Genomic DNA, 93,973 nt, shown 5'->3' on the forward strand with positions numbered 1-93,973 from the left:
AGTCGTTCAGTTTATCTTTTATTACGTCGTTAACTCGTTTTGCCGTACTCCAGTACTGTCTTCAACTCGTTGCCTAGTACTAAAAGCAAACTGAAAGACTATACAAAAAATAAGACTACTGATTTATTCAAGTCAGTAGTCTAAAAAATACATCGAGCATGACCTCAATGTATTTTTTCTTATATTTTAGTGAACTCCATGCTGAATCACTGAGTCAGACAAGTTCTAAAATCCTGAAATTCTAACTAATGCCACGTCACCGTCTCGTCTTTAAAACAATGCGGGATAGGGACAGTTTTCTTATGAAATGGATGGTTTTGTATATCATAGGCGCTTTCCTACAATTCCAGTAATCTTTTTAATGCTTTTCGTCATAACAAAGTCTTCATTTCATTTTATACTAAAATTAACAATTGCAACATGATAATCAAATATACATTCATTGAAGCATACCCACTAGTAATTGTTTTAACTCTTTTTTCTGCCCGTCCGTTAGTTTTTCCTTGTGAGCATCATGGTTTTCTACTGTTCCTACGTGTGTTTGAACTGAACCATCCTCTGCAATAACTACTAAAAATGGGACAGATAGTTCATCATCATGATGTTTCTCATATACTTTTTTCAATTGACTACGAAGAGTATCTGTGAAACCTTTACTTCTTGTATCTACAACATAAGCCTTCCGATTAGTTGTCACCAACGCATCATCTAGAATCGGAATTAATTCTACGCACCAAGGACATGCTGCAAAACCAAAGTAATAAATCCCTTCTTCTCCATCTTCGATTTTATTGATTACACTCTCTGGTTCTTCATGAATAAATTGTGCTGTATTCGTATTATATTCAGGAGCTTTATCAGCACCTATAGCCCATTGATATCCTACTATGAAGCACACTAACACTGCAACACCAACTAGCATAATTTTAAAGAATCTCTTCATGCCTTTCCTCCTTTTCTCACTATATTCAGTAATGATAATAGAATAACTTGCCCATCCGTACAAAACGGAAAAATGTGTAAAACATTCAAGAAACAAACTATTTTTACTAAAGCCAAAAAAGCATTATTATCTGGTATTAGAAGTCCAATCAGTACCATACCAACAGGAGCAACTAATGCTATCATAAAATTATCAATATCTCTGCCCTTATTTAAAAACTTCACTGAGGGAACAAGAAATTTTTCAAATTCAAATTTAGGATTGTATCCAAGGAAATACGCAGTCAAGTAGTGTAATAGCTCATGAACGACCACGGTTAGTAAAACTAGTGGAAGTTGTACTATGATTTCCCAAACTGTCATACTGGATTCTCGCTTAATTTTCTTTTATTTAAGAGATAGCCTGTTAGTAAGAATACTGCCATAGTCACAATATAGGAGATAATCAATCTATGGTGTAGTAAAAAAGTCGTATTTAATTCACTTGGAGTAATTCTACTAATAATTTTTACTCCAAAAAGTGTCAAAACTGTTCCACTTTCATTAATTTGAAAAAGTTCTACAATTAAATCAATAGCCACTAAAAATAGATAAGCGATATTTCCCCATTTGAAGTAATTGAGTAATTTTTTGCTCATTTCAATACCTTTTTTCTTTTGCTAGAAATACACTCAGTATGAGTAATAACACTACTAATATAGCCGATGAAAGATAAACATTATCATTCCTTAAAACAAGATAGAGTACTATAGATAGAAAGACTGTAGTAGTTGTTGATGCTGTCTCATTAAGATTACCCTGAGTAGTTGGAAAAAGAAGCCCCGCTATCAAAGCGCATAAATAAATTGCCATGGACATGAAAAATGGTAACATCGATCCTTTCAGGTAAACTGCGATAACTAAAGGCGCCGCAGATAGTATTATTCCTCCCAACACCAATGAAATTACTTCTTCAATCAGACTAACCCTATAAAAATCATAGTATTTTCTAATTCTAGCTGTTGCATCCGCATAGCTTATAGCAGAGAATACCAGAAGGGAATTTAAATTAGCGAGTGTCTCTAATCCGCTTCTTAAACCTAATTGGTAAGTAGTAATAAGTGAAAAAATTGTGATTAATGTTAATGAATGAATAAAACTTTTATGTCGATAAATAGCTGGAAAAGTTGTACTCAAATTAAGTTTAATCATTGGCAATCTAATCAAACCATAGGACAACTTCTTATACTCTTGAATATTTAAAGTAAATTTATAACTCAAAAACATCACAATGATGAGAATAATAAGAGCTATTAAAAGCATGATCACAATTAGATCTGTAAGGGCAATTGAGATTCTTCCTACATATGTGTCTATACCTATTTTGAAATATACCAGATATGTTGCACAAAATAAGGTGAAAAATATGTCTAAAACAAATAACACTGAAGTAACTGAAAATTTAGCGAATTTTGTCGCTACCTTTGCAAAAATAGCATACAATGCATCCATTATTGAAAAAATAGCTACAAAAATACTATGAAACAATAACAGCAACATCAATTGATCACTTACTTTGATAATAGGTAATTGTCCAAATAGTGGGAATACTAAGAGCAAAATCGACTCATAACCTACTAGTGCTACTCCCATTTTGAATAATTTTTGAGCAACTAATATCTCTCTTCTACTGTAAGGGAGTATATTCGTTATATAGACTGAGCTTTTGGTTAATGTTATGATTGAATTTACAAAAACAAACAGAGCAACTGATAGAATGATGCACATATTGACATAACTCATAATTGTTATACGAGTTAGTTCTGTAAACGTTTCTAAATCCAACCCTCTAGCACCCTCACCTAAACGTCCAATCTCACGGACATTAGATAAGAAATACCAAAAATATAGGACAAAACCAATAATGGCTACGAGGAATTGATTTCTCTTTTTTTTGAAAAATGGCCTGTTCAAAAAACCTTTTAAAGCATCATTATAATAAAATGACACCAGATCAAATGAGTTCTTTAATTTTTTGAAGTTTCTCAGCAATTTTCCCTTGCTGATAGATGTATTCAGAAAGTTCATCTGCTGTACCCTTAAACTCCGTTAGTTTCCCTTTCCTCATTAATAAGATATCATTGGAAAATTGGTTTATAATATTCCGCTCATGAGAAACGAGCAAGACCTTGTGTTTCTTAGCATACAGTCCAAATAACTCTTGGGTAAGAATAACTGTTTCTAAATCTAGTCCACTAAAAACTTCATCAGCAAGAAGATACCCCACATTCAATGAAAGTCCCAAAGCAATTTGAAGTTTCTTTTTCATACCAAATGAGTAAGACTCTATTGCTTTTTCCAACGCTTCAGTCATATCTAAAAGGCAAGATATCTCAGAAAAGATGGACTTACTTGAGTTTTCATATCGTGACTGGACAAAATCTGCATATTCATTGCCAGTTAAATATTCTGGTAGATAGGAGTCAGAAGGAATGTAAAAAATGTTCTTTTTGAAAGTATCACTTCCATTAGAATAACCATCCAATAACACCTCACCACTATCGTACTGAATAATTCCTGATACCGAATTTAGAAAAACAGTCTTTCCAGAGCCATTTAAACCTACAATAACTGTGATGCCTGTTTTGCCAAAAGTTATCGATAGGCTATCTAAAACACAATGGCTACCAAATGATTTACATAATTCTTTTACTTCAAGCATACTACCTCCAAAAATGATGACTAACAATTTGAAGAATTAGAAATGGACTCTCTAAAAGTTAAAAGCGGATAAACTATATTCTTCTCTAGAACTTAGTTTATCCGCCTCACTGTCTAATTAAACTACAATCTAGAAAATCAAACATCAAGATTTATTTATAGCAACCGATACTAACACCACCATTAAAGAAGTTAGCCATTCCAGAGAATGTATAGCCTCGACTAGTGCAGTAATATGCATATGCAAAGTATAGGACGATCAAAAGGACAAAAATCCAAATAAGTGCATGATTACGAACTATTTTATTATACTTATCAGACAAGTATAATAAAATATTATCAAAAATACTTAAAACCATTTTGATTACCTCATTTCTCTAACAAAGCCACATAACAATTTAAAGTATCCAAAAATATCTCGATTAGTACATTAGAATCTCTCCTTTCTTTCAACGACAGTATTTGTCGACTTTATTTAAATTTGTACAATCCTTATTTTAAATATCTACAGTAATATAATTCACCTGGATTAAAGCCTAAAGGGGCTGGAGTGGTATTACCAGATGGTTTACCAACAATAACCAATAAACCCACCAATAAAACTGCGACAATAAACTTTTTAGTTGCCTTTTTCATAATCTGCAACCCCTTTCCTTTTTCTTGATTATATTTTATCATTTGAATATATTATTTGTCAACTATTTATATAAATATTTTTGTATTTTTTTGATTTTATTTTTAAACGAATAAAATATGATTAAATTGAAAGGTATTACCCTATAATGACTGTACAGGAAAAGCAACCCGTTGAACACTGAGTTGCTTAGACAATTTTATTTTATATATCATTGAAAGGTCTCACTAATGAATCGTTCAATTTCTAAAGCCATCTTATCATTTCTCTCAAGTTGATATATATTTTGAGCGGTCACAAAGTATTCTTTTACTTTATCAGTCCTTGAAAAACCTTCACTAACATTTCCAAGTAAGCAGTAAAGATTAGCTAAACAATAGAAACTATTGTTCTTGAGACAAATATCAATTGTTTCAAGTGTTTCACTTATCGCTTTATCTGCTTGTTTGTTTAACCATAGGTATCGACAAAAGTTATACCGACATTTAATCAATATCTCTAACTGCTCAATCGTTCGGGCCTTAACACTTTTAAAAAGTGAAGTCATATGACTATAAACTTCTTCAAATTTTGAGTTATTGGCTGTTTTGAAGTAGAAATGCAACAAACTATTTGAAATATTCAAGTATTCCCAATCATATTCACTGTATTTCGACAAGATAGTTTCAAGTTTTTTTATGGCTTCATCCTGCTTGTGATCATAATTAAACAGAACAATAGCTTTAATCCATTGAAGATATAAATGATCTGAGAGCGGTAGTTTCACCATCTTTGCAGTTTCCAACTCATAGATATATTTTAACGACTCAAAATCTCGTCTCTCTAAAAACTTTTTAGACACGCTACGAAATTGAGTCAAAAAGTCTGACTCAACATGAATTTCCTCATCAAAAAAGTAATCCATTGTTACATTCAACTTTTTAGCTAGGGCATATACCACATCAGCTCCAGGACTATAGTCTATGTCACGTTCGATTTTACTAATCTGTCCCTGCTCACAAATTCCGGAAGCCAACTCAACCTGAGATAAGCCTAACTCTTTTCTCCGACTACGCATTCGAGTTGCTAATAATTTACCCATATTGATTCCCCTACTCTAAATAAAGTCTATTCTTATACCCCAAATTATATCACTACGATTATTTATTTTCAATTATTAAGATGTTGATATTTATTCACATTTATAAAAAGTCATAACCACCCGTGAAAACGGGTGGCTTGTACACCGGCTATAAGCCGTGTCTCTCCAGCGACATCTAAAGACGTTCGCTGAACTTCGTTCAGGTTAGTGCTATAATTACTTGCCCACTCCCTTTTATCTTGTTCTAAAACTGCCATCTGAAAATGGAGCTTCATACTCTTTGACACTCAATTTATCAAGTACAATGTCATTGAACAACTAATCTCCCAGATTAGTTGTTTACTCGCGAATGTATTTCGCAACTGTCTTTTCGTTCAGCCCAACCGTACTAACATAGTAGCCTCTAGCCCAAAACTTTCGATTCCCGTACTTATATTTCAAATTAGCGTGTTTATCAAATATCATTAGAGCACTTTTACTTTTCAAATATCCCATAAAATCGGAAATCGAAAGTTTTGGGAATATCAAGACAAGCATATGAACATGGTCTGGCATCATGTGTCCCTCAATGATTTCCACGCCTTTGTATCGATATAGATGACGGAAAATAGCAATGAAGTCCTGCCTTATTTTGTAGTAAATGGATTTTCTACGGTACTTAGGTGTGAAAACTATGTGATAAAGCACATCCATTTGGTATGTGATAAACTGTAACTGGTTTTAGCCATGCTAAACTAGTCCACCTTTATCTAACCTGAACAATTAGATTATAACAGGAAAACGAAATGGAAACTCAAAGCCTTGGCAGCCACCAGCATAGCTGGTGGTTCAGAACGTAGACAAACTCCTAAAAATATAAAAAATTGAAGATGATTTGCGAAAGATAGCAAGTCATTAAACTCTTAGAAACATTGATATTTCGGCGTTTCTGAGAGTTTTTTTATTTTCAACATAAAGAAAAAAGACTACTGACTTGCATGAAATCAGTAGTCTTTTTCTTATAGTTGTAGAAATTCTAGCATTTCTTCCATTGGGATTTGATGGATGACTGCCTGTCCTAATTGTGGTACGATGACAAGTTTGATTGACTTGCCTCGCGCCTTTTTATCTCGTGTCAGGGCGGCGTATAATTCATCTACATTCCAAGGCTGGTGTGTAGTCGGCAAGCCGAATTTTTCACACATGGCGATAATCTTTTCTGTCATACCAACTGGCATCAGTCCTTTTTTCTCAGCTGCGCGTGAGATTTGTACCATACCGATGGCAACAGCTTCACCGTGCATGACCTGGCCGTAGCCAGCGGTCGCTTCAATAGCATGTCCAATCGTGTGACCGAAGTTGAGGTAGAGTCTGACACCGTTGTCTAATTCATCTTCGACAACAACCTTGCGTTTGACTTCACAGGAGTGGTAGATAATATAGTCAGCATGCTCCAGAATGCTCTCGATAGAGCCGTCTAATTGGTTTAGGGTTTCCCAGAGCTCCACATCATCTATTAAGCCATATTTGACAACCTCGCCCATTCCTTCAATCAATTCTCGTTTGCCGAGTGTCTTTAGGGTATCAGGGTCAATGAGAACGCCGTCTGGCTGGCAGAAGGTGCCCACCATATTTTTGGCAAATGGGGTGTTCACGCCAGTTTTTCCCCCGATAGAAGAATCGACTTGGGCAGTTAGGCTGGTTGGAATTTGTAGGAAATGGATACCACGCATATAGGTAGAAGCGACAAAACCTGCCAAATCGCCAACGACTCCCCCGCCGAGAGCAATGATTCCATCACTTCGTGTCATACCATTTTTTACGAGAAATTCGTAGGCCTGGTTGACGGTATCAAGATTTTTTGAGGCTTCACCTTCTGGAAATTCAAAGACAATGGTTTCAAAACCAGCTTGTTCTAAGCTTGACTGAACTGTTTCGCGGTAGAGTGTGCCAACGTGGTCATCTGTAATAATGGCGATTTTCTGAGGTTTCCAAAGTTCTTTGACCCATGTACCTGTCTGTGCTAAACTTCCTCTTTGGATAAGGATGTCGTAGGGAGTGTTGGGAAGATTGACGGTCAGTTTCATCAGATTTCCTCTCTATTTGATGTCGTATTTCTGGACTAATTGGTTCCAAATCAAGTCAGTCGGCATTTCCTTACCAGTCCAGGCTTGGAATGCTTCAGCCGCTTGGAAAAGGAGCATGCCCAAACCGTTAATAGTAGGGTTGCCTTGTGACTGGGCATGCTTCATTAAAGGTGTTTCGAATGGTTGATAAATCACATCCGCAACCAAAAGATTTTCGGGAAAGCGAATGGTAGAAGGAACAGGTTGAGAATACCCATCCATGCCTACACTGGTTCCGTTGACTAGTAAGTCGGAGTTGGTGATATGTTCCTGTAGTAATTGGCTATCATCAAGCGCTAGGACCTGTATGGGAACTCCAGTTGCTTGAGCAATAGGTGTAAGACTCGTCTGTGTTCTTTCCAAGCTTTGTTGACGGCAGAAAATGGTAATTTCCTCTGCACCATCCAATGTAGCCTGAGCTATGATAGCAGTAGAAGCACCACCACCACCTAGAATGGTCAGTCGCTTGTTGCGTACTTGGAATCCTCTTAGTTTTTCTAAACTTTTGAAGAATCCAATACCATCGGTATTATGACCGATTAGTAAGCCATCCTGATGAATGACGGTATTGACAGCGCCAATCAAGCGAGCAGAGTCAGTCAGGCTATCGAGATAAGGGATGACAGCCTGCTTATAGGGCATGGATAAGTTGATACCAAACATATCATATCGTTTGATATTTTCAAGAGTGACTGCCAAGTCTTCCTCTGGAATTTCCCAAGCGACGTATACTCCATTTACACCTGTTTCCTTAAAAGCCAGATTATGAATGAAGGGGGAAATGGAGTGTTTGATTGGCTTTGCAACAACGGCAGCAAGACGAGTGTAACCATCAATGTTCATAGCTTACCTCCAAATTATTTATCGTATAAAAAATTAAGGGAAGAATTAGACAGTTTGATGAATTTCACGAATCAGAGCTTCCGTTTTTTCCCAGCCTAAGCAAGGGTCGGTAATGGATTTGCCGAATACCTCAGGGCTATCTTGACGGCCGTCTTCTAAGTAGGATTCAATCATGAAACCACGGACATATTTGCGAATGGATTCGTTCCAATCACGGTTGATGAGGGTTTGACGGACGATACGGATTTGTTCCAGGTAGTTTTTACCAGAATTGTCGTGGTTGGTATCAATTACGATAAATGGATTTTTAAGACCAAATTGTTCATACTGTTTGATGGTTTTCAAGAGAATATCATAGTAGTAGTTTGGCTCATAACCGCCCTTTTCAGTATTGGCACCACGAAGGATAGCATGAGCTAGAGGGTTGCCATCTGTATCAACTTCTGCATCACGGTAAATAAAGTTCTGTTTGTTTTGTGCAGCGTAGATAGCGTTGAACATGGCAGTTAAATTGCCTGAAGTAGGGTTTTTCATTCCCGTCGGCATATCAATACCAGAGGCAACGAAACGGTGTTCTTGGTCTTCAACAGAACGCGCTCCGATAGCATGGTAGGACACCAAGTCTTCCACAAGAGGGTAGTTGGCAGAGTAGAGCATTTCATCAGCAGTTGTGAGTCCGGTCTCAGTAATGACACGGTAGTGCAGATTACGAACGGCAGCGATTCCGTTAATGAGGTCTGGTAATTTAGAAGTATCTGGCTGATGAACCAGTCCTTTATAGCCTTCCCCATTGGTACGTGGCTTAGCTGTGTAAACCCGCATGACCATGAAGATTTTATCTTTGACTTCCTCTTGAAGCTTAGAGAGACGACGTGCATATTCTAGAACGGCCTCTTCATTATCTGATGAGCAAGGGCCTATAACCAAGAGCAGACGGTCATCTTCGCCTCGGATAATTCTTTTCAGTTCTTCATCGCGCTGATTTTTTGCAGCTAGAAATTCTCCTTCTAACTTGGAAAGTTCCTTTACTTTATCGATGTCTAAACTGGTGCTACGTTTGTGAATTCCCATAATATCTTCCTATCTGTTGTAAATTTCTCGGATGAGTTCTTGTGTTTTTTCCCAGCCTAAGCAAGGGTCCGTGATGGATTTTCCATAGACATCTGGATTGTCTTGGCGACCGTCTTCAATGTAGGATTCTATCATGAATCCGCGAACGTAGTTACGAATGGATTCGTTCCAGTCACGGTTGATTAAGGTTTGACGGACGATACGGATTTGTTCCAAATAATTTTTCCCAGAATTGTCATGGTTGGTATCGATGATGATGAATGGATTTTTCAAGCCAAATTGATCGTAGAGGTCAATGGTTTCCAAGAGATTGTCGTAGTAATAGTTTGGTAGGTATTTACCATTTTCATTGACTGCGCCACGAAGAATAACGTGAGCAAGTGGGTTGCCAGATGTTTCAACTTCAGTATTGTTGAAGAGGAAGGATTGCTTCTTCTGAGCAGCAAAAAGACCGTTGAACATGACTTTGAGGTTGCCAGATGTTGGATTTTTCAAGCCTGTTGGAACATCGATGCCTGACGCTACAAAGCGGTGCTGCTGATTTTCAACCGAACGAGCTCCGATAGCGATGTAGGAAACCAAGTCATCAACCAAAGGCAGATTTTCAGGGTAGAGCATCTCGTCAGCAGTAGTTAAACCTGTTTCCGTAATGACACGATAGTGGAGGTTACGAACTGCTTTGATTCCGTTGATGAGGCTTGGTGCAGCATCTGTATCTGGTTGGTGCATGAGTCCTTTATAACCATCACCATTGGTACGTGGCTTGGCAGTATAGACGCGCATGACCATGAAAATTTTATCTTTGACCTCTTCTTGGAGCTTGGCCAAGCGGTGAGCATAATCTAAAACAGCCTCTTCATTGTCAGAAGAACATGGCCCAATTACTAGGAGAAGACGATCATCTTCCCCTTTTAAGATGGCTTCAAGTTCACGGTCACGAGCTTGTTTTTTAGCAAGTGTTTCTGGAGAAAGTTTTGAATGTTCTCGTACTTGATTAATATCAATTTTTTTGCTGATTGGTGTAAACAATAGGTCTTCCTCTTTCATTTATAGATTTCTCAATTATACCATTATTTTTAAGAATTTAAAACCAATATTCATGATTTTGTGTAAAAATTACAGTAAATTCTGAAAATTCTTTCTTTAATTTCTGTAGATTTTGAGTATTTCTTTAATTTAGACATAATTTGCCAAAAAAATCTGAAAATATTCAATAAATATGATAGAATAGGTCTAACACTATTTCGAGGTATGAGTTATGAAATTAAGAACAAATGTAGAAAAATTACAAGGAAAAATTCGTGTCCCAGGTGATAAATCAATCAGTCATCGTTCTATTATTTTTGGTTCCCTTGCAAAAGGTGTTACTCGTGTCCACGATATTTTGCGTGGGGAAGATGTCTTGTCAACCATGCAGGTCTTTCGTGATTTGGGTGTAAAAATTGAAGACAATGGTGATATTGTTGAAGTACACGGTGTTGGCTTTGATGGTCTTCAAGCACCAAAAAATGATTTGGATATGGGAAATTCTGGAACCTCGATTCGTTTGATTTCAGGCGTTTTGGCAGGTCAAGACTTTGAGGCGACTATGTTTGGTGATGATTCCTTGTCCAAACGTCCCATGGACCGAGTGACTATTCCACTCAGTCAAATGGGAGTAGAGATTTCTGGACAAACTGAACGTGACCTACCTCCGTTGACCATCAAAGGGAATAAGAATTTAAAACCAATTCGCTACCAACTCCCTGTAGCCTCTGCCCAAGTAAAATCAGCTCTGATTTTTGCTGCCTTGCAGGCTGAGGGAGAGTCGGTCATCGTAGAAAAAGAGTTGACTCGAAACCATACAGAAGATATGATTGTCCAGTTTGGTGGACAGTTAGAAGTCAATGGCAAGGAAATCCGTATCCAAGGTGGTCAGCAGTTTATTGCCCAAGAGATTACAGTTCCAGGAGATATTTCAAGTGCTGCTTTTTGGTTGGTTGCTGGCTTAATCGTACCAGGTTCAAAAATTGTCCTTGAAAATGTGGGAATCAATGAAACTCGGACTGGTATTCTAGATGTTATTAAAGCTATGGGCGGAAAAATGACCCTTTCTAACATAGATGAACTTGCAAAATCAGCAACCATTACAGTTGAAACATCGGAATTGAAGGCTACGGAGATTGCAGGCGAATTGATTCCTCGTTTGATTGATGAGTTGCCAATTATTACCTTACTAGCGACTCAAGCACATGGAACAACGATTATTCGTGATGCTGAGGAGTTGAAAGTTAAAGAAACGGATCGTATTCAGGTTGTTGCAGATGCTCTAAATAGTATGGGAGCAACTATTGAACCAACAGAAGATGGTATGATTATTCACGGACCAACTGCTTTACATGGTGCTGAAATCAATACATTTGGTGACCACCGTATCGGTATGATGACTGCCATTGCTGCCTTGTTGGCCAAAGATGGAGAAGTTGTATTGGAAAGAGCAGAAGCTATCAATACTAGCTATCCTGCCTTCTTTGAACACTTAAATAGTTTGATGGATTAGGAGAACGTATGCCAATCGTTTTACTTGGATTTATGGGAGTTGGAAAAACAACAACAGCACATTTGTTAAATCTCCCCGTTTACGATATGGACCATATCATTGAAGAACGGATTGGTATGCCTATTGCTGACTATTTCAGTCTTGAAGGAGAGACTTCGTTTAGACAACTGGAGACAGAGGTACTGAAAGAATTGCTGGACTTACCTAGTAATTGTATCGTGTCAACTGGTGGTGGGGTGATTAAATCTGAAGTAAACAGGGAATTGCTGTTGGCAAATAGGGAGAACAATGTACTTCTTACTGCCTCCTTTGAAGTTTCCTATCAGAGAATTAGTAAGGATAGCCAATCGCAAAGACCTCTCTTTTTACAGTGTAGTAAGGAAGAGTTTGAAGCCCTCTATCGTGAACGAATGGCACTTTATCAAGGTTTAGCTGATACTGTAATCGATACAGATAAACTGAATCCAGAACAAGTAGCAAGGAAAATTTTATGCAAGTAGCCTATCTAGGACCTCGTGGTTCTTTTACACATCAAGTGGCCCAGCAGGCCTTTCCGACTGCGGATTTGCAGGCTTTTGAGACGATTACAGAGGTTATCAAGGCCTACGAAACGGGGGAAGTTACCTATTCCGTTATTCCAGTAGAGAACTCGATTGAAGGTAGTGTTCATGAAACGATTGACTATCTCTTTCATCAGGCGGAGATTCATGCGGTTGCAGAGATTGTTCAACCGATTGCCCAACAACTGTTAGCCACGAGTGCCGATAAGGCTGTAGAGGTTATCTATTCTCATCCGCAGGCAATTGCTCAGGGGAAGAAATATATTCAGGAACATTTTCCTCAGGCTCGTATTGAAATAACAGCCAGTACAGCCTATGCTGCTCGCTTTGTGGCAGAACACCCTGAACAACCATTCGCGGCAATTGCTCCGCAAGCGGCAGCAGTTGAATATGGACTAGAAGTAATTGCGCAAGACATCCAGGAAATCAGCGAGAATTTTACACGCTTTTGGATTTTGGGGGATAAGGCTCCGTCTATTGCCCTGGAACAAGTAGCTAAAAAAGTCAGTCTTGCACTGACATTGCCAGATAACCTGCCAGGAGCCTTGTATAAGGCCATGTCTGTTTTCTCATGGAGAGGAATCAGCTTAACAAAAATAGAAAGCCGACCCCTGAAAACGGCTTTGGGTGAGTATTTTTTCATACTGGATCTGGACAATCAGTCTGAGGAATTATTAGCCTATTCTCAAAAAGAATTGACTAGTTTAGATATAACCTATAAAGTACTAGGGAATTACCTGGTCTATATGACCAGCTAGGATGAAGACAGATGAATAAAAACAATAATATCCTAACCCATCATGAACAATTGAGGTTAGATTATTTGCAAAAAAATATCCACTACTTAAATGACAAAGAAAGTCGCGAGTTGGATTATCTATTATATAAAAAAGAGTTGAGAGAACGGCATGGAAGTCCAAGGCAATCTCTACGTAGCTTCACACCAACGGCTTATGAAGATGGCTTCGAGGAAGATTATTTTGAAGAGGATGATGAGCAAGAGGAATTGTTGCCTCGCTATCCTGAACGTAAATCTAAAAAAACAAGACAAGCCAAACCTCAACGGTTTCAGTCTCCTCGTATCGAGCCCAAAGCGAAGGTACCTAAACCTAAAAAAGCTCGTAAAAAGGGTGGTTTCAAGCGCTTTATTGGCTTCGTATTGCTTGCTATAGCGCTAGTGATTGTAGCGATGGGCTATAATTTCTTCAAAGGTATGAATAGCGTGAGCGAGAAGCCGGTAGCTGAGGTCTTCAACGGCGTAGATACATCGAATGGGACAAATATTTTAATTTTGGGAACAGACGGTCGTGTTGGCGAAAGTTCAGGTGAAACTCGAACGGATACCATCATGGTTCTAAACGTGAATAACACGGATAACAAAGTCAAACTTGTTAGCTTTATGCGGGATACCTTGGTGGATATTGAGGGATATGAATATAAACTCAATACTGCCTATACTTTGGGAGAACAGGATAATCAGCAGGGAGCAGAGGCTGTACGTCAAGTATTGAAAGAAAATTTTGACATTGATATCAAGTACTATGCGATGGTGGATTTTGCAACCTTTGCGACAACGATTGATACACTTTTCCCTGAGGGCGTAACGATTGATGCACAGTTTTCAACTATTAATGGTGAAGTCGTCAGCTCAGTAGAAGTGCCGAATGATTTACAGCTGGAAGAAAATGCTCCTGCTTATCAAACGATTCAGGTCGGTGTACAGCAGATGGATGGTAAGACCTTGCTAAACTACGCGCGCTATCGTTCGGATGATGAAGGTGATTTTGGTCGTACGAGACGTCAACAGGAAGTGTTATCTGCTGTTATGACACAAGCTAAAAATCCAATGAAACTATTCTCTGGCTCCGAAGCTATAGGTAAGGTTGTGGCCATGACTCCGACAACAGTGCCACAAAGCTTTATGTGGCTACAGGGACCAGGCCTTCTATTGGATGCGGCAAATGGTATCGAACGTGTTACAATCCCAGAATATGGAGACTGGATTGACGACTATGATATGTATGGTGGTATGGCTCTTCGTGTTGATTTTGAAAAATACCAGCAGCGCTTGGCTGAGTTAGGCCTGCGTTAAGAAATATGGTATACTAGAAGTGACTTCGGTCACTTTTTTAGTGGTCCAAAAATAGAAAGTAGAATTATGTTAAAGAAAAACGATATTGTCGAAGTAGAAGTTGTAGATTTGACACATGAGGGGCAGGGTGTGGCAAAAATTGATGGTTTTGTCTTCTTTGTAGACAATGCTCTTCCAGGCGAGAAAATTTCCATGCGCATCTTAAAACTTAAGAAAAATATTGGTTTTGGTAAGGTGGAGCAATGGCAGAGCTTCTCACAAGATCGTAATCAGGACTTGGATTTGACCTATCTAAGAACAGGTATTGCTGACTTGGGGCATCTCACTTATCCAGCCCAACTAGCTTTTAAGAAAAAACAAGTTGAGAATAGTCTACGTAAGATTGCAGGCATTTCAGAAATAGCAGTAGCAGATACGTTGGGAATGGACAATCCTCTTGCTTATCGTAATAAGGCAGCTGTTCCAGTTCGTCGTGTGAATGGGCAGTTAGAAACAGGATTCTTCCGAAAAAATTCACATGATTTAGTTCCGATTGAAGATTTTTATATCCAGCACCCAGAGATTGACCAGGTCATCGCTTTTACCCGTGACCAGCTACGCAAACTGGATCTCAAGCCTTATGATGAAAAAGAGCAGACAGGACTGATCCGAAATATCGTCGTTCGTCGTGGTCATTATTCTGGCCAGTTGATGCTGATTTTGGTCACAACTAGACCTAAGATTTTCCGTGTTGAAACTCTTATTGAGCGTTTGACGAACCAGTTTCCGAATCTGGTTTCTATCATCCAGAATATCAATGATCAGAATACTAATGCGATTTTTGGACAAGAATTCCGGCTTTTGTATGGCAGTGAGACCATTGTCGACACGATGTTGGGCAATGAATTTGAAATTTCTGCACCGTCTTTCTATCAAGTCAACACAGAAATGGCTGAAAAACTCTATCAGACCGCCATTGATTTCGCAGAATTGTCGAAAGATGATGTTGTCATTGATGCTTATTCAGGCATTGGGACAATTGGTCTGTCCTTTGCAAAACAAGTTAAGCATGTTTATGGTGTAGAAGTCGTTGAAAAAGCTGTCCTTGATAGCCAGAAAAATGCTGCTCGAAATGGGATTGATAATGTTACCTATGTCTGTGATAGTGCAGAATCCGCTATGCAAAAATGGGTGGCAGATGGTATTAAACCAACAGTGATCTTTGTCGATCCTCCGAGAAAAGGTTTGACAGAAAGTTTTATCAAAGCAAGTACTTCTGTAAAACCAGAGAAAATCGTCTATATCTCCTGTAATGTGGCAACGATGGCGCGTGATATTAAACTTTATGAGGAATTGGGGTACAAATTGACGAAGGTACAGCCGACGGATTTATTTCCGAATACGCATCACGTGGAGTGCGTAGTGTTGCTACAACGAAGCAAAGGGTAAAAATCCTTTATTTTAAGCACTTTTTCAAACATTTTGTCTTTATTGAAAAGAGTGATTTTGACATAAAAAAGGTTCAAAAAAAGTACATTGATGTGAACGTCTGTTTGGATGTCGACTGCGTAGACAAAAAATAGATACGTCATAAAATATAATAGTTCAGCGAGAACATTTTAATAAGTGTTCTCGCTTTTTTAATTTCAGGAGGAATTCATGCAAAAGAAGGAACAATCATCACGTCAAATGGTGATGTGTCATCTCGTGACTATCTTGGGAGTTGATTTTGAGAAAGCAACGCAGCTAATTGATGAAATGGAACAAGTAGGTTTAATCCGATTTGATGAATTTGGAAATGTTGGAATATTAGTCTTGGAGGGACAATCATGAAACGTATTACCGCTAATCAATATCAGACATCAGAGCGATATTATAAACTCCCTAAAGTTTTGTTTGAGAGTGAACGGTATAAGGATATGAAGCTGGAGGTTAAGGTAGCCTACGCGGTTTTAAAAGATCGGTTGGAGTTGTCTTTGAGTAAGGGTTGGATTGATGAAGATGGGGCTATTTATTTGATTTATTCCAATTCAAATCTGATGGCACTTTTAGGTTGTTCAAAGTCAAAATTACTCTCTATCAAGAAAACCTTACGTGAATATGGCTTGATTGATGAAGTCCAACAGTCCTCTAGTGAAAAAGGTCGAATGGCAAATAAGATTTACTTGGGAGAATTAGAACATGAACCTACCCCAGTCTTAGATTCAAACGGGGCTAGTGTTAAAAAAACACTAGGGGGGTCTCAAAAAAAGACGGGGCCGGTCTTAAATTCAGCCCCTAGTGAGACTGAAGGAAGTGAGACTAATTATAGTGAGACTGAAGGGAGTGATTTCCTTATTGAGGACGAGGAGGAGAGGCAGCTAGTAGATAAAAAACAAGAAGAAAACTATTCTTCAAAAGTCGATGCCGTGACCAAGTACGATCGAGACTATATTTTGGGTTTGGTTCATGACCAATTAAGACAGACAGGTCTATCTCAGTCGGCTAGTGACTATGCCATGATCTATTTTAGTGAACGTTATCAGTACGCATTGGAACATATGCGGTTTGCTCGGTCAGCGGAAGTGATAGCTGAATACGTGTTTAATGGTGTGCTGTCAGAATGGACCAAGCAACTGAGACGACAAGAAGAAAAGGGAGGTGATTAAGATGATTTGGTGGATACTAGGTGGAATCTATTTGATTTCTATCATCATTTTGATTGTTGAAATCATCCGTGCACCTGAAATGGATGATCATATATAGGCAAGAGTTTTACAAATGTAAGGCTCTTTTTTATTTGGAAAGAGAGGAAGAATGAAATTTTTAGATTTATTTGCTGGGATAGGTGGTTTTAGACTAGGAATGGAATCACAGGGCCATGAGTGTTTGGGCTTTTGTGAAATTGATAAGTTCGCTAGAACATCTTATAAAGCCATGTTTAACACAGAAGGGGAAATAGAATATCATGACATTAAAGAGGTCACAGACCATGACTTTAGACAATTTAGAGGGCAAGTGGACATCATCTGCGGGGGATTTCCTTGCCAAGCATTTTCACTCGCAGGCAGACGATTGGGATTTGAAGATACTCGAGGGACTCTCTTTTTTGAGATTGCTCGAGCGGCCAAACAAATCCAACCACGTTTTCTATTTTTGGAAAACGTCAAAGGCCTACTCAATCACGACGAGGGACGGACGTTCGCCACAATCCTCTCCACGTTGGATGAATTGGGGTATGATGTCGAATGGCAGGTGCTTAACAGTAAGGACTTCCAAGTCCCGCAAAACAGAGAGCGGGTCTTTATTATCGGACATTCTAGAAGATACCGTCCCAGATTCATATTTCCTCTCAGAAGAGAAAACAGCCCAGCTCATCTTGAAAGGCTAGGAAATATCAATCCCTCTAAACGTGGTTTGAATGGTGAAGTCTATCTGACGAGTGGACTTGCTCCTACACTAACAAGAGGTAAAGGAGAGGGAGCTAAAATCGCCATTCCAGTCTTAACACCAGATAGACTAGAAAAACGGCAACATGGTCGTCGACTTAAGGACAATCAAGACCCTATGTTTACTTTGACAAGTCAAGACAGACACGGAGTTGTTGTCGCAGGAAATCTGCCGACTAGCTTTGACCAGACTGGAAGAGTATTCGACACTTCTGGCTTGTCACCGACTTTGACCACCATGCAAGGTGGAGACAAGGTGCCAAAGATTTTGCTGAGGGAGGAGCTGCCATTTCTGAAAATCAAGGAAGCCACAAAAAGAGGGTACGCAAAGGCAACTCTTGGAGACTCTGTCAATCTGGCTTATCCAGACTCAACCAAACGTAGGGGACGAGTGGGAAAGGGATTATCCAATACCCTGACGACTTCAGATAATATGGGAGTGGTGGTCGCTGCTCTGGAATATCGACAGGATAAGTGGTATGAAGTCACAGGCATTGTTTTAGACGGAAAACTCTATCGCCTAAGAATTAGACGACTGACACCAAGAGAATGTTTCAGACTTCAAGGCTTTCCTGATTGGGCTTATGAAAGAGCAGAGAGTGTTGCCAGTAAGAGCCAACTATACAAACAGGCAGGCAATAGTGTAACGGTGACGGTTATTGAAGCCATTGCCAGAGAATTTAGAAGAATAGAAGAGGAAGAAAAACATGAACCTACTACATAAGAAAAGTATCCTAGATTGTACTGAATTAGAAGAACGTATTCACCAAGTTGAAACCAATCAGTTATTGGAAAGGATACTATCACTCCCCAATTTTGATTGTGACTTTGAGGTGACTTTTGAAGATGATTACCACAAAGAGATGAATGATCCCCTATTCTACGAATCTAATCTTCATCGGATTTCGGATTTTTTGGAAACTAGGGATATTAAAAATGGTGTAGATACACTACTGACGAAAGACAATCACCTGGCCTTTCGTGCCTTTGGTGAAAATTATACTGCTAGGGGAAAGGATGGCATATTAACGACTCTGGTGACGGTCAAGTGCTTTGGTGAAGGACGGATGCCCGTTGATATGAGTCGCTATTTCTCAACTCCTGAACAAACAGTTGACAATAGCCTAACCCTATAAGGAGGAGCCTATGCTTGAGGTATATCTAGGAAATAATGACAATACAAATCAAGACTTACTAACCATTTTGACGACCTATGGTGTGACTTACCGTTGTACAAAAGCGTGTGATGTAAACCGTGAAATCTTACTGTCACTCTTTGCCAAAACCACGGATTGTTTTGAGTTGCTGTCGCCACGATTTCTTCGCTTTAAGCGTCAATATTCGATAAGTTTGAATGAGATGATTCAGCTTATTCTCCAAAAGCCAGACCAGAATCTTCGGCTGCCACTCATTGTCTGTCAGAATCATGTCTATCCAGCTATTGGGCTAGACGAAGTGCGTACCTTTCTTCCCAGACAGGTAAAAGAAGAGCTGTTTCAGGCCACCTTGATGAAACAAGTGACAGGGTAGGTGTGAAGATGAATGAACGATTTTGGGACAATTTAGAAATCATTCTGGCAGAAAAAGACCTCACTTGGGCAGAACTAGCTCGCAAAGTATTCAAAGGTCAATATGTCTATCCCAGTGAGTTTAATCGCCTCTATCAAAAATTGCGGCATTACAAATCCAATCGTCTAATGCCACAGACAAGATGGGTTGAGCGAATCGTTCTAGTCTTAGATATTGATTATGAAGATTTATTCAAGAGGTGACAATGATAAGGATAGTGTTGTTTTATCTAGCCATACAGCTTAACGGACTTCTGGTGAGTTTATACTTACAAGAGTATATGACGATTAAGATCTTAGTCTTGCTACAATTGGTCCTATTAAGTGTGACTTGCTTAGAGATTGCCCGTCATAAAACTGTTCAAGCAAAAAATATGACCTTGCAAAATCGCCTAAGATGGTTGCTTCTTGGTTTTGTGGTTATGGTTGCTTTTGCTGCCTTCATCAGTTTTCTATTTCCAGTTCTAACTAGGAATCAAGCGGTATTAGTACAAGTAGGAAAGCAGGTTCCACATGTTATCTTTTTATTGTTTCTGGTCAATGCAAGTGTCCTTGAAGAGCTTGTTTATAGGCAATTGCTGTGGGGAAAATTGACGTATCCCTTTGTACAAATAGGAGTGACCAGTTTTCTCTTTATTCTATCCCATGGACCCAATCAGTTAGGGAGTTGGCTTATGTATAGCTGTCTTGGGTTGACCTTGGCTGTCGTTCGATTGAAAACAGATTGTAAGATGGCAATCGCTTTACACTTGCTTTGGAATAGTTTGGTTTATATCTTGACCTTCTTGTGATACTAAAATCAAGAGTGCTTCCGTATTATGGAAGCACCTTATGTTTGATAGGGAATTTAAAGAAGAGGAGGTCACCATGTCATCTGAACAACAAGAACGTCAAGCGATGCAATACGTGGAAAGAAGTAGTTTATTGATAGTCAGAACCCTCTTAAAGCTCTTAGAATGGTCGGCTAGGCAAGCCTTAGCCCAAGATTCAGCTTATAAGATCGGAGTTCAAAAACTGGAAGAACTCCTTCAAAGCCCTTATGCCATTGAAGGGATTAATGTTAGTAAAGACATCCTAGATAAGCCAATTGATGTGGAGAAATTTAAGGAGCTAATGGAGTCAGAAAAACTGCCAATCGCAATTAGTTGGCAAAAAGACTATCTCTACTTCTATGCCAAGGATAAGACCTTACTCGATCATCACTTAGATGAATTGTTGAAGAAACTGATGTCTAATCCAGAGAAGCTAGAAGGTTTAACCTTTGATAAAACCTTGGACCAAGAGATAGAACTGGCTAAAGAGAAAATTAGAGTGACAGAACCTTCGGCAGTCAAGACCAAGGAGGTGACCTTGTAATGTATTCCAGGCAAAAAGCATTTGTCTTTGGACTTTTGGGTCTCGCCTTTGGCTATTTCTGTCATCGTCTAAAGTTACCACATATTATTTGAAAACGCTGACAATATATGGTATACTTACATTATAAGAAGTGCTTCTGAAGTTATTAAAACAAATTTATAGCTTGTTAGAAAGGAGTTAAAATAAATCAAGCTATATTATTATTAAGGTTGTCATGGCAGTGTTCATTTATTTAGAAAGGAAAATATTATGAAAAAGCTAATAGTATTTTTAACACTTATTTGTTCGTTCTTTTTGTTCGATGGACATAAGGCTAAAGCTGACGTTCTTGATTTGAATAATGTTCAAGTTGAATCGATGACACGAACAGAAGTTATTGATTTTTATGCCGATATGAATAATGTATCTTATGAAGAAGCTGAACAAATAGTATTTCCAGAACAACAGGGGGCACTAAGAGCTGCCAGGAGTGCAGTGGTAGTAGATGAGCCTGAGTACGTCATGTTAAGAGCAGCAACAACTTATGTAACTCGTTTGACAGGTAGTCATCCTAATGGAACTGTTTATTTTGCTTGTGAAGTAAGTAGCGGAGGATGGAAAAGAGGAATACATAATATTAGATACGGTGGTTTTACAATAAATGGATCTCTTGGTTTTAGTGGACAATTTAATTATACTTTAGCAGATCCAAACCAAATTATGTATGATTTTAGTGGAACACTATATAGAAATACAACTACAAGTATAACAAGAGGTGGGCAAGTTGGTTTAGGGGAATCATTTACTGTTAATTCATCAATAACTACTAGTACAAATTACTATGGAAAATTTAACTATAGTGGAAGTGTGCACTTCTAATGAAAAAGTTTAAACTACTTAGAGTTGTTATTTTCCCTTTTTTACCAGCAATTGCGTACCAAATGACTTTATTGCTCACGCCTAATGCATTTGATTATTTAAATTCAATATATAATGTTTTATTTGTAATTTCATTGTGGATTGCAGTTTACTTTTTAGGCGAATTAGATGATTGAAATACATCTTCTAACTGAGTGATATCATTGAGTTTAATAGTGCCCGAGTTATAGCAAGTAACGAATAGTTAAGGAATGCTCCTCCTGATACTATCCGTTGCTTGTTTTTTTTGGGGGGTTCTAATTTCTATTAAATTATACCTATTGGCTGAGAAGACAGGTAAACTCTTTTTAGAAAACGGTTATCAGGTCAAGGATTTAGACTTGGTTAATATGACCAATTCAGACGGTTTTAATCCCTTTCGTTATGTAGAAACAGAGAATGATTTGAACGGCATGTTAACGGTCTATTTTAACAATACCCGTGGGTCTGGTTCTCGCAGTGATCCTTTTTGGGACGAGGCTTCCATGACCTTGGTGCGAGCCATTACTTCTTACTTGGTGGATTTTTACAATCCTCCAGGAAGTTCCAAGCAAGAGCAGGAAGCAAGACGTAAGCGTGGCCGTTATCCAGCCTTTTCAGAGATTGGGAAACTCCTCAAACTCTTATCAAAGGGAGACAATCAGGACAAAAGTGTTCTTGAAGTCCTGTTTGAAGATTATGCTAAAAAATACGGTCACGAAAACTTTACCATGCGAAACTGGGCAGATTTTCAAAACTATAAGGATAAGACGTTGGATTCGGTGATTGCGGTTACAACAGCTAAATTTGCTCTCTTTAATATCCAATCAGTGATTGATTTGACGCAAAGAGACACTATGGATTTGAAAACGTGGGGTACTCAAAAGACCATGGTCTATCTTGTTATTCCAGACAATGATACGACCTTTCGCTTTCTCTCTGCCCTCTTTTTCTCCACTGTTTTTTCCACCTTGACCAGACAGGCTGATGTGGACTTTAAAGGGCAATTGCCGATTCATGTTCGAAGCTATCTGGATGAGTTTGCGAATAGTGGGGAAATCCCAGACTTCGCCGAACAAACCTCAACAGTTCGCTCTAGGAACATGAGTCTAGTACCAATTTTACAAAATATCGCCCAACTTCAAGGACTATATAAGGAAAAAGAGGCTTGGAAAACTATTCTTGGGAATTGTGACAGTCTCCTCTATTTGGGTGGAAATGACGAGGAAACGTTCAAATTCATGAGTGGTCTTCTAGGTAAACAAACCATTGATGTCAGAAGTACCAGTCGTTCTTTTGGGCAGAATGGCTCAAGTTCTACCTCTCACCAGAAAATTGCTCGTGACTTGATGACGGCTGATGAAGTCGGGAATATGAAACGAGATGAGTGCCTCGTACGCATTGCTGGAGTGCCTGTATTTAGATCAAAGAAATATTTTCCACTCAAACATAAGAATTGGAAATGGCTTGCAGATAAGGAATCTGATGAACGCTGGTGGCATTATCGCATCAATCCCTTAACTGCTGAGGAAGAGCTAGATTTGTCAGGCCATAAAATAAGGGATTTAAGCACAGAAACGTCACTACATTAATAGAAATGAGGAAAAATATGAATCAAAAACTAACAGGCTTTGTTTACGGAGTGGACGCCAGCTCCATGTTCTCCCAAGCCATATCTCTATTACAAAAAGGCTTGATTGCAGTAGGAGCCTTTCTTGTTGTCATGGGCATTATCAACCTTTCAACCAACATTAAAGATGGTGGGCCAGGTGTCCGAAATGCCATTCTAGAAATTGTTGGTGGGGTCATGGTGGGAGCCGCAGGTGCTTTTGTGACACAGATTACCATTTAGAGGAGGTCAGAACATGACATGATGATGAATTTTACGTCACCTTTTGTATTTCTAGCCTCTGAAAAAGTGTCAAGCGATAGCCTTTTTGAAGGGTTTCAGGTCGATTTAGAATCAACCGCTAACTTGGTTAAATCACTGGCAGACTTTAACCCGACAGTTTGGTCTTACATGACAGCCATTACCAAGGGGATTATGCAGCCCTTGGGAGTAGCTATTCTTGCGGTTGTTCTCGTACTCGAATTCTCAAAAATGGCCAAGAAAATCGCAAACTCAGGTGGTGCGATGACCTTTGAAGCCATGGCACCTATGATTGTCAGCTACATTATGGTCGCGGTCGTGATTACCAATACGACGGTTATTGTGGAAGCCATTATTGCCATTGCCTCTTATGTTATTGAACAAGTGGCAGGGCTTGTCACGAATGGTGGTGCTAATTACGATACCATCTCAGGCATCAAGGGCTCTGGAATTGTAGGAAAAATGATTATTGGCTTTTTTGCGATTCTCATTTGGTTGGTGCGAATGGTTAGTATCATGGTTGTCAATATCTTGATTACCATTCGCTTTATCCAACTCTATCTGATGATTCCTTTTGCACCTGTTACCATTCCGACCTTCCTTAGTGATGACTGGAGAAGTGTTGGGATTGGCTACCTTAAGAACATCATGGTCTATGCCGTTCAAGGTATTTTGATTTTTCTAATCGTATCTCTTGTTCCCTTGTTTGAATCGGCTGGAAAGATTGCCGTATCAAATGGAGCTGGAGTTATGGAATCACTCGCCATCATGTTTGGTGGCTTGGTACAGGCCATCTTGTTAATCATTGCCTTAGTTGGCAGTCAACGAACCGCCCGAAGTATTTTGGGGATGTAGGAGGAAGGGAATCATTATCTCTCCTCCTCTTTTTATAGCTTACTTAGATTGGAGAACATTTATGAACACACGTGTCTTTAAGGACATTTCAAAGGTTCAACACAGGGCATGGTTAGGATTTACAACTAGACAGGTTATTTTTGTATTTCCAGCCGTCGCCCTAACCATTTTGGTATTTGGCTTGAACCTATTTTACTGGCAATTTGGGGATTGGTTTGTCTATGGTTTTGTTTTTAGCTTTACCATTCCACTCATGTTATTTGGGGTCTATAGACCCAATGACTTACCATTTGAAACCTATCTCAAGTACCGTTTTCATTATGAACTAACGGTGCCAGACCGCACATTTACTGGAAGAAAAGGAGACCAACGTGAAAAAATTAAAACACTCAATGAAACCAAAGACCTCTTCTAATGATAAAAAGCAAAAGACGAAAACACAGAAGCAGGAGATCAGACCTTCTACCGTAAATACATTAGCCTATCAAGGACTTTTTCAAAATGGCCTTATGCAGGTCAGTCCAAGCTATTTTTCACAAACCTATCTCTTAGGAGATGTCAATTATCAAACAGTTGGCTTAGATGATAAAGGAGCTATTGTTGAGAAATATTCCGATTTAATCAATTCACTAGATGATAAGACCAATTTCCAACTGACCATTTTCAATCAAAAGGTCAATTTGGAAAAATTTCGTAAGAGTATTCTCTATCCCTTACAGGAAGATGGGTTTGATGCTTATCGTGATGAATTGAATCGCATGATGGATGCCAACTTAGAGGCGGGTGAGAACAACTTTTCGGCTGTCAAGTTTCTTTCATTTGGCAAGAGCGACCAGAGTCCAAAACTAGCCTATCGCTCTCTGTCGCAAATTGGGGAATATTTCAAGAGTGGCTTTTCAGAGATTGATGTATCTCTTGGTCTGCTTGGTGGAGAAGAGCGAGTGAATGTCCTTGCGGATATGTTACGAGGTGAAAATCATTTACCATTCTCTTACAAGGATTTAACCCTGTCAGGTCAATCCACCAAACACTTTATTGCTCCAACCTACCTTTCCTTTAAACACAAGAATCATATTGAATTGGACGATCGATTATTACAGATTGTCTATGTTCGTGACTATGGTATGGAGCTAGGGGATAAATTTATTCGTGACCTCATGCAGTCAGATTTGGAAGTGATGATTAGCCTACATGCTAAAGGCTCTACCAAGTCTGAAACCATGACCAAGCTACGAACCAAGAAGACCTTGATGGAATCGCAAAAGATTGGGGAACAACAAAAGATGGCTCGGACAGGCATCTATTTGGAGAAGGTCGGCCATGTTCTTGAAAACAACATCGATGAAGCAGAAGCTCTTCTTCAAACCATGACCCAAACAGGAGATAAACTGTTTGACACCGTATTTCTAATTGGCGTGCTGGCGGATACTGAAGAACAACTCAAACAATCTCTTGATATTATCAAGCAAGTGGCAGGGTCTAATGATATGATTATCGATAACTTGACCTATATGCAAGAAGCTGCTTTTAATAGTCTCTTGCCATTTGGGAAGAACTATCTTGAAGGTGTTTCTCGGTCTCTATTGACTTCAAACGTTGCCGTGAATGCACCTTGGACTTCCGTTGATATTCAGGACAAGGGTGGGAAATTTTATGGCATCAATCAAATCTCAAGTAATATCATCAGTATTGACCGTGGCAAGTTAAATACTCCGTCAGGTTTGATTTTAGGGACTTCTGGAGCTGGAAAAGGGATGGCGACAAAACATGAAATCATCTCTACTAAGCTCAAGGAATCAGATAGTGATACTGAAATTATTATTGTTGACCCAGAAAATGAGTACAGTATTATCGGTCAAGCCTTTGGTGGGGAGAGTATTGATATTGCCCCAGATTCCACTACCTTCTTAAATGTCTTAGACCTATCCGATGAGAATATGGATGAGGATCCAGTCAAGGTCAAGTCAGAATTTCTCTTGTCTTGGATAGGAAAGCTCTTGGACCGCAAAATGGATGGTCGTGAGAAGTCCTTGATTGACCGTGTGACACGACTCACCTATAAGCATTTTGACACACCGTCCTTGGTCGAGTGGGTCTTTGTCTTATCTCAACAACCTGAACAGGAAGCTAAGGACTTGGCACTCGATATGGAACTCTATGTGGAAGGGTCGTTGGATATTTTCTCACATCGGACCAATATCAAGACAGATAGTCATTTCCTGATTTACAATGTCAAAAAGCTAGGCGATGAATTAAAACAAATTGCCCTTATGGTTATCTTTGACCAAATTTGGAATCGGGTGGTGAAAAACCAGAAACTAGGGAAGAAGACCTGGATTTACTTTGATGAAATGCAGCTTCTTTTATTGGACAAATATGCCTCTGATTTCTTCTTTAAACTCTGGAGTCGTGTCCGTAAGTATGGGGCGATACCAACTGGCATTACTCAAAATGTGGAGACACTTCTTTTGGATGCCAATGGCAGACGTATTATTGCCAATAGCGAGTTTATGATTCTATTAAAACAGGCTAAGAGCGATCGCGAAGAATTGGTGCATATGCTTGGACTTTCCAAGGAACTGGAGAAATACTTGGTCAATCCTGAAAAAGGGGCAGGCTTAATTAAGGCCGGTTCCACCGTTGTCCCGTTTAAGAATAAGATTCCACAACACACCAAGCTCTTTGACATCATGAGTACAGACCCTGAAAAAATGAGGACATGAGATGAAAGAGGATAAAAAGGTAGTCAAACAGGCCAGGAAAAACTTTCGAAGCAACTTAAAATCAGCTCGTATGCATTATCGGAAAGAAGTTAGAGCCTTAGAACAGACTGTTCCTAATAAAGGACGATTTCGAAAACCAGCTAAAAATTCTCTTTTTCAGGAAAAGAAAACAGAGTTAAAACAAAATTTGCTAGGAAGCCAAAAGGAAGCAGAAGAGAAGTTCCTAAAGGAAATTACCTATGTGTCTCCTAGATTGTTGAAGGTTAAGGAAATCAAGAACTATCGACTTCCACATGCCCAAGAACGTTTGCGGACGGCAAGAAAACATTTGTCAGAAGTGAAACTAAGTGAGAAACAAAAGGCAGTTGATTCCAAGTTTACTTTTCAAAAAGAAAATCCTTCCCTGAAGTCTCGCTTTCAGTTTCACCAAGAAAAATCATTTGATCGACTCAGTGCAGAAAAAGAAGTGAGTTCTGCCAAACGTGAAGTCAAACAACTCAAGAAAGTCCAAAAGTCAAAGAAAATCTCCACCAAGTTCAAAGTTGGATTAGGCTTAGTTACATCTGAATCGCTTGACTTGGTGGCACAGGATGATGATTTAGAAGGTTTTAGAACCTTAAAGGATACTAGTTTGAAAGCCAGACGCTATGGCAGGTTTACCTATCAAGCTGGTAAAGTGGCGGTGAAAAGTGGACAGACTGGTGTGCGTTATACAAAGACGAAAGTGGCTCATGGAAAGGAACGATTCCAGAACTTCAAAAAGGGAAAAGGATTCACACGCCAGAAACATTTTAAACCACAAAGACGCTACCAAACCTTTTTAAAGCATGCCAGAAAGCACAGTCTAGCAGGAGTTAAGGGGATTGCCCAAGCCATTAAGGGAAGTCTGACCTTCTTTTCTGCAATTGCGGGAAATCCTTTGACTTGGATTGTCTCAGGCCTTCTCTTGATACTCCTTTTGATGATGAGCTTTTTCATGAGTGTTTCAGGAAGCAGTATCATTCAACAAGATGAGATAGAATTGAGTAAGAGTTATACCCACATGACGTTGGAAGATGCGGAGCATACAAGAACCAACGAAAAGGGAATTACATTTTACACTAAGATTGATGAGGTCATGGTTTACATGAATCATCAATACCAAGACTACAAGCTTGACTATTTCATGGAAGCAGGTGGTGTGACCTACAAAGCGTTTCTCAGTCAAGTGTGGACAGACTTAAATGGTGGAGATTCTATTAAATCCATGTCTGACTTATATAAAGAACCTACTTACAAGCTGTCTGATGAGGACCAGGAAGAGTTAAAGGAGTTGACAGAAGGAGGCAACTATCTAGCCCTTCAAGAATTGGACAATCCCTTTCAGGGACAGAACGATGAGGATAGCTTAAACATGACCTACCGATATGGTTATGAGGTCATTGATGAGAAACCAACGCTTCATCACCATATCATCTTAGAAGCAAAAGAAGGTCAAGTCATTGTGGCTCCGATGGATGGCAAGGTATCTCTTGATGGAGAGAACGTTATTCTGACATCTGGTAAGGGAGTGAATAAGACCAAACTAACCTTATTTGGCATTCATACAGGTCGTGTAAGTGAACATCAACAAGTCTTGGCAGGAGACATTATTGGTCAGACCAAGGATGGAACGGGTCTAAAAGTCACCTATCAAATGGTTGATGATGACACGGATAAGTTGGTCTATGTCAATCCAGCTTTCTACTTTCCAAAAGTGATTCAGGTTCAGACCACCATTCTTCCAACTATTGGTCAGTTTGGTGGCGATGAGTTCGAGAGGGCCAAGGCGATTTATGACTATTTCAAAAGTAAAGGTGCGACCAATCAAGCTATCGCAGCCATTCTAGGAAATTGGTCGGTAGAATCCTCTATTAACCCCAAGCGTGCGGAGGGCGACTATCTATCTCCCCCGATTGGTGCAACAGACAGCTCGTGGGATGATGAGGGCTGGCTCTCACTCAATGGTCCAACAATATACAATGGACGTTACCCCAATATTCTTAAACGTGGTTTAGGCTTAGGACAATGGACAGATACTGCAGATGGGTCACGCAGACATACCTTATTGCTCGAATATGCCAAAGGAAAACATCAAAAGTGGTATGACTTAGGGTTACAACTGGATTTCATGTTGCATGGGGATAGTCCTTATTACACCAACTGGTTAAAGGACTTCTTCAAAAATTCAGGAAGTCCAGTTAGTCTTGCCCAGCTCTTTCTCATTTACTGGGAAGGAAATAGTGGTGATAAGCTGCTTGAACGACAGACACGAGCCAGTGAGTGGTATTACCAAATTGAAAAAGGCTTCAGTCAACCCAACGGTGGGACAGCACAAAGTGATCCAAAAGCACTTGAAGCTGTACGAGGAGACCTCTTTGAAAACTCTATTCCAGGAGGTGGCGACGGTATGGGCTATGCTTACGGCCAATGTACTTGGGGAGTCGCAGCCCGTATCAATCAACTGGGTCTAAAACTCAAAGGTAAAAATGGTGAGAAGATTCCAATTATCAGTACCATGGGCAATGGCCAAGATTGGGTGCGTACAGCCGCAAGTCTCGGTGGTGAAACTGGAACAAGTCCGCAAGCAGGAGCTATACTCTCATTTGCGGGTGGAGGACATGGCACACCAGCAGAATATGGACATGTGGCTTTCGTCGAAAAAGTCTACCCAGATGGCTCATTCCTTATCTCCGAAACCAACTACAATGGCAATCCCAACTACACCTTCCGTAAATTATCTGGAGTGGATAGTAGTTTGAGTTTTGCTTATACGACGAAATAATCTCCAGAAAGATAGTTGTCGTTTTGTCCCAAATATTGTATAATATTTGGGACAAGGTGGTGAGAAATTGAGTAACATAAAGGCTAAAATTAATAGTAAGATTGATAATTTACCAGACGGCGCAGTCTTTATTTCAAATGATTTTTTAGAGCTCGCTGATTATGAGACTATTAGAAAAAACTTGAATCGATTTGTTAACGATGGAACGATTCAGCGTATTGTAAACGGTGTGTATTACAAACCAAGGTTTATTGAGTTGATTGGGGAATTTGAGTCTCCTTCAATAAATGAAGTGGCTATTGCCATTGCTAGAAAATACAATTGGACAATTGCACCCTCAGGGAACACAGCTCTAAATTTATTAGGGTTGTCAACACAAGTTCCAGCTCAATGGACTTATATTTCTGATGGACGGTATGTAAATTTTTTAATTGGAAATACGAAACTAGTGTTCAAGCGAACAACAAATAGTACCATTTCAAATATGTCACAATTAACTGCACTAGTTATTCAAGCCATCAAAGCTATTGGAAAAGATAATATTTCAAAAGAACAGATTCTTTATCTTAAAAATAGGTTAACTAAAAGTGATAAAGAGAAACTTCTTGAGGAAGGCAAGACTACCAGTGCATGGATTTATAAAATCTTGAAAAAAATAGGAGAATCCTAAAGATGCTAGAATTTAAAAAAATATCCAAAGAAGACCTTCAAGCCATTATTAGAAATGCTGCGGAGAGACTTGGTATCAATGAAGTGATCGTTGAGAAAGACTATTGGGTTTGTTTCGTACTCAACTATCTCTTTACAAAGAGTGAATGGAAGGAGGCTTTTACATTTAAAGGGGGGACAAGTCTTTCTAAGTGCTATGATTTAATTAAGCGATTCTCAGAAGATATTGATTTAATCTTGGATTGGCAGGTGATTGGATATGGTAAAGACGAACCGTGGCATTCCCGATCAAATACGCAACAGGACAAGTTCAATAAGGAATCAAATTTAAAAGCAGAAGACTTTCTTGTGAATTCGTTAATTCCACAGATGAGGTTAGATTTTGCGAAACTGATTGAAGATGATTTTCAAGTTAGTATAGATGTAAAAGACCCACAAACAGTGCTTTTTGAGTATCCGACAAGTTTCCGATCAGAGTATGTGAAGCAAGTCATTCGCTTAGAAATTGGTGCTCTAGCTGCCTGGACACCCTCTGAAATGGTAGAGATTACTCCTGATTTATACAAGATTTACCCGATGTTATTTGTGGGAGATAGTATTTCAGTTAGGACTGTTTTACCTGAGAGAACCTTTTGGGAAAAAGCTACAATTTTACATCATGAGGCAAATAGACCAGCAGATAGTAAAATCCCTATACGCTATGCACGACATTATTACGATATTTACTGTCTTGCCCATTCGATTTATAAGAATAGAGCCTTTATGAATCAAGAGTTATTGGAGAAAGTTGTTTCATTTAAGGAAAAATTTTATCCTCGAAAATGGGCAAATTATGAAGACGCAACTATTGAAAGAATCAGATTACTTCCAGACGATTACAGATTGAATGAAATTGAATCAGATTACAACCAGATGAAAGAAATGTTTTATGGGTCTGTGCCATCATTTGAAGAGGTGTTAACAACTATCGCTAATTTAGAAAAAGAAATCCATAAACTTTAGACATCAATTATTTTAGTCATCCACTTTTATGGGTGGCTTTTTTCTTTTCACTGAACTTAATGTGATAACAAAATCAAGCCTTCTTTTTTATGATTGTATTGAACTTGGGCTACGAGCTGTACAAAAAAGAGAGTTTCTCCTAGAACGGAAAGTTCTTCGTCAAAACTCCTATTTTTGTCGTGCTCGCTTAACGCCCTCGTATCTAATAAAGAGTGACAGTTTGTTGCTACAGAAAAAAGAAAAGAAGGACACTTTATGACCAAAACATGTAATCATCACTTTCTTGTCAATCAGGAAAAAGGCGAGAAACACGTCTTTCGTAAGAGTAAAAAATATCGGACGTTATGTTCGGTTGCCCTTGGAACCATGGTAACCGCTGTTGTTGCTTGGGGAGGCACGGTTGCACATGCTGATGAAGTTACCCCATCAGTTGATACAACCATTCAACGAACGGAGAATCCAGCCACAAATTTACCAGAAGCACAACCAACCCCTGTTTCTGAACAAACTGAAAGTTTAGTCTCAACAGGTCAATCCAATGGAGCGATTGCTGTCACCGTACCACATGATACGGTAACACAAGCGGTTGAAGAGGCAAAGGCTGAAGGTGTTTCTACAGTGGAAGATAGTCCAATGGATTTGGGAAATACAACTTCAGCGTCAGAGACCACCCAACAAATTTCAAAAGCTGAAGCAGATGCCCAAAACCAAGTTGCGGCTATCAATGAAGTTACTGAATCCTACAAAGCTGACAAAGCAGCTTATGTGGATGAAAAAGCTCGCATTGAACAAGAAAATAAGGAGCTGACACAGGCCTACGAAGGGGCCAATCTAATTGGTAAAGAGACAAATACTTGGGTTGAAGCCAAAGTCAATGACCTAAAATCCCAGTATGCAGATGCTGATGTGACAGTAAAAGAACAAGTAGTTTCATCAGGAAATGGGACATCTGTCCTTGACTATACTAACTATGGCAAGGCTGTTGAAACCATTCAATCAACTAATGAACAAGCTGTGGCAGATTATCTAACAAAGAAAACCAAGGCAGATGAAATTGTTGCGAAAAACCAAGTCATTCAAAAAGAAAATGAAGCTGGACTTGCTAAGGTAAAAGCAGATAACGAAGCCATTGAAAGGCGTAATCAGGCAGGTCAAGCAGCTGTAGATTCTGAAAACCAAGCCGGTCAAGCTGCGGTAGATAAATCTAATCAAGAGAAACAAAAATTAGCTTCAGACCGAGCAGCTGAGATTGAAGCTATAACCAAACGCAATCAAGAAAAAGAAGAAGCCGCAAGAAAAGAAAATGAAGCGATTGATGCCTATAATGCGAAAGAATTGGAACGCTATCAACGTGACTTGGCCGAGATTTCAAAAGGCGAAGAAGGCTATATTTCTGAAGCCCTTGCTCAAGCTCTAAATCTCAATAACGGTGAACCACAAGCACAACATGGGGCCATTACCCGAAATCCTGATCAGATTATTTCAACTGGGGATGCTATGCTTGGGGGCTACTCAAGAATTTTGGATTCAACAGGATTCTTTGTTTATGATAGCTTCAAAACAGGTGAGACCCTCAGTTTTAATTATCAAAATCTTCAAAATGCACGATTTGATGGCAAAAAGATTAGTCGTGTGAGTTACGATATTACCAATCTTGTGTCACCAGCTGGAACCAATTCCGTAAAATTGGTTGTACCAAACGATCCTACCGAGGGCTTTATTGCCTATCGAAATGATGGAAATGGGGACTGGCGAACAGACAAGATGGAGTTTCGTGTAGTTGCCAAGTATTTCTTGGAAGACGGATCGCAAGTTACCTTCTCTAAAGAAAAACCAGGTGTCTTCACGCATTCTTCCCTCAATCATAATGACATTGGTCTAGAATATGTTAAAGATTCATCTGGGAAATTTGTGCCGATTAATGGCTCAACCGTTCAGGTGACTAATGAAGGTCTAGCACGATCTTTGGGTTCCAACCGTGCAAGCGATTTGAATTTACCTGAAGAATGGGATACGACCTCTAGTCGCTATGCTTATAAAGGAGCAATTGTCTCAACGGTCACATCAGACAATACCTATATAGTCACCTTTGGCCAAGGCGATATGCCTCAGAATGTTGGCTTGTCTTACTGGTTTGCCTTGAATACCCTACCAGTGGCACGTACAGTAACACCTTATAGTCCCAAACCTCATGTAACGGTGGAACTTGAACCCGTTCCAGAACCTATTACGGTAACACCAGATGTCTATACACCAAAAACATTTACACCAGAAAAGCCTGTAACCTTCACGCCAAAGCCTTTGGAAGAAGTAGTGCAGCCTAGTCTAACTTTGACCAAGGTAACCTTACCTGTCAAACCTATTCCAAAAGAACTTCCAACGCCACCACAAGTACCGACTGTCCATTATCATGCGTACCGTTTGACGACAACTCCAGAGATTATGAAAGAAGTGGTCAATAGTGACCAAGCTAATCTTCATGAGAAAACTGTCGCGAAAGATTCAACGGTGATTTATCCCTTAACAGTTGATGCCTTATCGTCCAATCGTGCTCAAACGACTAGTCTCATTTTTGAGGACTACTTGCCTGCTGGTTACCTGTTTGATAAGGAAACAACACAAAAAGAGAATGAAAACTATGTCCTTAGCTTTGATGAGACTAAGAATTTTGTGACCTTGACCGCAAAGGAAAACTTGTTGCAGGAGGTGAATAAAGATTTAACCAAGGTTTATCAATTGACCGCCCCAAAACTCTATGGTTCTGTTCAAAATGATGGGGCAACCTATTCCAATAGTTACAAACTCCTTTTGAACAAGGGCACAACAAATGCTTATACAGTCACTTCAAATATTGTGACGGTACGTACACCAGGTGATGGGGAGACAACTACACCTATTACACCTGATAAGAACAATGAAAATGCGAATGGTGTTCTCATTAACGATACGGTCGTAGCTCTTGGTACAACCAACCACTACCGATTGACTTGGGATTTGGACCAGTATCAGGGAGATCGTTCTGCTAAAGAGACAATTGCACGAGGCTTCTTCTTTGTGGACGATTACCCAGAGGAAGTGCTTGATGTGGTGGAAAATGGCACGGCTGTTACAACCCTTGATGGTCAGAATGTATCAGGAATAACGGTTAAAACCTATGCTTCGTTAAATGAAGCACCTAAAGACCTTCAAGATAAATTGGCTCGTGCTAAGATTACACCAACAGGTGCCTTTCAAGTCTTTTTGCCCGATGACAACCAAGTCTTTTATGACCAGTATGTCAAAACAGGTACATCTTTAGCTTTACTGATCAAAATGACGGTTAAAGATAGTCTCTATGGTCAGACAAAGACCTATACAAACAAGGCCTACCAAGTGGATTTCGGCAATGGCTATGAAACCAAGGAAGTGTCCAACACCCTTGTTACTCCAGAACCTAAGAAACAAAACCTCAATAAAGACAAAGTGGACATCAATGGGAAGCCAATGCTAGTGGGAACTCAAAATCACTATACTCTCTCATGGGACTTGGACCAATACCGAGGGATTAAAGCAGACAACTCTCAGATTGCACAAGGTTTTTACTTTGTGGATGATTATCCAGAAGAAGCTTTATTGCCAGATGAAACAGCTATTCAGGTTATCACATCTGATGGTAAAACAGTTTCAGGAATCACGGTGAAGTCTTATTCTCAATTATCAGAAGCTCCTAACTCCTTACAAGCAGCCCTTTCTAAACGAAAGATTCAGCCTAAAGGAGCTTTCCAAGTTTTCATTCCTGAAGACCCACAAGCCTTCTATAACTCTTATGTGACCAAGGGGGAGAATATTACTATTGTCACTCCGATGACGGTTTTGGAAACCATGATTAATTCAGGGAAGTCTTATGAAAACGTGGCCTATCAGGTGGATTTTGGACAAGCTTATGAAACTAATACGGTGACCAATTTTGTCCCTAAAGTAACTCCACATAAGTCTAATACCAATCAAGAAGGCATTTTAATTGATGGAAAGACTGTCCTTCCGAATACGGTCAATTATTACAAAATTGTCTTGGATTACAGTCAATACAAGGATATGGTCGTGACGGATGATGTTCTTGCCAAGGGATTTTACATGGTAGACGATTACCCAGAAGAAGCCCTTACCCTAAATCCTGATGGCATTCAAGTTTTGGATAAGGATGGCAATCGTGTATCTGGTATCTCTGTCAGCACCTACGCTAGTTTGTCAGAAGCTCCGAAAGTTGTTCAAGATGCCATGGCTAAACGTCAGTTTACACCTAAAGGAGCCATTCAAGTTCTTAGTAGCGATGATCCCAAAACCTTTTATGATACCTATGTGAAGACTGGTCAAACCTTAGTTGTCACCCTTCCGATGACGGTTAAAAATGAGCTGACCAAAACAGGTGGTCAGTATGAAAATACAGCCTATCAAATTGATTTTGGCTTGGCTTATGTGACGGAAACAGTGGTCAATAATGTTCCCAAACTGGACCCACAAAAAGATGTGGTGATTGACTTGTCTCATAAAAATAACAGCCTTGATGGGAAAGAAGTGGCCTTGAATCAAATCTTTAACTATCGCTTAGTTGGAGCGATGATTCCAAGCAATCGTGCGACTGATTTATTTGAATATGGTTTTGAAGATAACTATGATGAAAAGCATGATGAGTACAATGGTGTTTATCGCAGCTATCTGATGACGGATATCACCCTCAAAGACGGTTCTGTCTTAAAAGAAGGAACGGAAGTCACGAAATATACCTTACAACAGGTAGATACAGAAAATGGCCTCGTGTCAATTTCATTTGATAAAGCCTTCTTAGAGACTATCTCTGATGATTCAGCCTTTCAGGCAGATGTTTACCTTCAGATGAAACGGATTGCGGCTGGTCAGGTGGAGAATACCTATCTCCATACAGTGAATAGCTATGTCATTAGCTCAAATACAGTTGTAACATATACACCTCAACCTCAAGAACCAAGTCCAAATCAACCCACACCACCTCAACCACCAATTGAGACTATTGAACCGCCTGTTCCAGCAAGCGTTTTGCCAAATACAGGGGAACAAGAATCACTTTTGGGCTTGATTGGAGCTGGTATTCTACTTGGTACGGCTTATGGACTGAAGAAAAAGGAGGAGAATAGATGAATCCGAAAACCATTTATGAAAAGGATTCAGACCATGATGGTTTGACAGACGCTCAGGAACTAGATTTAGGAACCAATCCATATGCTATTGATACAGATGGTGATGGTCAAGCTGATTTAGAAGAGCTACAATCTGGACATTCACCACTAGTCCCACAAAAGGAGTTGTGTGATGGCTTGGAACTTTGACACCATGAAAGAGGCTTTGTCTGAAATGGAGAAGGATGATTACCAAGAGTTTATCAAAGCCTTTCTCTCATTGGAATTAAGTATTTCTGATAGAACAATTATTAATCAGGTTTATCAAGATTATATGGATGAAGATGACTTGTCCTTGGTTAGCGATGAACTAAGAGTCAAAGTGGATGATTACCAGGATGAGGTGCAAGCAGATATTACGGATATTCTTGAAAAATTGTATGGCACAGGCGAGGGTACTAGTTTTATCATGGATGTCATGTCTTCGAATAGTCTTTCTGACACGATGGATCAATATGAAATTTTGGATAGTGAAGACTATTCCTTAATCGGTCTTGAAACCTTACATGCTATGATTCAACAGGACTTAGCCATTTCCAGTCAGGATTATTTTGGCGACTTGGTTCACCTAGCTTTGCAGAAAGAGTTACTAGACCAGAAAAGTCATTTCTTACAACACTATGTGGCGACTGTAATGGAAGGTATTCCACAAGAAAAAGACCAACGAGCCTTGGTCCTAGACTAAAACGAAGGGCTGAGAATAGAATCTCAGCTCTTTTTTGATGGGAGGAACGAATGAATCAAGAAGTTTTACTACAGATGTTGCGGGCTACCATTCCTCGTGACAGAGCCATGCTTGAAGCATTTTTGTATTACCAAGCAAACCACTTTGATGAGGATTGGGATAGCCTTATCAAAGAATTTATTGTGAATAGAAAGGAAGTCCAAAGCCCTGTTCAGGTACTTCATTTTGAGACGGACGTTTCAGCTTTTGTACAGGCTAGTCCTTATGATACTGCTCATGACCTGTTGACTTATACTCAAGTTTTCGGCCAAAGTGGTCTTCAAAAACTAGATAAACTATCGCCGTCTGAAAAAAACTTGGTGATAGAAGTGGCCTTGTTCAATCTGGCCACTCGTTTTCAATTATTGGATTCCAATGGACACTACCAAACCATATCGCCGGATTCACTCTTACAAAAGAGTAGGGGAGCTAATTTGGTCAATGTGTATCGTGTGGCTAATAATTTAGCGGATCGTATTAGTCGAGATATTGAACAGTTTCTCTTAACTTACGAGCCTGAGCTTGAAACTAGAGCTGATGAAACTGTTCTAGAAAATGAAGAAACTGTTGATGAGCACAAAACAAGTGTTCATCAAGCAATATCTTTTCGAGAAGAGGGCTCTCTGGTTATTGCTAGTTTGGATGTAGATTTGTCTCAACTAGATGTTCAAATAGGAAAAAACAGTCATCTGCCAGCTTATGAAGAGTTATCCTTACGACGTAAATTTGAGATTCTAACATATTTTGACCAAATTCGAAATGAACGTTCCAAAGTCCCAAGTTTTAGACGAGGTGATTTTGACACAGAGATGGAAATGACACCAGTCTTTGATGGCGAGGAATTACTTACTTATCTCGAAGCTGATGGCAGTCCCTATGAGCTGAAACGAACGCTGACTACAGTCGAAGAAAAGGAATTAGAAAAAATTGGACAAGCCATTAGGATAGAAAATCAAGAGAAATTGACTCAAGTGGGGATTGAGCTATCTCAGTTTGACCAAGACCAAGTCGGCATTTTATTGGATGCCGCAGGTCGTTTTCGTTTGAAAAATTCGGACCTTGCTTTATTAGGTGGTTATCCAAAAGCTACGGTAACTCAACTAGCCCTTGCGACAGAACTACTCCAAATGGGGCTAACTCATGAAAAAGTTGAATTTTTCTTTGGCAGTCAGCTTTCCATTGAAGAGCTGAGACAAGTTGCCTACGCCTTTTTACACCAAGAACTCAGCAGAGAAGACGCGGAACAATTTGAAAAAGATAAAGGCAATCAGCCAGATTTAACTCTCAGAGATTGGAAAAGCAAGCTAGAGAAAGCTGAGGGAAAAGAAGTAGTTGATGAAGAATTCGCGGAAAATCCACTGGTTCAGAGAGTATTGGACACTTATCCTCTGGGGTCATTGGTTTCCTATAAGGGACAGGACTTTGAGGTCATGTCGGTCAGCGATGCTCGATTGAACGGTTTGATTCGGATTGAGTTAGTCAATGACTTTTCGGATATCATTGAACAAAATCCAGTTCTTTATGTGAGGACCTGGGAAGAAGTCAGTCAGGCACTTCATCAGCCAAAGGCAGAACCACAAATAGAGTTAGAAGGGGCGGACCAAGAATTAAACCTTTTTTCATTTCTGGAAGAGGAATCTGCTACTGAGCACCCTATTCAGACTGTCGGTCTCTTGGAACCAAGTGGTGTAGAGGAGTCCAACAATGATGTTGTTGACCAACCAAACAACCAAGTTCCTTTTGAGGAAGTAGTCGGAACAATTCCAGAGATTCCTGTAACGGACTTTTATTTTCCAGAAGATATGACGGACTTTTATCCTAAGACTGCTAGAGATAAGGTTGAGACAAACATTGCGGCTATTCGTTTGGTTAAAACACTTGAAACGGAACGCCGTCAGGCAAATCCAAGTGAACAAGAATTCCTTGCCAAGTATGTGGGCTGGGGTGGACTTGCCAATGAATTTTTTGATGACTATAATCCAAAATTTTCTAAGGAACGAGAAGAACTGAAAAGCTTAGTCACAGATAAAGAGTCTTCGGATATGAAGCAGTCCTCTCTGACGGCTTATTACACGGACCCTACCCTGATCCGTCAGATGTGGGATAAGTTGGAAAGAGATGGCTTTACGGGTGGCAAAATCCTAGATCCTTCCATGGGAACTGGGAATTTCTTTGCGGCTATGCCCAAACACTTAAGAGAAAAGAGTGAGCTATATGGCGTAGAGCTAGATACCATTACAGGAGCTATAGCCAAACACCTTCACCCCAATAGTCATATTGAAATTAAGGGTTTTGAGACGGTGGCTTTTAACGACAATAGTTTTGATTTGGTGATTTCAAATGTGCCGTTTGCCAATATACGAATTGCGGATAACAGGTACGATAAGCCTTACATGATTCATGATTACTTTGTCAAAAAGTCGCTTGATTTAGTCCATGATGGTGGACAAGTAGCGATTATCTCTTCCACAGGAACCATGGATAAGCGAACAGAAAATATCTTACAAGATATTCGTGAGACAACCGAGTTTCTTGGTGGGGTTCGACTGCCTGACTCTGCCTTTAAGGCCATTGCAGGAACCACTGTCACAACGGATATGTTGTTCTTCCAGAAACACCTGAACAAGGTATATGTGACAGATGATTTAGCCTTTTCAGGTTCCATTCGTTATGAAAAGGATAGTCGCATTTGGCTCAATCCATACTTTGATGGAGAATACAATAGCCAAGTGCTAGGAACCTATGAAGTTAGAAACTTTAACGGTGGAACACTTTCTGTTAAGGGGACTAGTGACAACCTCATCGCTAGTGTTCAAACTGCTCTAAATCAAGTAATATCTCCAAGAGAGATAGATAGAAATGAGGTCATCATTAACCCAGATGTGTTGACCAAACAAGTCAATGATACCTCCATTCCAGCTGAAATGAGGGAAAATCTAGGTCAGTACAGTTTTGGTTATCAGGGGTCTACAGTTTACTATCGAGATAACAAAGGCATTCGAGTGGGGACCAAGACAGAAGAAATCAGTTACTATGTCGATGAAGAAGGCAACTTCAAAGCATGGGACACCAAACATTCCCAAAAGCAGATTGATAGATTTAATAGCTTAGAAGTGACTGATAGCACTGCTCTAGATGTCTATGTGACTGATGATGCAGCAAAACGTGGTCAGTTTAAGGGATATTATAAAAAGACAGTTTTCTATGAAGCTCCCTTGTCTGAGAAAGAAGTGGCACGAATCAAAGGAATGGTGGACATTCGCAATGCCTACCAAGAGGTCATTGCCATTCAACGATATTATGACTATGATAAGGAGACCTTTAACCACTTGTTAGGCAAACTCAATCGTACCTATGATAGCTTTGTCAAACGCTATGGGTATTTGAACAGTGTAGTGAACCGCAATCTTTTTGATAGTGATGACAAATATTCGCTTCTTGCTAGTTTGGAAGATGAACGTCTGGATCCAAGTGGAAAGTCTGTTATCTATACTAAGTCCCTTGTCTTTGAGAAGGCTCTAGTGCGTCCTGAAAAAGAGGTTAAAAAGGTACATACTGCCCTTGATGCCTTAAATTCCAGCTTGGCTGACGGACGAGGTGTTGATTTCGCTTATATGATGTCTATCTATCAGGTTGAATCGAAGATGACCTTGATTGAGGAATTAGGCGACCTCATTATGCCTGATCCTGAAAAGTATTTGAATGGGGAATTGACCTATGTTTCTCGCCAAGACTTTCTGTCTGGTGATGTCGTCACTAAGTTAGAAGTGGTGGACCTATTCGTCAAACAAGACAATCAAGACTTTAACTGGCCGCATTATGCAGGACTTCTAGAAACAGTCAAACCAGCACGCATTACTTTAGCAGACATTGATTATCGAATCGGTTCACGCTGGATTCCTCTGTCTATTTACGGAAAATTTGCTCAAGAAACCTTTATGGGGAAAGGCTATGAACTGTCAGACCAAGAAGTAGCAACAGTCCTTGAAGTCAGTCCCATTGACGGGGTTATCACTTACCAATCTAAGTTTGCCTACACCTATTCCAATGCAACAGACAGGAGTTTAGGTGTACCAGGTTCTCGTTATGATAGTGGTCGTAAAATTTTTGAAAATCTCCTGAATTCCAATCAACCAACCATCACAAAACAAATTGTCGAAGGGGATAAGAAAAAGAATGTAACGGATGTAGAGAAAACAACAGTCCTGCGTGCCAAGGAGACACACCTACAAGAACTCTTTCAAGATTTTGTAGCAAAATATCCAGAAGTCCAACAAATGATTGAAGACACCTATAATAGGCTTTACAATCGTACAGTATCTAAGGTTTATGACGGTAGCCATTTAACTATTGATGGACTTGCTCAGAATATTTCCTTACGTCCTCACCAAAAGAATGCCATTCAACGGATTGTGGAAGAAAAACGAGCCCTACTAGCTCATGAAGTCGGTTCAGGTAAAACACTTACCATGCTTGGAGCTGGCTTCAAGTTGAAAGAATTAGGAATGGTGCATAAACCACTTTATGTGGTTCCTTCTAGTTTGACTGCTCAGTTTGGTCAAGAAATTATGAAGTTCTTCCCAACCAAGAAAGTCTATGTGACTACTAAGAAAGACTTTGCCAAAGCCAAACGCAAGCAGTTTGTGTCTCGGATTATTACAGGGGACTATGATGCCATTGTCATTGGGGATTCCCAGTTTGAGAAGATACCGATGAGTAGAGAGAAGCAAGTCACCTATATTAATGACAAACTCGAGCAACTCCGAGAAATAAAGCTAGGAAGTGATAGTGATTATACGGTGAAAGAAGCAGAGCGTTCGATTAAGGGACTAGAACACCAGTTGGAAGAACTCCAAAAACTGGAGCGAGATACCTTTATCGAATTTGAAAACCTTGGCATTGATTTTCTTTTTGTGGATGAGGCTCATCACTTCAAGAATATCCGACCAATCACTGGACTTGGGAATGTCGCGGGAATCACCAATACTACTTCAAAAAAGAACGTAGACATGGAGATGAAGGTGAGACAGGTTCAGGCAGAGCATGGTGATAGAAATGTCGTTTTTGCGACAGGAACACCAGTCTCAAACTCCATTAGTGAACTTTTCACCATGATGAATTACATTCAGCCCGATGTTTTGGAACGATATCAGGTATCCAATTTTGATTCCTGGGTTGGGGCTTTTGGGAATATCGAAAACTCTATGGAACTAGCCCCGACAGGTGATAAATACCAACCTAAGAAACGGTTCAAGAAATTTGTCAATTTGCCTGAACTCATGCGAATCTACAAGGAAACCGCCGATATTCAGACTTCTGATATGCTTGATTTACCTGTACCTGAAGCTAAGATTATTGCGGTGGAAAGCGAGTTAACGCAAGCTCAGAAATACTATTTAGAAGAACTGGTAGAGCGTTCAGACGCTATCAAGTCAGGTAGTGTCGATCCAAGTAGAGATAATATGTTAAAGATAACCGGGGAAGCTAGAAAACTAGCCATTGATATGCGGTTGATTGACCCTGCTTATACCTTATCAGACAATGAGAAAATCCTTCAAGTCGTTGATAATGTCGAGCGGATTTACCGTGAAGGAGCTGAAGACAAAGCCACTCAGATGATTTTCTCTGATATTGGAACGCCTAAAAGTAAGGAAGAAGGATTTGATGTTTACAATGAACTTAAGGACTTGCTTGTCGATCGAGGGATACCAAAAGAAGAAATTGCCTTTGTGCATGATGCCAATACTGATGAGAAAAAGAACTCTCTGTCACGCAAGGTCAATAGTGGGGAAGTGCGGATTCTCATGGCTTCTACGGAAAAAGGGGGAACAGGATTAAACGTCCAATCACGTATGAAAGCAGTCCACCATTTAGACGTTCCCTGGAGGCCGTCTGATGTAGGACGGATTTTGCGGACATTCAAAATAAAAAAGAATGTGATATATTAATCACAAATCACTTATCACAAATCACAAGTGATTTGTGATTGTTGATGATAAAATAAGAATAAGAAGAAATAGAAAGAAGTGAGTGATTGTGGGAAATTTAGGCGCACAAAAAGAAAAACGAAATGATACACCAATCAGTGCAAAAAAAGATATAATGGGAGATAAGACGGTTCGTGTTCGTGCTGACTTGCACCATATCATAAAATTTTGTATAATAGGAATTGAAGTTAAATTAGATGCTAAAAATTTGTAATTAAGAAGGAGGGATTCGTCATGTTGGTATTCAAAATGCGTAATGTAGATAAAACATCTACTGTTTTGAAACAGACTAAAAACAGTGATTACGTAGATAAATAAATACGTTAGATTAATTCCTACCAGTGACTAATCTTATGACTTTTTAAACAGATAACTAAAATTACAAACAAATCGTTTAACTTCTGTATTTATTTATAGATGTAATCACTTCAGGAGTGATTACATGAACAAAAATATAAAATATTCTCAAAACTTTTTAACGAGTGAAAAAGTACTCAACCAAATAATAAAACAATTGAATTTAAAAGAAACCGATACCGTTTACGAAATTGGAACAGGTAAAGGGCATTTAACGACGAAACTGGCTAAAATAAGTAAACAGGTAACGTCTATTGAATTAGACAGTCATCTATTCAACTTATCGTCAGAAAAATTAAAACTGAACACTCGTGTCACTTTAATTCACCAAGATATTCTACAGTTTCAATTCCCTAACAAACAGAGGTATAAAATTGTTGGGAATATTCCTTACCATTTAAGCACACAAATTATTAAAAAAGTGGTTTTTGAAAGCCGTGCGTCTGACATCTATCTGATTGTTGAAGAAGGATTCTACAAGCGTACCTTGGATATTCACCGAACACTAGGGTTGCTCTTGCACACTCAAGTCTCGATTCAGCAATTGCTTAAGCTGCCAGCGGAATGCTTTCATCCTAAACCAAAAGTAAACAGTGTCTTAATAAAACTTACCCGCCATACCACAGATGTTCCAGATAAATATTGGAAGCTATATACGTACTTTGTTTCAAAATGGGTCAATCGAGAATATCGTCAACTGTTTACTAAAAATCAGTTTCATCAAGCAATGAAACACGCCAAAGTAAACAATTTAAGTACCGTTACTTATGAGCAAGTATTGTCTATTTTTAATAGTTATCTATTATTTAACGGGAGGAAATAATTCTATGAGTCGCTTTTTTAAATTTGGAAAGTTACACGTTACTAAAGGGAATGGAGATAAATTATTAGATATACTACTGACAGCTTCCAAGAAGCTAAAGAGGTCCCTAGCGCCTACGGGGAATTTGTATCGATAAGGGGTACAAATTCCCACTAAGCGCTCGGGACCCCTTGTAGGAAAATGTCCTAAGTGTGGCAACAATATTGTATTAAAAAAATCGTTTTATGGTTGTTCAAATTATCCTGAATGTAAGTTTACTTTAGCTGAACATTTTAGAAAGAAAAAACTAACCAAAACGAATGTAAAAGAATTACTAGAGGGAAAAGAAACCCTGGTAAAAGGAATCAAAACGAAAGATAGAAAGTCCTACAATGCCGTTGTAAAAATCGGAGAAAAGGGATATATTGATTTTATCTCTTTTTCAAAATAAGCATAAAAGCCCTTTAAAGAGGGCTTTTGAGGTAACAGACAATGGCAAAGACAATTTTTGAGGAAATGGGCGGCAAATACGAAAGGCAAGGCGATTATTTAATACCGTGCTTAACTGTACCCGCCGAAGAAGAACAGGCAATAGGCATCTGGGGGCAACGGCATTTAGATTATCTAAAACAGTACCGTAAAGTTACATACACCAATCTTCTTACAAGCGGCAGGCTAAACGCCTACCTTGCCGACATCAACAGACAGGCACAGGAACGCTTTGAAAGGCTCATAGAGGGTATGAAACAGGCACAGGGCATAACGGAACAGCTAAAGGCAGAAAACGCCTTAGAATGGACAGGATGCCTCAATAACATAAGGGCTTGTGCGAGGGAGATTGTGGAAAAGGAAATTATTTTTGCATAAACAGATGATTAGTGGCAGGGGGAAATCCTGCCGCTTTTTCTGCTTTAGTTTGTCAGCTTGACAAATAAAGGGTTAAGGAATATAATTAGATTCAGTATTATACAAGGAGTTAATAAATATGCGGCAAGGTATTTTTAAATAAACTGTCAATTTGATAGTGGGAACAAAAAGTAGCAGTCCCGTTTCACTTTTAATATGGGGCTTAGTTTTTTGTACCCAGTTTAAGAATACTTTTATCATGTAATTTTATATGCCCGAAAACATATAAGTGTTTTGGGGCTATTGGAGTTATTTACCCAGTGATAGGAGTATTTATCACTGGGTATTTTTATGCCCTTTTTTGGGTGTTGATAGGAGGAAAATCACATGAAAATAATTAACTTAGGCATTCTGGCTCACGTTGACGCAGGAAAGACAACATTAACGGAGAGTTTATTGTATACCAGTGGTGCGATTGCGGAATTAGGGAGCGTGGATAAAGGAACAACAAGAACAGATACAATGAATTTGGAGCGTCAAAGAGGAATTACCATACAGACGGCAGTGACATCTTTTCAGTGGGAGGATGTAAAAGTCAACATTATAGATACGCCAGGCCATATGGATTTTTTGGCGGAAGTATACCGTTCTTTATCCGTATTAGACGGAGCAGTATTATTAGTTTCTGCAAAGGATGGCATACAGGCACAGACCCGTATACTGTTTCATGCATTACAGACAATGAAGATTCCAACAATCTTTTTTATCAATAAAATTGACCAAGAGGGAATTGATTTGCCAATGGTATATCAAGAAATGAAAGCAAAGCTTTCTTCGGAAATTATAGTGAAGCAAAAGGTTGGGCAGCATCCCCATATAAATGTAACGGACAATGACGATATGGAACAGTGGGATGCGGTAATTATGGGAAACGATGAACTATTAGAGAAATATATGTCAGGGAAACCGTTTAAAATGTCAGAACTGGAACAGGAAGAAAACAGGAGATTCCAAAACGGAACGTTATTTCCCGTTTATCACGGAAGTGCTAAAAACAATCTGGGGATTCGGCAGCTTATAGAAGTGATTGCCAGTAAGTTTTATTCATCAACGCCTGAAGGTCAATCTGAACTATGCGGGCAGGTTTTTAAGATTGAATATTCAGAAAAAAGGAGGCGTTTGGCTTATGTGCGTCTGTACAGCGGCGCATTGCATTCGAGGGACGTTGTCAGAATATCAGAAAAAGAGAAAATAAAAATTACAGAGATGAGTATTCCTACAAACGGTGAATTGTGTTTAGCAGATACGGCTTACTCTGGTGATATTGTAATTTTACCAAATGATGTTTTGCAGCTAAACAGTATTTTGGGGAACGAAATACTGTTGCCGCAGAGAAAATTTATTGAAAATCCGCTCCCTATGCTCCAAACAACAATTGAAGTAAAGAAATCCGAACAGCGGGAAGTGTTGCTTGAGGCACTTACAGAAATCTCAGATGGCGATCCTCTTTTAAAGTATTACGTGGATACTACAACGCATGAAATTATACTTTCCTTTTTGGGGAAGGTACAGATGGAAGTTATTTGTGCCATTCTTGAGGAAAAGTATCATGTAGAGGCAGAAATAAAAGAACCTACTGTTATATACATGGAAAGACCGCTTAGAAAAGCAGAATATACCATCCACATAGAAGTCCCGCCAAATCCTTTCTGGGCTTCTGTCGGGTTGTCCATAGAGCCGCTCCCTATTGGAAGCGGAGTGCAGTATGAAAGCAGAGTTTCACTTGGATATTTAAATCAATCGTTCCAAAATGCGGTTATGGAGGGGGTTCTTTATGGCTGCGAGCAGGGGCTGTATGGATGGAAAGTGACAGACTGTAAAATCTGTTTTGAATATGGATTGTATTATAGTCCTGTAAGTACCCCCGCAGACTTTCGGCTGCTTTCCCCTATCGTATTGGAGCAGGCTTTAAAAAAAGCAGGGACAGAACTATTAGAGCCATATCTCCACTTTGAAATTTATGCACCGCAGGAATATCTCTCACGGGCGTATCATGATGCCCCAAGGTATTGTGCAGATATTGTAAGTACTCAGGTAAAGAATGACGAGGTCATTCTGAAAGGAGAAATCCCTGCCAGATGTATTCAAGAATACAGGAACGATTTAACTTATTTCACAAATGGGCAGGGAGTCTGCTTGACAGAGTTAAAAGGATACCAGCCAGCTATTGGTAAATTTATTTGCCAACCCCGCCGCCCGAATAGCCGTATAGATAAGGTTCGGCATATGTTCCACAAGTTAGCTTAACAGCTTGCAAAAGTCATATAAAATGAGATTTGAAAGGATTAGAGACTAATTATGATGAAATGCGAATGGATATTGTGTCCTGTTTGTGGGAGCAAAACCCGTAATAAAATTAGGAAGGACACTGTTTTGGAGAATTATCCCCTTTATTGTCCAAAATGCAGACAAGAAAGCTTGATTAAAGTTGACAACTTGAAGATAACTGTCATCAAAGAGCCAGACGCTTAAGACGCAGAGCCGATGAAATTGTGGAACAATTCACGAATCATCGGCTCTTTTTGTTTCGTATTTGAAAGAACAAACTCACCAAATAAAAAAAACGATATTCGGGTGGGTTATTTTGTTATACCCTAAATTACCCTCTGAATTTGTTTTTAAATTTGGAGGGATTTTTTTATGTTCTTTTTTCGGGCGGTTATTCATCTGCTCATACGAAGTAAAATTTATCAATACATAGCATATCAGAGAATGGCAGGAAACCAGTTAAAAAAATTTCTGCCAGTGCAGCGGTACTTCTCACCTTGAAAGTGGAAGTACAATCTCCATACAACAGAATTTGTATTTCCCATAACCGTGAAGGTCACAGAGCCTTTGCGGTTTTTCTTTTGTCGTTTTTTGTTGGAAAGTGCCGCAGGGCTGTTTCTGGTGTGCGTTGCCGCTCCCCGCCTCTCCATCTGGATTTTTACATTTCAAAAATTCAGATTGGAGGTATTAGCGGTGAAATACGCACCAAGAAAAGTATATATCAAAGAAAGCGGCGGCTATGTGGAACTGTCCTATACGGATTTCTGCCGCCGCAGGCAAGCCGACAAGGGATATATGGACAAGCTGTTTATCCCCGTCCAAGGTTGTCTGCTTGAAGTCGTAAGGGAGCAATATGCGGACTTCTACCGTGACAGGGAGCGGTGGCGTTACCTGCAAAAATTAGATGCGAGGAACAGCCTGCTATCTCTGGACGGATTTACGGACAGCGAGGGGAATCCTCTGGACTTTATCGCTGATGAAGCGGCGGACATTGCGGAAACCGTTGTCAATGCTGTTATGGTGGACAGGCTGAAAGCCGCCCTGCCTTTGTTGTCGGATAGTGAGCAGGAGTTGATACAGGCAATCTTTTTTGACGGACTTTCCGAGCGTGAAGTCGGGGCGAGGTTAGGCATAACCCAGAGCGTTGTGAACAAACGCAAAGCCAGAATCCTAAGAAAACTAAGAAAGATAATAGAAAATTAAAATTTAAGGCGTTCAGCCCCCTTGTTTTTTCCTTTGGGAAAATGAGGGGGCTTTTCTCTGCCCTCTCAATCAATTCTGATTGGAGGAAGAAAGAATGGCATACAACCACGGACGGGAGGACAGGAAATGGCGTATCTGGAAAGAAGCGGAGGAAAAGCTGCTGCGTGAGTGCGGCGTTGATGAAGCGACCATTGAGCAGATACGCATAGCGGACAGGGCAGACTTCAATTCCAACAGGCGGTTTTACCGATGGACGAATGACGTTGCGGAATACCTTGAGGACATGGCAGACAGGGAGCGGCAAGCGGAGGTGAATACAGTTGCGGAGTTACTGGACGAGATTGAGAGCGAAAATCTCTATCAAGTATTAGTCACGGTGGACGGGCGTACCTTGAAAATCGTCCTGCTGAAAATGCAGGGGTATTCCACAAAGGAGATTGCCCCGCTTGTGCATTTGACGACTGGTGCCATCTATGCGAGGTTAGACCATCTGCGGAAGAAGCTGCGGAAAATTTTATAGCTTCTAAAACAGCCTGCCATCCTGCGGGCTACTGGGTGAGGGATGGAAATCCCCTCACTCATTTTTTGCAGGAGGACAACAGGATGGCATACAGGGTTAAGGCATACACGCTTCGGGAGGAATCCACGGAAAGCGGCACAAGGTATTTTATCAGCTTTAAGGACGGGCAGGGCAAATCCCACGAGTTGGAAGTGTCGGAACAGTTCTTTATGGAGTTTCGGCAGATGGAGCGCAGGAACAGGAATCTTTTCTAATGGGACGAGCGGCACAGGGAGTTTAACGAGGTATGGGACGAAACCCTTTACAGACGGGCGTTGCGTGTACCTAAGAGCCTTGATGAACGCATGGTTGAGGAAGAACGGAATGAAACGCTCTATAAGGCGGTTGGGAGCCTTCCAGAGATACAAAGGCGGCGTTTCCTGCTCTACTACGAGTATGAGTTCAATTTTTACCAAATCGCCGCTATGGAGCATTGCACCGCTTCGGCAATACAGAAATCTGTTGCGATTGCAAAGGAGAAAGTAAAGGCGGAAATTGAAGAAATATCTCCAACCGTGACCGACACCGCCCGAAAGGAGGAAAGCCATGCAGAAGTTACAGACAGTCAACGCCGAAACGCTCCTTTATGAACCGCTTGAGAAACCATCCTTTGTGGTGGACAGCCTTATCCCGACAGGCTTATCGCTGTTCTGCGGCTCACAGAAGATAGGCAAAAGCTGGCTCATGCTGAAGCTATGCTTATGCGTGTCGCAGGGAATCCCTTTATGGGATATGCCGACAATGGAGGGCGATGTGCTTTACCTCTGCCTTGAGGACACGTTCTGCCGCATACAGGACAGGTTATTTCGTTTGACGGACGAAGCAAGCGGGCGGCTCCACTTTGCCGTGGCAAGCTGCAAGCTGTCAGACGGTCTTATCGTGCAGCTTGAAGATTATCTGAAAGATTACCCAGACAGCAGGCTCATTGTCATTGATACCTTGCAGAAAGTCCGTACAGCTTCAAAAGACAATGCCTATGCAAGCGACTATGGGGACATCTCCCTCATCAAAGACTTTGCCGACAGGCACTCTCTGGCGGTCATTGTCGTACACCACATCCGAAAGCAGAATGACAGCGACGTGTTCAACAAGGTGTCTGGGACGACAGGATTAACGGGGAGTGCGGACGCTACCTTTGTTCTGGAAAAGGAGAAACGTGCGTCTGACACCGCCAAGCTGTATGTGACGGGCAGGGACACGCCTTATCAGGAATACACGCTGCGTTTCCGTGATTGCCGTTGGGAGCTTGTGGAGCGGAAAACGCAGGAGCAGCTTGCGAAAGAAACGATACCAGATGTCCTTTTTCGGTTGGTGGATTTTATGAGGGATAAGGAAGAATGGATAGGCACGGCAACGGAACTGTTAGCCGCTATGGGGGAAACGGAAACCATACCCACGGTGATTACGAAATGGCTGAATGAATACCGCACCACATTTTTAAGCGAGAACCGTATCTGCTACCAGTACAGCCGCAGGAAAGACGGCAGGCGGATTGCCCTTGCAAGGAGGGCGGGTGACAGCGGTGATGGTGGTGACAGCGATATTAGGATACCCCCCTGTTACTGTCATTGACGCTTAAAGCCATGTAAAGCTGGCGGCTCTGCCCTGCGGGTGACAGCAGTGACGGTGGTGACAGTGATTTTAGGATACCCTGCCGCTGTCATCCCTACGGGAGAACACCCCGTAAACGCAAAATGCAGGCGTGAGATTTACTCGCCCTTTTCGGTCGTGTAAAACCACCCCTGCGGTCAGAAAAATCATTCCGATTTTTCCGACTGCGTTTACAGGGTGTAACACACTACACTTTGCCCTGCAAAGTCGTGTGCCAGACGTTCCCTCTGGACTCCCTTAAGGCAGGGCTGTGCCCTGCTATCCTACGCCTTACGGCTTCGGATAAAAGAATGGCGGCATGACGGTGACGGCTCTTGCGAGGGGGGTATCCCAAAAACACCGTCATCATCGACATGACCGTCATGCAGGGGGTGAGGGTGACAGTTGCGGCAGTCGGCAGGGGGTATCCCAAAACTGCTGTCACCACCGTCACCGCTGTCACCCCAAAGGACGGTCACCCGCCGAAAGAAAGGAGGAATCCGCCTATGCCTTATGCAATCCTGCGTTTCCAGAAACGAAAAGCGGGCGGCGTTGCGGCTTGTGAACGCCACAACGAGCGGAAGAAAGAAGCCTACAAAAGCAACCCAGATATAGATATGGAACGCTCTAAAAACAATTACCATCTCATAGCACCACCAAAGTACACCTACAAGAAAGAGATTAACCGCATGGTAGCCGAAGCGGGGTGCAGGACAAGGAAAGACAGCGTGATGATGGTGGAAACGCTCATCACAGCTTCACCAGAATTTATGAACCAGTTACCGCCCGAAGAACAAAAAGCGTATTTCCAGACGGCTCTTGACTTCATTTCGGAGCGTGTTGGAAAGCAGAATATCCTCTCCGCTGTCGTCCATATGGACGAGAGAACGCCCCATATGCACCTCTGCTTTGTGCAGATTACGCCAGACAATAAGCTGTCAGCGAAAGCTATCTTAGGCAACCAGAAATCATTATCCGAGTGGCAGACCGCCTACCATGAGCGGATGTCCTCACGGTGGAATCAGCTTGAACGGGGGCAGTCCTCAATGGAAACCAAGCGGAAACACGTCCCCACATGGCTCTATAAATTAGGCGGCAGGCTTGATAAACAGTATGAAGAAATCGTGTCTGCCCTATCCGACATCAACGCCTTTAACGCAGGGAAGAAAAGGGATAAAGCGTTAGATTTACTCTCTGCATGGCTGCCAGACGTGGAGAAATTCTCTAAGGAAATCGGGAAACAGCAGGCGTATATCGACAGTTTGAAAGAGAGAATTGGGCAGGAATCAGACTATGCGGGGCGTATGCGTGATGAAAAGTACGAGCAGGAACTAAAGGTGCAGAAAGCGAATCAGAAGATATTTGAATTGCAGAGAACCAACGAGCAGATGGGGCGGCTGCTGTCAAAAATACCACCCGAAGTGTTGGAAGAATTGCAGAAAAATCATAGAAGCAGAGCGAAAGAAAGGTAGATATGTGAATGAAGAAACAGGATTTTAAGGTGTTAAAGACCAAAGACTTGTACCCGTTCCCCGACAATCCGTTTCATGTGGCAGAAGATGAAACACTGTCAGAGTTAGCGGAAAGCATCAAGGAATTTGGCATTGTCACGCCGATAATCACACGCCCGAAAGAGGACGGGGACGGTTATGAAGTGATTGCAGGACAGCGGCGTGTCCGTGCTTCTGAACTTGCAGGGATAAATACCGTGCCTGCGTTTGTCCTGCCCTTAGACCGTGACCGAGCCATCATCACCCTTGTAGACAGCAATTTGCAGCGTGAGAATATCCTGCCATCGGAGCGGGCGTTTGCTTACAAGATGAAATCCGAAGCCATGAAGCGGCAGGGTTTCCGCACAGACTTAACCTCGTCACAAGTTGTGACGAAGTTGCGGACGGACGACAAGGTGGCACAGGGCTTCGGCGTGGGCAGGATGACCGTGCAGCGTTTTATCCGCCTGACGGAACTGATACCGCCGATTTTGCAGATGGTGGACGAGGGGAAAATCGCCCTCACGCCTGCGGTGGAACTGTCCTTCTTGAAGAAAGACGAGCAGGAAAACCTCTTTGCCACGATGGAGAGCGAAGAAGCAACGCCCTCACTCTCACAGGCACAGCGGATGAAACAGTTAAGCCAGAGCGGGCGGCTTGACATGGATACGATATTTGCGATTATGACGGAGGAAAAGGGCAACCAGAAAGAAACCTTGAAAATCAACACAAGCAAGCTGAAAAAATACTTTCCGAAGAACACAACGCCGAAGCAGATGGAGGAAACCATCATCAAACTTTTGGAGCGTGAGTTGCAGAGGAAACGCAACCGTGACAGCCGCTAATCTTCTTTTTTCGGGAAGTAAATACAGAGAGTTGAGGTATGGAGAATGAGAGAAATCCAGTATGAAATCGTAAAGGAAATCGCAGTATTGTCTACGGGCGACAGTGGCTACACAAAGGAAATCAATCTCATTTCATGGAATGGGAAAGAGCCGAAGTATGACATCCGCAGCTTTTCCCCGAACCGTGAAAAGTGCGGCAAGGGAATCACGCTGAACGCTGATGAAGCGGCGGCACTCCTTAAAGCATTACAGAAAGAATTAAACAGCGAGGATTAATGGTATCTGATTGGCAGGGCGGGGACATTTCCAAACTCTTCCCTGCCCTGTCTGGAAAGGAAGATTTAAGTATGGGCGAGGATAAGAAAGCAGATAAAAAGAGAAAGCGTATCGTGCCAAAAGCACCAGTGCAGATGATAATCAGCCGTGAATATGTCGGCACACAGACCGTTACAGAAGCGTTTGTCCCGATTATCTCCGAGGATATTCGGAAGAAGATTGCCGAGGGCGACACCTTCGACAATGAGGGGCTGTCCGCTTAGAATGTACGCAATGGGACATGAAAACAGATAGGACAGATACGGAGGTTTTACAGTATGGCAGGAATCAAAGAAGAAAAGAAAATCTATTTAGTCGGCATTTATTGCCGCTTATCTAAAGACGATGGTACGGATAACGAGAGTGCGAGCATTGCGACACAGAAATCCATCCTCACGGATTATGTGAAAAAGCAGGGATGGCACATAGCAAAAACGTATGTGGACGATGGTTATTCTGGTACAAATTTCCAAAGACCAAGTTTCCAGAATATGATAAAAGACATTGAAAGCGGTCTGATAAACTGCGTGATTACGAAAGATTTATCCCGTCTGGGGAGAAACTATCTTGATTGTGGGTTATATCTGGAAGTTTTCTTCCCAGAGCATAACGTGAGGTATATAGCGGTCAATGACGGCGTAGATACCTTGAATAAATCTGCTATGGACATCACGCCTTTCCGCAACATTTTAAACGAAATGTATGCCGCTGACATATCTGTTAAGATAAAATCGGCATATCGGGCGAGGTTTCAACAGGGGAAATTCATGGGAACTACCGCCCCTTATGGCTATATCAAAGACCCTGCCGACCACAACCATCTGCTGATAGATGATAAAGTGGCACATGTTGTAAAAGAGATATTCGACCTTGCATTAAAAGGGAATGGAGTTGCCAAAATTTGCAGACATCTTAATAAACAGCATATCCTACGCCCTGCCGCTTATGCGGCGGAGCGTGGCGAAACAGGCTTTGAACGTCATTTTGAGGGGAACGAGGACAAACGCTATATTTGGAGTGGGAACAGCGTGAGGAGCATTTTAAGAAGCCCGATATATGCGGGAAATCTTGTAGGCTACAAACGGATTGCCGCCAATATGAAAAGCAAGAAACGCCCCTCTAAGCTGCCCGAAGAATGGGAAGTGATACCCAATACCCATGAGGGAATAGTCACGCAGGAGGAATTTGATATTGTCCAACAGCTTATTACAAGTCGTAGGCTTCCACAGAACAAGGGAGGATTTGTAAATATTTTTGCAGGCGTTATCAAGTGTGTGGACTGCGGATGTGCTCTGCGGGCAATGAACGTACACAGGAGGAAACGCCCAGAGATTATCGACTGTGTACAGTATTCATGTAATAATTATGCAAGAAACGGAAGAAGCGAGTGTAGTGCCCACAATATAGAAGCAAGGGATTTATTCAATGCCGTTCTTGCCGACATCAACTGTTTTGCGGATATGGCAGTGAATGATGAAAAGGCGGTCAGGGCCATAGAAAAGCGGCTCACGGAAACAGACCAGAGCAGGGCGAAAGCATTAGAGAAAGAACGTAAGAAGCTGAACAAACGCCTTGCGGAACTGGACAGGCTGTTTTCCTCTCTCTACGAGGATAAGGTCATGGAGCGTATTACCGAGCGGAATTTTGAGATGATGTCGGGGAAATACCAGAAAGAGCAGCTTGAAATTGAAGCAAGGCTGAAAGAGGTGACGGAAACTCTTAATGAAAGCTACGAGAAATCACGGGGAATCCGTGACTTCCTCGCCCTTATCCGAAATTATCAAGGCTTAAAAGAACTGGATGCAACAGTTATAAACGCACTCATAGACAAGATACTTGTTTCGGAGCGTGAGAAGATGGCAGACGGAACAGTGAAGCAGGAAATCAAGATTTACTATAAATTCATCGGCTTTGTCGATGAATTACATATCATACCTACAAAACGGTGGGCAGCAATGCCCGCTAAAAATTGTACGGTGTGCGGCGTTGAATATGTCCCGGGCTCTGGTGCATCAAGGTATTGTCCTGCTTGTGCCAAGAAGATACGGAGGGAGAAATCAAACGAGAGCAAATGCAGGAGCAGAGAACAGAAAAGGATAGCATGTATGAACTGTCCGCAAAAAATGACCGACTGAACTACGACAAGCGAGAACAACTAGCAGGAGACAGTCTTCTGCTTTTTTTGATAGGGAGGAAAGATGACACGAATTAAAGCAGTAAAACAAAAGGCCATTTTAGATGTTGCTGAGAGTCTGGGCTGTTCCTTCAGACGTTTATCAGGACACATTTATGAACACCCAGACCATGATTCCTTTCGGATTTTTGCCGATACCAATACTTTCAAATGGTTTTCAAGAGATATACAAGGAGATGTAATTGACTTTGTTCAATTAGTGACAGGTGTTTCTTTCAAAGAGGCTGTATCCTATCTTGAAACTGGGGATTTTGAACAAGTTAAGTTGATAGAAGAAACTTATCAACCATTTCAATACTATTTGCATGAAGAACCCTTTCAGCAAGCACGTACTTACTTGCAAGTCGTCCGTGGCCTAAGTGATCAGACTATTAATACCTTTGGCAGACAAGGATTGCTTGCTCACGCTACTTATCAATCGGAGCCCGTATTAGTGTTAAAAAGCTATGACCACAACGGGACCTTACAGGCCGCAAGCCTTCAAGGTCTCGTCAAAAATGAAGAAAAACACGATCGAGGTTATCTCAAAAAAATCATGAAAGGATCTCATGGCTATGTCGGTATTAGTTTCGATATTGGGAATCCTAAGCGACTCATTTTTTGTGAATCAGTTATCGATATGATGAGTTATTATCAGCTTTACCAAAAGCAATTATCCGATGTTCGCCTGATTTCAATGGAAGGTTTAAAACTTTCTGTGATTGCTTATCAGACCTTGCGTCTAGCAGCAGAGGAACAGGGGAAATTGGCATTTCTAGATACAGTAAATCCAAGCAGACTTAGTCATTATCTTCAGGCAATACAAGAGACGACAACCTTCTTCCAAACTCATTCAAATGCATTAACATTGGCTGTTGATAACGATGAGGCAGGAAGAGAATTTTGTCAGAAACTGTCAGATAAAGGACTTCCGCTTTCTCAAGATTTACCACCATTGCAAGGACTTGAAACAAAGTTAGATTGGAATGATATTGTGAAACGACAAAAGGAATTATCTTTAAGAGATCTTATCCAGTCAGCCCAAACAAAAGTCATTAGAGATCATCCTCCACCTAAACGAGAGCACACTTTTGATGTGATAACAAAATCAAGTCCGCTATCATAATCTAGAATGTGACAAGGAGGACACCCTATGAGTGTGATTGAACGTCTGGCTGAAAAAGTAGCTAGACAAGAAGAAAAGGTCTCACGTGAGACGGAGAAATTGGAACACTATCGTGACCAACTACAAACAGCTATGTACAGTACCTTTATCAAACGGCAACAATCTAGTCAGTTGTCATTTCATGAAGCACTAGAGCAAGCCTTTGGTAAAGAAACCACACTACACCCAAATTACAGAAATGAGGATACAGAATGAGTAAAACATGGAATTTTGATCAGCCACTAGATGATGTGAAACCAACATCATCCCATGAAGAACGAGCAAAAATTGCAGCACTTTTCCATAAACAAGATGAAAAACCAATTGAAGAAGTAGACTATGTGGCTGCTTTTGAACAGCAACAAAAGGAGTCAGAATCTAAAGATGTACAGACGCACGAATCAAAAGTTAAACAAAGCCAGCCGAAGAAAGTAAATATCACAAGCGACTATAAACAACACTTGGCAGACACTATTGCACAAAACAACAAGGATATTTCAGCCTGTCAAAAGCAAATTGAAGAACTTCATCAATTGATTGATGAAAAGAAAATCCAAAATAAAAAGTTGCAGGCTATTTCAGTAGCCATTGATGATTTATAAGTCAGGTAGTCCTATGCGGGCTACCTTTTTACAATGTAAGGAGAAGATAATGAGATTTTTTCAAAAGAAAACACAGAATCAAGACCGTTTTAAACGACTGATTCATCGACTGTCGGAGATGTCAGATAGTGAACTAACCAAAGTAGAACAACTCCTAGATGTGGTCTTTGATTCAAGTTTCAAGTCTAGTGAGAGAGTAGAAATATCTCGAAACGATATTACCACTGAGGAACAAAGTCTTGATAGGTCAATTCAGGAAGCGAAAAATAAACTGAATACTGAGCAGTTGGAGAAGCGAATAGAGCAGTTTAAGCAATCGAAGAAACCAAAAAACGGATAACGCACCATATTTGGTGCGTTATCCGTTTTTTATGGTATAATGAAAGCAAATATGAGGAGGTCTTTATCTATGATTGGAGACAATATCAAATCACTACGCCGAACACACGATTTAACACAGCCAGAATTTGCGAAAATGGTTGGTATTTCACGCAATAGCCTAAGTCGTTATGAGAATGGAACCAGCACTGTTTCAACTGAACTCATCGACCGTATTTGTCAGAAATTTAACGTTTCTTATGTCGATATTGTAGGGGAGGACAAGATGTTAACACCTGTTGAAGATTACCAACTGACTTTAAAAGTAGAAGTGCTAAAAGAACGTGGAGCAGCCATTTTATCGCAGCTCTATCGATATCAAGATAGTCAGGATATTGCTTTTGATGATGAAACAAATCCTTGGATTTTGATGAGTGATGATTTGGCTGAATTGCTCCATACGAAAATTTACCTTGTCGCTACTTTCGATGAAATAGAGCGTTACAATGGCTATTTAGATGGTATAGAGCGGATGTTAGACATGGTGCATCATCGGGTGGTGGCTTAATGAGACTGGAAGAATTTAGTGAGGCTGAATTTCAGAAGGCCTTGCAACGAACCATTCGGGCTTTAACCCGAGGAAAGACGATTTCAGATCAACCGAAAGCTATCTTACTTGGTGGACAAAGCGGAGCAGGTAAGACAACGATACATCGTATCAAGCAAAAGGAATTTCAAGGCAATATCATTATCATCGATGGTGACAGCTACCGTTCTCAGCATCCCAATTACTTATCCCTGCAAGAAAAGTATGGCAAGGACAGCGTGGACTATACCAAGGGATTTGCAGGAAAAATGGTAGAGCATCTGGTTGATGAACTTAGTACACAAGGTTATCATTTGCTGATTGAAGGGACTTTGCGTACCACTCAAGTTCCTCGTCAGACTGCTCAATTATTAGCTTCGAAAGGATACCAAGTTTCTTTAGCTGTAATTGGTACCAAACCAGAGCTTTCTTATCTCAGCACCTTGATTCGTTATGAAGAGCTTTATGCCATCGATCCCAATCAGGCCAGGGCAACACCAAAAGAACACCATGATGGGATTGTAGAGAACTTGGTTGATAACATAAGCGAGTTAGAAAGAGAGAAACTCTTTGAACAAATTCAAATTTATCAAAGAGATCGAACTTGTATCTACGATTCTGAAACTGATGAAGGCTCCGCAGCAGAAGTGTTACAAGAATGCCTCTTTGGAAAATGGAGTAAAGTCGAGGAAGAGATGTTGAAGGTGGGGAGAGAGCGGTTGACGGAGTTCTACAAAGAAAATAATAGAGGTGATTAAGTTGGCGAGTTCGAGGGTTGACCAAAATAGGAATGCAGCACCAAGTTGGAGTGGCTATATTCATCAAGGAAAAGTTGGCTTTTTGGTAGCATTAAGGCAGTTACGACAGTGTATTGAAAACGGAATAGAGAATTTTGAAGGGTATACCATTAGATATGAAAATGCTGAGGACTTTGATATTGTTGGCAATGAAGAGCAAGTATTATCGAGGCATCAAGTAAAAGCCTATATCAATGGTAATGAGAGAGAGAATTACTCGGACCTTTTTAATATTCAAACAAGGAAGTTAGAAAATGGAAAGGAAAAAATAAATGTAAAGGGGTATCAGATTCATGAATTTGATGGTCAAGGAAACGTGGTACGTATGGTGGTTTCTCCTGAGAGCAGATTTTTGCATGTGATTGTTAGTGTGCCAGATTTTTATTTGACACGGGAAGAATATAAATCTAAGTTCCCTGGCAGGACAAAATATACTAAAAATGAGTCTCAAGTTCAACTTTATAAATATAAAGTTGGCTCCGATGAAGTGTTATATTGTCCGCTTTCTCAAAATGATGGTAATGATACAATTAGAGATTATTGTACAGCTGAAATAAAAGAAATTTTAAAATTAAAGGGTAATCCATTGAATGATAGTGTTTCACATTTAAAACAAGTATATCTCAGGTATGTAGGTTCTTTATTGGATCATAGCATTGGACAAGCACACAGTGAATCTGGTTTTCCAGAAATATCCTTTGGAGAAATAATTTCCATTATTGAAAATGAAGCTCCTAAAGATGAAGTATATGAAATGAAGAATACTTTGACTTATAGCTGGGAAAAATATCATCGTGATTATTCAACTGATATTTCTGAAGAGAACTTCAAACTAATGGATAAAATAATCAATCATTTACTGTCGCTATCTAAAAAAGAGTTTTATAAGTTTGTAAGAATGGTTTTACCCCATGAAAAGTCGGATGAAGATTTTGCAAAAATATTTAATATTACTCTCTTAGAAAGAATATTCTATTCGTTGATAAAAGATGTTAGAGAATTTTCGTTTAAACATTATAGTTTTTTAGATGATGTTAAAAAAAGTTATAGATTCTCCTTAATTGATATTGAAGAATCTCCTGGTCGTATTGCAACAGTAATTAAAAATATTATTGATAATTCAGAATTTTTAAAAGCCACTTTTAATCATGATTTTCTTATTAATAGGGATATAGATGGAGTTTCGATTGGAGTAAGAATAGATGAATTTGATAGTATGTCAGATAGTAGATATAAAGATGAATGGAATACAGGAATGCAACATAATATTTTTAAACCGAATATGGAATTTATTGGCATTAAGAAAGTGAAAGAAAAGAATTTGAGTGTGCCGGAGGACTAATATGAGAGACATTGTTATAAAATTTTTACAAAATAACCATTTTAATCAGTTGGATACAGATTTTGATTTCTATACGAACTCGCAATACTCAGAGTATTTTATAGTTAGTGAATATAGTCCTAATGAGCTACATAATTTTTTTGATGATGATAAGACTTCACAAGTAATAAAAGAGTTTGAAAGACTGACTGTGAAATCAGAACACGAGAATATTAAGAAAAATACCTCTCTGTTTATTTTGGTAGAAGTTGATAATTTAAAAGAAGCATTTGAAGATGAAAAAATCCAAAGATCAATATTATTGATAGAAGAGGACTATTACTATTTTAGAAAGTTCGTTTTATTATACACTCAAAATGGGTTATCGGATTTACGAGATAAAACTACTAATGAAGTACTCTATAGTTACTTGGAATCTAATATTGATGCTTTTGAGGAGGATATGTTTTTTAGCGAGTCGTATTTTATGGCAATGGAAATTGGAGTAAAACTACCATTTTTCACACTCCCTAAAAGAAATGATATTTATCAAAGTATAGAAAATCAGTATCAGGACAGCAAGGATGAATTAGATAATAGATTATTGGAATTTTATACTAAGGTCACTGATGAGAAATTGTCAGAATCACTGAAAGATATTTCTACCGATGATAAAAATATTTCTGATTTACTTCAAATAGGAGAATTATTACAATGAAAATCAAAAAAATTTTAATAAAAAACTTTAAAAACATAAAGGAAACTAGAATTATTGATTTTCAAGAGAATGTAACTTTGTTTGTTGGACCAAATGGATTTGGAAAAACTACAATTTTTGATGCAATAGAGTTATCATTAACTGGGAAAATCCGTCGAATTGAAGAGTCCGATTATAGCGATGGTAGAAGTAGTTTTAGTACTCCTTATTTTCAAAATGATCCTGAGGAAGATACATTCATTGAGCTAACGTTGACAAATGATGAAGGTAGTTCTTTGATAGTATCTAGTCTTTATAAGCGTAGTATGAATGCTGAGGGAAGTAATGTACCAAAGTTTTCATTTTCAAAATTTAAAAGATCAGTTCGGTTTGAACCTGAACCCCTTGAAGACTTGGATGGTTTGAGTGAAAGAGATATACAAAAGGTCATTAGTCAATTTTTAGGATACGACTCAGAAGATTATAGCTTAGGTGATACTTTTGATTTGTTTCATTATATTCAACAAGATGAAACAGCTTATTATTTGAAGCAAAAGGAGAAAGATAGAAAGGAACAATTGAACTTTTTATTAAATATTGGAAACTATGTTAATAGAAAAAATCGATTAGAGCGTTTAAAAAGTGTTTTATCCTCTAGTGAAAAGGAACTAGAAGCAAAAAAAGATAAGTTAAAAACTTCCCCAATTAAGAACGACACTCCATATTCTAAGTTACCTCTTAGAGCAGATAATGACTTTGCTTTTAATAAAGAATCAATTGTATTTGATGGTGAATTGTCAAATGAAAGTTTAAATATATATCTATCAGAAATTGAGAAATTACAAGAATTTCGGAATTCATTTTCTCCAAAGGATTACTTTCTTAGAAAACAAAGTGAACAATTTGAGCGAGAGGTGTTGGAAGATAAAGATTTTATTTACTACTTAATAGTTAGAAAAATCTTTGAAAATCAGGAAAATATAGAGTCTATTAAACAAAATCATAGTTTAATTTCAAATGAAAAAAATTGTTCTTATTTTTTGCTAAAAAACTATATTGAAAAACTGGAATCTTTGGAAAATGATAGTAGGATATTTAAACGTGGAAAAATTCTAAAGAGTTTGCTTGATGTCGAAATTGATAAACTTAATATAGAGTCAATTAAGAATTCTTTAAATGGCTTTGTAGGTTGGGAATTTGGCAAAGTATGGTTTGAAACGTTTGATTCCAAGTTAACAAATTACAAGAATAAAAAAGAGCAGTTGGATGATGGAACAGATTCGATTAACAAGCTACTCGAGATAAGAAGTCGTCTAAAAGAACATAGTGATAATAACCATTCAGAATGTGTATTTTGTGGTTATGATTGGATTGAAAGCAAGAATTTACTGCTTGCTTACGAAGAAACAACGAATCAACTGCGTAAAAATTTGACTAAATTTGAAATAGAAGTTTCAAATTTAGTTGAAGAATTAAATCAATTAAAAATAGAGTTGCAAAATCAAATTCAAATTGAGCAAGAGAAACTCTCTGTTCTTCCTGATGATTTTTTAGCGGTGATACGATCCATAGGTAATTATAATTTTCCTGAGTCTTTTAGCAACGTAGTTGTAATGAACTCAGAGATTACGCCTATGTTAGTAGATAAAAGTGCTTCGCTACAAAAGTTTGAGATTTTGAAAAAAGAGTTAATAAGTTCATTGCAAGAAAAACTGTTGATTCCAAATGAAGACTATGGTTCTTTCCTTAGAGTTGTAAATAAGAGAGTAGATTTTGAAAAACTTTTAGAAAAATATTCTATTTTAGCTGGAGAATCAATAAGGGAATTTGAAATTTCTTTTGAACTCTTACCCATTTCCTTGCATAAATTTGAAGAGAACAAAGATAGATTATTAGTATTTTTAGAAGAGCTTAGATCACAAATAGTATTTGATTATTCTAAAAGTTTAGATCCACAAAATCTATTTGATAAATACTTTGCATCTAAGGAAAAAACTTTTGAGGACTGCACTATAGAAAGGATCAGTCAAAAACGGGAGTATATTATTAATCAGTTTGAATTACAAAATTTGACGATGTTTAACCAAATTGAGAATCGCCTTCAAATAATCGAACGCACAATTACTTATCTTCAGCAGCGTGTCAGGGAATTAAATAATAATATAAAATCCTACCAAGAACAGATGATTCAAAAGTTAAAGCTCCCTTTTTACATGTATACCGCTAAGATTTTACAAAATTACCAACAAGGAATGGGAGTTCTACTAACAACTCAAAATAATTCTAATATCAGGTTTATAGCAAATAGTAATAGTGAGCAAGATGTGATGTATCAATTGAGTTCTGGACAAATAGCTGTTATTTCGTTTGCTTTCACTTTGGCACTAAATACAACATTTAAGATTTCAAAAGAGTTCAAATTTTTATCAATTGATGATCCGATTCAAGATATGGATTCTATGAATGTATATGCTTTAATTGATTTAATAAGACATTCATTATCAGACTATCAAATTATTATGTCCACACATAATGATGGTAGTGCTATGTTTATTAAATATAAATTTGAACTATTTTCAGATTCTGAAATATCAAATGTAGGGTTAAAAAATATAAAGAATATCTTATTATCGGATGTTGAAGTTAGCAGTTGATAGATGTCGATTTGACCTGTTTATTGATGAAGTATAAGAATCATTATGTTATATAGATAGAATTTGAGAGTCGTTAGGCTCTCTTTTTTCTTACCCTCAATTTCATGTTGTGATACCTTTTCCAAATCATTCTTGTTATCCTAATACCATTCCTAAGAAAATCAATCCTTGATTTTTCACTGGGGGGTTGGGGGCGAAGCCACCAAGTTATCTTATCGTTAGCTGTCAAAACTGGAAGGTTTTAGTCAGCTGGCGATATGATTTTTGGGATATTGTGGACACAATATCTGAGCTCGCAAAGACCTGAAAGGAAGATATTATGCAGTGCCGTGTCTAATACGAGGGCGGGGATATACCGATATTGAAGAATGAGGAGGATACAGGATGGGAAACCTAGTTAGAGAGATACGCAAGGAAGTCAATTTCTCAATAAAAGAGTATCAACAGATACAAAATTTGATGGAACAGGAGGGATATGAACAATTTTCCCCTTTTGCTAGAGGTAAATTATTGGAGGTAAATCTCCAATCATCCCAGCAACTTGAAGAATGGATAAAATATTTACAACACCAAAAAGTAGAACAGATTTACCGAGATGTGCATGAAATACTTGTTCTGGCAAAGTCGTCTCAATCCGTTACTATGGAGCATCTTGAAATCATTTTGACTTGTGTCAAAGACTTGATGAAGGAAATTGAGAAAACTATTCCATTGAGTCATTCATTCAAAGACAAGTACATGAGGTAGGCTATTATGGAAAATCGTTATCGAACCAATTTGAAAAAGGTGTATTTGAGTAATAAAGAATTAATTATCCTCAACAAAAATCTTGCTCAGAGTCAGTGTCCAAGCTTTTCTCATTATGCCAGAAAAACCTTACTCGATCCTGGTATGAATTTTATCACAATCGATACAAGAGGATTTCAAGACCTGATTTTTGAAATTCGTAGGATTGGAAATAACATAAACCAGATTGCACGTACAGTAAATCAAAGCCACCTATTAAGTCTTCAACAAGTAAAAGAATTGCAACTCGGTATAGCTGAGTTAGAAAAACAGTTGCAACAAGATTTTGACATCAAGTGCCAACAATTAAGAGAATTTTATGGTCATCACTAAGCATTATGCCATTCATGGGAAAAAATACCGCCGTCAATTGATTAAGTATATTCTTGATCCTAAGAAGACCAGAAATTTATCGCTGATTTCAGATTTTGGGATGAGTAATTATCTTGATTTTCCTGACTATATGGAATTGGTAAAGATGTATCAAAATAATTTCCTTTCAAATGACCAACTCTATGATTCACGGTTTGATAGACAAGAGAAAAAGCAACAGAAAATACATGCTCATCACGTCATTCAGTCTTTTTCACCTGAGGATAAATTGAGTCCAGAGGAAATCAACCGTATCGGTTATGAAACGATAAAAGAGTTGACAGGTGGCCAATATAAATTCATTGTAGCCACTCATGTTGATCAGGACCATTGTCATAATCATATTATTATCAACTCAATAAATAGTCAATCTCAAAAAAAGTTGAAGTGGGACTACGCTTTTGAAAGAAATTTACAAATGATTTCAGATAGAATCTCTAAAGTAGCTGGTGCTAAAATTATTCCACCTAAACGATATTCTCATAGAGATTATGAGGTCTATCGCCGTTCTAATCACAAATACGAATTGAAGCAGCGATTATTTTTTCTCATGGAACATTCAATTGACTTCAATGATTTTATGCAAAAAGCTGAGCAACTAAATGTCAAAATAGATTTCTCAAGGCAACATAGTCGATTTTTCATGACAGATAGGGATATGAAGCAAGTCATTCGAGGAGATAAGCTGAATAAGAGTGAACCCTATTCAAAAGAATTTTTTCAACATTACTTTTCCAAGAAAAAGATTGAACAGACTTTAGAATTTTTGTTGCCAAGATCGAAGTCATATGATGATTTAGTTGAGAAAGCTGGGTTACTGGGATTAGAATTGAAGAGCAAAATAAAAACGATAGATTTTGTTCTTTCTGATGGAAAAAGCTGTATTTCCATTCCAAATAAGTCATTAAGTCAGAAAAATCTTTATGATACTATGTATTTTGAGAGCTACTTCAATGAGCATGATTTGGTTGAAGTGCTTCATAATAGTGACGTGAAAACGGAATTTGAAATGTTCGAGACACAACAGCATTCAGACATATTGACCGAAGAAGAAATAACCGAAGCTTATGAAACGTACAAGACTAAGAGAGATGCCGTGCATGAGTTTGAAGTTGAGATTGCTGAGGAGCAAGTTGAAAAGGTGGTTTCAGATGGGCTTTTCATTAAAGTTTGGATGGGGATTGGACAAGAAGGACTAATCTTCATTCCAAATCATCAACAAAATATCTTAGAACAAGAAAATAAGAAACAGTATCAGGTGTTTATTCGAGAAACATCTTCTTATTTCATTTATCATAAAGAGGACTCAGAAAAGAATCGCTTTATGAAAGGAAGAGACTTGATTCGCCAACTGACATATGATAATAGGTCTCTACCATATAAGAAACGAATAAGTCTGGTCGATCTTCAACAAAAAATTGAAGAAATCAATTTGTTAATGACACTAAACACTCAAAACAAATCATTTCTTGAATTAAAAGATGAATTGGTTGAGGAAATTGCGCAGCTAGATATTGATTTGACAAATCTACAAGAAAAAACTGCCACCTTAAACAAGATGGCAGAAGTAGTTGTTAACCTACAAAGTGAGAATCAAGATTCCAAACGATTAGCTAAGTATGAGTGTTCCAAGATGAATTTATCGCAAGATGTAACAATAGAGCAAATTGAATCTGAGATTGAAATGATACAGAATCAGTTAGACAATAAAATCGAAGAGTATGTAAGTGCGGTTGGGGAGTTGGAAATGTTCATAAAGAAAATAAATAAATATCATTTAAAAAAATATATAAAAATAAAGACTATCTAATCTTCGTGGTTTAAATTTCGTAAATAAAGCTCCCCAAAAATTAGATGTTATGTCTTACTTTTGAGGAGCAATTCAGTTTGGAGTTATTTGAAAAGGCTAACTTAATTTGATAGTTTAGGAATTAATAAAAGGACTTTCTTCTGATAAAGTTTGTGCTAATATAAAATTGTTGGTTGTTTGTTACTGGGGTCTTCAATGACCTCCAAAATTTGATTCAAAGCAGTTTGGGCCATGAATTGCTTAGATACATTAATTGTTGTCAGTTCAGGAGACAGTATACTACTTTCTATAATATTATAAAAACCAATTACGGCAATATCTTCTGGAACTCTAATTGAAAGAGTATTTAATGTTTTGATTAAACTAATAGCAATATAATCGTTATCGCAAAAAATGACTTAAAGTTGATTAGGTTTGATAAATTGTTCTCACGTCATAGTTTCATCAATTTCAATTTTTGTTGGTGAGAATGTAAAAATATTTTCATTACTAATTGATAACTCGTTTTCACCAAGAGATTTGAACAATCCTTTTTTTCGTTTTTCAAAATTATAGATTCGTGTCTCAGATTGTGCATTGCCAATAGTTGTATTGTCTATTATTTTTAAAACTCTTCTTTGAATTTTGCTTACAAATTATCCAATTTATCCAGTCAATTCTCCATTTTCTCCACTTATTTGCGGAACGATTTTTGATAAACTGAATGCGAAAATGTAATCGCATACATCGAAGGAGAAATTATATGTTTCATGAAAAATTAGATGCTTTTCCAAATGGCTTTCTTTGGGGAGCAGCATCTGCTGCCTACCAGATCGAGGGTGCTTGGGACGAAGATGGCAAAGGTCCATCAGTCTGGGACCAGTTTTCAAAAATCGAAGGGAAAACGGTGCTGGGAACAAACGGTGAAGTTGCTGTCGATCACTATCATCGTTATAAGGAAGATGTTGCCTTAATGAAAAAAATTGGCCTCAAGGCTTATCGTTTTAGTGTAGCTTGGTCACGCATTATACCAGAGGGAGAAGGAGATGTTAATCCAGCAGGACTCCAATTTTATTCTGACTTAATTGATGAATTATTGGAAAACGGTGTAGAACCAGTCCTAACTCTCTATCACTGGGACTTGCCACTAGCCCTTCAGGAAAAATATGGAGGCTGGGAGTCACGTCAGACAATTGATGCCTTCTTAGATTATTGTCACATTCTCTTCGAAACTTTTAAGGACAAGGTGCAATATTGGGTGACATTTAATGAGCAAAATGTGTTTACTACACTGGGTTATCGCCTAGAAGCTCATCCGCCCGGGGTAAGTGATTTGAAACGTATGTATGAAGCTAATCATATTGTAAATTTGGCCAATGCCAAGGCCATTGACTTATTCCATAGATTGGTTCCAAATGGAAAAATTGGTCCAAGTTTTGGTTATGGCCCTATGTATCCTTTGACCGCCAATCCTTTGGATGTATTAGCAGCAGAAAACGGTGAGGCTATCAACAGTACTTGGTGGTTGGATACATACTGCAAAGGACGTTATCCAAAATTTGTCTTGAAACAATTGACTCAATTAGGAATTGCGCCGACTATTTTACCTGGTGATGAAGAAATTTTATCCTTGTCTAAACCAGATTTCCTTGGTATCAACTACTATCATGGTGGTACTGCAAAAGTCAATGATTTAGATTCTAAAGAAGAAGTAAGAGCTGTCATTAAGCAAGAAAATGTGACGGACCCCTACTTGATGCAAAACAATCGCAAGGAGAGCCAATCGCCTGAAAAACGAATGTTTGCGGGTGTTGATAACCCATATCTTGAAAAGACAAATTGGGGCTGGGAGATTGATCCAATCGGCTTTAGGGTAGCTCTTCGCAGAGTATATGACCGTTATGATTTGCCGATTTTTATCACAGAAAATGGTTTAGGTGCTATTGATGATTTGACAGAAAGTGGGGAAATCCATGATTTCTATCGGATTGAATACCTTGCCAGTCATTTGTTGGAGATGAAGAAAGCAATTACCGATGGCGTGGAAGTCATTGGTTACTGTGCTTGGTCCTTTACCGATTTGCTAAGCTGGTTGAATGGCTACAAAAAACGTTATGGTTTTGTCTATGTCAATCGCGATGAGTTAGACGAAAAAGATTTGGCTCGGATTCCAAAGGATAGTTTCTATTGGTATAAAGAGGTAATTGCTACTAATGGATCTGAAATCATCTAGGAGGAACTATGAAAGAGTTTAAGAAGATTCTTTTTGGCGGGGACTATAACCCAGAACAGTGGCCAGAAGACATCTGGCTGGAAGATATGCGTATTTTTAAGCAGGCTCATATCAATTCAGCGACCATTAATGTTTTTTCCTGGGCCAATTTGCAACCATCTGAAAATGTCTATGACTTTTCAGTTTTGGACAAAATTGTTGAGATGTTAGTCAAGAATGATTATCAGATTGTTTTGGCGACTTCTACAGCTGCTCTGCCAGCATGGCTGAGTCACCGTTATCCAGAGGTCAATCGGACAGACTTTGAAGGCCGACAACACAAATTTGGACACCGTCATAATGCTTGTCCCAACAGTCCTGTATTCCAAAAATATTCACAGGAATTGGCTGGGAAAATAGCTGAGAGGTATGGGCATCTGGATAATCTAGTTTGCTGGCATATTTCCAATGAGTACGGCGGTGAATGCTACTGTGATAACTGCGCCAAGGCTTTTCGTGTTTGGCTGAAAAATAGATATGGTAGCATTGAGGCCGTCAATAAAGCCTGGAACATGCAGTTTTGGAGTCATACTCTCTATGATTGGGAAGAAATTGTCCTCCCCAATGCCCTAGGGGATGCGATTGATTATAATCGGACTGCCTTTGCAGGTATTTCTATTGATTATCGACGATTTATGTCCGATTCCATTCTTAACAATTTCAAGGCGGAGCGGGATACAATTCGGGTTTACAATCAGGACGTTCCCGTTACGACTAACTTGATGGGAGCCTATAAACCTCTGGATTATTTCAAGTTTGCAGAAGAGATGGATATTATTTCTTGGGATAATTATCCTAGTTATAATACGCCAGTTAGCTATACAGCTATGGTTCATGACTTGATGCGGGGGTTGAAGGCAGGTCAGCCTTTTATGCTCATGGAACAAACGCCCAGTCAACAAAATTGGCAGCCCTATAACTCTCTGAAAAAACCAGGTCAGATGCGGAATATGAGTTATCAGGCTATAGCGCACGGGGCAGACACTATTCAATTTTTCCAACTTCGTCGTTCAGTAGGAGGGTGCGAGAAGTTTCACGGTGCTGTTATAGACCATGTAGGTCACGAGCATACTCGAGTTTTTCGCGAAGTGGCTTCATTGGGACAGGAATTGGAAGTTTTGTCGGATAAAATCCTTGGTGCCAAAACGATAGCCAAAGTCGGTATTCTTTTTGATTGGCCAAATTATTGGGGATTAGAATACACTAGCGGTCCAACCCAAGATTTGAAATATGTTGAGCAAATTCACCATTACTATAGGGAACTTTTTCGCAGACAAATTGATGTTGACATCGTTGGTTTACATCAAGATTTTAGTAAGTATGAACTCTTAATCGCACCTTGCCTATATATGGTGACAGAGGAGCAAGTCCGGAAAATTGAAGCCTTTGTGAAGGGAGGAGGGAAATTCCTTACCACCATGATGAGCGGTATTGTAGACGAATCTGACAATGTTCATTTGGGTGGTTATCCGGGGCCACTGAAAGATCTGCTAGGAATTTGGGTTGAAGAATTTGATGCCTTACCTCCTCAGTTTGAGGTTGGAATCCGATTTAAGAATGGGGAAAAATCCAATTCTACACTTCTCTGCGATGTTATACATTTACAAGGCGCTGAAGCCCTAGCTATCTATGATACAGATGAATTCTATAATAGCTACCCTGTCATAACAAAAAATAAGTTTGGCAATGGTCAGGCCTACTATGTTGGCAGTTTTCTAAGTGAGGTTGCAATGGCTGTTCTATTCGACAAAATCTTATCTCAAACAAGCATCGCAACTATAGAATTACCTCAAGGCTTGGAATGGAAGAAACGTGTGAAAGGGAATAAATCCTATCACTTCTTGCTCAATCATACCAATCAGCCTGTCAGATGTCATTTGGATTTAACGGGGTATGATTTGCTCAGTCAACAAAAGGTTGAACAGAATATTCACTTGGAAGCTTTTGGGGTAATGATTGTGGAGGAATGAAATGATAAGGTGGATAAAAAGTATCGCAGTTTTATTTGCAGTTCTAGCTGGACTAGGCCTAACCTCAAAGGTTTCAGCCAGTCAATCTATAGACTACATGGAACAGATGGGTTTTGGTTGGAACCTTGGAAATACCTTTGATGGATTTGATGTTAACAAGCAGCTCTATGAAGAATCTTGGGGAAATCCAAGGGTAACACGTGATTTGTTACAGCAAATAAAGTTTCAAGGATTTACCAGTATTCGTTTACCATTCTCAGTCATTGATCGCCAGGATCAAGTTAATCAGATAAACGAAGAGTTTTTAACACGTTATCAGGCAGTTGTCGATATGGCCTTGGATGAAGGATTTTATGTTATGATAAACTTACACCATGATTCTTGGCAATGGCTCAAATACTGGGATGGGCAAGAGAATTCTGCTGAATACATTCGCTACAAAGAAATTTGGAAACAACTAGCAGATAGGTTCAAGGACTATGATTCCCGTTTGTCTTTTGAGTCTATAAATGAACCGGACTTTGAATCAGGTGACAAGCATCAGAAATTGCAAGCTGTCAATAAAGCTTTCTATGAGATTGTTCGTCAATCAGGTGGCAATAATACGAGTCGCATGCTCATCTTGCCAACTCTTGTCACTAAATCTGAGCAAGCTGAATTAGACGCAACGGCAGCGGAGATTCTTTCTTATCAAGATCCAAATATGATGGCAACCGTTCATTATTACAGCGAATGGGTCTTTAGTAACAATCTCGGAATTACTGGCTTTGACCAGATAATGTGGGATAGTGTGACGGCACGCTCAAGTGTTGAAGCTCTGTACAACAGATTGGAAGAAACCTTTTTAGCCAAAGGTATTGGAGTAGTGATAGGTGAATATGGACTTCTGGCTTATGATCGCCAAAGTTATGATGGCAGTTATGCCATCGATTTGGGTGAGTTGTACAAATATGTTGAGCACATGTCTGATATGGCTAGAGAGACTGGTGTATCGCTCATGCTTTGGGATAATGGCCAACATTTTAACCGCCAACAATTTACTTGGAATAACCCATGGCTAGGTGAAATTGTTACCCAGTCTATGACGGATTCTTCTGCATATGGAAAGGGATATTGGAAGTCCTATGTGACGGAAAACACAGAAACATTATCAATTCCAATTGAGTGGAATGGAGCGAAGCTAACTGATTTAGAATTTGTTGATATATCCGGCAACAAGACTCAACTAAAAGTGAATCAGGATTACCAGATTAGTGAAGAAGGCGTGACCTTGTCTGCTACTTTTGTCAAGCAGTTAACTGTTGGAGAATATAGTAAAAAGGGTCAATTGAACTTTTATTTTGATAAGGGGACTTACTGGATTCAGCATCTATCTTATGCCGACAATGCAAGATTGAAAGATTCTAGTGGAACTGTGGGTCAAGCACTGACTATTCCAGTTGACTTTCAAGGGGAAGATTTCCTTTATGGACAACTGCACGATTTGTCAGGGAATCCTGTATCTACAAATTCATGGTGGCAATATTTGACTTATCTAGATGAATGGACTCCAGACGCAAATAAGGGTGAGATTTACTTAGCTGAGAAGGTGACCAGTCTATTGACAGATGGACAATATCGTCTGACCTTGGGGACCTATCAAGGCACAACATTTACCTATACCTTAACCGTTGATAATGGGGTGATTACTGGCTTAGACCAAGATGAAAGTCAATCAACAGCTTCCAGTACAGATAAGAGTATCACAATTGAAGAAGATACAAAAACGGAAATAAGTAGTACCGATTCAAGTACAAAAGACACAAAAACCTCATCTGAATCTTCTCCTGGCGGAGATAGCAATACTGAATCAAGTACTGCGACTAGTGAATCAATATCAAGTAGTGATGAAACTCCAATTTCGTCAACCACTCAGACGGAAACTTCTTCTAGCAACTCTGAAAAGATTTCTGGGACAGAAAAAATCAGTTTACCTAGTTTCTCAACTACTGACAATGGTCAAGCTCAACTACAATCTGAGAATCCAAACTCAAGTCAAGAAAAAAACAAGGCTAAAAAATATGGGAATATCCTACCTTCAACAGGTGAAATGGCAAGTGTTGTTTTGATTGGGTTAGGAGTGTTACTGTTGGTCGGTACAATCTTGTTTAATGCTAGAAACAATAACCGTTAGTTTGGAAATAAAAATAAGTCAAAATAAAAGACACAGTATGCTTAATTGAGCAATTGATAACTGTGTCTTTTTGTCTTTAAATATTTAGTTCTTATTTTCTAGTGGTAGCAATAATTGTATCTTTGTTCCTTGACCGAGTTGGCTATGAATAGTCAATCCGTAGTCCTCGCCATAGTATTGACAGATGCGATTATGGACGTTTTTTAGTCCGATATGATTGGTGTCTTCTAAATCATTGAGGCTAATGCGATCCTGAATGATTCGAAGTTGGTCAGGTGATATTCCAATACCGTTATCAGATACTGTAATCACAAGGGTAGAATTCAGTGCTGGCTCAATAGTCAATGTCACATAGCCGTTCTCTGTGATGCCCTCTAAACCATGTGAAATTGCATTTTCAATCAACGGTTGAATGAGTAGTGGCAGAAGATGAACAGTATTTGTATTTATTGTGGAGTCAACTTTGCAATGATAATTCACACGTTCGCCAAAACGAAGTTGCTGAATCTGTGTATATACATCAATGGCGTCCAATTCTCTCTGGAGCGTGGTCATGGCACTTCCTTGGTTGGAAAGGGTATATCTCATGGACTGCGAAAGTAGTTTTGTGGCGTGAGCCACGTCTTTATCCTGATTTTTCAGGGCAGTCATTCGAATGGTCTCAAGTGTGTTAAAAAGAAAATGTGGGTTGATTTGGCTAGCCAAAATGCTAAAGGCCATTTTTTGTTGCTGGTTAATCAATTCCTGCTCATGCAATTTGGATTTATAGATTTCTTCCTCAGTTTTCTTCATTCGATTGAGAATCTTGTGGAAATTTAAGGAAATCGTTGAAATCTCATCCTTACCATCAATCTCCTTGAAGTACTGATAATCCTCAATTGATGCCCTGTAAACCGCCTCGTGTAATAGCTGAAGGCGATGAGAGAAGAAGCGGATGAAATAAAGAGTTAAAACGATTGCTATTAGAGAGAAGAGAAGTAAGATAGCACTCCATCGCAGGATATTGTTATTGATAGCTCCTAGTGCTTGGTTATCATAGGCGTAAATTGTGATGGTATCAGTTTGGTTATTTAGTTTTAGATTGGTAGTAGCTAAAAGACTGTTTTTTCCGTCGTTAGTGGCACGTTTTATCTTTACAGCGGAGGAGGATTCCTCATTTATAAACGGAGCTTTTTGCCCCATATCTGAAAACTGATCAGAATAAAACAGATCCCCATGATTGAGAGAGAGCTGGTTGATATAACTTGAGTTATTGATACGGTTATTGAGATAATTGTAATCCAACTTCATCTCTAAATAAGCCTTATAAGGAGAAAGTGGAAGTGGAATTTGCTGGTAAAGAGTAAGGACTGACAGAGAATTGTCCTCATCCTGACTTGTTGTAGTCCAAAACTCAGTCATCTGGGTACTTGCTTGTTCAAGCCATTGTGGTTTATTTTTCTCATCTGCCAGGGATATGATGCCACGATAGCTTGGAATGCTTGGATTATCCGTATAGATCTGGATACTGGAGATGGAGGTATCACGACGTCGGAGATCCAAAATCATATTGTGAATGGTCAAATGATCTTGAGAATTTTTAAAATCCTGATAATCTTTGGACAGAATAGAGCGAATCATTTCATTACTGGTGATATTATCAGCATACTTTTCAAAACTACTGGTCGCATCATGCACGATACTTCGAGTGTGTTTGGCATCTGTTTGGAGTAAGTTGTTATAGGACTCTTCAAGTTGTCTGGTTGAATCTAGGACTAGAAGACCCCCAATCAAAATCGTGGAAAGCAGTATGAGAGGTAAAATAATCAAAAGTAACTGATGCTTGATAGAGTAGTTGTTAAAGGTAAAGCGTTTTTTGAGTTGAATCATAAGCGTTACTGAAATTTTTTAATGAGCGAGAGGATGCAGTAGGAATTACAATAGGCCACAAAGGACCAGCCAACCACAATAGCAAAGAGTTTAAAAAAGGTTGAAATGTATACCAGTGCAACCATGGTTAGAGGGATGGCAAGGAGCATACTTGTATGAATAGGGCTGGATAGAACCATAAAAAATGCATTTTTTATGGTTTGTCTTGTTGTGTTAACAAAACGTTCCATTAAGCAGCAAGCTAGGATAAAAGTAGCAAAGCATAGCAGTTCCAAAATAAGAAAGACCACGCACAAGATAAAACCAATCAGTGTGTGAAATTGTAGCCAAAAATTTATCTGGAAGATAAGAAAAATTGTGATAGCTTCGAATACTAGAGAGATGATAATTTTTTTCTTCCACTCCGAAGTCAGCGCTTTCAAAAAATCTTTTACGATATAGCCTTCTTGATGTTCTACTTGATTTAGTGTTACATGATAGATAGCTGAGACGGCGTGAGCTACTGTAATTATTGGCATGCAAGCTATTAGAAATAGAAAGTTTAAAAGGATAAATTGAATAACTTCAGTAAAACCCCTAAAGAGGCGACTATTGAGATCAAAATTCATCAGAGAGCCCTCCTTATTTTATCTATTTTCATTATACCAAATGGCACCTAACAAAAACATATCTCTTTGCTGAAATATCTATTTTTTACAGTAACAAGTAAATTTTCCTATACTGGCAAAGAGATAAAATCATGATATAGTGTTCTTGTAAACGATTACAAGATAAAGAGGTGATATTATGAAAGTTGGTCGTTTTCATAGAAACAAGGAAGATAGTCAGATGCGCAGTCTTCGTGAGGATAAAATCATGTTTCTCGCAATTTTGCCTTTCCTGATACTCGTATTTCTATTCGCCTATTTCCCACTGCATGGCTGGCTGTATGCTCTATATGATTATAAGCCCGCTTTGGGGTTGGAAAGAAGTCCCTTTGTTGGATTGAAATGGTTCCAGATGCTGGTATCCAGCGAGACTCAGGTTAAACAGTTACTCCAAGTTATGAAAAACACCTTCGCTATGAGTTTTTTGGGGATTGCGACCTCTATCCTACCAGTTGGTTTTGCAATCTTTCTCAATGAAATCAAGTGCAAATGGTTTAAAAACTTGGTCCAAACCTTGACGACTCTACCAAACTTCATCAGTTGGGTACTAGTTTACACCATTGCCTTTAGCCTATTTTCATCAACCGGATTGGTCAATAGTCTGTTACAAGACTGGGGAATCATTACTGATCCAATTAAGTTTTTGGATAGTGATAGTCATACTTGGCTAGCCATGTGTTTATGGGGGATTTGGAAGGGACTTGGTTGGGGAGCAATCATGTACCTAGCAGCTATTGCTGGGATTGACCCTGAGCTATACGAATCAGCGCAAATTGATGGTGCTAGTCGATTTGACTTGATGCGCCACATTACACTTCCAGCTCTCATGCCAACCTATTTAGTGATGCTTATGCTTTCCATCGCTAATATACTCAGCAATGGTATGGATCAATACTTTGTCTTCCAAAATGCCTTTAATAAGAATAGCATTCAGGTGTTGGACCTCTATGTTTATAATATCGGTCTAGGGGGTAGTAGTTTATCCTTTGCTACGGCGCTTAGTATGTTAAAGAGTGTCATTAGTGTGGTCCTTCTTATGGTGGTTAACTTTGCATCTAAGAAAATTAGAGGCTCTAGCATTGTCTAAAAAATGTAAATAGAAAGGAGTAGTGCTATGAAATCAGAATATGAAACTAGGGCTGATAAAATTTTTCAGGCGTGTAACTATTTGATGTTTGGACTCTTTACCCTGATTTGCTTTTACCCTTTTTATTACCTGATTATCAATTCGATCAGTAATAACGAATGGAGCAGTTTGGGAAATATTCGATTTTTACCGAGAGGGATCCACTTTGAAAACTATATTCAAGTATTGAAATTAGAAGGACTTCCTTTGGCAGCATTGGTATCAGTAGCACGGACTGTAATTGGTACTGGTGCGACAGTTTTAGCATCGGCCTTCCTTGGTTTTATGTTTACCCAAGAAAAGCTTTGGAGGCGGAAGTTTTGGTATCGATTTATCGTCATCACCATGTACTTTAATGCTGGTCTGATCCCAATGTTTATCACCATGAAGAGCTTAGGGTTAACCAATAATTTCTGGGTTTATGTTCTCCCAGCGGTTGTACAGCCGTTTAACATTATCCTTGTAAAAACCTATATTGAATCCATCCCTCGTTCTTTACAAGAAGCAGCAGAGATGGATGGAGCCAATATTTTGCAGGTATTCTTTAAAGTAATCTTACCAAACTGTACACCAATTCTGGCAACAGTTGCTATCTTTTCAGCAGTCGCTCAATGGAATTCCTTCCAAGATACGCTCTTGTATATTACTGATCAAAAACTATACTCACTACAATATTTGTTATATACTTACATTAACCAATCAAATAGTTTGGCACAAATGGTGAAGAGTAGCGGCGGTGCTGTTGGGAGTGTTGTCAATGCGGCAACGACTCAGACTCCGACCTCCATTCGGATGACTGTGTCTGTTCTAGTTGTTTTGCCGATTATGTTTATTTACCCCCTATTCCAAAAATATTTTGTAAAAGGTATCATGCTTGGTGCCGTGAAAGGATAGAAAATAATGAAATTTGGAAAAGTATTAAAATGTGGGCTTGTCGCCCTATCAAGTATCACTTTACTTTCTGCATGTGGTTCTTCATCAAATCAACAGTCATCTGTTGACCGAAGTCAAGAACTGACCCTAGATGTTTATGATGATTTAGCGAACTATATGGGTGTCCAAGAAGGTTGGTTTGCGAAGCAAGTTAAGGATAAATTCAATATCAAGTTGAATATTATTGCGCCAAACGTAGCTGGAAATGGGGATGCATTGTACCAGACACGAACTGCAGCTGGTAATTTGGGAGATATCGTGATTACAAACAGTGGTCAACGCTATCAAGAATTAGTAGAAGCAGGGCTTTTATATGATGCTACTGATCTCTATAAGGACATGAAAAATGTCAATCAGTATGATACGGCTGTTCAACACCTGAATAAAGATGGAAAAATTTATGGTTTCCCAACAGAAGTATCCAGTTTGAAACCGACCGAACCGTCAGAAGCACTAGACTTAACCTTTGGTTCATACCTGCGTTGGGATTTATACCAGAAAGCAGGCTACCCAAAAGTGAATACTTTGGAGGATTTACTACCAGTTCTTGAAACGATGCAAAAAGAAAATCCAACAACCCAATCTGGTAAGAAGGTCTATGCTTTCTCCCTGTTTGCGGACTGGGATGGTAATATGATGAACGCTGGGAAACAACTAGCTGCTCTATATGGTTATGATGAACTTGGCTTTACCTTAGTGAAAGCTGATGGTTCTGATGTTCAAAGTGTCTTGGATAGTAAATCAGAATATATCCGAGCCTTGAAATTCTATTTCAAAGCCAATCAAATGGGATTGGTTGACCCAGAATCTACAACTCAAAACTGGGATACCCTATTTTCTAAATATCAAGACGGACAAGTGCTCTTCTCATGGTGGCCATGGTTGGGTAAATCAGCCTACAACACATCAGACCATCTGAATGCTGGTATGGGCTTCATGGAAGTTCCAATTGCAGATCAAAAGATCTTTTCAAAAGGGAACAATGCTTACGGAGGAGAGAACTTTATCGGTATTGGTTCAAATGTCAAGGATCCAAAGAGAGTTGCAGAATTTATCGACTGGCTTTATTCTCCGGAAGGGATCCGTTCAAATAGTTCATCCAACCAAGGTTCAGCTGGGATTAAAGGCTTAACTTGGGATTTGAATAAGGATAACAAACCTGAGTTAACCGATTTTGGCAAGAAAGCTTTCCTTTCAAACGAAGGAGTAGATGTACCTAGCGAATACGGAAAAGGTAGCTATAAGGATGGAGTATCCGCTCTGAATGTGAATACGGTTTCACCACTAAACATTGACCCAGAAACACAATCTCCTTACTTCTTTAATCTTTGGGAAAGCTATCAAGCAGAAAATGATGTCAATCCAGTGAGCACAGATTGGAAAGACCACATGGATCAAGCAACATCTACCATTGATTATTTAGAAAAACATAATCAAATTCTAGTAGCACCTGGCTCTGGCTATATCGCGCCAAAAGATGATTCTGAAATTGATACTATTCGTAATCAAATCAAATCTACTATTAAAGAATACTCTTGGAAGATGGTCTTTGCAAAAGATGAGGCAGAGTTTAACAACCTACTCAAAGAAATGCAAGATACCGCCAACGGTTTAGGATATGACAAAGTTCTATCTGTTGATAAGAAAAATGCTGAAGACCAAATTAAAGCACGAGAAGCTGTTTTGAAAGACTTCAAATAGAATAAATCAACAGAAAAGGTGAGGATGCGTTGGAAATATCCTCACCTTTTTAATTTATTGGCTTGTGTGTTTTATTGCGATATTCTTTTGGAAATAGACCGTGTTTATTCTTAAATTCCCTATAGAGCTGGTTGAGATTTGTAAATCCTGTTCGCTCTGCAATGTCGCTGATTGGGAGAGTTGAAGTGCTAAGATAGCGTTCCACATCGGTTAAGCGTTTCTCGATTTGTATTTGTTTGAAAGATTTTCCATAGGATTTTTTCAGAAGCGAAGACAGATATTTTTCATGATAACCAAATACTTGGGATAATTCTGATAGATTGGTAGTTTTATAATGCTGTTCAATGTAATTGACCATGTTAAAAATTGTGTTGGACGAACTATCAGAAAAATGAATGAGACTCTTATCCTCATGCTCACTGAGATAGATGAGCTCTAAAAAGATCAAGGAAAAATAATGCTTGCTGGCTTCCATCTTATAGGTGCGGTCCTTGTATTGTTCCAGCAGTAAGTCTTCAAAGAGAGATCGGATTTGAGGACTATCTCCTGTTTTGAAAATGATGTAGTTGTTATGGCTTTGATTGGAATAAAGGGTCTGACTCATGAAATGCGTCAATAGATTCTTGTCATCCAGTGTCAGTAAGGACTTGAAATAATCGTGCTGCATGACAATGTTGATAATAATGTCATCATGAGTTGGTACAGAGATGTCATCAAAACAAATGGCAGCGAGCTTTAAAAACAGGTAAATTCTCAAAGTAAGTTCTAGTTCCCATCCTTCCAGAAGTTACTCTGAGAAAACTGCATAACACCAACAGAATTTAGTCTCAGACTAAGTTCTGTTTTTGACTAAAAATGTTGATAATAGTGAGTTTTAGGGTTGAAAATGTTGAAAAAAAGAGTACACTAAAGTTACTGGCTCTGAGACGTCTCAAAGTAAGTTCTAGTTATCTGGAATTTGGGATGGGACAAGTTCCTTTCTATTTTAAAATTGTTTTTTGATAAAAGCTAGCGATTATTTATCCAATAATTGTGGGGATTGGATGACGTTTTCAGGGTCAATTTTAGAGATTCCCAAAAGTGTTGCCGCTTCCTCACCGTAGGTAAATGTAAAGAGTTCATAGGCTGATTTTCCGTTGAAAGAAGCTCGTTTGACGCTGTTGACATGTGAACAAACTAGGTTGATGTCATCCTGTGTCAAGTTATCAAAGCTAGTTCCTTTAGGAAGAATGTCTCTGATAAGTGTGTGATTCTTCTCAATTCTCCCCTTCTGGTCAGAACGATTTGGGTCACAGAAGAATAGTTTAGATTCTCCACGAACATCCATTTAGATATCGTCTACTCTGGCGAACTCACCGCCATTGTCGGTCAGAATGACAGGGAATAGTTCGCAGAAGCCCATCTCTTTCTGGTGCAGGTCATTCTTGATAGCGTAGAGGTGTTTAGCGACCTCATTAGCTGTTTTGTTATCAAGTAACCGTGCGAAGATAAAGTTACAGAAGGAGAGATTAAAAGTGAGAAGCAGCTTTCCGCCGATCCGTCCAGTAACGGTGTCCATTTCCAGCCAATAGCTGATATCATTCTTAGTAAGAAAGCCTTGGAAGTCCTAGTAAGACCGTCCTTCTCTGGCAGATTTAGGAATGGGTTGGAGGTTTCTGGTTCTCCGCTTTCTGAATTTTACGACACGTGGGAAATCGATCGGTTTTGTGGACAGATAGCCTTTTTCGAGGTATCGGTAGATAGAAGCTCTGGATGCCGACAGTTCGTTGGAGGCGATGATGTGGTTGAGGTGTTGTCCTTTTTGGATGGCAGAAGAGACAATCTCGTCCATGCGATAGAATTCTTCCTTGTTTAGGGCAACACCTGTTCTCGAATCTGAGATCTTAGCTTCATAATCCAGCTGAGCTCTTTTTGCGTAGTAGAACTGTTTCTGGTATCCACAATTGCTTCTCTTTTTCGGACAGGCATTACAAACGTAGGGAGCCTTTTTGAGTAGAGGGCAGGTCTCGCAATTAGATGTCACAGAATTTTCTTTAACGACTCGATTTCTGCGAACTTCTTTTGAGATTGTGGATGGATCTTTTCCTAGCTTAGCAGCGATAGCTGAGAAGGTTTTTAGCTGTTCAATTCCTATTTGAATATCATTACGATCAGAGAGAGTTAAGTGTTTGTTTTTCATTGTCAGTTACCAACTTGTCCCAAAGTAAGTTCTACCTTATTTCCTTGTCTCAGTCTAATTTCTAGCTTTGGCGTTAGGCTAGAACTTACTTTGAGAATTTTGGAGCTTTAAAAACAACTTGGTAATTTATAAATGTTTCATTAGAAGTAATTGAAAAATGGTATAATAAAAGTAGCTTTATGTTTTAATCTTTAGTTTATTTCGTCAAGTAAAATAAACTAGAAATTACTTTACAGTTTTGAGGTAAGTATTATGGGAAAGGTGAAAACAATCGTCATAGTAGATGATGAACCCATTATTCGAGAAGGTATCCAATACCTCATTGATTGGGAGGAGTACGGGTACAAGGTTGTCGCAACTGCAGAAAATGGTAAGAGAGGGTTGATAGCGATTGAGCAGCATAGACCAGACTTGATTCTGACAGATATTCGTATGCCTGAGATGACTGGTCTGGAAATGATTCAAGAGGCTAAAAAAATAAATGCCTATTCCTTTCATGCGATTATTTTATCTGGTTTTTCTGAGTTTGAATATGCACAAAAAGCGATTGCTCTAGGTTTCACCAACTATCTACTCAAACCAGTAGATGAGGAGGAATTGATTTCTATTTTGAAGGAGTTGCAAAATCAATCCACTTTGTTAGAGCAAGAGCAGTTACAGAAATTAATTTTTGATAAGTTGTTTTCGGGGGACAAAAGTCCAATCCAAGACTATACTTGGCTGAATTGTTCCTGTTTTTATCAAGATATTCCTCAATCTATACTCCATCAGTTAAATAATCAGTCTTGTCAGTACATCACCTTCCAAAATATAGGGCGTCATTATCTGGTTTGGCTGGACAATAGAGAGCAAACAAGATTACAAGCTCATTTTATGGAGATTTTCAGACAGCAGGGATTGGTTATCAGCACAGGATGGGTTTCTGCAAAACAGGATTTGACCAAGTTGCAAGCTATCTTGGATGAGTTAAGCGAGTTTGCTTTTCTTCGTCCCGATGACCTGATTTATCCAGATAGTCAATTTTTGAAACATAGATTATCTCCTAAAGCTATCGTTGATTTTGATTCTATCGTTCATCACATCATGAGCGGACAAGAGCTAGTCACTGTTTTACAAAGGTATCTGCAGACGAGAGTGATTCATTTTACGAGTAAACAGAGCTTTATATGGCAGATTCAGGATGATGTGAAGCTCGTTGTAGATATGCTTTTGAAAAAAATCCAGAAGCCGTTTGTCTTTGAGATGGATACATTTTACAGTTCTATTAAGAATGTTCAGTCTTATCAGGAGCTTGCGGACTTAATGCTAGAGAAATTTAAGGAAATCAGTTATACAGTAGGTCTAGAACTAGGCAATGTTGATTTTATTGATCAATTACTGTATTATGTTGATCAGCATTATCAGGAAGAGCTGACTTTAAAAGATGTAGCCGATCATTTTGGCTATAATAGCGCTTATTTAGGCAAGAAATTTAAAAAGAAAATGGCTGAACCTTTTTTGAATTATTTGGAGCGGGTACGGATGCAAAAAACAGCGGATTTACTCATACATTCTCGCTTGATGGTTTATGAAATAGCTGATCAAGTAGGTTATAAGAATATTGATTATTTTTATAAAAAGTTTAAGCATTTTTACGGTGTTACACCGAATGAATATCGAAAGATACATACATAATTAGTCTAAAAATATCAGTAAGAACTCTATTCTTGCTGGTATTTTTTTTATGAGATTTTCGTACAATTGATATATAAAGAAAGCGGTATCATGGAGGTTGATATGTATTATATTTGCATTGATGTAGGTGGTACAGCCATAAAATATGCTCTGCTTAATCATCAGGAAACTGTCATTGAACATGGTGAGACTCCGACCCTGAAAAGGAGCAAAGAAGAATTTTTCAAATCCTTAACAAAGATTATTCAGTCTTATGAAGAGAAATTTTCAATTCAAGGGATTGGGATTAGTTTTCCAGGTCATATCGTCCCAGAGACAGGGCATGCCCTGCAGGCTGGAGCAATTGAGGTTCTCAATAATGAAAATATCATTGGACTCTTAAACGAAGCAGGAGTTAGCCAAAGAATTGTCATTGAAAATGATGCCAAGTGTGCGGCACTAGCTGAAGCCTATTCAGGAAATGCTAGGGATTGTCAGGACTTTTGTCTCTTGACTATTGGTACAGGTGTTGGTGGTGCCATTGTTCGTGATAAAAAAGTTCTTCATGGTCATGGATACAAAGCTGCTGAGCTTGGGATGATGATTGTAGACTTTGGTGAAAATGGTTTCCAAAATTTGCACGGTCTAGCATCGACCAGTGCCTTGGTTCAGGCTTATAAAAAGTTGAAGTGCTTAGATGAATCTACAGTTGTTCATGGGAAATGTGTTTTTGATGATTCTAGCTCTGAAGTGCAGGAGTTGCTGAGAAAATGGGCAAATTATATTGCATTAGCCATCTTTAACACTGTTTGTCAGAATGATCCTGAAAAGGTATTAATTGGTGGGGGTGTTAGTCAAGACCCAAGGCTTTTACCCCTAATCCAGGAATCTTTGGAGAAAAATCCTGAATGGCAGATCTTTAAGGTGCCGATTGAAACGTGTTATTATCACAATATGGCTGGAATCATGGGCGCTTATTACTTAGTAAAAGAGGTGTAGAATATGAAATTTTTAAATGGTGGTTGGTTAATCAAAGATGGGTATGATGTGAAGTATGCGACGCATGTATATGATTATGAGGTGAAAGAGGACTCAATCAAGTTTTATATGCCCTATTCGTATGTTGGGCATAAGGGGGCTACTCTGGATGGTGGCTTGATGACCATGGAAATTTCAACACCTCACCCAGACGTAGTAGGTGTAAAGCTGTATCATCATAAAGGAAAATTGGACAGAGGTCCTACCTTTCAGATTCAAAAGATTGCTGTCACGCCTGTTATCGAAGATACAGAGAAATGTGTGACGCTGATATCCAATAAACTGAAGATTGCTGTCAGCAAGGAAGAAAACCTAAAAGTAGAGTTTTTCTACGATGAAAAATTACTAGCAACTAGCTATCCTCGCAGTAAAGCCTTTATCAAAAATAATCAGGATCAGGTCTTTATTAGCGAGCAATTGAGTATTGATGTCGGAGAAAAAATTTATGGTTTGGGAGAACGCTTCACTAATTTTGTAAAAAACGGTCAGTCTATTGATATTTGGAATGAAGATGGTGGGACAGGCACTGAACAAGCCTACAAGAATATTCCTTTCTATGTTAGTAATAAAGGATATGGTGTTTTTGTCAATTCACCAGATCGTGTCCAGTTTGAAGTCGGCAGTGAAAAGGTGTCACGGATTCAGTTTAGTCAGCCTGGTCAAGAAATGGAATATTTCTTTATCGGTGGGGATAGCCTCAAGAACATCTTGATTAACTATACGGATCTAACGGGGAAGCCCTCACTACCGCCTGCTTGGACTTTTGGTCTATGGTTAAGTACCTCATTTTTGACAGATTATGATGAAGAAACCGTCAATTCATTTGTAGATGGGATGATTGAGCGAGATATTCCATTGGATGTTTTCCATTTTGACTGTCTATGGATGAAAGAATACGAGTGGTGCAACTTTGAGTGGGATGAACGAACATTTCCAGACCCTATCAATATGCTCAAGCGATTGAAGGAAAGGGGCTTGAAAATCTGTGTCTGGATTAACCCTTACATAGGTCAAAAATCTCCGCTATTTGATGAAGGTTTGGAACATGGCTATTTCTTGAAAAAGGTTAATGGAGACGTCTGGCAGTGGGATCGTTGGCAGGCAGGTATGGCGGTTGTCGATTTTACTAATCCAGCTGCAACAGAATGGTATAAATCTAAATTGAAATCCTTGCTAGAGATGGGGGTGGACTGCTTTAAGACTGACTTTGGTGAACGGATTCCAACAGAAGTTGTTTACCACAACGGAGCAGATGCCAATAAGATGCACAACTATTACGCCTATCTCTATAACCAAGTAGTGTTTGAACTATTGAAGGAAGAGCGTGGCGAAGGAGAGGCAGTCCTCTTTGCTCGTTCGGCTTCAGTAGGGTCCCAAAAATTCCCAGTACATTGGGGCGGAGACTCAACATCTGATTATCCTTCTATGGCTGAATCACTTCGTGCAGGATTGTCCTTTGGCTTTGGTGGATTTGGCTATTGGAGTCATGATATTTCTGGATTTGAAGCTGGCTCTACTCCAGATTTGTACAAACGATGGACGCAGTTTGGTCTCTTGTCATCTCATAGTCGTTATCATGGAAGTTGGGAGTACAAAGTTCCATGGCTCTACGGTGATGAAGCTGTAGAAGTGGCACGTAAGTTCACTAAATTGAAACTTTCCTTGATGCCTTATCTTCAAAGTCAATCAGTCTTGACAGCTGAGACTGGAATTCCGATGATGCGAGCAATGGTGTTAGAGTTTCCACATGATATGTCCTGTCAGGAGCTAGACCAACAATTTATGCTAGGCGATAGCTTACTCGTAGCACCGATTTTCAATGAACAAGGTGAGAAAGATTTTTATGTACCAAAAGGAGAGGGTGATTGGATTGATTTGTTGACCAATACAGTCTATGCTCCAGGGAATTGGTACCACCAAGTCTATGATTATTATCATTTACCACTTCTAGTAGCCCCGAATTCAATTCTCGTTCGAGGTAGAAATCCTAAACAAGCTGAATATGACTACCAAAAAGCAATTGATATCCATGTCTATAATTTGCAAGATAGGAGAGAAGCAAGAACGAAACTCTATGATATTCGAGGAAATAAAGTTGCCTGGGTTTCGGTTAAGCGAATAGGCAATAGCTATGAAGTGCTTCATGAGAATATAAGCGATGCTAATCTCTATCTACACACTGTGATTGATGGACAAGAACACGTAACTATTCATCCCTTAGAAAATAATCAAAAAACTATTTGTATATAAGGAGCGAAACTATGACATATTTTGATCATATTGAAACAATTAAATTTGAAGGAAAGGACTCTAAAAATCCCTTTGCTTTCCGTCACTACAATCCAGAGGAAGTCATCGAAGGCAAGACCATGAAGGAACACTTCCGATTTGCCTTAGCCTACTGGCATACAATGACTCAGGATGGTTCAGATCCATTTGGGAATCCGACTAATATCCGTACTTGGTTTGGTCAGACAGCGATGGAAACAGCCCACAACCGTGTCGATGCCTTCTTTGAAATCTTGGAAAAACTGGGTGTTGAATACTTCTGTTTCCACGATATTGATATTGCTCCAGCTGGGAATTCATTAGAAGAATTCTTTGCAAATTTAGATGAGATTACTGACCATATCAAACAAAAAATGGATGAAACAGGTAAAAAATTACTATGGAATACTGCCAATATGTTCTCTCATCCTCGTTTCAACAATGGCGCAGCCTCTTCTAATAACGCAGAAGTCTTTGCCTATGCAGCTGCTCAGGTGAAAAAAGGTTTGGATATTTCCAAGAAACTGGGTGGTGAAAACTATGTCTTCTGGGGAGGCCGTGAAGGTTACGAATCCCTACTCAATACCAATATGAAATTTGAGCAGGACAACATCGCTAGACTTTTCAAAATGGCTATTGCCTACGGTGAGAAGATTGGTCATAAACCACAGTTCTTGATTGAGCCAAAACCAAAAGAGCCGTCTAAACACCAGTATGACTTCGATGCAGCGACTACCATGGCCTTCATTCTCAAACATGGTTTGGAAGGCGACTTTAAGCTCAACTTGGAAGCCAATCACGCGACTCTAGCAGGTCACACCTTCGAACATGAGCTAAATGTTGCGCGTGACTATAATGCACTTGGATCGATTGATGCCAATCAAGGTGATATGTTACTAGGTTGGGATACAGATGAGTTTCCAACGAATGTATATGATACAACCTTTACTATGCTTGAAATCCTTGCAAATGGTGGCTTGGCACCAGGTGGTATCAACTTTGATGCCAAAGTTCGTCGCTCATCGTTTGAAATGGAAGATTTACTTCTTGCCCACATTGCAGGTATGGATACATATGCTCGTGGCTTGAAAGCCGCAGCGAAGATTCGTGAAGATCGTTTTCTTGAAGAATTGAAAGAAGAACGTTATGCAAGCTATAAAGAGGGAATTGGTGCTAGTATTCTTGCAGATAAGGAAGATTTGGAAAGTCTTACAACATATGCCTTGGAACACGATGATCCAAAATTAGAATCTAGCCATCTAGAATTGATTAAGTCTCAATTAAATGACTACTTATTTTAAGGTTAGCTCCTAAATTTTACTACCTAGACTAAGTAGTTTAGGTAGTTTATTTATTTGAAAGAGGTAAAAAATGTCATACGTATTAGGAATTGATTTAGGGACTAGTTCCTTGAAAGGACTACTTTTTGATAAAAATGGAAGGCTTATTTCTCAAGCTAGCAGAGAATATCCTTTATTGCATCCTCAACAAGGCTATAGTGAACAAAATCCAGATGAATGGTTTCGAGCTTGTAAAGAAGTAATTCTGGAAATTGCAAAAAAAGTTCCTGAATGTAAAAAAGGGTTAAAAGGACTTGCCATCTCAGGTCAAATGCACGGACTAGTCCTACTTGATGAAGACAAGAATGTTCTTCGTCCAGCTATTTTATGGAATGATACTAGAACCACGAAACAATGTGAGGAAATTACTGAGGATTTTGGAACTGAACTCGTTACAATTACCAAGAATAAAGCTTTAGAAGGCTTTACCTTACCAAAAATTTTGTGGGTACAAGAGAACGAACCAGATATTTGGGATAAAGTAAGGCATATGATGTTACCCAAAGATTATCTTGGTTATTGCCTGACTGGAAAGTTATTTACTGACAAGTCAGATGCGGCTGGAACATTACTCTTTGATGTCGCAAATGGTTCCTGGTCGAAGGAAATATTTGAAAAATACAATATTCCTAGGGAGTATTTACCAGAGGTTTATAACTCTACTGATGTAGTAGGTCAGTTATCAAATGAAATCATCAAACAATTAAACTTTGAATCAGAAGTTATTGTTGTAGCTGGGGGTGCGGACAATGCTTGTGCAGCTGTTGGTGCTGGAATATTGGATGACGAGACCGCCATGGTTTCAATTGGTACTTCAGGTGTATTTCTGGCTTATGAAACAGATGCCCACGACCGTTACCACGGACAATTGCACTTGTTTAATCATGGGGAAAAGGATGCTTATTACTCAATGGGCGTTACGCTTGCAGCAGGGCATAGTCTGAATTGGTTTAAACAAACCTTTGCACCGGATACCAGTTTTGAAGACCTTTTGTCGAACATAGATGCTATCGAAATCGGTTCCGAAGGACTCTTATTCACACCCTATATAGTTGGGGAGAGAACTCCGTATGCAGATAGTCAAATTAGGGGATCATTTATTTGCATTGATACCCGCCATACGATGAAACACTTTACAAGAAGTGTATTGGAGGGCATTACATTTTCGTTGAAAGATTCCCAAGAGCTGATGGAACAAATTGCTGGTAAGAAATTCAGTAGGATTGTATCTGTTGGAGGTGGAGCTAAGAATAAAGATTGGTTACAGATACAAGCAGATATTTTTAATGCCGAGATAGTAACGCTTAAATCAGAACAGGGACCAGGTCAAGGAGCAGCTATGATGGCGGCAGTTGGTGTGGGCTACTACCCTAGTCTGGAAGAAGCTTTATATAGTTTTATTGATTATTCGAATCCTGTTCAGCCAATTGAAGAGAATGTACATCAATATCAAAAAGTTTATGCTCGATATAAAAAAATTTATCCATATACGAAAGAAATTATTCGACAAGTCTAAAAAGCAGTATTAGAAGGTAAATCTAACTTCTTTTTTTGCATGTGGCAGACATACTTGGGAAAATAACCTAGCTCATAGGATATGGAAATGTGCACTTACGTAAATTTTTTGAAACCATAAAAAGCATATAAAACTCTACAAAATATGTATTTAAAAGTACAATTTCATATTGACTACAATTGGTCTTATTGGGATGAACGCAACGGAGGGAATGTCTCTTGCCGCTTAACTGCTGATTAAGTAAGCCTTTATGAAGATGTGCATGAAGTCAAATCCACACATGAACTTGGCTTTGATGCTTCCGCTTTAGCAGGCCAATATTACCTCGTAACTGGTACTGGTCGCTATTTCCGCAATGTAACCAAACAACCTCTGCTTGATTTAGGATTAGTAAAAATTTCTGAAGATGGTCAAGGTTACGATATTGTTTGGGGATTTGAAGACGGAGGACGACCAACCTCAGAATTTCCAAGTCATTTGATGAGTCATATCGAACGTCTAAAAGTCAATCCAGAGCAACGTGTTGTTTTCCCTGAGGGGATTGAGGTTATTCCTTATATACTCCAGGAACAACAGAGATTGGAAAAGCAACAGCAGAAAAAATTTCAGATTTCTCAGCAGTCACCTGGCCACATCATGGACTCTTTGCTTCAGGTATCTCACTAGATGAAACCTATGGCTTGGTAGAAGACATTGAAAAAGCAGCCATGATTTACAGCCAAGTAGGAGCCCAAGGTGGTCATATCAAGCAAGAAATCACAGACCAAGAGTTGAAAGAATTAGCAGAACACTTTGGAGTGACGCCTAAAGAAGTTTTTTTGTAAAATTCGCTCAAGAGGAGGTTGAACTCCTCTTTTTTAATAATCTGTTGGTCCAACTTGGACCATTTTCCATTTTTTTCTAGTTTGTACACTATACTTTTTCTTAGGAGAAAGCTTAATGTATCGGCGAATAAGAGATATACGAGAGGATCATGACTTAACTCAGCAGAATGTATCCGATTATCTTAGTATTACACGTTCAGCATATGCAAAGATTGAGCGAGGTGAACATACATTATCGGCTGAAGTGCTAATACAACTCTCGAATCTTTACAACGTCAGTACTGATTATTTGTTGGGGCAAACTGACTTTCCCCACCGAATAAAGAATAATATAAAATAGTCTCTCCTGATTTGTTCATTGACAATTGAATAATTCTAGGTGGGACTTTATTTATTTGTTGAGCAATAGAATGTAATGCGCCAGGAAATGAGCGAAAATCATTTATTCAAAAATAGGATGGTAACCTATCTGCCATGACACAAATAATGATAATGATACTTCTGACCGTTCAGGCTGCCATCGTAAAAGGACAGCGGGTGAAATTCCCATGAGTGATATAACCAGTCATACCCACAGAGAATAACTAAGAGTAACATGTTATCAGGAGGGTAAGTTTTGGAACAATCAGTAGTAAAATATAGTATGCAACTTTCAATGCTTAACTTTTTATATTCCAGAAATATGTTGACTAAAAAGGAATATGAAAAAATTAAAAATAGACTGCGTATTAAGTACACAAATTAGCTGACCTTTTGATTTGAACGCGGTAATATAGAATCAAAAGGAGGAATTTCAGTATGAAAAAAAATAATGTTGAAATAATAAAAGCTGATTCTCTGGTTCGTCGAAGAGGCGACAATTTCGAAAGAGACTCAAAAAGGGTTGCTGCTTATTGCCGAGTTAGTTCAGATAGCGAAGATCAGAAGAACAGCTATGACTCTCAGGTGAGACATTATAAAGATTATATCTCTCAGCGGTCGGATTGGGAACTGGCAGGTATCTATGCAGATGAGGGGATTTCAGGAACACAAGTTGGAAAGAGACAAGATTTTCAACGATTAATAAACGATTGTGTAAATGGAGAAATAGATTACATTGTCACAAAGGCAATTGCTAGATTTGCAAGGAATACTCTAGATACTTTGAAGTATGTCAGAATGTTAAAAGATATGCAAATTGGAGTATATTTTGAGGAAGAAAATATAGATACCCTAACAATGGATGGAGAATTACTTCTGACTATTCTAAGCTCCGTTGCACAACAAGAAGTGGAAAATACTTCTGCCCATGTGAAAAAAGGATTAAAAATGAAGATGCAACGTGGTGAATTGGTTGGATTTCAAGGGTGCCTCGGGTATGATTATGATGTAGAAAACAAGCAGATTTCAATTAATAAAAAAGAAGCCAAAATTGTTCGTTACATTTTTGAAAGGTATCTAGAAGGTATTGGAGGAAAAGTAATTGCAAGGGAACTTGATGAACTTGGTTATAAATCGCCAAGAGGATTAGAACATTGGAATGATACAACAGTTCTAGGAATCATAAAGAATGAAAAATATAAAGGTGATATTCTAATGGGAAAAACCTTTACAGTTGACCCAATAAGCAAGAGAAGGTTGAGTAATTTTGGAGAAGAAGATAAGTACTATATCAAAGATAATCATGAACCTATTATATCTAAAGAAGATTTTGAAAAAGCTCAGGAGATAAGACTGCGTCGAGCAGGAAATAAGAAGACTGCTGCAAATGTAAATGGCAAGCGTGAACGCTATTCAAAAATGTATGCTTTTAGTAGCATGTTAGAATGTGGTTTTTGTGGTTCAATATTATCTAGAAGAAGTTGGCACTGCCGTTCAGATTATCGCAAGGTTGTGTGGCACTGTGTTACATCGATAAAGAAAGGAAAGAAATTTTGTAAGCATAGTAAAGGATTAGAAGAGCTCGCTATTGAAGGGGCTTTTATGGAAGCTTACAGACAACTCTATCATTCAAATGAAAACTTAATGACAGACTTACTTGAAACGATAGAATCTGAATTGAATGACAATAGTCTTAACAAGGAACTAAAAAGGATTACAAACAAACTTCGAACATTACTAAAAAAAGAGGAAAATCTTGTAAATCTAAGGCTCGAAGGGAAAATTAGCGATACCATATACAATGAAAAGTACAATGAAATTTCCTCAGAAAAAGAGTTTCTAGCAGAAGAGAAGGTAAATATTGAAACAACCTTAAAATCAGAAATCGATGTAAAGAAAAGACTAACTGAGTTTAAGCACTTGCTATCTTCACAGAAAATACTTACGGAGTTTGATCGTGCAGTTTTTGAAAGTATTGTTGAGAAAATTATTGTAGGTGGAGTTAATAGCGACGGAGAAATTGATCCTGCAATGTTAACCATAATATTCAAAACAGGTGAAACTCAAAACAAGAATGGTAAAAATTTTAAAAGTAAACGTAAAAATGCTAAACTAGAACCAGATAAATTGTGTCCTCAAAACTGTGACGAGGATAAAAAATTGTATTCTCAAGGAACAGACAACACATGTTGAAGTTGTGAGTCTATTAGAAAAACGCAATTAGATTGTCCAGCTTGCTCTCTTGTTTTTTGGCAAGCTGCTTCAAAGGTCCGCCGGACCTTTGAACTCCCGAATACGCATCACGTTGAGGCAGTATCACTGCTTGTACGAGATGATTCATCATCGAAGTAAAAGCAGATGTTCTGCCCATGCGATAGCTGTCGCAGAATATAGTGATGCGGTAACAGCGAACCGCTGAGTGTGTTGCTCTGCTCGTAAAAGCCTAGAAACCTTTGAACGAAAGCATCTTAAAAAGCCTTGGAGACAAGGCTTTTTAGCTTGCGGTGGAGTAGTATCAGAGTGAGAAAATTTTTGGAGGGAGTAGAAGTGATAGCCAGAAAATTTCAGTTTCTATTTCCATTTACCCACCTAAAATTTTTAGAATATGTTAATTAATGTGCAAAATTAATGTTACTGCTTGCAAAAACTACTTATTATTAATAGAATGGAACAGATTGGATGGTAAAGGTATGATTAGAAAATTTCAAAAAGAAGATATTGAAACAATAGTTCAACTTTGGTTGACTGTCAATGTTGAGACCCATGCATTTATTCCAGCTGAGTATTGGGAATCAAAAATTGACTTTGTAACATCTCAGTTATTAGATGCAGAGATTTATGTTTATGTTTTTAAAGAAAGAATTGTTGGATTCATTGGAATGCAAGGAACATATCTAGCAGGAATTTTTA

80 protein-coding genes and 7 pseudogenes are annotated in these 93,973 nt (G+C 39.1%); 70 read left to right on the top strand and 17 right to left on the bottom strand.

Going from position 1 to position 93,973, the window contains the following annotated elements; genetic code table 11:
• Positions 1-439 precede the first annotated feature (439 nt).
• From F9856_RS02200 to F9856_RS02255, 12 genes and pseudogenes are all read right to left on the bottom strand, one after another.
• Positions 440-943: a hypothetical protein gene (locus tag F9856_RS02200; RefSeq protein ID WP_002940079.1), complete on the bottom strand. Its 504-nt coding sequence runs from the start codon at positions 941-943 to the stop codon at positions 440-442.
• Positions 940-1,305: a metalloprotease family protein gene (locus F9856_RS02205; RefSeq protein ID WP_002940081.1), complete on the bottom strand. Its 366-nt coding sequence runs from the start codon at positions 1,303-1,305 to the stop codon at positions 940-942. The genes F9856_RS02200 and F9856_RS02205 overlap by 4 nt, the downstream gene beginning before the upstream one ends.
• Positions 1,302-1,580 carry a hypothetical protein gene (locus F9856_RS02210; RefSeq protein WP_002940082.1) on the bottom strand — a complete coding sequence of 93 codons (279 nt, stop codon included), beginning with the start codon at positions 1,578-1,580 and terminating at the stop codon, positions 1,302-1,304. The genes F9856_RS02205 and F9856_RS02210 overlap by 4 nt, the downstream gene beginning before the upstream one ends.
• A 1-nt stretch (position 1,581) precedes the next feature.
• The gene (locus F9856_RS02215) at positions 1,582-3,009 is read right to left on the bottom strand and encodes a hypothetical protein (protein WP_236659524.1); all 1,428 of its coding nucleotides are present in this window, start codon (positions 3,007-3,009) and stop codon (positions 1,582-1,584) included.
• Entirely contained in the window at positions 2,936-3,643 is a 708-nt protein-coding gene (locus tag F9856_RS02220) for an ABC transporter ATP-binding protein (RefSeq protein ID WP_172024474.1), read from the bottom strand. The genes F9856_RS02215 and F9856_RS02220 overlap by 74 nt, the downstream gene beginning before the upstream one ends.
• A 491-nt stretch (positions 3,644-4,134) precedes the next feature.
• Entirely contained in the window at positions 4,135-4,320 is a 186-nt protein-coding gene (locus F9856_RS02225) for a hypothetical protein (protein ID WP_202105580.1), read from the bottom strand.
• Positions 4,321-4,487: 167 nt separating this feature from the next.
• Positions 4,488-5,357, bottom strand: coding sequence for a helix-turn-helix domain-containing protein (locus F9856_RS02230; protein WP_202105581.1), 870 nt, complete (start codon positions 5,355-5,357; stop codon positions 4,488-4,490).
• A 234-nt stretch (positions 5,358-5,591) separates the two neighbouring features.
• Positions 5,592-6,085, bottom strand: a pseudogene (gene tnpA / locus F9856_RS02235) (IS200/IS605 family transposase).
• Between the two features lie 270 nt (positions 6,086-6,355).
• Positions 6,356-7,423 carry a 3-dehydroquinate synthase gene (aroB, locus tag F9856_RS02240; RefSeq protein WP_202105582.1) on the bottom strand — a complete coding sequence of 356 codons (1,068 nt, stop codon included), beginning with the start codon at positions 7,421-7,423 and terminating at the stop codon, positions 6,356-6,358.
• A gap of 12 nt (positions 7,424-7,435) precedes the next feature.
• Positions 7,436-8,305 carry a shikimate dehydrogenase gene (locus F9856_RS02245; protein ID WP_202105583.1) on the bottom strand — a complete coding sequence of 290 codons (870 nt, stop codon included), beginning with the start codon at positions 8,303-8,305 and terminating at the stop codon, positions 7,436-7,438.
• A gap of 45 nt (positions 8,306-8,350) precedes the next feature.
• The gene (locus tag F9856_RS02250) at positions 8,351-9,376 is read right to left on the bottom strand and encodes a 3-deoxy-7-phosphoheptulonate synthase (protein ID WP_202105584.1); all 1,026 of its coding nucleotides are present in this window, start codon (positions 9,374-9,376) and stop codon (positions 8,351-8,353) included.
• Between the two features lie 9 nt (positions 9,377-9,385).
• Entirely contained in the window at positions 9,386-10,423 is a 1,038-nt protein-coding gene (locus F9856_RS02255) for a 3-deoxy-7-phosphoheptulonate synthase (RefSeq protein WP_202105585.1), read from the bottom strand.
• 211 nt (positions 10,424-10,634) lie between these two features.
• Here F9856_RS02255 and aroA point away from each other — a divergent pair, with 211 nt between their 5' ends.
• From aroA to F9856_RS02525, 54 genes and pseudogenes are all read left to right on the top strand, one after another.
• Positions 10,635-11,915, top strand: coding sequence for a 3-phosphoshikimate 1-carboxyvinyltransferase (aroA, locus tag F9856_RS02260; protein ID WP_044755627.1), 1,281 nt, complete (start codon positions 10,635-10,637; stop codon positions 11,913-11,915).
• An 8-nt stretch (positions 11,916-11,923) separates the two neighbouring features.
• Positions 11,924-12,415, top strand: coding sequence for a shikimate kinase (locus tag F9856_RS02265; RefSeq protein ID WP_029944257.1), 492 nt, complete (start codon positions 11,924-11,926; stop codon positions 12,413-12,415).
• Positions 12,406-13,233, top strand: a complete 828-nt coding sequence (gene pheA / locus F9856_RS02270; protein WP_002941297.1) for a prephenate dehydratase — start codon at positions 12,406-12,408, stop codon at positions 13,231-13,233. The genes F9856_RS02265 and pheA overlap by 10 nt, the downstream gene beginning before the upstream one ends.
• An 11-nt stretch (positions 13,234-13,244) precedes the next feature.
• Positions 13,245-14,567 carry an LCP family protein gene (locus F9856_RS02275; protein WP_202105586.1) on the top strand — a complete coding sequence of 441 codons (1,323 nt, stop codon included), beginning with the start codon at positions 13,245-13,247 and terminating at the stop codon, positions 14,565-14,567.
• 66 nt (positions 14,568-14,633) lie between these two features.
• Positions 14,634-15,995, top strand: a complete 1,362-nt coding sequence (rlmD, locus tag F9856_RS02280) for a 23S rRNA (uracil(1939)-C(5))-methyltransferase RlmD (protein WP_202105587.1) — start codon at positions 14,634-14,636, stop codon at positions 15,993-15,995.
• Between the two features lie 210 nt (positions 15,996-16,205).
• The gene (locus tag F9856_RS02285; protein WP_202105588.1) at positions 16,206-16,379 is read left to right on the top strand and encodes a hypothetical protein; all 174 of its coding nucleotides are present in this window, start codon (positions 16,206-16,208) and stop codon (positions 16,377-16,379) included.
• Entirely contained in the window at positions 16,376-17,194 is an 819-nt protein-coding gene (locus tag F9856_RS02290) for a replication initiator protein A (RefSeq protein WP_202105589.1), read from the top strand. Before F9856_RS02285 ends, F9856_RS02290 begins: the two co-directional genes overlap by 4 nt.
• 148 nt (positions 17,195-17,342) lie before the next feature.
• The gene (dcm, locus tag F9856_RS02295) at positions 17,343-18,698 is read left to right on the top strand and encodes a DNA (cytosine-5-)-methyltransferase (RefSeq protein WP_202105590.1); all 1,356 of its coding nucleotides are present in this window, start codon (positions 17,343-17,345) and stop codon (positions 18,696-18,698) included.
• Positions 18,682-19,110: a hypothetical protein gene (locus tag F9856_RS02300; protein WP_202105591.1), complete on the top strand. Its 429-nt coding sequence runs from the start codon at positions 18,682-18,684 to the stop codon at positions 19,108-19,110. Before dcm ends, F9856_RS02300 begins: the two co-directional genes overlap by 17 nt.
• A gap of 10 nt (positions 19,111-19,120) precedes the next feature.
• The gene (locus F9856_RS02305; protein ID WP_202105592.1) at positions 19,121-19,504 is read left to right on the top strand and encodes a hypothetical protein; all 384 of its coding nucleotides are present in this window, start codon (positions 19,121-19,123) and stop codon (positions 19,502-19,504) included.
• An 8-nt stretch (positions 19,505-19,512) separates the two neighbouring features.
• Positions 19,513-19,746: a hypothetical protein gene (locus tag F9856_RS02310; RefSeq protein WP_001005705.1), complete on the top strand. Its 234-nt coding sequence runs from the start codon at positions 19,513-19,515 to the stop codon at positions 19,744-19,746.
• Positions 19,747-19,748: 2 nt separating this feature from the next.
• Positions 19,749-20,333 (top strand): CPBP family intramembrane glutamic endopeptidase, encoded by a 585-nt coding sequence (locus tag F9856_RS02315; protein WP_202105593.1) that lies wholly within the window; start codon positions 19,749-19,751, stop codon positions 20,331-20,333.
• 76 nt (positions 20,334-20,409) lie between these two features.
• Positions 20,410-20,898 carry a hypothetical protein gene (locus F9856_RS02320; protein WP_202105594.1) on the top strand — a complete coding sequence of 163 codons (489 nt, stop codon included), beginning with the start codon at positions 20,410-20,412 and terminating at the stop codon, positions 20,896-20,898.
• Positions 20,899-21,147: 249 nt separating this feature from the next.
• Complete coding sequence (locus F9856_RS02325; RefSeq protein WP_202105595.1) at positions 21,148-21,756, top strand: hypothetical protein; 609 nt, start codon at positions 21,148-21,150, stop codon at positions 21,754-21,756.
• Positions 21,757-22,076: 320 nt separating this feature from the next.
• A pseudogene (locus tag F9856_RS02330) lies at positions 22,077-23,366 on the top strand (VirD4-like conjugal transfer protein, CD1115 family); the annotation flags it as partial.
• 17 nt (positions 23,367-23,383) lie between these two features.
• A complete protein-coding gene (locus F9856_RS02335; protein ID WP_202105596.1) occupies positions 23,384-23,626 on the top strand; it encodes a hypothetical protein in 243 nt (80 codons plus the stop codon).
• An 18-nt stretch (positions 23,627-23,644) separates the two neighbouring features.
• Positions 23,645-24,499, top strand: coding sequence for a conjugal transfer protein TrbL (locus F9856_RS02340; RefSeq protein ID WP_202105597.1), 855 nt, complete (start codon positions 23,645-23,647; stop codon positions 24,497-24,499).
• A 61-nt stretch (positions 24,500-24,560) separates the two neighbouring features.
• Positions 24,561-24,914 carry a PrgI family protein gene (locus tag F9856_RS02345; RefSeq protein ID WP_202105598.1) on the top strand — a complete coding sequence of 118 codons (354 nt, stop codon included), beginning with the start codon at positions 24,561-24,563 and terminating at the stop codon, positions 24,912-24,914.
• Positions 24,871-27,222, top strand: coding sequence for a VirB4-like conjugal transfer ATPase, CD1110 family (locus tag F9856_RS02350; protein WP_202105599.1), 2,352 nt, complete (start codon positions 24,871-24,873; stop codon positions 27,220-27,222). Before F9856_RS02345 ends, F9856_RS02350 begins: the two co-directional genes overlap by 44 nt.
• A 1-nt stretch (position 27,223) precedes the next feature.
• A complete protein-coding gene (locus tag F9856_RS02355) occupies positions 27,224-30,025 on the top strand; it encodes a phage tail tip lysozyme (protein WP_202105600.1) in 2,802 nt (933 codons plus the stop codon).
• Positions 30,026-30,092: 67 nt separating this feature from the next.
• Positions 30,093-30,695, top strand: coding sequence for a DUF6088 family protein (locus F9856_RS02360; protein WP_202105633.1), 603 nt, complete (start codon positions 30,093-30,095; stop codon positions 30,693-30,695).
• Between the two features lie 2 nt (positions 30,696-30,697).
• Complete coding sequence (locus tag F9856_RS02365) at positions 30,698-31,696, top strand: nucleotidyl transferase AbiEii/AbiGii toxin family protein (RefSeq protein WP_202105601.1); 999 nt, start codon at positions 30,698-30,700, stop codon at positions 31,694-31,696.
• Between the two features lie 255 nt (positions 31,697-31,951).
• Positions 31,952-36,850 (top strand): SspB-related isopeptide-forming adhesin, encoded by a 4,899-nt coding sequence (locus F9856_RS02370; protein WP_202105602.1) that lies wholly within the window; start codon positions 31,952-31,954, stop codon positions 36,848-36,850.
• The gene (locus F9856_RS02375) at positions 36,847-37,038 is read left to right on the top strand and encodes a calcium-binding protein (protein WP_202105603.1); all 192 of its coding nucleotides are present in this window, start codon (positions 36,847-36,849) and stop codon (positions 37,036-37,038) included. The genes F9856_RS02370 and F9856_RS02375 overlap by 4 nt, the downstream gene beginning before the upstream one ends.
• Positions 37,022-37,573: a hypothetical protein gene (locus F9856_RS02380; protein WP_202105604.1), complete on the top strand. Its 552-nt coding sequence runs from the start codon at positions 37,022-37,024 to the stop codon at positions 37,571-37,573. The genes F9856_RS02375 and F9856_RS02380 overlap by 17 nt, the downstream gene beginning before the upstream one ends.
• A 50-nt stretch (positions 37,574-37,623) precedes the next feature.
• Positions 37,624-43,560 carry an SNF2-related protein gene (locus F9856_RS02385; protein ID WP_202105605.1) on the top strand — a complete coding sequence of 1,979 codons (5,937 nt, stop codon included), beginning with the start codon at positions 37,624-37,626 and terminating at the stop codon, positions 43,558-43,560.
• 88 nt (positions 43,561-43,648) lie between these two features.
• Entirely contained in the window at positions 43,649-43,813 is a 165-nt protein-coding gene (locus F9856_RS02390) for a peptide-binding protein (RefSeq protein ID WP_002935077.1), read from the top strand.
• 20 nt (positions 43,814-43,833) lie between these two features.
• The gene (locus tag F9856_RS02395) at positions 43,834-43,917 is read left to right on the top strand and encodes a 23S rRNA methyltransferase attenuator leader peptide ErmL (protein WP_032498970.1); all 84 of its coding nucleotides are present in this window, start codon (positions 43,834-43,836) and stop codon (positions 43,915-43,917) included.
• A 124-nt stretch (positions 43,918-44,041) separates the two neighbouring features.
• Complete coding sequence (gene erm(B), locus F9856_RS02400) at positions 44,042-44,779, top strand: 23S rRNA (adenine(2058)-N(6))-methyltransferase Erm(B) (protein WP_001038796.1); 738 nt, start codon at positions 44,042-44,044, stop codon at positions 44,777-44,779.
• A 169-nt stretch (positions 44,780-44,948) separates the two neighbouring features.
• Positions 44,949-45,209, top strand: a pseudogene (locus F9856_RS02405) (topoisomerase DNA-binding C4 zinc finger domain-containing protein); the annotation flags it as partial.
• A gap of 41 nt (positions 45,210-45,250) precedes the next feature.
• Positions 45,251-45,625: a TnpV protein gene (locus F9856_RS02410; protein WP_029172348.1), complete on the top strand. Its 375-nt coding sequence runs from the start codon at positions 45,251-45,253 to the stop codon at positions 45,623-45,625.
• Positions 45,626-45,991: 366 nt separating this feature from the next.
• A complete protein-coding gene (gene tet(O) / locus F9856_RS02415) occupies positions 45,992-47,911 on the top strand; it encodes a tetracycline resistance ribosomal protection protein Tet(O) (protein ID WP_202105606.1) in 1,920 nt (639 codons plus the stop codon).
• A 51-nt stretch (positions 47,912-47,962) separates the two neighbouring features.
• Positions 47,963-48,136: a cysteine-rich KTR domain-containing protein gene (locus tag F9856_RS02420; RefSeq protein ID WP_011528024.1), complete on the top strand. Its 174-nt coding sequence runs from the start codon at positions 47,963-47,965 to the stop codon at positions 48,134-48,136.
• Between the two features lie 489 nt (positions 48,137-48,625).
• Positions 48,626-49,135, top strand: coding sequence for a sigma-70 family RNA polymerase sigma factor (locus F9856_RS02425; protein WP_000872511.1), 510 nt, complete (start codon positions 48,626-48,628; stop codon positions 49,133-49,135).
• Between the two features lie 94 nt (positions 49,136-49,229).
• Entirely contained in the window at positions 49,230-49,655 is a 426-nt protein-coding gene (locus F9856_RS02430; RefSeq protein WP_043035759.1) for a sigma-70 family RNA polymerase sigma factor, read from the top strand.
• Between the two features lie 83 nt (positions 49,656-49,738).
• Positions 49,739-50,213 (top strand): annotated as a pseudogene (locus F9856_RS12350) (RNA polymerase sigma factor).
• Positions 50,214-50,240: 27 nt separating this feature from the next.
• Positions 50,241-51,266, top strand: a complete 1,026-nt coding sequence (locus F9856_RS02440) for an AAA family ATPase (RefSeq protein ID WP_001170964.1) — start codon at positions 50,241-50,243, stop codon at positions 51,264-51,266.
• A gap of 524 nt (positions 51,267-51,790) precedes the next feature.
• Entirely contained in the window at positions 51,791-52,756 is a 966-nt protein-coding gene (gene mobV / locus F9856_RS02445; protein WP_202105607.1) for a MobV family relaxase, read from the top strand.
• Positions 52,757-52,764: 8 nt separating this feature from the next.
• Entirely contained in the window at positions 52,765-53,619 is an 855-nt protein-coding gene (locus tag F9856_RS02450) for a ParB/RepB/Spo0J family partition protein (protein ID WP_000743700.1), read from the top strand.
• Positions 53,620-53,664: 45 nt separating this feature from the next.
• Complete coding sequence (locus F9856_RS02455) at positions 53,665-53,895, top strand: YdbC family protein (protein ID WP_001206986.1); 231 nt, start codon at positions 53,665-53,667, stop codon at positions 53,893-53,895.
• 71 nt (positions 53,896-53,966) lie between these two features.
• Positions 53,967-54,158: a hypothetical protein gene (locus F9856_RS02460; protein WP_001820669.1), complete on the top strand. Its 192-nt coding sequence runs from the start codon at positions 53,967-53,969 to the stop codon at positions 54,156-54,158.
• A 54-nt stretch (positions 54,159-54,212) separates the two neighbouring features.
• The gene (locus tag F9856_RS02465; protein WP_202105608.1) at positions 54,213-56,069 is read left to right on the top strand and encodes a recombinase family protein; all 1,857 of its coding nucleotides are present in this window, start codon (positions 54,213-54,215) and stop codon (positions 56,067-56,069) included.
• Between the two features lie 63 nt (positions 56,070-56,132).
• Complete coding sequence (locus F9856_RS02470; protein ID WP_000196860.1) at positions 56,133-57,233, top strand: toprim domain-containing protein; 1,101 nt, start codon at positions 56,133-56,135, stop codon at positions 57,231-57,233.
• A gap of 27 nt (positions 57,234-57,260) precedes the next feature.
• On the top strand, positions 57,261-57,488 hold the full coding sequence (locus tag F9856_RS02475) for a DUF5965 family protein (protein WP_000110922.1): 228 nt from the start codon (positions 57,261-57,263) through the stop codon (positions 57,486-57,488).
• Complete coding sequence (locus tag F9856_RS02480) at positions 57,485-57,874, top strand: DUF5945 family protein (protein WP_044475264.1); 390 nt, start codon at positions 57,485-57,487, stop codon at positions 57,872-57,874. The genes F9856_RS02475 and F9856_RS02480 overlap by 4 nt, the downstream gene beginning before the upstream one ends.
• 49 nt (positions 57,875-57,923) lie before the next feature.
• Positions 57,924-58,214 carry a hypothetical protein gene (locus F9856_RS02485; protein ID WP_202105609.1) on the top strand — a complete coding sequence of 97 codons (291 nt, stop codon included), beginning with the start codon at positions 57,924-57,926 and terminating at the stop codon, positions 58,212-58,214.
• Between the two features lie 69 nt (positions 58,215-58,283).
• Positions 58,284-58,760 (top strand): type II toxin-antitoxin system antitoxin PezA, encoded by a 477-nt coding sequence (gene pezA, locus F9856_RS02490; protein WP_202105610.1) that lies wholly within the window; start codon positions 58,284-58,286, stop codon positions 58,758-58,760.
• Positions 58,760-59,536, top strand: a complete 777-nt coding sequence (gene pezT / locus F9856_RS02495; protein ID WP_202105611.1) for a type II toxin-antitoxin system toxin PezT — start codon at positions 58,760-58,762, stop codon at positions 59,534-59,536. Before pezA ends, pezT begins: the two co-directional genes overlap by 1 nt.
• Positions 59,529-60,917, top strand: coding sequence for an ABC-three component system protein (locus F9856_RS02500; RefSeq protein ID WP_328708143.1), 1,389 nt, complete (start codon positions 59,529-59,531; stop codon positions 60,915-60,917). Before pezT ends, F9856_RS02500 begins: the two co-directional genes overlap by 8 nt.
• 1 nt (position 60,918) lies before the next feature.
• On the top strand, positions 60,919-61,614 hold the full coding sequence (locus F9856_RS02505; RefSeq protein ID WP_202105612.1) for an ABC-three component system middle component 1: 696 nt from the start codon (positions 60,919-60,921) through the stop codon (positions 61,612-61,614).
• A complete protein-coding gene (locus tag F9856_RS02510) occupies positions 61,611-64,247 on the top strand; it encodes an AAA family ATPase (RefSeq protein WP_202105613.1) in 2,637 nt (878 codons plus the stop codon). The genes F9856_RS02505 and F9856_RS02510 overlap by 4 nt, the downstream gene beginning before the upstream one ends.
• 384 nt (positions 64,248-64,631) lie before the next feature.
• Positions 64,632-64,994, top strand: coding sequence for an SAG1252 family conjugative relaxosome accessory protein (locus F9856_RS02515; protein WP_202105614.1), 363 nt, complete (start codon positions 64,632-64,634; stop codon positions 64,992-64,994).
• A gap of 6 nt (positions 64,995-65,000) precedes the next feature.
• Entirely contained in the window at positions 65,001-65,366 is a 366-nt protein-coding gene (locus F9856_RS02520) for a MobC family plasmid mobilization relaxosome protein (protein ID WP_202105615.1), read from the top strand.
• Entirely contained in the window at positions 65,353-67,215 is a 1,863-nt protein-coding gene (locus F9856_RS02525) for an SAG1250 family conjugative relaxase (protein ID WP_202105616.1), read from the top strand. The genes F9856_RS02520 and F9856_RS02525 overlap by 14 nt, the downstream gene beginning before the upstream one ends.
• A gap of 155 nt (positions 67,216-67,370) precedes the next feature.
• On the opposite strand, the gene F9856_RS12410 is transcribed toward F9856_RS02525, so the two are convergent.
• Entirely contained in the window at positions 67,371-67,610 is a 240-nt protein-coding gene (locus F9856_RS12410) for a substrate-binding domain-containing protein (RefSeq protein WP_202105635.1), read from the bottom strand.
• Positions 67,611-67,957: 347 nt separating this feature from the next.
• On the opposite strand from F9856_RS12410, the gene F9856_RS02535 reads away from it, so the two are divergent.
• From F9856_RS02535 to F9856_RS02545, 3 genes are read left to right on the top strand one after another with little or no spacing between them, the layout of a single operon-like run.
• Complete coding sequence (locus F9856_RS02535; protein WP_202105617.1) at positions 67,958-69,427, top strand: glycoside hydrolase family 1 protein; 1,470 nt, start codon at positions 67,958-67,960, stop codon at positions 69,425-69,427.
• Positions 69,428-69,435: 8 nt separating this feature from the next.
• Positions 69,436-71,436 carry a beta-galactosidase gene (locus tag F9856_RS02540; RefSeq protein WP_202105618.1) on the top strand — a complete coding sequence of 667 codons (2,001 nt, stop codon included), beginning with the start codon at positions 69,436-69,438 and terminating at the stop codon, positions 71,434-71,436.
• Between the two features lies 1 nt (position 71,437).
• A complete protein-coding gene (locus F9856_RS02545) occupies positions 71,438-73,609 on the top strand; it encodes a cellulase family glycosylhydrolase (protein WP_202105619.1) in 2,172 nt (723 codons plus the stop codon).
• An 84-nt stretch (positions 73,610-73,693) separates the two neighbouring features.
• Here F9856_RS02545 and F9856_RS02550 read toward each other — a convergent pair whose 3' ends face one another.
• Complete coding sequence (locus tag F9856_RS02550) at positions 73,694-75,478, bottom strand: sensor histidine kinase (RefSeq protein WP_202105620.1); 1,785 nt, start codon at positions 75,476-75,478, stop codon at positions 73,694-73,696.
• A 5-nt stretch (positions 75,479-75,483) separates the two neighbouring features.
• Complete coding sequence (locus F9856_RS02555; protein WP_268933439.1) at positions 75,484-76,086, bottom strand: DUF624 domain-containing protein; 603 nt, start codon at positions 76,084-76,086, stop codon at positions 75,484-75,486.
• A 178-nt stretch (positions 76,087-76,264) separates the two neighbouring features.
• Here F9856_RS02555 and F9856_RS02560 point away from each other — a divergent pair, with 178 nt between their 5' ends.
• From F9856_RS02560 to F9856_RS02570, 3 genes are read left to right on the top strand one after another with little or no spacing between them, the layout of a single operon-like run.
• The gene (locus F9856_RS02560; protein ID WP_202105622.1) at positions 76,265-77,212 is read left to right on the top strand and encodes an ABC transporter permease; all 948 of its coding nucleotides are present in this window, start codon (positions 76,265-76,267) and stop codon (positions 77,210-77,212) included.
• 27 nt (positions 77,213-77,239) lie between these two features.
• Positions 77,240-78,145 (top strand): carbohydrate ABC transporter permease, encoded by a 906-nt coding sequence (locus tag F9856_RS02565; RefSeq protein ID WP_202105623.1) that lies wholly within the window; start codon positions 77,240-77,242, stop codon positions 78,143-78,145.
• A gap of 6 nt (positions 78,146-78,151) precedes the next feature.
• Positions 78,152-79,885, top strand: a complete 1,734-nt coding sequence (locus F9856_RS02570) for an ABC transporter substrate-binding protein (RefSeq protein WP_202105624.1) — start codon at positions 78,152-78,154, stop codon at positions 79,883-79,885.
• A 49-nt stretch (positions 79,886-79,934) separates the two neighbouring features.
• Here the strand turns inward: F9856_RS02570 and F9856_RS02575 are convergent, their stop codons facing one another.
• Together F9856_RS02575 and F9856_RS02580 are read right to left on the bottom strand one after the other, a co-directional pair.
• Entirely contained in the window at positions 79,935-80,642 is a 708-nt protein-coding gene (locus F9856_RS02575; RefSeq protein ID WP_236659525.1) for a helix-turn-helix transcriptional regulator, read from the bottom strand.
• A 258-nt stretch (positions 80,643-80,900) separates the two neighbouring features.
• Positions 80,901-82,064: pseudogene (locus F9856_RS02580) on the bottom strand (IS30 family transposase).
• Positions 82,065-82,316: 252 nt separating this feature from the next.
• Between F9856_RS02580 and F9856_RS02585 the strand changes: the two are divergent.
• The 10 genes and pseudogenes from F9856_RS02585 to F9856_RS02625 form a co-directional block, all read left to right on the top strand.
• The gene (locus F9856_RS02585) at positions 82,317-83,738 is read left to right on the top strand and encodes a response regulator (protein WP_202105625.1); all 1,422 of its coding nucleotides are present in this window, start codon (positions 82,317-82,319) and stop codon (positions 83,736-83,738) included.
• Positions 83,739-83,840: 102 nt separating this feature from the next.
• Positions 83,841-84,716, top strand: a complete 876-nt coding sequence (locus F9856_RS02590) for an ROK family protein (RefSeq protein ID WP_202105626.1) — start codon at positions 83,841-83,843, stop codon at positions 84,714-84,716.
• A 3-nt stretch (positions 84,717-84,719) separates the two neighbouring features.
• Positions 84,720-87,005 carry an alpha-xylosidase gene (yicI, locus tag F9856_RS02595; RefSeq protein ID WP_202105627.1) on the top strand — a complete coding sequence of 762 codons (2,286 nt, stop codon included), beginning with the start codon at positions 84,720-84,722 and terminating at the stop codon, positions 87,003-87,005.
• Between the two features lie 11 nt (positions 87,006-87,016).
• Positions 87,017-88,324 carry a xylose isomerase gene (gene xylA, locus F9856_RS02600; RefSeq protein ID WP_202105628.1) on the top strand — a complete coding sequence of 436 codons (1,308 nt, stop codon included), beginning with the start codon at positions 87,017-87,019 and terminating at the stop codon, positions 88,322-88,324.
• A gap of 70 nt (positions 88,325-88,394) precedes the next feature.
• Entirely contained in the window at positions 88,395-89,879 is a 1,485-nt protein-coding gene (gene xylB, locus F9856_RS02605) for a xylulokinase (RefSeq protein ID WP_202105629.1), read from the top strand.
• Positions 89,880-90,065: 186 nt separating this feature from the next.
• Positions 90,066-90,703 (top strand): annotated as a pseudogene (locus tag F9856_RS02610) (class II aldolase/adducin family protein); the annotation flags it as partial.
• A 115-nt stretch (positions 90,704-90,818) separates the two neighbouring features.
• Positions 90,819-91,043 carry a helix-turn-helix domain-containing protein gene (locus tag F9856_RS02615; protein WP_202105630.1) on the top strand — a complete coding sequence of 75 codons (225 nt, stop codon included), beginning with the start codon at positions 90,819-90,821 and terminating at the stop codon, positions 91,041-91,043.
• A gap of 276 nt (positions 91,044-91,319) precedes the next feature.
• Entirely contained in the window at positions 91,320-91,448 is a 129-nt protein-coding gene (locus F9856_RS12355) for an SHOCT domain-containing protein (protein ID WP_000438255.1), read from the top strand.
• 53 nt (positions 91,449-91,501) lie between these two features.
• Positions 91,502-93,256: a recombinase family protein gene (locus tag F9856_RS02620; protein ID WP_202105631.1), complete on the top strand. Its 1,755-nt coding sequence runs from the start codon at positions 91,502-91,504 to the stop codon at positions 93,254-93,256.
• A gap of 497 nt (positions 93,257-93,753) precedes the next feature.
• A pseudogene (locus F9856_RS02625) lies at positions 93,754-93,973 on the top strand (GNAT family N-acetyltransferase); the annotation flags it as partial.

It is taken from the genome of Streptococcus suis (assembly GCF_016743335.1).
Classification (GTDB): Bacteria; Bacillota; Bacilli; order Lactobacillales; family Streptococcaceae; genus Streptococcus; species Streptococcus suis_Y.

Coding starts and splice junctions, on each gene's coding strand:
- pezT (WP_202105611.1), top strand. CDS start 58,760: ATGAGACTGGAAGAATTTAGTGAGGCTGAATTTCAGAAGGCCTTGCAA.
- F9856_RS02300 (WP_202105591.1), top strand. CDS start 18,682: ATGAACCTACTACATAAGAAAAGTATCCTAGATTGTACTGAATTAGAA.
- F9856_RS02505 (WP_202105612.1), top strand. CDS start 60,919: ATGAGAGACATTGTTATAAAATTTTTACAAAATAACCATTTTAATCAG.
- F9856_RS02315 (WP_202105593.1), top strand. CDS start 19,749: ATGATAAGGATAGTGTTGTTTTATCTAGCCATACAGCTTAACGGACTT.
- F9856_RS02475 (WP_000110922.1), top strand. CDS start 57,261: ATGAGTGTGATTGAACGTCTGGCTGAAAAAGTAGCTAGACAAGAAGAA.
- F9856_RS02525 (WP_202105616.1), top strand. CDS start 65,353: ATGGTCATCACTAAGCATTATGCCATTCATGGGAAAAAATACCGCCGT.
- F9856_RS02345 (WP_202105598.1), top strand. CDS start 24,561: ATGAACACACGTGTCTTTAAGGACATTTCAAAGGTTCAACACAGGGCA.
- F9856_RS02245 (WP_202105583.1), bottom strand. CDS start 8,305: ATGAACATTGATGGTTACACTCGTCTTGCTGCCGTTGTTGCAAAGCCA.
- F9856_RS02515 (WP_202105614.1), top strand. CDS start 64,632: ATGGGAAACCTAGTTAGAGAGATACGCAAGGAAGTCAATTTCTCAATA.
- yicI (WP_202105627.1), top strand. CDS start 84,720: ATGAAATTTTTAAATGGTGGTTGGTTAATCAAAGATGGGTATGATGTG.
- F9856_RS02585 (WP_202105625.1), top strand. CDS start 82,317: ATGGGAAAGGTGAAAACAATCGTCATAGTAGATGATGAACCCATTATT.
- F9856_RS02210 (WP_002940082.1), bottom strand. CDS start 1,580: ATGAGCAAAAAATTACTCAATTACTTCAAATGGGGAAATATCGCTTAT.
- F9856_RS02440 (WP_001170964.1), top strand. CDS start 50,241: ATGCAGAAGTTACAGACAGTCAACGCCGAAACGCTCCTTTATGAACCG.
- F9856_RS02465 (WP_202105608.1), top strand. CDS start 54,213: ATGGCAGGAATCAAAGAAGAAAAGAAAATCTATTTAGTCGGCATTTAT.
- F9856_RS02365 (WP_202105601.1), top strand. CDS start 30,698: ATGCTAGAATTTAAAAAAATATCCAAAGAAGACCTTCAAGCCATTATT.
- F9856_RS02520 (WP_202105615.1), top strand. CDS start 65,001: ATGGAAAATCGTTATCGAACCAATTTGAAAAAGGTGTATTTGAGTAAT.
- F9856_RS02375 (WP_202105603.1), top strand. CDS start 36,847: ATGAATCCGAAAACCATTTATGAAAAGGATTCAGACCATGATGGTTTG.
- F9856_RS02225 (WP_202105580.1), bottom strand. CDS start 4,320: ATGATAAAATATAATCAAGAAAAAGGAAAGGGGTTGCAGATTATGAAA.
- F9856_RS02550 (WP_202105620.1), bottom strand. CDS start 75,478: ATGATTCAACTCAAAAAACGCTTTACCTTTAACAACTACTCTATCAAG.
- F9856_RS02590 (WP_202105626.1), top strand. CDS start 83,841: ATGTATTATATTTGCATTGATGTAGGTGGTACAGCCATAAAATATGCT.
- F9856_RS02430 (WP_043035759.1), top strand. CDS start 49,230: ATGGCATACAACCACGGACGGGAGGACAGGAAATGGCGTATCTGGAAA.
- F9856_RS02230 (WP_202105581.1), bottom strand. CDS start 5,357: ATGGGTAAATTATTAGCAACTCGAATGCGTAGTCGGAGAAAAGAGTTA.
- F9856_RS02620 (WP_202105631.1), top strand. CDS start 91,502: ATGAAAAAAAATAATGTTGAAATAATAAAAGCTGATTCTCTGGTTCGT.
- F9856_RS02555 (WP_268933439.1), bottom strand. CDS start 76,086: ATGAATTTTGATCTCAATAGTCGCCTCTTTAGGGGTTTTACTGAAGTT.
- F9856_RS02320 (WP_202105594.1), top strand. CDS start 20,410: ATGTCATCTGAACAACAAGAACGTCAAGCGATGCAATACGTGGAAAGA.
- F9856_RS02215 (WP_236659524.1), bottom strand. CDS start 3,009: ATGAACTTTCTGAATACATCTATCAGCAAGGGAAAATTGCTGAGAAAC.
- xylA (WP_202105628.1), top strand. CDS start 87,017: ATGACATATTTTGATCATATTGAAACAATTAAATTTGAAGGAAAGGAC.
- F9856_RS02540 (WP_202105618.1), top strand. CDS start 69,436: ATGAAAGAGTTTAAGAAGATTCTTTTTGGCGGGGACTATAACCCAGAA.
- F9856_RS02570 (WP_202105624.1), top strand. CDS start 78,152: ATGAAATTTGGAAAAGTATTAAAATGTGGGCTTGTCGCCCTATCAAGT.
- F9856_RS02250 (WP_202105584.1), bottom strand. CDS start 9,376: ATGGGAATTCACAAACGTAGCACCAGTTTAGACATCGATAAAGTAAAG.
- F9856_RS02305 (WP_202105592.1), top strand. CDS start 19,121: ATGCTTGAGGTATATCTAGGAAATAATGACAATACAAATCAAGACTTA.
- F9856_RS02385 (WP_202105605.1), top strand. CDS start 37,624: ATGAATCAAGAAGTTTTACTACAGATGTTGCGGGCTACCATTCCTCGT.
- F9856_RS02290 (WP_202105589.1), top strand. CDS start 16,376: ATGAAACGTATTACCGCTAATCAATATCAGACATCAGAGCGATATTAT.
- mobV (WP_202105607.1), top strand. CDS start 51,791: ATGCCTTATGCAATCCTGCGTTTCCAGAAACGAAAAGCGGGCGGCGTT.
- xylB (WP_202105629.1), top strand. CDS start 88,395: ATGTCATACGTATTAGGAATTGATTTAGGGACTAGTTCCTTGAAAGGA.
- F9856_RS02335 (WP_202105596.1), top strand. CDS start 23,384: ATGAATCAAAAACTAACAGGCTTTGTTTACGGAGTGGACGCCAGCTCC.
- F9856_RS02470 (WP_000196860.1), top strand. CDS start 56,133: ATGACACGAATTAAAGCAGTAAAACAAAAGGCCATTTTAGATGTTGCT.
- F9856_RS02510 (WP_202105613.1), top strand. CDS start 61,611: ATGAAAATCAAAAAAATTTTAATAAAAAACTTTAAAAACATAAAGGAA.
- F9856_RS02565 (WP_202105623.1), top strand. CDS start 77,240: ATGAAATCAGAATATGAAACTAGGGCTGATAAAATTTTTCAGGCGTGT.
- F9856_RS02285 (WP_202105588.1), top strand. CDS start 16,206: ATGCAAAAGAAGGAACAATCATCACGTCAAATGGTGATGTGTCATCTC.
- dcm (WP_202105590.1), top strand. CDS start 17,343: ATGAAATTTTTAGATTTATTTGCTGGGATAGGTGGTTTTAGACTAGGA.
- F9856_RS02200 (WP_002940079.1), bottom strand. CDS start 943: ATGAAGAGATTCTTTAAAATTATGCTAGTTGGTGTTGCAGTGTTAGTG.
- aroA (WP_044755627.1), top strand. CDS start 10,635: ATGAAATTAAGAACAAATGTAGAAAAATTACAAGGAAAAATTCGTGTC.
- F9856_RS02485 (WP_202105609.1), top strand. CDS start 57,924: ATGAGATTTTTTCAAAAGAAAACACAGAATCAAGACCGTTTTAAACGA.
- F9856_RS02275 (WP_202105586.1), top strand. CDS start 13,245: ATGAATAAAAACAATAATATCCTAACCCATCATGAACAATTGAGGTTA.
- F9856_RS02455 (WP_001206986.1), top strand. CDS start 53,665: ATGAGAGAAATCCAGTATGAAATCGTAAAGGAAATCGCAGTATTGTCT.
- F9856_RS02420 (WP_011528024.1), top strand. CDS start 47,963: ATGATGAAATGCGAATGGATATTGTGTCCTGTTTGTGGGAGCAAAACC.
- F9856_RS02255 (WP_202105585.1), bottom strand. CDS start 10,423: ATGAAAGAGGAAGACCTATTGTTTACACCAATCAGCAAAAAAATTGAT.
- pezA (WP_202105610.1), top strand. CDS start 58,284: ATGATTGGAGACAATATCAAATCACTACGCCGAACACACGATTTAACA.
- F9856_RS02340 (WP_202105597.1), top strand. CDS start 23,645: ATGATGATGAATTTTACGTCACCTTTTGTATTTCTAGCCTCTGAAAAA.
- F9856_RS02310 (WP_001005705.1), top strand. CDS start 19,513: ATGAATGAACGATTTTGGGACAATTTAGAAATCATTCTGGCAGAAAAA.
- F9856_RS02220 (WP_172024474.1), bottom strand. CDS start 3,643: ATGCTTGAAGTAAAAGAATTATGTAAATCATTTGGTAGCCATTGTGTT.
- F9856_RS02325 (WP_202105595.1), top strand. CDS start 21,148: ATGAAAAAGCTAATAGTATTTTTAACACTTATTTGTTCGTTCTTTTTG.
- F9856_RS02410 (WP_029172348.1), top strand. CDS start 45,251: ATGGCAAAGACAATTTTTGAGGAAATGGGCGGCAAATACGAAAGGCAA.
- pheA (WP_002941297.1), top strand. CDS start 12,406: ATGCAAGTAGCCTATCTAGGACCTCGTGGTTCTTTTACACATCAAGTG.
- F9856_RS02205 (WP_002940081.1), bottom strand. CDS start 1,305: ATGACAGTTTGGGAAATCATAGTACAACTTCCACTAGTTTTACTAACC.
- F9856_RS02480 (WP_044475264.1), top strand. CDS start 57,485: ATGAGTAAAACATGGAATTTTGATCAGCCACTAGATGATGTGAAACCA.
- F9856_RS02450 (WP_000743700.1), top strand. CDS start 52,765: ATGAAGAAACAGGATTTTAAGGTGTTAAAGACCAAAGACTTGTACCCG.
- aroB (WP_202105582.1), bottom strand. CDS start 7,423: ATGAAACTGACCGTCAATCTTCCCAACACTCCCTACGACATCCTTATC.
- F9856_RS02370 (WP_202105602.1), top strand. CDS start 31,952: ATGACCAAAACATGTAATCATCACTTTCTTGTCAATCAGGAAAAAGGC.
- F9856_RS02355 (WP_202105600.1), top strand. CDS start 27,224: ATGAAAGAGGATAAAAAGGTAGTCAAACAGGCCAGGAAAAACTTTCGA.
- F9856_RS02265 (WP_029944257.1), top strand. CDS start 11,924: ATGCCAATCGTTTTACTTGGATTTATGGGAGTTGGAAAAACAACAACA.
- F9856_RS02545 (WP_202105619.1), top strand. CDS start 71,438: ATGATAAGGTGGATAAAAAGTATCGCAGTTTTATTTGCAGTTCTAGCT.
- F9856_RS02535 (WP_202105617.1), top strand. CDS start 67,958: ATGTTTCATGAAAAATTAGATGCTTTTCCAAATGGCTTTCTTTGGGGA.
- rlmD (WP_202105587.1), top strand. CDS start 14,634: ATGTTAAAGAAAAACGATATTGTCGAAGTAGAAGTTGTAGATTTGACA.
- F9856_RS02460 (WP_001820669.1), top strand. CDS start 53,967: ATGGGCGAGGATAAGAAAGCAGATAAAAAGAGAAAGCGTATCGTGCCA.
- F9856_RS02395 (WP_032498970.1), top strand. CDS start 43,834: ATGTTGGTATTCAAAATGCGTAATGTAGATAAAACATCTACTGTTTTG.
- F9856_RS02560 (WP_202105622.1), top strand. CDS start 76,265: ATGAAAGTTGGTCGTTTTCATAGAAACAAGGAAGATAGTCAGATGCGC.
- F9856_RS02380 (WP_202105604.1), top strand. CDS start 37,022: ATGGCTTGGAACTTTGACACCATGAAAGAGGCTTTGTCTGAAATGGAG.
- F9856_RS02615 (WP_202105630.1), top strand. CDS start 90,819: ATGTATCGGCGAATAAGAGATATACGAGAGGATCATGACTTAACTCAG.